The 110,056-nt window shown below is 67.3% G+C and carries 114 protein-coding genes and 1 other RNA gene (2 of these 115 only partly in view); 49 read left to right on the top strand and 66 right to left on the bottom strand.

Features of this window, described 5'->3' with window-relative positions; translation table 11 throughout:
• From FHT98_RS13315 to FHT98_RS13305, 3 genes are all read right to left on the bottom strand, one after another.
• A protein-coding gene (locus tag FHT98_RS13315) for a GGDEF domain-containing protein (protein WP_061970850.1) crosses the window boundary here: on the bottom strand, positions 1-227 show its start. Its footprint begins 967 nt before the window's first position; the window shows 227 of its 1,194 coding nt (coding positions 1-227); it begins with the start codon at positions 225-227; its stop codon lies beyond the left edge, outside the window.
• 143 nt (positions 228-370) lie between these two features.
• A complete protein-coding gene (locus tag FHT98_RS13310; RefSeq protein ID WP_142114324.1) occupies positions 371-1,165 on the bottom strand; it encodes a class I SAM-dependent methyltransferase in 795 nt (264 codons plus the stop codon).
• Positions 1,166-1,285: 120 nt separating this feature from the next.
• On the bottom strand, positions 1,286-2,041 hold the full coding sequence (locus tag FHT98_RS13305) for a Crp/Fnr family transcriptional regulator (protein WP_082617661.1): 756 nt from the start codon (positions 2,039-2,041) through the stop codon (positions 1,286-1,288).
• 172 nt (positions 2,042-2,213) lie between these two features.
• Between FHT98_RS13305 and FHT98_RS13300 the strand changes: the two genes are divergently transcribed.
• Positions 2,214-2,495 carry a hypothetical protein gene (locus FHT98_RS13300; protein ID WP_091857360.1) on the top strand — a complete coding sequence of 94 codons (282 nt, stop codon included), beginning with the start codon at positions 2,214-2,216 and terminating at the stop codon, positions 2,493-2,495.
• Positions 2,496-2,667: 172 nt separating this feature from the next.
• On the opposite strand, the gene FHT98_RS13295 is transcribed toward FHT98_RS13300, so the two are convergent.
• From FHT98_RS13295 to FHT98_RS13285, 3 genes are read right to left on the bottom strand one after another with little or no spacing between them, the layout of a single operon-like run.
• Positions 2,668-4,314 (bottom strand): histidine kinase dimerization/phosphoacceptor domain -containing protein, encoded by a 1,647-nt coding sequence (locus FHT98_RS13295; protein ID WP_185745150.1) that lies wholly within the window; start codon positions 4,312-4,314, stop codon positions 2,668-2,670.
• A 5-nt stretch (positions 4,315-4,319) separates the two neighbouring features.
• On the bottom strand, positions 4,320-4,934 hold the full coding sequence (locus FHT98_RS13290) for a sigma-70 family RNA polymerase sigma factor (protein WP_082617664.1): 615 nt from the start codon (positions 4,932-4,934) through the stop codon (positions 4,320-4,322).
• Positions 4,921-5,142 carry a NepR family anti-sigma factor gene (locus tag FHT98_RS13285; protein WP_061970855.1) on the bottom strand — a complete coding sequence of 74 codons (222 nt, stop codon included), beginning with the start codon at positions 5,140-5,142 and terminating at the stop codon, positions 4,921-4,923. The genes FHT98_RS13290 and FHT98_RS13285 overlap by 14 nt, the downstream gene beginning before the upstream one ends.
• Before the next feature lie 237 nt (positions 5,143-5,379).
• On the opposite strand from FHT98_RS13285, the gene FHT98_RS13280 reads away from it, so the two are divergent.
• The 3 genes from FHT98_RS13280 to FHT98_RS26190 all read left to right on the top strand — a co-directional run bounded on the left by FHT98_RS13280 (position 5,380) and on the right by FHT98_RS26190 (position 7,355).
• Positions 5,380-6,174, top strand: a complete 795-nt coding sequence (locus tag FHT98_RS13280; protein ID WP_142114322.1) for a response regulator — start codon at positions 5,380-5,382, stop codon at positions 6,172-6,174.
• 141 nt (positions 6,175-6,315) lie between these two features.
• A complete protein-coding gene (locus FHT98_RS26195; protein WP_162260137.1) occupies positions 6,316-6,480 on the top strand; it encodes a hypothetical protein in 165 nt (54 codons plus the stop codon).
• 233 nt (positions 6,481-6,713) lie between these two features.
• The gene (locus FHT98_RS26190) at positions 6,714-7,355 is read left to right on the top strand and encodes an extensin-like domain-containing protein (RefSeq protein WP_185745149.1); all 642 of its coding nucleotides are present in this window, start codon (positions 6,714-6,716) and stop codon (positions 7,353-7,355) included.
• A gap of 6 nt (positions 7,356-7,361) precedes the next feature.
• On the opposite strand, the gene FHT98_RS13270 is transcribed toward FHT98_RS26190, so the two are convergent.
• Positions 7,362-7,628 (bottom strand): hypothetical protein, encoded by a 267-nt coding sequence (locus tag FHT98_RS13270; RefSeq protein ID WP_142114320.1) that lies wholly within the window; start codon positions 7,626-7,628, stop codon positions 7,362-7,364.
• A gap of 145 nt (positions 7,629-7,773) precedes the next feature.
• On the opposite strand from FHT98_RS13270, the gene FHT98_RS13265 reads away from it, so the two are divergent.
• Positions 7,774-8,208: a DUF992 domain-containing protein gene (locus FHT98_RS13265; protein WP_061970862.1), complete on the top strand. Its 435-nt coding sequence runs from the start codon at positions 7,774-7,776 to the stop codon at positions 8,206-8,208.
• A gap of 164 nt (positions 8,209-8,372) precedes the next feature.
• Entirely contained in the window at positions 8,373-8,753 is a 381-nt protein-coding gene (locus tag FHT98_RS13260) for a response regulator (RefSeq protein ID WP_142114319.1), read from the top strand.
• A gap of 10 nt (positions 8,754-8,763) precedes the next feature.
• Here the strand turns inward: FHT98_RS13260 and FHT98_RS13255 are convergent, their stop codons facing one another.
• From FHT98_RS13255 to FHT98_RS13220, 8 genes are all read right to left on the bottom strand, one after another.
• Entirely contained in the window at positions 8,764-10,155 is a 1,392-nt protein-coding gene (locus tag FHT98_RS13255) for a sensor histidine kinase (RefSeq protein WP_113586182.1), read from the bottom strand.
• 79 nt (positions 10,156-10,234) lie between these two features.
• Positions 10,235-10,660 carry a hypothetical protein gene (locus FHT98_RS13250; protein WP_061970868.1) on the bottom strand — a complete coding sequence of 142 codons (426 nt, stop codon included), beginning with the start codon at positions 10,658-10,660 and terminating at the stop codon, positions 10,235-10,237.
• 2 nt (positions 10,661-10,662) lie between these two features.
• A complete protein-coding gene (locus tag FHT98_RS13245; protein WP_113586183.1) occupies positions 10,663-11,022 on the bottom strand; it encodes a DUF883 C-terminal domain-containing protein in 360 nt (119 codons plus the stop codon).
• Between the two features lie 118 nt (positions 11,023-11,140).
• Positions 11,141-12,274 (bottom strand): AI-2E family transporter, encoded by a 1,134-nt coding sequence (locus FHT98_RS13240; protein WP_142114318.1) that lies wholly within the window; start codon positions 12,272-12,274, stop codon positions 11,141-11,143.
• Positions 12,275-12,357: 83 nt separating this feature from the next.
• Positions 12,358-15,402: a DNA polymerase I gene (gene polA, locus FHT98_RS13235; RefSeq protein WP_142114317.1), complete on the bottom strand. Its 3,045-nt coding sequence runs from the start codon at positions 15,400-15,402 to the stop codon at positions 12,358-12,360.
• Positions 15,403-15,612: 210 nt separating this feature from the next.
• Entirely contained in the window at positions 15,613-16,551 is a 939-nt protein-coding gene (locus FHT98_RS13230; protein ID WP_142114316.1) for an aldo/keto reductase, read from the bottom strand.
• Positions 16,552-16,792: 241 nt separating this feature from the next.
• On the bottom strand, positions 16,793-18,616 hold the full coding sequence (gene typA, locus FHT98_RS13225; protein ID WP_061970873.1) for a translational GTPase TypA: 1,824 nt from the start codon (positions 18,614-18,616) through the stop codon (positions 16,793-16,795).
• Positions 18,617-18,770: 154 nt separating this feature from the next.
• A complete protein-coding gene (locus FHT98_RS13220) occupies positions 18,771-20,072 on the bottom strand; it encodes a TAXI family TRAP transporter solute-binding subunit (RefSeq protein ID WP_185745147.1) in 1,302 nt (433 codons plus the stop codon).
• A 100-nt stretch (positions 20,073-20,172) separates the two neighbouring features.
• On the opposite strand from FHT98_RS13220, the gene FHT98_RS13215 reads away from it, so the two are divergent.
• From FHT98_RS13215 to FHT98_RS13205, 3 genes are all read left to right on the top strand, one after another.
• On the top strand, positions 20,173-20,856 hold the full coding sequence (locus FHT98_RS13215) for a phosphoribosylanthranilate isomerase (protein ID WP_061970876.1): 684 nt from the start codon (positions 20,173-20,175) through the stop codon (positions 20,854-20,856).
• Positions 20,853-22,070 carry a tryptophan synthase subunit beta gene (trpB, locus tag FHT98_RS13210; RefSeq protein WP_142114314.1) on the top strand — a complete coding sequence of 406 codons (1,218 nt, stop codon included), beginning with the start codon at positions 20,853-20,855 and terminating at the stop codon, positions 22,068-22,070. The genes FHT98_RS13215 and trpB overlap by 4 nt, the downstream gene beginning before the upstream one ends.
• 124 nt (positions 22,071-22,194) lie before the next feature.
• Positions 22,195-24,066 carry a glycosyltransferase family 2 protein gene (locus tag FHT98_RS13205; RefSeq protein ID WP_142114313.1) on the top strand — a complete coding sequence of 624 codons (1,872 nt, stop codon included), beginning with the start codon at positions 22,195-22,197 and terminating at the stop codon, positions 24,064-24,066.
• On the opposite strand, the gene FHT98_RS13200 is transcribed toward FHT98_RS13205, so the two are convergent.
• The 7 genes from FHT98_RS13200 to FHT98_RS13175 all read right to left on the bottom strand — a co-directional run bounded on the left by FHT98_RS13200 (position 24,057) and on the right by FHT98_RS13175 (position 31,639).
• Positions 24,057-24,653 carry an SCO family protein gene (locus FHT98_RS13200; RefSeq protein ID WP_061970881.1) on the bottom strand — a complete coding sequence of 199 codons (597 nt, stop codon included), beginning with the start codon at positions 24,651-24,653 and terminating at the stop codon, positions 24,057-24,059. The genes FHT98_RS13205 and FHT98_RS13200 overlap by 10 nt on opposite strands.
• A 31-nt stretch (positions 24,654-24,684) precedes the next feature.
• Positions 24,685-24,861, bottom strand: coding sequence for a hypothetical protein (locus FHT98_RS26185; protein ID WP_156407196.1), 177 nt, complete (start codon positions 24,859-24,861; stop codon positions 24,685-24,687).
• A gap of 117 nt (positions 24,862-24,978) precedes the next feature.
• Positions 24,979-26,412: an amidohydrolase family protein gene (locus tag FHT98_RS13195; RefSeq protein ID WP_142114312.1), complete on the bottom strand. Its 1,434-nt coding sequence runs from the start codon at positions 26,410-26,412 to the stop codon at positions 24,979-24,981.
• A 70-nt stretch (positions 26,413-26,482) separates the two neighbouring features.
• Complete coding sequence (locus FHT98_RS13190) at positions 26,483-28,072, bottom strand: ABC transporter substrate-binding protein (RefSeq protein WP_142114311.1); 1,590 nt, start codon at positions 28,070-28,072, stop codon at positions 26,483-26,485.
• A 42-nt stretch (positions 28,073-28,114) separates the two neighbouring features.
• Entirely contained in the window at positions 28,115-29,026 is a 912-nt protein-coding gene (locus FHT98_RS13185; protein WP_142114310.1) for an ABC transporter permease, read from the bottom strand.
• Between the two features lie 11 nt (positions 29,027-29,037).
• Entirely contained in the window at positions 29,038-29,979 is a 942-nt protein-coding gene (locus FHT98_RS13180; RefSeq protein WP_142114309.1) for an ABC transporter permease, read from the bottom strand.
• 13 nt (positions 29,980-29,992) lie between these two features.
• Positions 29,993-31,639, bottom strand: coding sequence for an amidohydrolase (locus FHT98_RS13175; protein WP_142114308.1), 1,647 nt, complete (start codon positions 31,637-31,639; stop codon positions 29,993-29,995).
• A 323-nt stretch (positions 31,640-31,962) separates the two neighbouring features.
• Between FHT98_RS13175 and FHT98_RS13170 the strand changes: the two genes are divergently transcribed.
• The 6 genes from FHT98_RS13170 to FHT98_RS13145 all read left to right on the top strand — a co-directional run bounded on the left by FHT98_RS13170 (position 31,963) and on the right by FHT98_RS13145 (position 38,973).
• The gene (locus tag FHT98_RS13170) at positions 31,963-32,541 is read left to right on the top strand and encodes a cupin domain-containing protein (protein ID WP_061970888.1); all 579 of its coding nucleotides are present in this window, start codon (positions 31,963-31,965) and stop codon (positions 32,539-32,541) included.
• Between the two features lie 133 nt (positions 32,542-32,674).
• A complete protein-coding gene (locus tag FHT98_RS13165; RefSeq protein ID WP_142114307.1) occupies positions 32,675-33,538 on the top strand; it encodes a helix-turn-helix transcriptional regulator in 864 nt (287 codons plus the stop codon).
• 164 nt (positions 33,539-33,702) lie between these two features.
• Positions 33,703-35,898 (top strand): TonB-dependent siderophore receptor, encoded by a 2,196-nt coding sequence (locus FHT98_RS13160; RefSeq protein ID WP_142114306.1) that lies wholly within the window; start codon positions 33,703-33,705, stop codon positions 35,896-35,898.
• A gap of 8 nt (positions 35,899-35,906) precedes the next feature.
• On the top strand, positions 35,907-36,746 hold the full coding sequence (locus FHT98_RS13155) for an alpha/beta hydrolase (protein ID WP_142114305.1): 840 nt from the start codon (positions 35,907-35,909) through the stop codon (positions 36,744-36,746).
• The gene (locus tag FHT98_RS13150; RefSeq protein ID WP_210244368.1) at positions 36,743-37,855 is read left to right on the top strand and encodes an ABC transporter substrate-binding protein; all 1,113 of its coding nucleotides are present in this window, start codon (positions 36,743-36,745) and stop codon (positions 37,853-37,855) included. Before FHT98_RS13155 ends, FHT98_RS13150 begins: the two co-directional genes overlap by 4 nt.
• A gap of 11 nt (positions 37,856-37,866) precedes the next feature.
• Positions 37,867-38,973, top strand: a complete 1,107-nt coding sequence (locus tag FHT98_RS13145; protein WP_185745146.1) for a siderophore-interacting protein — start codon at positions 37,867-37,869, stop codon at positions 38,971-38,973.
• On the opposite strand, the gene tam is transcribed toward FHT98_RS13145, so the two are convergent.
• The 9 genes from tam to FHT98_RS13100 all read right to left on the bottom strand — a co-directional run bounded on the left by tam (position 38,974) and on the right by FHT98_RS13100 (position 47,141).
• A complete protein-coding gene (gene tam, locus FHT98_RS13140) occupies positions 38,974-39,759 on the bottom strand; it encodes a trans-aconitate 2-methyltransferase (protein WP_142114303.1) in 786 nt (261 codons plus the stop codon).
• 53 nt (positions 39,760-39,812) lie between these two features.
• Positions 39,813-40,607 (bottom strand): class I SAM-dependent methyltransferase, encoded by a 795-nt coding sequence (locus tag FHT98_RS13135; protein ID WP_142114302.1) that lies wholly within the window; start codon positions 40,605-40,607, stop codon positions 39,813-39,815.
• Between the two features lie 3 nt (positions 40,608-40,610).
• On the bottom strand, positions 40,611-41,396 hold the full coding sequence (locus FHT98_RS13130) for an ABC transporter ATP-binding protein (protein ID WP_142114301.1): 786 nt from the start codon (positions 41,394-41,396) through the stop codon (positions 40,611-40,613).
• A gap of 3 nt (positions 41,397-41,399) precedes the next feature.
• A complete protein-coding gene (locus FHT98_RS13125) occupies positions 41,400-42,461 on the bottom strand; it encodes a FecCD family ABC transporter permease (RefSeq protein WP_210244366.1) in 1,062 nt (353 codons plus the stop codon).
• Positions 42,462-42,478: 17 nt separating this feature from the next.
• Positions 42,479-43,615: an ABC transporter substrate-binding protein gene (locus FHT98_RS13120; protein ID WP_061970905.1), complete on the bottom strand. Its 1,137-nt coding sequence runs from the start codon at positions 43,613-43,615 to the stop codon at positions 42,479-42,481.
• A gap of 111 nt (positions 43,616-43,726) precedes the next feature.
• Positions 43,727-44,824, bottom strand: coding sequence for a phosphotransferase family protein (locus FHT98_RS13115; protein WP_142114300.1), 1,098 nt, complete (start codon positions 44,822-44,824; stop codon positions 43,727-43,729).
• A gap of 4 nt (positions 44,825-44,828) precedes the next feature.
• The gene (locus FHT98_RS13110; RefSeq protein ID WP_142114299.1) at positions 44,829-46,046 is read right to left on the bottom strand and encodes an acyl-CoA dehydrogenase family protein; all 1,218 of its coding nucleotides are present in this window, start codon (positions 46,044-46,046) and stop codon (positions 44,829-44,831) included.
• An 8-nt stretch (positions 46,047-46,054) separates the two neighbouring features.
• Positions 46,055-46,801: an SDR family NAD(P)-dependent oxidoreductase gene (locus FHT98_RS13105; RefSeq protein ID WP_142114298.1), complete on the bottom strand. Its 747-nt coding sequence runs from the start codon at positions 46,799-46,801 to the stop codon at positions 46,055-46,057.
• A gap of 133 nt (positions 46,802-46,934) precedes the next feature.
• Complete coding sequence (locus FHT98_RS13100) at positions 46,935-47,141, bottom strand: CsbD family protein (RefSeq protein ID WP_047573131.1); 207 nt, start codon at positions 47,139-47,141, stop codon at positions 46,935-46,937.
• A gap of 134 nt (positions 47,142-47,275) precedes the next feature.
• Between FHT98_RS13100 and FHT98_RS13095 the strand changes: the two genes are divergently transcribed.
• Positions 47,276-47,617 (top strand): hypothetical protein, encoded by a 342-nt coding sequence (locus tag FHT98_RS13095; protein ID WP_142114297.1) that lies wholly within the window; start codon positions 47,276-47,278, stop codon positions 47,615-47,617.
• A 91-nt stretch (positions 47,618-47,708) separates the two neighbouring features.
• A complete protein-coding gene (locus FHT98_RS13090) occupies positions 47,709-48,044 on the top strand; it encodes a GIY-YIG nuclease family protein (protein ID WP_142114296.1) in 336 nt (111 codons plus the stop codon).
• Positions 48,045-48,075: 31 nt separating this feature from the next.
• Here the strand turns inward: FHT98_RS13090 and lepA are convergent, their stop codons facing one another.
• Entirely contained in the window at positions 48,076-49,881 is a 1,806-nt protein-coding gene (lepA, locus tag FHT98_RS13085) for a translation elongation factor 4 (protein ID WP_091857385.1), read from the bottom strand.
• A gap of 106 nt (positions 49,882-49,987) precedes the next feature.
• Between lepA and FHT98_RS13080 the strand changes: the two genes are divergently transcribed.
• Entirely contained in the window at positions 49,988-50,587 is a 600-nt protein-coding gene (locus FHT98_RS13080; protein WP_142114295.1) for a helix-turn-helix domain-containing protein, read from the top strand.
• Positions 50,584-51,120 (top strand): GNAT family N-acetyltransferase, encoded by a 537-nt coding sequence (locus FHT98_RS13075; protein WP_142114294.1) that lies wholly within the window; start codon positions 50,584-50,586, stop codon positions 51,118-51,120. The genes FHT98_RS13080 and FHT98_RS13075 overlap by 4 nt, the downstream gene beginning before the upstream one ends.
• 3 nt (positions 51,121-51,123) lie before the next feature.
• Here the strand turns inward: FHT98_RS13075 and FHT98_RS13070 are convergent, their stop codons facing one another.
• Both FHT98_RS13070 and hrcA read right to left on the bottom strand, forming a co-directional pair.
• On the bottom strand, positions 51,124-51,372 hold the full coding sequence (locus tag FHT98_RS13070) for a DUF3297 family protein (protein WP_061970923.1): 249 nt from the start codon (positions 51,370-51,372) through the stop codon (positions 51,124-51,126).
• Positions 51,373-51,460: 88 nt separating this feature from the next.
• Positions 51,461-52,546, bottom strand: a complete 1,086-nt coding sequence (hrcA, locus tag FHT98_RS13065) for a heat-inducible transcriptional repressor HrcA (RefSeq protein ID WP_091857388.1) — start codon at positions 52,544-52,546, stop codon at positions 51,461-51,463.
• 144 nt (positions 52,547-52,690) lie between these two features.
• Here hrcA and rph point away from each other — a divergent pair, with 144 nt between their 5' ends.
• The 3 genes from rph to hemW are packed head-to-tail and all read left to right on the top strand — an operon-like array spanning position 52,691 to position 55,253.
• Complete coding sequence (gene rph, locus FHT98_RS13060; RefSeq protein ID WP_113584184.1) at positions 52,691-53,407, top strand: ribonuclease PH; 717 nt, start codon at positions 52,691-52,693, stop codon at positions 53,405-53,407.
• Positions 53,408-53,409: 2 nt separating this feature from the next.
• Entirely contained in the window at positions 53,410-54,057 is a 648-nt protein-coding gene (gene rdgB, locus FHT98_RS13055; protein WP_142114293.1) for an RdgB/HAM1 family non-canonical purine NTP pyrophosphatase, read from the top strand.
• Complete coding sequence (hemW, locus tag FHT98_RS13050; protein ID WP_142114292.1) at positions 54,054-55,253, top strand: radical SAM family heme chaperone HemW; 1,200 nt, start codon at positions 54,054-54,056, stop codon at positions 55,251-55,253. Before rdgB ends, hemW begins: the two co-directional genes overlap by 4 nt.
• A 115-nt stretch (positions 55,254-55,368) precedes the next feature.
• On the opposite strand, the gene FHT98_RS13045 is transcribed toward hemW, so the two are convergent.
• The 5 genes from FHT98_RS13045 to ugpB form a co-directional block, all read right to left on the bottom strand.
• Complete coding sequence (locus FHT98_RS13045; RefSeq protein WP_142114291.1) at positions 55,369-56,448, bottom strand: sn-glycerol-3-phosphate import ATP-binding protein UgpC; 1,080 nt, start codon at positions 56,446-56,448, stop codon at positions 55,369-55,371.
• Between the two features lie 7 nt (positions 56,449-56,455).
• Positions 56,456-57,304, bottom strand: coding sequence for a sn-glycerol-3-phosphate ABC transporter permease UgpE (ugpE, locus tag FHT98_RS13040; RefSeq protein WP_142114290.1), 849 nt, complete (start codon positions 57,302-57,304; stop codon positions 56,456-56,458).
• Positions 57,304-58,053 (bottom strand): creatininase family protein, encoded by a 750-nt coding sequence (locus tag FHT98_RS13035; RefSeq protein ID WP_142114289.1) that lies wholly within the window; start codon positions 58,051-58,053, stop codon positions 57,304-57,306. Before FHT98_RS13035 ends, ugpE begins: the two co-directional genes overlap by 1 nt.
• Positions 58,053-58,934 carry a sn-glycerol-3-phosphate ABC transporter permease UgpA gene (gene ugpA / locus FHT98_RS13030; protein WP_061970941.1) on the bottom strand — a complete coding sequence of 294 codons (882 nt, stop codon included), beginning with the start codon at positions 58,932-58,934 and terminating at the stop codon, positions 58,053-58,055. The genes FHT98_RS13035 and ugpA overlap by 1 nt, the downstream gene beginning before the upstream one ends.
• Positions 58,935-59,009: 75 nt before the next feature.
• Positions 59,010-60,335 carry a sn-glycerol-3-phosphate ABC transporter substrate-binding protein UgpB gene (gene ugpB, locus FHT98_RS13025; RefSeq protein ID WP_061970943.1) on the bottom strand — a complete coding sequence of 442 codons (1,326 nt, stop codon included), beginning with the start codon at positions 60,333-60,335 and terminating at the stop codon, positions 59,010-59,012.
• A 228-nt stretch (positions 60,336-60,563) separates the two neighbouring features.
• On the opposite strand from ugpB, the gene FHT98_RS13020 reads away from it, so the two are divergent.
• Positions 60,564-61,742, top strand: coding sequence for a fumarylacetoacetate hydrolase family protein (locus FHT98_RS13020; protein WP_142114288.1), 1,179 nt, complete (start codon positions 60,564-60,566; stop codon positions 61,740-61,742).
• Positions 61,743-61,885: 143 nt separating this feature from the next.
• Complete coding sequence (locus FHT98_RS13015) at positions 61,886-63,607, top strand: hypothetical protein (protein WP_142114287.1); 1,722 nt, start codon at positions 61,886-61,888, stop codon at positions 63,605-63,607.
• A gap of 6 nt (positions 63,608-63,613) precedes the next feature.
• Here the strand turns inward: FHT98_RS13015 and FHT98_RS13010 are convergent, their stop codons facing one another.
• Entirely contained in the window at positions 63,614-64,510 is an 897-nt protein-coding gene (locus tag FHT98_RS13010; protein WP_248309328.1) for a methylated-DNA--[protein]-cysteine S-methyltransferase, read from the bottom strand.
• A gap of 197 nt (positions 64,511-64,707) precedes the next feature.
• Between FHT98_RS13010 and FHT98_RS13005 the strand changes: the two genes are divergently transcribed.
• On the top strand, positions 64,708-65,322 hold the full coding sequence (locus FHT98_RS13005; RefSeq protein ID WP_142114286.1) for a class I SAM-dependent DNA methyltransferase: 615 nt from the start codon (positions 64,708-64,710) through the stop codon (positions 65,320-65,322).
• Here FHT98_RS13005 and FHT98_RS13000 read toward each other — a convergent pair.
• Positions 65,307-65,849, bottom strand: coding sequence for a DUF2244 domain-containing protein (locus tag FHT98_RS13000; RefSeq protein ID WP_142114285.1), 543 nt, complete (start codon positions 65,847-65,849; stop codon positions 65,307-65,309). The genes FHT98_RS13005 and FHT98_RS13000 overlap by 16 nt on opposite strands.
• Positions 65,850-65,869: 20 nt before the next feature.
• Between FHT98_RS13000 and nth the strand changes: the two genes are divergently transcribed.
• Complete coding sequence (gene nth, locus FHT98_RS12995) at positions 65,870-66,571, top strand: endonuclease III (RefSeq protein WP_142114284.1); 702 nt, start codon at positions 65,870-65,872, stop codon at positions 66,569-66,571.
• A gap of 3 nt (positions 66,572-66,574) precedes the next feature.
• On the opposite strand, the gene FHT98_RS12990 is transcribed toward nth, so the two are convergent.
• From FHT98_RS12990 to FHT98_RS12950, 9 genes are read right to left on the bottom strand one after another with little or no spacing between them, the layout of a single operon-like run.
• A complete protein-coding gene (locus FHT98_RS12990) occupies positions 66,575-67,519 on the bottom strand; it encodes a 2-hydroxyacid dehydrogenase (protein WP_142114283.1) in 945 nt (314 codons plus the stop codon).
• Positions 67,516-68,841 (bottom strand): thymidine phosphorylase, encoded by a 1,326-nt coding sequence (gene deoA, locus FHT98_RS12985; RefSeq protein ID WP_142114282.1) that lies wholly within the window; start codon positions 68,839-68,841, stop codon positions 67,516-67,518. The genes FHT98_RS12990 and deoA overlap by 4 nt, the downstream gene beginning before the upstream one ends.
• Entirely contained in the window at positions 68,841-69,602 is a 762-nt protein-coding gene (gene deoC / locus FHT98_RS12980) for a deoxyribose-phosphate aldolase (protein WP_142114281.1), read from the bottom strand. The genes deoA and deoC overlap by 1 nt, the downstream gene beginning before the upstream one ends.
• A gap of 3 nt (positions 69,603-69,605) precedes the next feature.
• Entirely contained in the window at positions 69,606-70,415 is an 810-nt protein-coding gene (locus tag FHT98_RS12975; RefSeq protein WP_142114280.1) for a purine-nucleoside phosphorylase, read from the bottom strand.
• Positions 70,416-70,450: 35 nt separating this feature from the next.
• Positions 70,451-70,861 carry a cytidine deaminase gene (locus FHT98_RS12970; protein WP_248309213.1) on the bottom strand — a complete coding sequence of 137 codons (411 nt, stop codon included), beginning with the start codon at positions 70,859-70,861 and terminating at the stop codon, positions 70,451-70,453.
• Position 70,862: 1 nt separating this feature from the next.
• Positions 70,863-71,837, bottom strand: coding sequence for an ABC transporter permease (locus FHT98_RS12965; protein ID WP_142114278.1), 975 nt, complete (start codon positions 71,835-71,837; stop codon positions 70,863-70,865).
• On the bottom strand, positions 71,837-72,940 hold the full coding sequence (locus tag FHT98_RS12960) for an ABC transporter permease (RefSeq protein WP_142114277.1): 1,104 nt from the start codon (positions 72,938-72,940) through the stop codon (positions 71,837-71,839). The genes FHT98_RS12965 and FHT98_RS12960 overlap by 1 nt, the downstream gene beginning before the upstream one ends.
• The gene (locus FHT98_RS12955; RefSeq protein ID WP_142114276.1) at positions 72,937-74,466 is read right to left on the bottom strand and encodes an ABC transporter ATP-binding protein; all 1,530 of its coding nucleotides are present in this window, start codon (positions 74,464-74,466) and stop codon (positions 72,937-72,939) included. Before FHT98_RS12955 ends, FHT98_RS12960 begins: the two co-directional genes overlap by 4 nt.
• Positions 74,467-74,482: 16 nt before the next feature.
• Entirely contained in the window at positions 74,483-75,487 is a 1,005-nt protein-coding gene (locus tag FHT98_RS12950) for a BMP family lipoprotein (protein ID WP_170843408.1), read from the bottom strand.
• Between the two features lie 170 nt (positions 75,488-75,657).
• Between FHT98_RS12950 and FHT98_RS12945 the strand changes: the two genes are divergently transcribed.
• Together FHT98_RS12945 and FHT98_RS12940 are read left to right on the top strand one after the other, a co-directional pair.
• The gene (locus tag FHT98_RS12945) at positions 75,658-76,449 is read left to right on the top strand and encodes a HesA/MoeB/ThiF family protein (protein WP_142114275.1); all 792 of its coding nucleotides are present in this window, start codon (positions 75,658-75,660) and stop codon (positions 76,447-76,449) included.
• A gap of 47 nt (positions 76,450-76,496) precedes the next feature.
• On the top strand, positions 76,497-78,212 hold the full coding sequence (locus FHT98_RS12940) for a hypothetical protein (RefSeq protein ID WP_142114274.1): 1,716 nt from the start codon (positions 76,497-76,499) through the stop codon (positions 78,210-78,212).
• Here the strand turns inward: FHT98_RS12940 and gshB are convergent.
• From gshB to rsmI, 3 genes are all read right to left on the bottom strand, one after another.
• Complete coding sequence (gene gshB / locus FHT98_RS12935) at positions 78,209-79,153, bottom strand: glutathione synthase (protein ID WP_142114273.1); 945 nt, start codon at positions 79,151-79,153, stop codon at positions 78,209-78,211. The two genes, FHT98_RS12940 and gshB, sit on opposite strands and share 4 nt — an antisense overlap.
• Positions 79,154-79,227: 74 nt before the next feature.
• Positions 79,228-79,623, bottom strand: coding sequence for a YraN family protein (locus FHT98_RS12930; protein ID WP_142114272.1), 396 nt, complete (start codon positions 79,621-79,623; stop codon positions 79,228-79,230).
• Positions 79,620-80,531: a 16S rRNA (cytidine(1402)-2'-O)-methyltransferase gene (gene rsmI, locus FHT98_RS12925; protein ID WP_142114271.1), complete on the bottom strand. Its 912-nt coding sequence runs from the start codon at positions 80,529-80,531 to the stop codon at positions 79,620-79,622. The genes FHT98_RS12930 and rsmI overlap by 4 nt, the downstream gene beginning before the upstream one ends.
• Before the next feature lie 185 nt (positions 80,532-80,716).
• Here rsmI and FHT98_RS12920 point away from each other — a divergent pair, with 185 nt between their 5' ends.
• Positions 80,717-81,925 carry a penicillin-binding protein activator gene (locus FHT98_RS12920; RefSeq protein WP_142114270.1) on the top strand — a complete coding sequence of 403 codons (1,209 nt, stop codon included), beginning with the start codon at positions 80,717-80,719 and terminating at the stop codon, positions 81,923-81,925.
• Between the two features lie 63 nt (positions 81,926-81,988).
• On the opposite strand, the gene FHT98_RS12915 is transcribed toward FHT98_RS12920, so the two are convergent.
• The 5 genes from FHT98_RS12915 to FHT98_RS12895 all read right to left on the bottom strand — a co-directional run bounded on the left by FHT98_RS12915 (position 81,989) and on the right by FHT98_RS12895 (position 87,517).
• Positions 81,989-82,624, bottom strand: coding sequence for a thioredoxin family protein (locus FHT98_RS12915; RefSeq protein WP_142114269.1), 636 nt, complete (start codon positions 82,622-82,624; stop codon positions 81,989-81,991).
• Between the two features lie 29 nt (positions 82,625-82,653).
• The gene (locus tag FHT98_RS12910) at positions 82,654-84,819 is read right to left on the bottom strand and encodes a protein-disulfide reductase DsbD family protein (RefSeq protein ID WP_142114268.1); all 2,166 of its coding nucleotides are present in this window, start codon (positions 84,817-84,819) and stop codon (positions 82,654-82,656) included.
• 163 nt (positions 84,820-84,982) lie between these two features.
• Positions 84,983-85,759, bottom strand: coding sequence for an ABC transporter ATP-binding protein (locus tag FHT98_RS12905; RefSeq protein ID WP_142114267.1), 777 nt, complete (start codon positions 85,757-85,759; stop codon positions 84,983-84,985).
• Complete coding sequence (locus tag FHT98_RS12900) at positions 85,735-86,487, bottom strand: ABC transporter permease (protein WP_142114266.1); 753 nt, start codon at positions 86,485-86,487, stop codon at positions 85,735-85,737. The genes FHT98_RS12905 and FHT98_RS12900 overlap by 25 nt, the downstream gene beginning before the upstream one ends.
• A gap of 4 nt (positions 86,488-86,491) precedes the next feature.
• Positions 86,492-87,517, bottom strand: coding sequence for an ABC transporter substrate-binding protein (locus FHT98_RS12895; protein ID WP_142114265.1), 1,026 nt, complete (start codon positions 87,515-87,517; stop codon positions 86,492-86,494).
• Between the two features lie 160 nt (positions 87,518-87,677).
• On the opposite strand from FHT98_RS12895, the gene FHT98_RS12890 reads away from it, so the two are divergent.
• The 6 genes from FHT98_RS12890 to FHT98_RS12865 all read left to right on the top strand — a co-directional run bounded on the left by FHT98_RS12890 (position 87,678) and on the right by FHT98_RS12865 (position 91,944).
• The gene (locus tag FHT98_RS12890) at positions 87,678-88,145 is read left to right on the top strand and encodes an Lrp/AsnC family transcriptional regulator (protein WP_142114264.1); all 468 of its coding nucleotides are present in this window, start codon (positions 87,678-87,680) and stop codon (positions 88,143-88,145) included.
• 92 nt (positions 88,146-88,237) lie between these two features.
• On the top strand, positions 88,238-89,512 hold the full coding sequence (locus FHT98_RS12885; protein ID WP_142114263.1) for a phosphopantothenoylcysteine decarboxylase domain-containing protein: 1,275 nt from the start codon (positions 88,238-88,240) through the stop codon (positions 89,510-89,512).
• 2 nt (positions 89,513-89,514) lie between these two features.
• The gene (dut, locus tag FHT98_RS12880; RefSeq protein ID WP_142114262.1) at positions 89,515-89,988 is read left to right on the top strand and encodes a dUTP diphosphatase; all 474 of its coding nucleotides are present in this window, start codon (positions 89,515-89,517) and stop codon (positions 89,986-89,988) included.
• Positions 89,985-90,437 carry an RrF2 family transcriptional regulator gene (locus tag FHT98_RS12875; protein WP_091857443.1) on the top strand — a complete coding sequence of 151 codons (453 nt, stop codon included), beginning with the start codon at positions 89,985-89,987 and terminating at the stop codon, positions 90,435-90,437. The genes dut and FHT98_RS12875 overlap by 4 nt, the downstream gene beginning before the upstream one ends.
• An 86-nt stretch (positions 90,438-90,523) precedes the next feature.
• Positions 90,524-91,495 carry a cysteine synthase A gene (gene cysK / locus FHT98_RS12870; protein ID WP_061970985.1) on the top strand — a complete coding sequence of 324 codons (972 nt, stop codon included), beginning with the start codon at positions 90,524-90,526 and terminating at the stop codon, positions 91,493-91,495.
• Positions 91,492-91,944, top strand: coding sequence for a GNAT family N-acetyltransferase (locus FHT98_RS12865; RefSeq protein ID WP_142114261.1), 453 nt, complete (start codon positions 91,492-91,494; stop codon positions 91,942-91,944). Before cysK ends, FHT98_RS12865 begins: the two co-directional genes overlap by 4 nt.
• 7 nt (positions 91,945-91,951) lie before the next feature.
• On the opposite strand, the gene FHT98_RS12860 is transcribed toward FHT98_RS12865, so the two are convergent.
• The 3 genes from FHT98_RS12860 to FHT98_RS12850 form a co-directional block, all read right to left on the bottom strand.
• Positions 91,952-92,821: a VOC family protein gene (locus tag FHT98_RS12860; RefSeq protein ID WP_185745145.1), complete on the bottom strand. Its 870-nt coding sequence runs from the start codon at positions 92,819-92,821 to the stop codon at positions 91,952-91,954.
• Between the two features lie 116 nt (positions 92,822-92,937).
• A complete protein-coding gene (locus tag FHT98_RS12855; RefSeq protein ID WP_142114259.1) occupies positions 92,938-94,173 on the bottom strand; it encodes an NAD(P)/FAD-dependent oxidoreductase in 1,236 nt (411 codons plus the stop codon).
• Positions 94,173-95,222, bottom strand: coding sequence for a YihY/virulence factor BrkB family protein (locus FHT98_RS12850; RefSeq protein WP_142114258.1), 1,050 nt, complete (start codon positions 95,220-95,222; stop codon positions 94,173-94,175). Before FHT98_RS12850 ends, FHT98_RS12855 begins: the two co-directional genes overlap by 1 nt.
• A 179-nt stretch (positions 95,223-95,401) precedes the next feature.
• Here FHT98_RS12850 and FHT98_RS12845 point away from each other — a divergent pair, with 179 nt between their 5' ends.
• Positions 95,402-96,106, top strand: coding sequence for an outer membrane protein (locus FHT98_RS12845; protein ID WP_185745144.1), 705 nt, complete (start codon positions 95,402-95,404; stop codon positions 96,104-96,106).
• Between the two features lie 7 nt (positions 96,107-96,113).
• Here FHT98_RS12845 and recR read toward each other — a convergent pair whose 3' ends face one another.
• The 4 genes from recR to ffs form a co-directional block, all read right to left on the bottom strand.
• The gene (recR, locus tag FHT98_RS12840; protein WP_061970993.1) at positions 96,114-96,719 is read right to left on the bottom strand and encodes a recombination mediator RecR; all 606 of its coding nucleotides are present in this window, start codon (positions 96,717-96,719) and stop codon (positions 96,114-96,116) included.
• Between the two features lie 133 nt (positions 96,720-96,852).
• Complete coding sequence (locus FHT98_RS12835; RefSeq protein ID WP_061970995.1) at positions 96,853-97,173, bottom strand: YbaB/EbfC family nucleoid-associated protein; 321 nt, start codon at positions 97,171-97,173, stop codon at positions 96,853-96,855.
• A gap of 21 nt (positions 97,174-97,194) precedes the next feature.
• Positions 97,195-99,063 carry a DNA polymerase III subunit gamma/tau gene (locus FHT98_RS12830; protein WP_142114256.1) on the bottom strand — a complete coding sequence of 623 codons (1,869 nt, stop codon included), beginning with the start codon at positions 99,061-99,063 and terminating at the stop codon, positions 97,195-97,197.
• Positions 99,064-99,150: 87 nt separating this feature from the next.
• An RNA gene (gene ffs, locus FHT98_RS12825) (signal recognition particle sRNA small type) lies at positions 99,151-99,247 on the bottom strand.
• Between the two features lie 242 nt (positions 99,248-99,489).
• Between ffs and rpmH the strand changes: the two genes are divergently transcribed.
• The 13 genes from rpmH (at position 99,490) to hisA (ending at position 109,600) form a co-directional block, all read left to right on the top strand.
• Entirely contained in the window at positions 99,490-99,624 is a 135-nt protein-coding gene (rpmH, locus tag FHT98_RS12820; RefSeq protein ID WP_038364779.1) for a 50S ribosomal protein L34, read from the top strand.
• Positions 99,625-99,678: 54 nt separating this feature from the next.
• Positions 99,679-100,107, top strand: coding sequence for a ribonuclease P protein component (gene rnpA, locus FHT98_RS12815; RefSeq protein WP_142114255.1), 429 nt, complete (start codon positions 99,679-99,681; stop codon positions 100,105-100,107).
• A gap of 47 nt (positions 100,108-100,154) precedes the next feature.
• Positions 100,155-102,023, top strand: a complete 1,869-nt coding sequence (gene yidC / locus FHT98_RS12810; protein ID WP_142115751.1) for a membrane protein insertase YidC — start codon at positions 100,155-100,157, stop codon at positions 102,021-102,023.
• Positions 102,024-102,075: 52 nt separating this feature from the next.
• On the top strand, positions 102,076-102,708 hold the full coding sequence (locus tag FHT98_RS12805) for a CatB-related O-acetyltransferase (RefSeq protein ID WP_142114254.1): 633 nt from the start codon (positions 102,076-102,078) through the stop codon (positions 102,706-102,708).
• 10 nt (positions 102,709-102,718) lie between these two features.
• Positions 102,719-103,453: a GTP-binding protein gene (locus FHT98_RS12800; protein ID WP_142114253.1), complete on the top strand. Its 735-nt coding sequence runs from the start codon at positions 102,719-102,721 to the stop codon at positions 103,451-103,453.
• Between the two features lie 5 nt (positions 103,454-103,458).
• Positions 103,459-103,830, top strand: a complete 372-nt coding sequence (locus tag FHT98_RS12795) for a DUF423 domain-containing protein (protein WP_091857456.1) — start codon at positions 103,459-103,461, stop codon at positions 103,828-103,830.
• An 85-nt stretch (positions 103,831-103,915) separates the two neighbouring features.
• A complete protein-coding gene (gene argB / locus FHT98_RS12790; RefSeq protein WP_061971004.1) occupies positions 103,916-104,812 on the top strand; it encodes an acetylglutamate kinase in 897 nt (298 codons plus the stop codon).
• 178 nt (positions 104,813-104,990) lie between these two features.
• Positions 104,991-105,731 carry a pyrimidine 5'-nucleotidase gene (locus FHT98_RS12785; RefSeq protein ID WP_061971006.1) on the top strand — a complete coding sequence of 247 codons (741 nt, stop codon included), beginning with the start codon at positions 104,991-104,993 and terminating at the stop codon, positions 105,729-105,731.
• Positions 105,732-105,847: 116 nt separating this feature from the next.
• Positions 105,848-107,044: an O-succinylhomoserine sulfhydrylase gene (metZ, locus tag FHT98_RS12780; protein ID WP_113584851.1), complete on the top strand. Its 1,197-nt coding sequence runs from the start codon at positions 105,848-105,850 to the stop codon at positions 107,042-107,044.
• 95 nt (positions 107,045-107,139) lie between these two features.
• Entirely contained in the window at positions 107,140-107,727 is a 588-nt protein-coding gene (gene hisB / locus FHT98_RS12775; protein ID WP_061971009.1) for an imidazoleglycerol-phosphate dehydratase HisB, read from the top strand.
• Positions 107,728-107,736: 9 nt separating this feature from the next.
• Entirely contained in the window at positions 107,737-108,225 is a 489-nt protein-coding gene (locus FHT98_RS12770) for a DUF2628 domain-containing protein (protein ID WP_142114252.1), read from the top strand.
• The gene (hisH, locus tag FHT98_RS12765; protein ID WP_091857466.1) at positions 108,222-108,878 is read left to right on the top strand and encodes an imidazole glycerol phosphate synthase subunit HisH; all 657 of its coding nucleotides are present in this window, start codon (positions 108,222-108,224) and stop codon (positions 108,876-108,878) included. The genes FHT98_RS12770 and hisH overlap by 4 nt, the downstream gene beginning before the upstream one ends.
• Positions 108,866-109,600: a 1-(5-phosphoribosyl)-5-[(5-phosphoribosylamino)methylideneamino]imidazole-4-carboxamide isomerase gene (gene hisA / locus FHT98_RS12760; protein ID WP_185745276.1), complete on the top strand. Its 735-nt coding sequence runs from the start codon at positions 108,866-108,868 to the stop codon at positions 109,598-109,600. The genes hisH and hisA overlap by 13 nt, the downstream gene beginning before the upstream one ends.
• An 87-nt stretch (positions 109,601-109,687) precedes the next feature.
• On the opposite strand, the gene FHT98_RS12755 is transcribed toward hisA, so the two are convergent.
• A protein-coding gene (locus tag FHT98_RS12755; protein WP_248309212.1) for a transporter substrate-binding domain-containing protein crosses the window boundary here: on the bottom strand, positions 109,688-110,056 show its 3' end. Its footprint extends 414 nt past the window's final position; 369 of the gene's 783 nt are visible here — the last part of the coding sequence; its start codon lies beyond the right edge, outside the window; the stop codon is at positions 109,688-109,690.

Genomic DNA, 110,056 nt, shown 5'->3' with positions numbered 1-110,056 from the left:
ACCTCGAAGGCGCACCAGAGGGCGAATGGCAGGGTCGGGATACGCCAGGCGATCAGGAAGGAGACCGCGAGCGAATTGATGACGCCGCCGGCGAAGATCGGCAGCGTGCCGTAGAGGCTGGCGATCAGCGCGACCCGAATCTCGGGCGGGACATCCGGTCCGGCATCCGCCAGCCAGCGCGTCACGCGCCAGCGGGGCAAACTGTAACGGAGGACGGCGCCACTCATCGGCTGTTAGGCTCCTCGCTGGCAAGCAGGCCGGCAGGCACCTGATCGCGAGCGCTGCCTAACAGCGAGGTCTTACGATTTCGTGTGGAAACGGCCGAAATCCACGGCACAGCACGATGACGTAGCGTCAATCATGCCAAAAATCAGCGAATCTGGCGGTAAACCCAGACTCGCGCCGGTGGAATGTTGCGGAGCACCCAGTCGGATACGAAGGCCTTGAGTCCCGAGCCCTTGCGCGGAATCGGCGAGATCACCGAATAGGTGAACTGGATGAAGGGCGCGCCCTCGACGAGCAGCGGGAAAGCCTCGCGCGCCAGCGCCGAACGGGTTGCCGGCGGGCGGTTGAACAACGGCAGGCTGGAGACCAGCGCGATCGCCTTTTCCGGAAGGTGGCCTGCCAGCGTTGCCGACAGAGCATAGGCGTCGCCCTGCACCACCGTCGCCCGCGGGAAGCGCTTGCGCAGCAACTCGCAGAATTCGGGGCTGTACTCGACCAGAATCAGCCGGCTTTCGTCGATGCCGCGCTCGATCAGCGCTTCGGTGACCGGGCCGGTGCCGGGGCCGATCTCGATCACCGGGCCGGGTTGCTCGGGGTCGACGAAGGACGCCATGCGCCGGGCGAGAGCTGGGCTCGACGGCGTGACCGAGCCGGTGCGGCGGGGATCGTCGATCCAGGACTTGATGAAGCGCGCCTCGTCGCCGAGCTTCGCCTTGGCGTCACTGACGCGGCTCTTGAATTTCTCCGCAGTGCTGCGGACCTCGCCCTCGACCTTGTAGCGAACGGCGGCGACCTTGAGCTTCGCCTCGGCCACGCAATCGACGAGATCGGCGGCGGTGACGCGCACCTCGCCCTCGATCCGCGTCGCGACGCGGGACTGCCCGAGACGGGCCGCCAGCGAGGCGGCTCGCGGTGGGCGATGACGAATCGTCGAAGACATGACACCCCTTGAACGCCGCAGAGACGACGCGTCTGACGCAAATCACGTTACCTGCGCGGCATATGGGGTCAAGAGCTGGCTCTCGCCAAGCCTTTTCCGCATCGGTCGCAAGCAAAGCCGTCAGATCAGCGGCCTTGGCGCCGTGATCTGTTCGTAAGCCGCTGCCATCCGCGCGGTCAGGCGCGGATTCAGCAGGGTCAGCCTCCCTCCCGACAGCGCGAACAATCCTTCCCGGCGCAGGCGCGACCAGGTCTTGCTGGTATGGACGAGCGAGAGGCCGAGCGCATCGGCGAGCTGCTGCTGCGAGAGCGGAAAGGCGAAGCTGTCATTGGCGACCAGGCCGAGCGCGTCGACACGGTGATAGAGCGAGATGATCAGCGCGGCGAGGCGCTCGCCGGCGCTGCGCTGCCCGACCGAGGTGAGATTGTCGTCGATCATGCATTCCTCGCGCGAACCGAGCCAGGCCACCTCATAGGCCAGCGTCGGCATCCGCTCGAAGAGATCCCAGAGGCGCCGGCGCGGGAAGACGCAGAGCTCGACATCCGTCAGGGCCTCGATACCGTGCTCAGCAGCCGACAGCAGCGAAGCCTGCAGACCGACGAGATCCCCCGGCAGGAGGAAGTTGAGGATCTGGCGACGCCCGTCCGGCAGGGATTTGTAGCGGAAGGCCCAGCCGGAATAGAGCGTGTAGAGTTCGGCATCCTCCTGGCCGGGATGAATGATGTCGCCCCCGGCGCGCATGAACCGGTGATCGACCTTCATCGTCTGGATGAAGCGGATCTCATCATCGGTCTTGTCCCGGAAAGCCGGCTTCAGCCGCAAGGGGCAGGCAAGACAGGGCGTGCCGAGGCGCCCGGGCCGGCTGACGATGTTCATGGTCGAATTGATCCCCCGATCGCCGGCAGGGAGCCGGCTTCGAGTCAACGCAGCAAGGGCGCTCCTCGTTCCGTAAAAGCCGGCTGCTCGCGTCAGGCGGGAACCGAGGCGGCGTTTCCGGCGTTTCCCTCTCGAAAGCCGGTCAATCGACCGGCCAGCCCTGGAGACATCCATGCCGAAGTCCAGCCTCGCGCCGGCCATGCGCGCCATCGTCTTCTTCGGCCTCATGGGCACGGCCGTATCGGGTCTGACCCTGGGCGCCGGGCTTCAAATGCCTGATGACCAGAGCTCGACCAGCATTGCCCTCGCAAGGGGCGAGCGCGGCTATGCCGACAGCCTGCAGCTTGCCGCCGTCGACCGCGCCGACCGCTCGCGCAGCGCCGCCAAGCGCGCGATCGCCTCGCCGTCGCAGCAGGCGATGGCCGGCGGACCGGTCACGCATATCGTTCGCTGAACACCGCTGATTCCGCAAAGTCCGTCACTGCGCGCGCAGCGAAACAATCCAGGGAGACCGGGCTGAAAATCCCACCCGGTCTCCCTGGATTGCTTCGCTGCGCTTGCAATGACGGTCGAGCATCGGGCAGCCACGCGATCCACCGCAACGGCGCTCGATAAGGCTGCGCGCTTCAGGATCCGTGGGCAATCCGCCAGCGGCCGAGGCTGCGGCCCTGAGGCTCCTGTGTTTGAACCGCCTCTATCTGGGTGAGCAGTCCCGCGAAAAGTCGCGGCGGCGCGCTGTGCTGGATATCCCGATCCGCCACCAGCCCGACTTCGATCGCGGAAGCATCGACATCCACGACCTCCACGACGATCCGGAGACCAGGGGTGCTCCGCAAGGCGCGGGATGCGACATCCGCCACGAGAAAGCCGAGCGGGATGATCCGGTCGACAGACAGCGACGCTGCCGTCTCGATCCGGCTCGCCACCCATTGGTCGCGGCTGCGGATCAGGTTGGAAATCATGGTGACGACATCGTCGAGGAAGAGGTCGACGCGGACCGGCTGCATCTCGCCGTCGGCGAGGGTGAAGCGATAGGCGGCCGAGAGCACATGCACCCGGCATTCGGCATCGGCCAAAGCCAGCCTCGCCTCGTCGCGGTGATCGCGTTTGCTGAGGCCGATATAGCTCTGCACGACCTGCAGGCTGTTCTTGACCCTGTGATGCAGCTCACGGACGAGGAAGCGGTTGTCGTCGAGTGCTGTCTGGAGGCGGCGCTGACGAATCTCCTGCTCTTCGACCATTCCGTTGAAAGCCTCCGCGACGCTGCGGATATCGCTGGGCATGCCTTCCCCGACCGAAGCCCGCACACGGTTGTTGGAAGTTCTCGACCGGGCAGCAGCCTCGATGCCGCGCAGCCAGCGCAGGCAGTGCTTGTCGATCGCCCGCATGCAGACCAGGCAGAGCAGGGCGAGCGTCAGGAGCGGAGCGAGCAGCAATACGATGAATTGCAGCCGGGCCGCCTCGACCGGCCGCTCGTCGAAGCTCGCGACGATATAGAAATCCGGCTCGGCGACCATGCGCGCGACAAAGGCGCTGTCCTCTCCGGCCCGGTTCGGCGCCACCCAGCGCGCGAACGTCTCCGGCATGCGATCCGTGCGCGGCAACCAGGACAGGTCGCGGCTGTCTCCCCGGCTGGCGATGACGCCGGCATCGCGCCCGATCAGCGCGACGTTCAGCGCCTGGCCATCTTCGCCGAGGTCGAAGACGTTCTCGAGCAGTTCGGGGGCTGTCAGGACGAGTGCCTGCTGCAATCCGCCGTTCGCCGACGGGGGGACCGATGCCAGGACGGCAAGATAGCGCTGGGCTCCGACCGTCACCTGATCGTAACGCATCCGGCCGAGATCGGCGCCGTTCCACATTCCGGTCGAAGGCCGACCGGCCAGCTGCCGGACTATGCCCTCCAGCGCCTCGCTGGTGAGCGCGGCATCGAGCGAGCCGGTGCAGACCCGCCCATCCGCATGGCGCAGCAGAAAGGCGCGGAAGCCCCCGGCGCGCTCCATGGCCTTGGCGCCGGCATCCGGGCATCCGGCCGCATCGAGCCCAAGCTCGCTCGCCATGGTGCCAAAGGCGAGCAGCGCACGCGACGTGCCGCGATACCAGACGCGGGTGCGCACCGCAAAATCATCGACGGCGCGCGCCTGCGCCGCTTCGATCGCGACGACCGCCGACCGATAGGTGGCGTAGGCGGCGAAGGTCGAGGCGCAGGCGATCGGAACGGCGATCGCGACCAGCACAGCCAGCAGGCGGGTCCTGACCGTACTGAAACGCCGCAACCGCATCAGGAGCCAACGGGTTCGGAACCAACTCTCTGCATCGCAGCCGCACTGGTTCGGCCCGGCCCGAGATCATCGACACTGCCGATGGACAACAGTTCCGCCAGCTTCGTGCGAGCGCGATTGACCCGGCTCTTGATCGTGCCGATCGCCACGCCGCAGATCTCGGCGGCTTCCTCATAGGACAGCCCGGTGGCGCCGACCATGATCAGCACCTCGCGCTGCTCTTCCGGGAGCTTCGCCAGCGCCTTGCGGAAGTCAGCGAGATCGAGATGGCTCTCCTGGTTGCCGTGGGTCGCCATGCGCTCGGCATAGGTCCCTTCGCTGTCCTGAACCTCGCGACCGCGCTTGCGATACAACGAGTAATAGGTGTTGCGCAGGATGGTGAAGAGCCAGGCACGCAGGCTGGTACCGGGTTCGAACTTGTCCGAATTGCCCCAGGCCTTCAGCAGCGTGTCCTGCACGAGGTCGTCGGCCAGTTGCATGGAGCCAGAGAGCGAGGCGGCGAAAGCGCGCAGATTGGGAATCTCGCGGATCAGCCCGTCCTTGAAGTCTTCGGTCCTGCGTTCCCGCGCCAGCGCCTCGGTCTGGTTCGCGGGCGCAATATCACTGGGACTCATCGCGCGACACTCCAGCTGCACGCTGCTCGGTCGCCTCAAGCTGCGCGAGCAGCACGAGAAACTTGTCGGGCACGGGCGCGTTCACGATGTCGTCGTAATGGGCCTTGAGGGAGCGGCCTATGGATTCCTGCACCTTCGGATCCAGAACCAGTTCGAAACCTTCGTCGGGATCGTCCGGTTCAGTCATCGCTGCGTCCAACCTGCTCATGTCAGCCCTCGTGCCACCATCGGGCCAGCTTTTCCAGCCGGTCCCGCATCTCAAAATCCTGCCGTCCCTGGTCTTGCCATTGCTTGCCGACGATGCCGAAGCCACGTCGCGATAGCGACACCAATACGCCATAACAACAGGTACCCCGATCAAAGGTTCCATGTCCCGGCAAAAATAAAATCCTTGTTTCCCGCGCGTCCTAAGCCATTATTCCGGCACGCTAAAAGGGACGCGTTCATGTCGATTGCAAAAGAAATTGCGCCTCATCTTCCATATCTGCGCCGCTTTGCGCGGGCGCTCTGCGGCAGCCAGCCAAGCGGCGACGCCTATGTCGTCGCCATGCTGGAAGCCCTGGTCGCCGACCCCTCGGGATTCCCGCGCGACATCGATCCGCGCATCGGCCTGTACAAGACCTTCCTCAAGCTGTGGTCCTCGGCCAGCGTCGATGCAGCCGCCCCGGTCGTCGAGCTGTCGCGCGCGCCGGCCGAGCGCAATCTCGAGGCGCTGACCCCGCGCCCGCGCCAGGCCTTCCTGCTGCGGACGGTGGAAGGCTTCCCGCTCGACGACGTCGCCAAGATCATGGACGTCACGGCGGCGGATGCCTCCACGCTGATTCAGACCGCGGGACAGGAAATCGCCGAGCAGGTCGCGACCGAGGTGCTGATCATCGAGGACGAGCCGATCATCGCGCTCGACATCGAGACGATGGTCGAGGAGCTCGGCCACACCGTTACCGGCGTCGCCCGCACCCAGCGCGAGGCGATCGCGCTCGTCGCCAAGAAGCGGCCCGGCCTCGTGCTCGCCGACATCCAGCTCGCCGATGGCAGTTCGGGCCTCGATGCCGTCAACGAGATCCTGTCGACGATCGACGTGCCGGTGATCTTCATCACCGCCTATCCCGAGCGCCTCCTTACCGGCGACCGGCCGGAGCCGGCCTTCCTGATCACCAAGCCGTTCCAGCCGGAAGCCGTGAAGGCCGCGATCAGCCAGGCCCTGTTCTTCGACCGCCGCGCCGGCCGCAAGGCCGCCTGACGCTTCGATCCCATTCGAAGACGATCGAGGCCCGCGGCTTACCTCTGCGGGCCTTTTTTCTTGCCAACCGGGAACCCGTGCGGAGATGATGCGTTCCGCGTGGAATGACAGTTTCGTTTGCAGTTGGGGAGGGCGTGGATCATGGCGACGACCTGCTTCTCGGCCGCTATCGCGGCGTTATCGATCGGGGCTGCATTGTTCACCGGGATCGTGCAACCGGGAGCGCCGAGCGCGGAAATCCTGTCGCTCGCGCTGGCCGGCCTGACCGGCATCACGATCGCCAGCGCTTCGGCCCTGGACAGCTAGCCGGCTCTTCGCCCCGCTTCCGCCCGACGCCCTCACCGGCCCTCCACGAGGCGCGCCGGGCAAGGCGGAGCCTTGCGACCGCACTGGTTGCCATCGGCCTGTGCCTCATGCCGGGCCTGGGCATGGCTGACCCGGTCACGGCACCGTTCTCCGGGCAGCGACCGCCGCCGCGACCGCCTGAACTGCGCCCGTCCATGCCCGACGGAGCTGGAAAGGCCGAAACGCGGAGCGCAGTGCCTGCCCCCGCCGCAGTGCCCGCTCCTGCCAAGGCCGACAGCGCGGCTTCACCGGCTGGGCAGAGTTCGTGCCTCTCGGCCCTGGCCGCCATTCCCGGCAACCGGGTCACGCCCTCCGCCCCCGCCTCACAGAATGGCGATCCGGCCTGCCGGGTCAGCGAGCCCGTCCGGGTCGAGGCCCTCGCCATCAGGGGGCCGGACGGAGCCACAGCCGTGTCCTTCGAGCCGCCGCCCCTGCTGAGCTGCGCCATGGCCAGGACGCTGGCCGATTGGCTCGACCGCAGTGTCCAGCCCCTGGCGCGCGGGCATTTCGAGCGCGATCTGGTGAGCCTGCGGGTCGGCGGGGGCCATGAATGCCGGCGACGAAACCGGGCGACGGCCGGGCCGGTCAGCGAGCATGCCACCGGCCAGGCGCTGGATATCTTCGCCTTCAAGCTGGGGAATGCAAAAGACGGGTTGCAGGTCGTGGTCGAGAAGCCGAAGGGCCTGGCCGAGAACCGCTTTCTCGACGCCGTCCGGCAGGCGGCCTGCGGTGCCTTCATGACCACGCTGGGGCCGGGCTCGGACGCCGCCCATGCCAATCACCTGCATGTCGATATTCAGGAGCGCCGCTCGCGCGCCTCCCGCTTCTGCCAGTAGCCGAATTCAGTGAGAGAGATCGCCCGGCCCGAAACGCAGCAGCAGGCTCTGCCCTTCAGCGACCGCAGCGCCGGCGCCGACAAGTCGAGGACCGCTGCGCCGCGCCGCCATCACCGCAAGTGCCGCCGCGCGATCGAGCCCCGTGGCAAGAAGGTCCTCGAGTTCCCAGAACGGCGGCAGCGCCGCCGGGAAATCCGGATCGATTATTGTGGGGGTTTCTCCCCGTGGACGACTCACTGACATCGACATTCCCATGCCAAGATGAAACGCCAACGCTACAAACTCGTCACGGTTCCCTAGCGTGGAACTGTGGGTTTCTTGGGGCGTTCGTCCCGCCAGTTCACCAGGAGCATTCGCGATGAGCCGAGGGCATTCCCGATCCTGCCTAGCCGCCCTCGCCTTCGCCGGCCTCATAGGAATGCATGAGCCCGCGGCGGCGCAGATCGCGGGCCCGCCGACGGGGCGCCTGTCCTGCACCGTGGGCAGCAATTTCGCCGCCATCGTCAAGTCGCAGCGCCCGACCGAATGCCGCTTCAGGCCGCGCCGCGGACCGACGCAGCATTATACGGGGATCGTCCGCAGCTTCAGCCTCGGCCTCGGTTCGGTCAGGAGCGCGGCCATGGTCTGGCGCGTCTACGGACCCTATGCGCGCGCGCCGCTGGGCGCTCTGAGCGGTTCTTACAAGAGCGGCAGCACGACCGCTCCGTCCACCGCCAGCAATGCGCTCTCGGGCGGCAAGGACAACGAGGCGACGCTGCTGCCACTGCCGTTCCAGGGCAATCGCGGCATCAATGTCGCTGTCGGTGTCACCGCTCTCGACTTGACGCTCGTCGCTCCGGGGCGGCGGCGCTGAAGCCGCGAAGAAGAGACAGGATTACCTTTTGCTAACCTTGACGGCTCAAAATCGACTCAAATCCTGTGCTTTCGGCCATGATAGGGCGCCAGAGCAGGAACATCGCCAGTCCTGTTACGTTGAGATCGCGTAACAGAGATTGCAGTGAGTGAGAGAGCCGGTCGATGGCTGATATCCGCGTACTCATCGTCGAGGACGACCCGTTCATCGCGATGGACATCGAAAGCGCCGTGGCCGATCAGCTCGGCGACGATGTCGAGCTGATCGTCGTCGGCTCCGTGGCGGAAGCCCGGCGGATGACCGCAAAGCAGCTCGCCTGCGCCCTGCTCGACATCGATGTCGTCGGCGGCAAGACCTTCGATGTCGCGAGCGCACTGCAGGAAATCGGCACGCCCTTCGCCTTCGTCTCGGGTTCGGCGCCGCAGGAGGTGCCCGCAGCGCTTCGCAACGTCCGCTTCCTGCGCAAGCCATTCTCGACGCGCGAGGTCGCAGCCTTCGTGAAAAGCGCTGTCGGCGCACTCAACCTCAAGGCCATGCCAGGCTGATGCCCGCGCGTCAGGCCTGAGCCGGAAGAGCTTCCCGCTTCGGAAAGACGATCGTCACCCGCGTACCCGTGCGCCCGGCCTGTTCGGGATGAGCCGGCTCGGTGTTCAGGGTCGCGCGCATGCTGCGCAGCAGGCTGGCGATCACGGTCTGGCCGAGGCCCTTGCTTGCGGTCTCCGCGGGCATGCCGACGCCGTCATCCTCGATCGACATGGCAAGGGCGGGCTCCCCTTCGTGCTCCGTCGGAGCGAAGCGGATGACGATCCGCCCCGCCATGCCGTCGGGAAAGGCGTGCTTGATGGCGTTGGTGACGAGTTCGTTGACGATCACGACGAAGGACACGGCATCGCGGCCCGGCAGGCGAATCGATTCCATATCGAGCTCGATCCGGATCGGCCGGCCCTCGGCCGTCTTGCCGATCTCGGCGAGCAGATCCTCCATATAGGGCCGCGCATCGATCTCGTCGGTCTCGATATCCAGCCGCAGGCGCCTCTGGCCGGCCGCGATCGCCTGGATGCGCGACTGGGCCTGCGCCAGCGCCGTCTTGACCGCAGGCTCGCGCGCCTGCCGGCTCTGCACGTTGAGCAGCGCCGAGACCATGGCGAGGTTGTTGCCAACCCGGTGATTGACGTCGCGCAGCAGCGCCTCGATGCGCAGGCGCTCGCTTTCGAGCTGGCGGGTGCGCTCGCTCACGATCTGCTCGAGCTCGGCATTGCTGATCGCCAGCGCATTGCTGCGGCGCTGGCGGCGGCGCAATTGCTGCCAGGCGGCGAAAGCCAGACCCGCCAGCGCGACGACGATGCCGGTGCTGCCCCAGAGGCGGCGGCGTTCTTCCCGGCTGTAGAGCGATCTCAGCCGGACATTCTCGCTCTGCTGGATCGCCTGCACGGTTTGGCGCAGCCGGTCCATCGCGGCGATGCCATCCTCGCTCCTGACCAGCGCCAGAGCCTCCGCCCTGCGGCCCGCCCGCTCCAGCGCGATCGTCCGGTCGAGTTCCGAAAATTTCACGCCCATGTCCGCGCGCAGCTTCGCGACCCGCTCCTTCTGAACGGGATCGGCATCGGCGAGCGCCGCGAGGATGTCGAGCTCAGGCCCGGCAGCGCCCCTGCCCTCGGTGAAGGGGTCGAGATAATCGGCCTCCCCGGTCAGCAGGAAACCGCGCTGCCCGGTCTCGGCATCGCGCATCCGGCCGAGGAAGCGCTCGGCCCGCTCGCGGATCTCGATCGCGTGGGAAACACGGTCCGCCGTCTGCCGCGCCTGCTGGTTGATCCAAGCGGCCAGCACGACCGCAACCGCGACCACCCCGATCGCGATGATCGTGGTCGTCGCCGAGCGAAGGCGCGCGCCGAAGACCGGAAAAACCGGTATCGGAAAGCGGCTGCGGGGCCTCACCTGAGCAGACATGCAGATCTTGTTACGGGACGCATGCCGACATCCCTATGTAAAAAGACATGCCTCGTCCATGTCGCCGATCAGCGCGGAATCAGGCTTCCCCATCGTCATCCGCGCCGCCCGCAACGATCTGGCGGCCCAGAATCGCGCCGAGAACGACGATGCCGCCGGCGGCCGCCATCCGCCAGCTCAGGCGCGATCCGATGAGCTTGGCGGCCAGCGGCGCGGCGGCCAGAGCCGCGGTTGCGGCAGGGCGCGGTGGCCGGCGGCGGTTCTTGACGATCACCGCCATGCCCAGCGCCAGCAAGGCCGCGAGGAAAAGGCCACCGGCAATCCAGAGGCTGGCGGCGACCGCGCCATAGCGCAGCGCCAGGACGGTATGCAGCGCGTTCAACGCATAGCCGCCGGCGCAGAGCATCAGCAGCGCGGCGAGGCCGAACAGGCCGTAGACGGTGACATTGCGCCTCACCACCCCGGAGACCTCCGAGGTGATGAAGGATCCGATCCCCCCGAACATGGTCAGCGCGCCGACAGGAAGCCGACGAACAAGCCGACCGCCGCCGCCAGCCCCAGCGCACGCAGCGGCCGCTCGCGGATTTCCGCCTCGATCAGCTGCTGCAATTCGGAGGCCTGCTCCTTGGCGACGTCGACCATCCTGTCGGTGTCGACGCCGACGGCGCGCAGGCGCTCGCTGACGGTGGCGGCGATATCCTCGGCGCTGCGCGTCAGGGTATCCTCCAAGGCGCTCGCCTGGCGCCTGGCGCGGGCTCCGGCCTGGCGCGCTTCCGCCGCGACATCCTCGGCGCCGGCCTCGACCTCGGCCTTCGCACGCTTGGCGGCGGCGGCAGCCTGACGTTTCGCGGATGTCGTGGTGGCCATGGCGGTATCGTCCTGTCGCTGATGGAAATTCGGATGGTGGCGAGGAGACGCGGCAGCCGCAAGGGCCACCGCATGATCGGGCAACGCGGCCGCTCCCGTTCTGTTCCGGGCGTGACGCTCAGGCAGCCTCGGCTTCGCCGGCCTCTTCGGCCTCCTCCCTGGCCTTTTCGCGGCGGTAGCGCGCGAACTCCTCCTGCGCCACCATGGCGACGATCACGATCGGCGTCGAGAGCACCGCGCCGACCGGGCCCCAGAGCCAAAGCCAGAAGATGAAGGCGATGAAGACGAGGAAAGGCGAGATCGTCAATCGGTTGCCGACGAAGACCGGCGTGACCGCGTTACCCTCGATCAGGTGCAGGACATAATAGGCCGCCGCCGGCCAGAGCGCCGCGAGGATCGAGGGCGCATCGAGCAGCGCGCCTGCCAGAAGCATGATCGCGACGATGATCGGGCCGATGAAGGCGAGGTAGTTGAGCAGGAAGGCGAGCGCCCCCCAGAACACCGGGAAGGGCAGGCCGGCGACCCAGGCGATCGCCATGGTGAGAACGCCCATGCCGAAATTGATCATTGTCACCAGCGCGAAATAGCGCGCCACCCGCGACTCGATCTCCTCGAAGAAGGAGCCGGCCGAGCGGCGTGCGCCCCGGCCGAGACAGAGCCGGAGCACCCGTGCCTTGAGATGACGGCGCGTCGCCAGCCAGAAATAGATCGTCGCGACGAAGAGCAGCAGGCCGCCCGCAGCCGCCGACGAGGTGAGCGCGATGTCGAAGAGCGGATTGCCCTGGGACACGCTGAGCTCGGCGCCCTTGCCGGTGATAGAGGCAATGCCGCGCTTGAATTCGTCCATGAAGGCGAAGACGCCGGCGAGCTTGCCCTGCAGGGCCGCCATCATCGCCGGAGCCTGATCGCTCCAGCCGGCAACGGGCACGGCGAGGATCGCGATCGCGCCGAAGAGCAGGCCGATGAAGAGCAGCACCACCAGTGCCGCAGCGGCGTGTTGCGGCACCCGGTGCCGCGCCAGCACGTCGACGAGCGGCCCGAGCACGAGCCCGAAGATCACGCCGGCCGTGACCGGCATGGCGATGACCTTGGTCAGCGCCAGCGAGGCCGTCGCCAGGATGAGAAAGATGCCGACAATGGCATAGCGGACGATGAGATCATGCTCATACGGCGTGACCTCTTCGGTTTCCTCCGCCGATTCCGGTTCCGCCATGTAGCGCGGAAACGGCCGCCAGGCCGATGAGCTGAGCATGGGATGTTTCCAACGCGCGATCCGCGCCCCCCTGGCGCGTCGGACATGTCAACGCCGGAAGGATCGGGCGGGTTCCGATCGGCTCAGTGCGCCTCGTCCCAGTTGCCGGCGGCGCGGGCCTCTACCGCGAGCGGCACCCTGAGCTGCACGGCCGGGTGCGGTGCCTCCACCATGACCTTCTCGATGATCGGCAGGGTCTTCTCGACCTCGGCCTCCGGCACCTCGAAGACGAGCTCGTCATGGACCTGCAGCAGCATGCGGGCGCCCAGCCGATGGGCGGCGAGCGCCGCATCCATGCGGGTCATCGCCCGGCGGATGATGTCGGCGGCCGAGCCCTGGATCGGTGCGTTGATCGCCTGGCGCTCGACGAAGGCGCGCTCGGACGGATTCTTCGAGGCGACCGCGGGGAAATGGCAGACGCGGCCGAAGATCGTGGTGACCTGAGCATGGGCGCGCACATGGGTCTTGGTCTGGTCCATGTAGTCGCGGATGCCGGGAAAGCGCTCGAAATACTTGCGGATATAGGCGCTGGCCTCCTCGCGGCCGATGCCGAGCTGGTTGGCGAGGCCGAAAGCCGAAATGCCATAGATGATGCCGAAATTGATCGCCTTGGCGCGGCGGCGCACCTCGCTCGGCATGCCCTGGACCGGCACGCCGAACATCTCGGACGCCGTCATGGCGTGGATGTCGATACCATCGGCGAAGGCCTGCCGGAGCTGCGGGATCTCGGCGATATGGGCGAGCAGGCGCAATTCGATCTGGCTGTAATCGGCCGAGACCAGCTTGAAGCCCTTCTCCGGCACGAAGGCGGTGCGGATCTTGCGTCCGGCCTCGGTGCGGATCGGGATGTTCTGCAGGTTGGGCTCGGAGGAGGAGAGCCGGCCCGTCGTCGTCGCCGCCAGCGCATAGGAGGTGTGGACCCGGTTCGTCTGCGGATTCACGTAGCCCGGCAGTGAATCGGTATAGGTCGATTTCAGCTTGGCGAGCTGGCGCCATTCCAGGATCTTGGACGGCAGCGGATGGCCCTGCTCGGCGAGGTCCTCGAGCACGCCGGCGCCGGTCGCCCATTGGCCGGTCGCGGTCTTCTTGGCGCCTTCCAGCCCCATCTTGCCGAACAGGATATCGCCGAGCTGCTTGGGGCTGCCGATGGTGAATTTCTCGCCGGCGAGCTCGTAGATCTCGTCCTCCAGCCGGGCCAGCCCCTGCGCGAAATCGCCGGAGAGGCGGGAGAGGATCTGCCGGTCGATGGCGATGCCGCGCCGCTCCATCCGCGCCAGGACCTCGACCATCGGCCGTTCCAGCACCTCGTAGACCGCAGTCTTCTTCTCGGCGGCGAGGCGTGGCTTCAGCGTGAGCCAGAGCCGGAGCGTGACGTCGGCATCCTCGGCGGCATAGTCGGTGGCGCGGTCGAGCGGCACCTTGTCGAAGGTGATCTGGTTCTTGCCGGTGCCGGCGACCTGCGCATAGGGAATCGTCTCGTGGCCGAGATGCAGTTCCGAGAGCTTGTCCATGCCGTGGCTGTTGCTGCCGGCATCGAGCGCATAGGAGATCAGCATCGTGTCCTCGACCGGGGACACGCTGAGCCCGTGGCGCTCCAGCACCAGCAGGTCGTATTTCAGGTTCTGGCCGATCTTGAGCACGCCGGCATCGGCGAGCAGCGGCTTCAGGGCGGCGACAGCCTGCGTCAGCGGAATCTGGTCGGCCAGCAGGCCCTCGTCGAAGAGCCCGCCATCGCCGGCGCGATGCTGCAGCGGGATGTAGCAGGCGCGGCCGGGCGCGACCGCGAGCGAGATGCCGACGAGATCGGCCTGCATCGCGTCGAGCGAGTTGGTCTCGGTGTCGAGAGCGACATGGCCGACCTCGGAAGCCCAGCCGATCCAGCGCTCGAGATCGGCGAGCGTGCGCACGCATTCGTATTTCGAGCGATCGATCTTGCCAGCGATCGCCTCGTTCTTGCGGGCGCTGGCCAGATCGCCCGGCTTCAGCCAGCCGTCTTCGCCAGCAGGGGCGCCTGCAACAGCGGCAGCAGGCGCGGGAGATGTCGCAAGAGCCAAGCCGGGAGCCGCATCCTCGGCGGCATCCGCCCCGACATAGAGCGCCTTGAGCTCGGCTGCGCGCGTGCCGCCCGGAGCCAGCTCCGGATCGGCATCGACGGCGCCGACATCCGCCTCATAGGCCTCGGCGACGCGCTTGGTGATGGTGGTGAACTCCATCGCCTTGAGGAAGGCGATGAGCTTCGCCGGATCGGGCTGCTCCAGCGTCAGGTTCTCCAGCGGCGTCTCGACCTTCACGTCGTCGACGAGGCTGACGAGCTTGTGGGAGATGCGGACCTTCTCGATCACCTCGGGATTGGTCAGCGTCTCCCGGCGCTTCGGCTGCTTGATCTCGCCGGCGCGCGCCAGCAGGGTTTCGAGATCGCCATATTCGCCGATGAGCTGGGCTGCCGTCTTGATGCCGATGCCCGGCGCGCCCGGCACGTTGTCGGTGGCGTCGCCGGCCAGCGCCTGCACGTCGGTGACCTTCTCGGGCATGACGCCGAAATACTCGACGACCTCGGGCTCGCCGATGCGGCGCTCGGCCCGGAAGCCCGCGCCCTTCTTCTGGTCGCCGGAGGCGGGGTCGTACATCGCGACGCCCGGCTTCACGAGCTGCATCAGGTCCTTGTCGGCGGAGACGATCAGCACGTCGGCGCCGGCCTCGCGGGCCTGTTTCGCATAGGTCGCGATCAGGTCGTCGGCCTCGTAGACATCCTGCTCGACCGGGATCAAGCCGAAGGCGCGCACCGCCTCGCGCATCAGCGGGAACTGGGGAATGAGATCGGGCGGCGGATCGGAGCGGTTGCCCTTGTAGGCCGGATAGAGCGCCTTGCGGAACGAGTTCTCGGTCTTGTCGAAGACGATGGCGAGATGGGTCGGCCTGACGCCGAGCACGCCCTCGCGCACGAACTGGAAGAGTTTCGTCGCGAAGAGCCGAACCGCGCCCGAGGGCAGCCCGTCCGAGCGGGCATTGTATTTCCGGTCCTGGTTGATCGACTGGAAATAGGCCCGGAAGATGAAGTTCGAGCCGTCGACCAGAAAGAGGTGGTCGCCGGGCTTCAGGGCGGGGGCGGTCGTGGTTGTCTCGCTCATGGCGCGGACCATAAGCGGGCGGGCGCGAGCGGTCCATGGGCTGCGCGGCGGCGGGTGCTCAAAGCTGTCAGGAATGAAAGGCCCCGCCGGAATCGTAGCGTCATGCTCGCCCTTGTGGCGAGCATCCGCGTCTTGAACACGGCACTTGACCCGCGAAGACGTGGATGGCCGGGACAAGTCCGGCCATGACGGCAATGGCAGCGCTTCCGACTACTTCGTGATCGTATCGATCTCCGCCAGATCCTCGGCCGTCAGCGCCCAGTCGGCGGCCTTGACGTTGGCGGCGACCTGCTCCGGCTTGGTCGCGCCGGCGATGACGCTCGACACGACCGGCTGCGCCGCCAGCCAGGAGAAAGCGAGTTCGACCAGCGTATGGCCGCGCTGCTCGGCGAAGACGGTCAGCCCCTCGATCCGGCGCCAGTTATCCGCGCTGAAGATCTCGTCGGCGCGCTGCGGCAGCTTGCTCAGGCGCGCGCCTTCCGGCATCGCCGCGCCGCGCTTGTACTTGCCGGTGAGAGCGCCGTTGGCGAGCGGGAAATAGGGCAGCAGGCCCATGCCGTAATGGGCGATGGCCGGGATCAGGTCCGCCTCGGCGCCGCGCTTCAGCAGGCTGTACTCGTCCTGCGCCGAGGCGAAGCCGGGAATGCCGAGATCGCGCGCCGTCCACTGCGCATCGGCGACCTGCCAGGCGACGACGTTCGAGCAGCCGATATAGCGGACCTTGCCCTGGCGGACGAGGTCGTCCATGGCGCGCAGGGTCTCCTCGATCGGGGTCAGCGGATCGGGCCGATGGAGCTGGTAGAGATCGAGCCAGTCGGTCTTGAGGCGCCGGAGCGAATCCTCGACCGCGTTCATGATGTAGCGGCGCGAACCGCCCTTCTTCACGCCCTCGGCATCCATGTCCATGCCGAACTTGCTGGCAAGCACGATCTGCTTGCGGCGCGCGCCCAGCACCTCGCCCAAGGCCGTCTCGGAGCCGCCGCGCTCGCCATAGATGTCGGCGGTGTCGAACAGGGTGATGCCATGCTCGATCGCGGCATCGACGACCTTGCGCGTCGCGTCGAGATCGATGCGCCCGCCGAAATTGTTGCAGCCGAGCCCGACGAGCGAGACGCGCAGGCCCGAGCGGCCGAGATTGCGGAATTGCATGGTGGTGATCCTTCCCCTTTCGCATCGGACCGAAAAGTGGCCCCACCTTTCGGAAAAATCCGATGCGACAACATTTTGATCGATCATCGTGACCGCGTCCGGCCGGACGCGCGATGATCGAGAGGCGGGCAGAGGATCAGAGCGAACGGTCGAGGGCAATCGCCCAGTGCGTCATCCGCGGGCTGCGCTCAGCGCAGACCCCGAAACGAAAATGCCCGGGCTCTCGCCCGGGCATCTGAACTCAGGCCACTTCGGCCTTCTGCTTCTGCGAGCGCTTGCGCTCGTTCGGGTCGAGGATGCCCTTGCGCAGGCGGATCGACTTCGGCGTGACCTCGACGAGCTCGTCGTCGTCGATCCAGGCGAGCGAACGCTCCAGCGTCATCCGGATCGGCGGCGTCAGGCGAACGGCCTCGTCCTTCGAGGTGGTGCGGATGTTGGTGAGCTTCTTGCCCTTGAGCACGTTCACTTCGAGATCGTTCTCGCGGGTGTGCTCGCCGACGATCATGCCCTGATAGACCTTCCAGCCGGGCTCGATCATCATCGGGCCGCGGTCCTCGAGGTTCCACAGCGCATAGGCCACGGCCTCGCCGGTCTCCATCGCGATCAGCACGCCGTTGCGGCGCCCGCCGATCTCGCCCTTGTAGGGCAGGTAGTCATGGAACAGCCGGTTCATGATCGCGGTGCCGCGCGTGTCGGTCAGCAACTCGCCCTGATAGCCGATGAGGCCGCGGGTCGGAGCGTGGAAGACCAGGCGCAGGCGATTGCCACCGGACGGACGCATCTCCAGCATGTCGGCCTTGCGCTCCGACATCTTCTGCACGACGACGCCGGAATGCTCCTCGTCGACGTCGATCACGACCTCCTCGATCGGCTCAAGCAGCTGGCCGTCCTCGCCGCGCTTCAGCACGACGCGGGGACGGGAGACGCCGAGCTCGAAGCCCTCGCGGCGCATCGTCTCGATCAGGATCGCGAGCTGCAATTCGCCACGGCCGGAGACGATGTAGCTGTCCTTGTCGGAGGCTTCCTCGATCTTCAGCGCGACATTGCCCTCGGCCTCCTTGAACAGGCGGTCGCGGATGACGCGGGTGGTGACCTTGTCACCCTCGGTGCCGGCGAGCGGGGAATCGTTGACCATGAAGGTCATCGACACCGTCGGCGGATCGATCGGCTGCGCCTTGATCGGGGTGTCGACCGAGGGGTCGCAGAAGGTATCGGCGACGGAACCCTTCACCAGGCCCGCGATCGAGACGATGTCGCCGGCGACCGCTTCCTCGATCGGCTGACGCTCAAGGCCGCGGAAGGCCAGGATCTTCGAGATGCGGCCGGTCTCGACGGTCGAGCCGTCGCCGGAGAGCACCTTGATCGTCTGGTTCGGCTTGGCCGTGCCAGAGGTGACGCGGCCGGTGATGATGCGGCCGAGATAGGGATTGGCCTCCAGCAGCGTGCCGATCATGCGGAACGGGCCTTCCTCGACCTTGGGCTCCGGCACATGGGAGAGGATGAGATCGTACATCGGCGCGAGGCCGTTATCCTGCGGACCTTCCGGCGAATGGGCCATCCAGCCCTGCTTGCCCGAGCCGTAGAGGATCGGGAAGTCGAGCTGCTCGTCGGTGGCGTCGAGCGCGGCGAAGAGGTCGAAGACCTCGTTGATGACCTCGGTGGTGCGGGCGTCCGGCTTGTCGACCTTGTTGATCGCGACGATCGGCTTGAGGCCGAGCTTCAGCGCCTTGGAGACCACGAACTTGGTCTGCGGCATCGGGCCCTCGGCCGCATCGACCAGCACGATGGCTGAGTCGACCATATTCAGGATGCGCTCGACCTCGCCGCCGAAATCGGCGTGGCCTGGGGTATCGACGATGTTGATGCGCGTATCCTTCCAGACGACCGAGGTCGCCTTGGCCAGGATGGTGATGCCGCGCTCCTTCTCGAGGTCGTTGGAATCCATCACGCGCTCGATGACGCGCTGGTTGTCGCGGTAGGTGCCGGACTGCTGCAAAAGCTTGTCGACGAGCGTGGTCTTGCCATGGTCGACGTGCGCGATGATGGCGATGTTGCGCATGGACATGCGGGTCTGGGCCTTGCTTTCAAGGCCACGAGCCGGTCTGGAGCGATGCCCCGCCGGCGCAGCCTGTTTCACGTGAATCTGGAATTCGTTGCGCTGCACATAAACGCTGGCGGGCTTTTCGGCAACCGCAGACGCTGCCGAAAAGTAAATGCGTTCAAGCTTCCGCCAGCGCCCGCTGCCGTTCGGCAACGGCCCGGCCGACCTGATCGATGACGAGGCGATAGGCTGCGAGCGCCGCCGTATCGAGATCCCCCTTGGCGTAGTCGGCTAATACGCGCGTCAGGATCTGGTCGGCCTCGCGGCCGAGCCGGGTCAGTTCGGCCTCGTCCTCGCAGGCGCGGATCACGGCCAGAAGCTCCAGCAATTCGTCGAGGCCCGACATGGCGCGCCGGCGCCGGTTGGCGCTCTCGCGCCCGAGCAGCGCGGCGCCGCCCGTGCCGACCGCCGAGAGCGCCATGGCCCCGATATAGAACCAGTCGCCATAGCGATCGAAGAAGGTCTCCTGCTCGCCATCGATATAGGCGGCGGCACCCGAATGGACCGGCAGCGGCGCGTCCTTGTCGGTCGAGGGCGTCTCCAGCGCCTGCACGGCGGGCAGTTCCGCCGCCAGCGTCAGGCGCAGGCCGAGGATGTCCTTGGTCAGCTCACCGACGAGATTGTCGTCGAGGCTCTGCGCTGCGACGAGGCGCGAGGTGATCGCGATGGTGGGCAGGCTCTCGGCCGGGCGCGGCGGGTCGCCGCCGAGAGCGCCACGCACGATCTCGCCGGATTCGATCGCACGGTAATGCAAGGCGAGCGCGTCGGCCTCGCGAACCGGGATCAGGACGGGATCGTTGCCCCAGGCTTCGCGCAAACGGCGCAGGCCGCCATTATTGGTATGGGAGCCGACGGCGCCGATCGAGAAGAAGACGTCGATGCGCTTCTCCCTCGCCACCGGCACGATCTCCTCCTGGGTCAGGCCGAGAATCTCGACCTCGTCGGGCCGGACCTCGTATTGCGCCAGCACCCGTTTCAGCAGCGCGACGTTGCCGGCAGGATTGCGGGCGACGCCGACCCTGCGGCCACGCAGATCGGCGATACGGGTGATCGCGGTCTCGGTCCTGGTGATGAAGAAGGGATAGGTCCGGCGGGTGATCAGCACCGTATCGGCGGTCGAGGGCATGGCGATGTCGGCCCGCAGCATGGCGAGATCGGCCTGCCCGGCATCGATCCGCTTGGCGCTGTCCTCGGAACCTTCCGTCAGGACGAGCCGCAGGCGCACGGAGGCCTTGTCGCGGTTCAGGCCCTGCACGAAGGCCGCGGCCATGCGCGCATCCTCGGAGCCGAGCGGCCCGACGGCGAGGCGCAAGGTCCGCGGCTGGCCGACATAATAGAACGCCGCCGCGACGAGGCCGGAGACGGCGAGCAGCCCCGCCACCATCGCCAGCCCGCGCCTGCCCATGCCAAGCCGGATCAATCAACAGCCCCCTTGTTCGCCCATGCCAGCATGGCTTCCTTCGCCATCATGTCGCAAGTACGGCATGCACCGGCGAACGGACCGTGCTAAACGCCGGGCCATGTCCAATGGTTCGCCCTTCCTGATCAAGATCTGCGGTCTCTCGACGCCCGAGACGCTGGAGGCTGCGCTTGCGGCCGGCGCCGACATGATCGGGCTCAATTTCCATCCGAAAAGTCCGCGCTACGTCACGCTGGAGCGCGCGAAAGAACTGGCGGCGATCGCCCGCGGCAAGACGGAAATCGTCGCGCTCGTCGTCGACTGGAGCGAAGGGCAGGCAGCGGAACTCGCCGAGGCGCTGAAGCCCGACTGGTTCCAGTTCCACGGTCGCGAGACGCCCGAGCAGACCGCAGCCCTGCGCCGCGCCGTCGGCCGGCCGGTGATGAAGGCTCTCGGCATTGCCACGGTCGAGGACCTGAAAGCCGTCGCCGGCTATCGCGATGCCGCCGATCTCATCCTGCTCGACGCCAAGCCGCCGAAGGACGCGGCCTTCCCCGGCGGGCATGGCAAGCCCTTCGACTGGGCGCTGCTTGCCGGCCTCGACCCTTCGCAGCGCTTCATGCTATCGGGCGGGCTCGATCCGGCCAATGTCGCTCATGCCATCGGCATAACCCGGCCGGCGGGCGTCGACGTTTCCTCGGGCGTCGAAAGCGCGCCGGGGGTCAAGGACCCCGCCCGGATCGCGGAATTCATCGCATCGGCCCGCAAGGCCGCCGCGGCACTGCAAGAAGGTTTGACGGCATGAACGCCCCCTCGACCCCGAACAGCTATCGCAACGGCCCGGACGAGAACGGCCGCTTCGGCCTGTTCGGCGGACGCTTCGTCGCGGAAACGCTGATGCCGCTGATCCTCGAGCTGGAGGAGGCCTATAACGCGGCCAAGGCCGACCCGGCCTATCACGCCGAGATGACCGCCGGGCTGAAGCATTATGTCGGCCGGCCCTCGCCGCTCTATCTCGCCGAGCGGCTGACGGACCATTTCGGCGGCGCCAAGGTCTACCTGAAGCGCGAGGAGCTGAACCATACCGGCTCCCACAAGGTGAACAACGTGCTCGGCCAGATCCTGCTGGCACGGCGCATGGGCAAGAAGCGCATCATCGCCGAGACCGGCGCCGGCCAGCACGGCGTCGCCACCGCGACGCTCTGCGCCCGCTACGGCCTGGAATGCATCGTCTATATGGGCGCGGTCGACGTCGCCCGGCAGGCGCCCAACGTCTTCCGCATGCAGATGCTCGGCGCCACCGTCGTCCCGGTCGAATCCGGCACCAAGACGCTGAAGGATGCGATGAACGAGGCTCTGCGCGACTGGGTGACCAATGTCGCGACGACCTTCTACTGCATCGGCACGGTCGCCGGCCCGCATCCCTATCCGGCGATGGTGCGCGACTTCCAGTCGATCATCGGCAAGGAAACCCGCGAGCAGATGCAGGAGGCCGAAGGACGCCTTCCCGATTCGCTGATCGCCTGCATCGGCGGCGGCTCGAACGCGATGGGGCTGTTCCATCCCTTCCTCGACGACGCATCCGTCGAGATCTACGGCGTCGAGGCGGCCGGCCACGGCATCCCGAGCGGACAGCATGCGGCCTCGCTGACCGGCGGACGCCCCGGCGTGCTGCACGGCAACCGCACCTTCCTGCTGATGGACGACGACGGCCAGATCAAGGACGCCCATTCGATCTCGGCCGGGCTCGACTATCCCGGCATCGGCCCGGAGCATTCCTGGCTGCACGATGTCGGCCGGGCGACCTATCTCTCCGCCACCGACGAGGAGGCGCTGGAAGCGTTCCAGCTCATCTCAAAGTTGGAAGGCATTATCCCGGCGCTGGAAAGCGCGCATGCGCTCGCCCGCGTCGCCGAGCTCGCCCCGCAGAAGCCGAAGGACCATCTGATGGTGGTCAATCTCTCCGGCCGCGGCGACAAGGACATCCCGCAGGTCGCGGAGATCCTGGCGGCGCGCTGACGCTCGCATGGACACCTAAAGTTCCAGGCACGCGGCTCTCGACTCTCTGCTCCATAGCAGCAACCATGGGTTGCTCCCGGCGCATCCGCGCCGGGCATCGTCGCGTGGAGCGGGACCGGGGCCAGTGGGGGGCAGCGGTAACGACGACCGTCCGATCGGGCGCGGGCCTGCCTCAGCCGGCCTGCCGATCGAACTCGCCTTCCTGACGCGGCATGGCCTGGCGCCCTCGCTTCTCGCGCGTGCAGCCGAAACATCCCGCCGCAACCGCAGCGAGCCCGCCCGCGAAGCGATCGCGCTCGGTCTGATCGGCGAAGCCGAGCTTTATCGCGCGCTCGCGGCCGAGCTAGGCCTCGCCTTCCTGCCGCAGCCGCCGCCCCTGCGACCCGGCGGCGGGCATGATGCGATCCTGCGCCAGGGCATCGCGCCGACCGTCGACGACAGGCGCTTTCGCTTCATCCTCGCGCCCGAGGGCCCGGCGCTGCGGCGGATGCTCGAGGCCGGGCCGCGCCATCGCGGCGATATCGCGGTGACGACACCGCGCCGCTTCGCCGGGGCCCTGCGCCACAGCAATGCCGAGACCCTGGCGGAGCATACGGCCGGGCTCGACCCTGCCGGTCTCGCGCGCGCGAGCGCCCGCACCGGCGCCAGCCGCGGGCAGGTGATCGCAGCCGGCGGCGGTGTCGCCGCTGCCGCACTCGGCGGCGTCTTCGCCCCGCTCCAAACCTTCTTCGCGCTTGCGCTCCTGCTCGGCCCGTTCTTCCTCGGCCTCATCCTGCTGCGTCTTGCGGCGGCGATCGAACGCACGGCGCCCGATCTCTGGCGCAGCCATCGCTGGCGGATCGACGAATCCCGCCTGCCCGCCTACACCGTCGCGGTGCCGCTCTACCGCGAGCTCCCTGTGCTTCGGCAATTGACGGATGCGCTCGGCGCCCTCGACTATCCCCCGGCCAAGCTCGATATCCGCCTGCTGATCGAAGCCGACGATATCGGGATGCGCAGCACGCTGGCGCGGATGGCGCTGCCGCCGCATTTTTCCGTGACGGTCGTTCCGCCGGGCTTTCCGCGCACCAAACCGCGTGCGCTCAACCTGGCGCTGCTCGAGGCACGCGGCACGTTCTTCACGATCTTCGACGCCGAAGACATTCCCGATCCGCAGCAACTGCGCATGGCGGCGGCGCGCTTTCTCGGTGGCCCGCAGGAGCTCGGCTGCCTGCAGGCCAGACTCGTGATCGACCATGCCGAGGAAGGCGTGCTTCCCGCCCTGTTCGCGCTGGAATATGCGGGGTTGTTCGATGTGCTCAATCCCGGCCTGCTGCAATTCCGGTTGCCGATCATGCTGGGCGGAACCTCGAACCATTTCCGCACCGAGGCGCTGCGTGCGGTCGGCGGCTGGGATGCCTGGAACGTGACGGAGGATGCCGATCTCGGCTTCAGGCTGGTGCGCGCCGGCTATCGCATCGGCGACCTGCCCTCGAACACCCGCGAGGAGGCGCCCATCACCATCCCGGCCTGGCTCAAGCAGCGCTCGCGCTGGATCAAGGGCTATATCCAGACGCTGGTGACGCATTCCCGCGCCCCTTTGCGCCTGATGCGCGAAGCCGGGATGGCTGCGACCTTCGCCTTTCTGTCGCTGGTCTTCGGCACCGTCGCCACGGCGCTCGGCTATCCCGCCTTCGCCGTCGCCGCGCTGATCGCCTATTGGGACGGCTCCCTGTTCGAGCCGGTGGGCACCGTCGCCACCCTGACCTCGACCATCGCGCTCGGCATCTGGATTCTGGGCAGCGTCGCGCTGTTCATGCCGCCGATCGTCGGCGCCCTGCGCCGGGGCGCTCCGGGCCTATTGCTGCTCGTGCCGCTGCTGCCGCTCTATTACGCGCTGGTCTCGGCGGCGGCCTGGATGGCGCTCTACGAGTATTTCAACCAACGTTTCGCCTGGAACAAGACGGAGCACGGGCTGGCGCACCGACCGGCGCCCATCGAAGCCAATCAGGAGTGACGCAGCCATTCCGCCGCCGCCTGCGCCGGAGGCTGCTCGATATTGAAGGCACCGACGAAACTGCCGTCCTTGCCCATCAGATAGACCAGGGCGGTATGGTCCATCGTGTAGTCGCCATCCTTGAGCGGCACCTTCTTGGCATAGGCGCGATAAGCCTTGATCACGGCATCGATGGCGGGACGATCGCCGCTCAGGCCGACGATGCGGGGATCGAAGGAGCCGAGATAGCTCTTCATCGCGTCCGGCGTGTCGCGCTCCGGATCGACCGTGATGAACAGGGCCTTGAGCCCCTTCGCCTTGGCGCCGTCACCGGCCGCGCGCAGTGCTTCCGATATCTCGAAGAGCTTGGTCGGGCAGATATCCGGGCAATGGGTGAAACCGAAGAAGACCAGGAAGGGCGAGCCCTTCAGATCGGTGTCGGAGAGCGGCTTGCCCTCCTGCGTCGTCAGCGTGAACGGGCCGCCGACGCTGGCCGTGCCGCTGCCACCGCCCTGGCGGCCAGGCGAGAAGGTCAGGATCGCGGCCGCAGCCAGCGCGAGCGCGCCGACGAGGAAGACGACGAGGGGGAGAACGAGTCGGCGGTTCACGAAAGACTTCCCGGGCAGGCGGCCGCAGCCGCTAGAAGCAAGCGACGATGGCGGCGATCAGACCGTCGGTGAAGAGCCGGTCTCCCTCGCGCCACCAGAGCAGCAGGCCGGTGAGGAACAGGGCGAAGAAGCCTCCGCCGATCAGCATGAGGCCGAGACGGCTCGAAGAGCCGGCCTCCTTCTGCGTTGTCTCGTCTGCCTGCGACATGAGGCCAACCTATCGCCAGATCACGCCGCCCGGAAGCGGGCGCCGTGACGCAGGGTCTCACGATGCAGCGATGCGCCCCGGGTTGGGCACATCACGGAATTGGCCGGTGCCCCAGGCTCACTTCACCGGGAAGGTCAGCGGCGAATAATCCGTGACCGGGCGCTTGATCCAGTCATTGCCGGGCGCCGCGGCTTCCGTCCGCTTCTGGCCTTCGTGGAGGCGCAGCGCGGCCGCCGGATAGTCCATGGTCAGGACGGTGCCGTCACGGACCACGAGCCTGCCGTCGACATAGACGCGGTCGACGGCGCGCTCGGCGGCGGCATAGACCATGCTGCGGACGGGGTCGCGGCGCGGCTGCATCATCGGATGCTTGAGGTCGACCAGGACGAGGTCGGCCTTGCAGCCCGCTTCCAGCCGCCCGATATCGTCGCGGCCGAGCGCAGCGGCGCCGGCCGTGGTCGCGGCCTCGAAGATGTCGGTGGTGGTGAGCGTGCGCGGATTCTCCGCCATCATCCGGGCGACGTAGCCGACATGGCGCATCTCCTCGAGCATGTTGTGCGGATAGGTGTCGGTGCCCATGCCGATCCGGACGCCGGCGCGGCGATAGCGCCCGAAATCGTCGAGCGCGATGCCCCGGCGCATGAAGACCGTCGGGCAATGGGCGACGATCGTGTCGGTCTCGGCCAGCAGCGCAAGATCACGACGGCTGTGCCAGGCGACGCGCGGGTAGTCGTCGAGGAAGATGCCGTGACCGACGATGCTGGTCGCGCCGAGCACGCCGAGCTTCTCCAGCCACTGGATCGGCGTCACGCCATGACGGCGGGTGATCTCGTGGAACTCGACCGTCGACTGGGCCGCATGGATCTGCCAGGGCAGGCTGCGGCGCTTGGCTTCGGCAAAGCTGTCCTTGATCAGGCCTTCGCTGCAGGTGTCGATCTGCGCGGGGCAGACCATGCCGAAGAGACGGCCTGACGGATGCTTCTGCGCCTGCTCGATGACGTCGAATGCGGTCGCCATGGCCGCGGCGCCAGCCTTCTCGTCCCACTCGTATTCGACGACATGGCCGTTCTTGGTGTACCAGCGGGCCGAGCGGAACATCGGCGAGACGCAGACGCGCAGGCCGCTATTGGCGGCGAGATCGAGCCAGCCGGGATGGGCGACCGAGAGATCGGCGAGCGTGGTCACGCCGGAGAGCAGCAGTTCCGAATAGGCGACCTGCACGCAGTCCGGCACCGCCTCGGCATCGGGCCGCAGGATCGGCATGAATTCGTAGAGCGAGGAATTGTAGAGCGCGGGGGAGCCGAGCTCGTCGAGGAAGCCCTTGTTCAGCGCCTCGCTCGAGGGGTGAGAATGGATATTGACGAGGCCGGGCATGATCATGCGCCCGCTGCCGTCGACGGTCTCGTCCGCCTGCCCCTCGTAGCGGGGCCCGACGAAGCGCAGCGTGCCGTCCTCGAAGGCGACATCGGCATCGTGCAGATAGACGTGCTGGCCGGCCTCGGCATCCCAGGCGACAACGATGTCGGCATTCTTGATGACCGTGATCGTCATGATGTTTCCCTTCCTCCCACAGGCATAGAAAAAGCGCCGCGCGGCTCACACCGCGCGGCGCCCAAGAAACTCAGCGCTTCAGCTTGAGATCGAGCCCCTTGTAGAGGCCGGCTCCATACAGGCCGTGGGCACGTACGCCCTCGACCCGATCGGTCGCGACGACCCAGAGCGGCTGCGAAGACAGCGGCACCCAGACATTCGCCTCGGTGAGCTGGGTCTGAACCTCGGCCAGCGCCTGCTTGCGCTTGTCGGCGTCGGTGGCCATCGACGCAGCCTTGAGCAGTTCGTCCGTCTTGGGATTCTTCCAGTTCATCCGGTTCGGGGTCGGGGCCTGCTGGCTGCGGAAATAGAGGCTCATCGCCTCCGTCGCGGTCACATAAGGATAGGACATCAGGAAGGCGTCGAATTCCTGTGTCGCCAGCTTGCCCCAGGCGACGGTGGCGTCCCAGAGCTGGATCTTCATGTCGATGCCGACTTTTCGCAGATCGGCCTGCATCGCCTCGGAGATGCGCGGGTTGTCGCTGTTGCGGATGCCGTAGACGGTGAAGCTCGCCTTCTCGCCATCCTTCTCCCGGATGCCGTCGGCGCCCATCTTCCAGCCGGCGTCTTCCAGCAGCTTGGCGGCCGCTTTCGGATCGTGCTTCGGCATTATCTTGGCCGAATCTTTATCGTAATCGACCACGGCGGGATTGAGCAGAGAGGGGAGGCTCCTGCCTTTGCCGAAATAGATCGCCTTGGCGATCGCTTCCTTGTCGACCGCCATATTGGCAGCCTCGCGGATCGCCTTGTCCTTTACCACCGGCTTGTCGACCTTGAAGCCCATGAAGACGTCGTAGATGTAGTTGTCCTGCCGCTGCACCGTCATGCCGGGGATACGCTGCATCGTGTCGAGCGCGATATAGGGCATGTAATAAGTCACGTCGGCCTGCTTGGCCTGGATCGCGGCCATCAGCGTGTTGGTCTCGGGAATGACCTTCCAGACGATGTCGTCAACCTGCGGCTTCGGATCCTTGTAGATCGGCGGGCCCCAGGAATAATGCGGGTTCTTCTTGAGCACGAGCTCCTGGCGCGGGGTCCATTTCGACCAGCAATAGGGGCCGGTGCCGTTGAAGCCCTGGACGCCGAAATTCGGGCCGAGCTTCTCGACGGTCGCCTTGTCGACCACCGAGGCGAAGGAGAGCGCGAGCTGGAACATCAGGTCGCTATAGGGCTCTTTCAGCTCGTAGATCAGCGTGGAATCGCCGTCCGCACGGATGTCCTTGACCGGGCCGGCGCGGAAGGAAACCGGCGACTTGTTGGCCGGATCGATCCAGCGCTTCAGCGAATAGACGACGTCGTCGATCGTCATCGGCCTACCGTCGCAGAACTTCACGTCCTTGCGGATCTTGAAGGTGTAGGTCAGGCCATCCGGCGAGATCGTCCAGCTCTCGGCGAGGCCGGGCTTGATCGTCTTCATGTCGAAATCGACCGTCACCAGCGTGTCGGCGAGCATGTACATGACCTCGGCCGCGGCCGTCGCAGTGGTCCGGATCGGATCGTAGTTGTCGGCGTCGATGACGCGCAGGATCGTGAGCGGCGCCTTCTGCTGGGCGACAGCCGGCACAGCCGCGAAGGTCGCGGCGGCGGCGCCCGCGAGAAGCAGAGTTGACAGTTTCAGCATCGAGCAAATCCCCTTTTTTCGCTTCTTGGTTGATATCCGCTGCTATTTGCGCAGCTTCGGATCGAGGGCGTCCCGCAGGGAATCGCCGAGCACGTTGAAGGCGAGCACCACCGCGAAGATCACCAGGCTCGGCAGAACCGAGACATGCGGCGCGAAGAACAGGAAGTTGCGCCCGTCCGCCGCCATGGCTCCAAGCTCCGCCGTCGGCGGCTGGGCGCCCAGGCCCAGGAAGGACAGCGCTGCACCGAGCAGGATGACCTGGCCAAAGCGCAGGGTGATGAAGACGAACATCGCCGAGAGGCAGTTCGGCAGGACATAGCCCAGGATGATGCGCAGATCGCTGAGACCGAGCGAGCGCGCCGCCTCGATATAGCCCTGCTGCAGCACGACCAGCGCCGAGCCGCGGACCACGCGCGCCATCAGCGGCACGGTCGCGATCGTGAGCGCGATGATCACCGCCGGCAGGCCCGGCCCGAAGATCGCGGCGATGGCCAGGCCGAACAGGATCGCGGGGAAGGACAGCAGGATGTCCATGAACCGCATCAGCACGCCCGAAGCCTTCGGATAATAGGCGGCGGAGAAGCCGATGATGCCGCCGATCGTGCAGCCGAAGACGACGGAGGCGAGGCCCATCAGCAAGCTCGTGCGCAGTCCGAAGAGCAGGCGCGTGATCATGTTGCGGCCCTGCCCGTCGGTGCCGAGCAGGCCCATCTCGCCCGGCGGCTTCAGCGTGTTGGCGAGGTCGTTGCCGAAGGGGTCGGTCGGCGCGAGCCAGGGCGCTAAGGCCGCGCAGAGGATGGCGAGGACGACGAGCGCCAGCGCGACGCAGGAGCCTGCATCGGAGAGCAGCATCCGGAACACGGTCTTCCGGCGGACGGGTGCGGCGGCGGCAACGCTCACGGCGGCCTCGACCGTCTTGGCGCCCGGCTGCAGCGCATCGCGTTCGAGCTTCATGGGAGAGCCCATCAGGTGCCCCTCACGCGCGGGTCGAGCACGGCATAGAGGACGTCCACCGCGAGATTGACCAGGATGAAGCCGAGCGAGAGCATGATGATCGTGCCCTGCGCCATCGGCAGGTCGCTGGACAGGATGGCGCCGACCGCGAGCCGGCCGATGCCCGGCCATGAGAATACCGTCTCGGTGACGACGGCGCCGCCGAGCAGGAAGCCGATCTGCAGGCCGATCAGCGTGACGACCGGGACCAGCGCATTGCGCAGGGTGTGGCGCAGCACGACCGTGATCTCACCGAGGCCCTTGGCCCGGGCGGTGCGGACATGGTCGGCGCCGAGCTCGTCGAGCACCGAGGTGCGGGTCATGCGGGCGACCGGGCCGACGAAGACGCCGCCGAGCGTGATCGCCGGCAGAATGATCCCCTGGATGCCCTCCCAGGTCCAGAGCGGGCCGGTGCGACCGGTGAAGGGCAGGATCGGATAATAGAAGCCGAAGAGCCAGATCAGCCCGAGGCCGAGGAAGAAGACCGGCAGCGAGACACCGGCGACCGAGACCGCCATGATCGCGCGGTCGATCAGCGAGCCCCGATAATAGGCGCCGACGGTGCCGAGGAACATGCCGAGCGGGATCGCCCAGACCAGCGAGGCCAGCATCAATTCGAGCGTCGGGCCGATGGTGTTGCCGAGTTCCTGCGTCACCGGGACGTTGTTGATGATGGAGACGCCGAGATCGCCCTGGGCCAGGCGCCCGATATAGATGGCGAACTGCTTCCAGAGCGGCTGGTTGAGCCCAAGCTCCTGGCGAATGGCCTCGACCACATCCTGCGTCGCCATCGGGCCGGCCCGGACCTGGGCCGGGTCCGTCGGCACCACCTGCATCAGCAGGAAGCCGATCAGCAGCACGCCGAACAGCACCGGCAGGACGAGAAGCAGCCTTTGCAGCGTATGCCGCAGCATGAAGGGCGCCTCCCTATTGCGCGGCGGCTGCGAGCTGGCCGTGGCGGTCGAAGACCACCGCACCGCCGAGCAGGGTCAGGTCGCAACGCACGTCGTTCTCGACCTCACCGACAGGGATCGCGAAGATGTCGTGCGAGAGCACGGCGATGTCGGCGAGCTGGCCCGGAACGAGCCGGCCGACCCTGTCCTCGGCGAACTGGGTATAGGCGCCGAGCAACGTATAGGCGTGCACCGCCTCCTCCATGCTCAGCTTCTCGGCACCGCCGATCTCGGTATGGCGTTTGGTCTGGCGGGTGACCATGGTGAAGAGGTTCTTGAACGGGTCGGTGGCACAGACCGGCGCATCCGAGCTCGCCGCCGCATGCAGGCCGCCATCGAGCCATTTGCGCATCGGATAGGAAGCGCCGGCGCGCTCCTCACCGAGATTGATCACATAGAGATCGCCGAATTCGTAGATGAAGGCCGGCTGCGGCACCGGGTCGATGCCGGCGGCGGCCATGCGGGCGAGCTGGCCGTCGGTGAGGAAGCCGCAATGCTCGATGCGGTGGCGGCGCCCCTTGATCGGGTGCTCGGGGCTGTCGGCCTTCTCCATGCCGGAGAGCACCTGCTCGATGGCGGCATCGCCGATCGCGTGGATGGCGAGCTGGTAGCCGAGCTCATGGTAGTGCCGGAGATAGCCGTGCATCGCCGCGTCGGAATAGATGAAGATGCCGCGATTATCGGGGTCGCCGACGAGGTAGGGCTCGCTCATCGCGGCAGTCAGGCCGCCGGCACTACCGTCACCGAAGACCTTCATCGCGCCATAGCGCAAAAGGCCGGTCTCGCGACCGAAGCGGTAGCCCGCCGTATGGGCCTCGTCGCCGATGCCGTCGGCGTTGCCGTAGATGCAGACCCAGGTGCGGACCGGCAGCGTGCCGGCGCGCGCGACCTCCTCATAGGCCTCGATCTCGGCCATACCGGCGCCCATGCCGACGCCGGCATCCATCACGCTGGTGAAGCCCTGCGCGAGCATGTAGTGCCCGGCCTTCTCGATCGCGGCCTTGAGCTCGGCGGCGCTCGGGCGCGGCATCGCCTGGACGATCAGGCGCATGGCGCTCTCGGCCAGCAAACCGGTAAGCTTATTGTCGCGGCGCTCGATCAGCCCGCCATCGGGGCTCGGCGTGTTGTGGCCGATGCCGGCCGCCGCCATGGCCCGGCTGTTGACGACGCCGACATGGCCGCAGGTGCGCTTGATATAGACGGGATTGTCGGGCGAAACGCGGTCGAGTTCCTCGGCCGTCGGGTGGCGGGCCTCAGTGAGTTCGTTATGGTCGTAGCCACGACCGGTGACCCATTCGCCGGGCTTCTTGCCCTTGACCGCCACAGCGATGCGACGCAGGACCTCGTCGATGCTGTTGACGCCCTCCTCGGGGCGCAGATTGACCTCGCTCATGGCGAGACCGAGCGGCAGCAGATGCATATGCGCGTCGTTGAGGCCGGGAATGGCGACACGGCCGGCGAGGTCCACGACCTGGGTGTCCGGTCCCTGGAGTGCGGCGATCTCGGCGGCCGAACCCGCAGCCAGCACCTTGCCTCCGCCGATCGCCAGGGCTTCCGCGAAGCCTTCCGCCAAGCCGCAGAAGATGCGGCCATTCAACAAAACAGTCTCGGCTTGCGTCATCGACCCGGCTTACCTTGCTTTCCCTGTTGAATTCTCGCCGCGAGGCATTGGCGAGGCGATAGTCTTCGGCAAGCATCTCCCGTGCCATGAACGCGACAATGCGCGCCCATGCGGCCCTATCGTATCGAATGGGGGATTTAGTCTGGACGGTGTGCTTTTGACGCTAAAACTATGCCACTCCGCCTGTTCCCCATGACACTATTTTCTTATGGCTTTCCGGCAGCATTGCTCAGAATATTGAACATGGCAAGGGCCGCGCACAGGCGGGCCCTGCATGACGCGCAGGAAAGACAAGGCGCGCAGAATGGGGAAACGGAGCGACTATGAGCTTTGATGTCGGCGGAAGGCTGAAGGAAATCAGGCTGGCAGCCGGACTTTCCCAACGCGAGCTCGCAGCTCGCTCCGGGGTGACCCATAGCCTGATCTCGCTGATCGAGCAGAATCGCAACAGCCCGTCGGTCGCGTCGCTGCGCAAGATCCTCGACGGCATCCCGATGACCATGGTCAATTTTTTTGACGAGGCGCGAGCGCCGCGCGACAAAGTCTTCTTCGAGGCGCCGGACCTGCTCGACCTGACCTCGCGCCTGCACCAGGTCAATGGCGGCGAGAGCCGGGGACAGATGTCATTCCGCCAGGTCGGGGATGCCCAGGCTCATAACCTGCAGATCCTGCACGAATCCTACGATCCCGGCGCCGATACCGGCATCGCCATGCTCAAGCACGATTCCCATGAAGGGGGGGTGGTGTTGTCGGGCGAACTGGAGGTCACGGTCGGCGACCAGATCAGGGTGCTCAAGCCGGGCGATGCCTATCTCTTCGACAGCCGCATTCCGCATCGCTACCGCAATATCGGGACGGAACGCTGCATCGTCGTCAGCGCCTGCACGCCGCCCTATCTTTGAGACGACAGGAACCTGCGGCGCGACGCAGCCTGCGCCGCCTCGCCACAGCAACCTTAGAATCCATTTAAACTATTGATATTATTTGATTTTAATCCCCAATTCGGATAAGCCTCGCCTCTTTCCAGAGGTCGAGATGCATATCGGTTCCAGCTCCGCACAAAGATCGGCCACGAGCCTGGAGCTGTTCTCGCGCAATCTCTCGCTCTCAGCCGGCACCTTCCTGATCCAGGAGGGCGAGCGGATCGTGGGCCCGATGCGGCCGGGGCTGAAGGTCGCCGTCATGCTCGAAGGCCGTCAGGCGCTCGAACTCGACGATCGCCCGGCCGTCGTCCTCGACGGACCGGCCATCCTCATCGCCGCCAATGGCGGCGAGCACATGCAGCAGCGCACCGGCCTTGCAGACGGCACCCTGCGCTGCGCGCTGATACAGTTCGACTTCGACTTCGTCGCGCGTGAATTCGGTCCCGACGTCGCAAAGGCCGCGCGCCTTGCCTGCTCCGACGGGGCGGGTTTCTGGGTGCGTCCGGCCGATGCTCCGATCCGGTCGCTGGCGCTGCAGATGGCCGAATGCCAGGTCGGCGAGGCGCTGCGCCCCCTCTATCTCGCCGGCAAGGCGCTGGAGCTCGGCGCGCTTGTGCTGGATCGGATGCTCGGCGAGCGCCCCACCCGCCCGGCCCGGCTCAACCCGCGCCTGCGCGAGCAGGTCCATGCCGCCCGCGACCGCCTGCTCGAAGCCCTGCGCGAGCCGCCCGGCCTGGCGGAGCTGGCGCGCGAAAGCGGGCTCAACCCGACCAAGCTGACCTCGGCCTTCCGGGCGGAATTCGGCGCCAGCGTCTTCGAATACCTGCAGGAGCAGCGCCTGCAGCAGGCCTATGCGATGATCGCGAGCGGAGAGACCAGCATCGCCGTCGCCGCCTTCCAGGTCGGCTACAGCCCGGCCCATTTCTCCGGGCTGTTCCGCAAGCGTTTCGGCATCGCGCCCAGCGCGCTGCGCTGATCCGGGCCATGAATCCGCCGTCCCGTTCTTGCTTGGACGCGTTCGAAACGCGACCGAAAGAAATACTGCCGCGATCGAAAGCCAAGCGCGTTGCCGCCCTGGCAGCCTTCCTGAAAGAACCCCGGAGACGCGGCGCCAGAAGCGCCAGGGGCAGGAATACAGGCATGACCGGGATCAACAGCAGCAATCGCGCGATGGGGCGGGCCGGTGTGGCGCTGGCCGCTCTCCTCGTCGGCGGGGCGGGCACGGCGCTGGCGCAGGGCGCCGGGGCGACCCAGGCCGGCACGGCGATCGGCCTCGACACCATCGAGGTCCAGGGCGAGCGCGCCAGCGGCCCGGTCAACGGCTATGTCGCCCGCCGCAGCGACACCGCGACGAAGACCGACACGCCGATCATGGAGACGCCGCAATCGATCACGGTCATCACCCGCGACCAGATGGACGACCAGGGCGCGACCACGGTCAGCCAGGCCCTGCGCTACAGCGCCGGCGTGCTCGGCGAGACGCGCCTGTCCTCGGGCGGCCGCTATGACAGCGTCTTCATCCGCGGCTTCGGTGGCGCCGGAACCGGCGCCGGCTTCGTCAACAATCTCGACGGCCTGCGCTACCTGCGCGGCGTCAACTTCCTCGTGCCCTCCTTCGAGCCCTGGGGTCTGGAGCGGGTCGAGGTGCTGCGCGGCCCGTCCTCGGTGGTGTTCGGGCAGGTCAAGCCCGGCGGCCTGGTCAACATGGTCAGCAAGCGCCCGCGCGACGAAAAGCACGGCGAGATCCAGCTCCGCATCGGCGAAAGGCAGCGGGCCGAGATGGCCTTCGATGTCGGCGGACCGATCGATCCGCAGAAGACCTGGCTCTACCGCGTGGTCGGCCTCGGCCGGACGGCCGATACCCAGGTCGACTACACGCAGGACCAGCGCATCTTCATCGCGCCCTCCGTCACCTATCGGCCGAACGGCGCGACGACCTTCACGCTGATGGCGTCGTTCCAGCGCGACCCCGAGACCGGCTTCTACGGCTTCATCCCCGCGGTCGGCACCGTCCTGCCGAGCCGCAACGGCCGCATCCGCAGCGAGTTCTTCCCGGGCGAGCCGCGCTTCGAGGGCTATAGCCGCAACCAGGCCAATCTCGGCTGGGCCTTCGAGCATCGCTTCAACGACATCTTCACCTTCCGCCAGAACGTCCGGCTGTCCGACCTCGAATCGCGCTTCCGGACGGTGGCTGTCGGCGGCATCGCGGCCGACCAGAAGACGCTGACCCGCCGCGTCACGATGTCGAACGAGAAGGCGCGCACCGCCGGCATCGACAACCAGCTCCAGGCCGATTTCCGCACGGGACCGCTGACGCACAAGGTGCTCTTCGGCGTCGACGGCTACTGGACCGACGGCACCGCCTTCACGGGCGCCGGCGGCACCGTGCAGACGCTCGACTACACCAACCCGATCTATGGGCGCCTGCCCTTCGCCCTGCCCGCGCTGGCCGGCACGAAGCAGACCACGGCCCAGTACGGCATCTACCTGCAGGACCAGATCAAGCTCGACCGGCTCTCGCTGGTCGTCGGCGGTCGCTTCGACCGGGCCGAGGCCCGTACCCGCGCGATGAGCACCGGCGTCCTGACCAAGCAGGACGATACGGCGCGCACCGGCCGCGTCGCGCTGATGTACAATTTCGACAACGGCTTCGCGCCCTATGCCAGCTATTCGACCTCGTTCGATCCGCAGGCGGGCACGACCTTCACTGGGACGCCGTTCAAGCCGACCGAGGGCGAACAGTTCGAGGCCGGCTTCAAATACGAGCCGCCGGGCATGAACGCCTTCCTGCAGGCCTCGGTCTACCAATTGACTCAGACCAACGTTCCGACGACCGACCTCGCCCATCCGACCTTCCAGATCCAGACCGGCGAGGTCCGCGCGCGGGGCATCGAGGTCGAGGCCCGTGCGACCGTGTTCGACAATCTCGATCTCGTCGCGGCCTATACCTATACCGATGCCGAGGTGACCAAGAGCAGCGGCGTCGACCTGCACAAGCGCCCGACCGTCGTGCCGCGCCATACCGCAGCGCTCTGGGGACATTACACCTTCCGGACGGGCCTGCTCTCCGGCCTCGGTCTCGGCGCGGGCGTGCGCTATGTCGGTGCCGGCGCCAGCGACCCCGCCAACACCTTCTCCACATCGGCCTACACGCTGGTCGATGCCGCGATCAGCTACGATCTCGCGGCGGCCAGCCCGGCGCTCAAGGGCTGGAAGGTGCAGGTCAACGCCCAGAACCTGTTCGACAAGGAGTATATCTCCGGCTGCTACGGCACGACGCAGTGCTCCTTCGGCCTGCGCCGCACGGTCCTCGCGACACTATCCTATCGCTGGTGAGGTCGCCGATGCAGCCGAACAGCCCTCCCGATATCGGCCTCGCGCCCGTTACGCTGCCGCAGGCCTGGCAGCGCGACTTCGCGGCCCGTGACGGGTCGCGCTACCGGCTGCTGATCTCCGTGCCGGAAGGCCCTGCACCGACACGCGGTTTTCCAAGCCTCGTGCTGGTCGACGGCCATGCACTGTTCCCGGTGGCCGCCACGGCCGCCCGCCTGCAGGCGCAGCGCCCGGAAGCGACCGGCGTCGGCCCCGCCGTCGTCATCGGCATCGGCTATCCCGATGAACGGCCCTTCGATGCGGAGCGGCGCCAGCGCGACCTCCTGCCCGTCCCCAGCGGCGCCGACCGCTTTCTCGGCGCGATCATCGACGAAATCCTGCCTGCCGTCGCGCGGATCGCGCCGCTCGACCCGGCCCGGCGGGCGCTGGCCGGCCATTCCTATGGCGGGCTGTTCGTGCTGCACGCGCTGTTCACCCGGCCCGCCCTGTTCGAGGCCCATGTCGCCGGCAGTCCCTCGATCTGGTGGCAGGATCGCGCCATCCTCGCGAGCGAGGAGGCCTTCCGCCGTGGCGGCTCCGGCCCTGCCGGGCGGCTTCTGATCACGGTCGGCAGCCATGAGCAGGCACCCACCCTCGCCGTCACGCCGCAACGGGCGGAGCGGCTCGCACGCGCACGGATGCGCGACAATGCCGCCGAGATGGTTGAGCGCTTGGCTGCCTCCGGCCGCGTCGATTGCGGCTTCACCGAATTCCCCGGCGAGAACCATGTCTCGGTGATCCCATCGATGCTCTCGCGCACTGTGGCCTTCGCGCTCGCCGGCACGGCCCAGGACAAGGCGGCGGCAGCATGATGCTCGACAGACGCTCGCTGATCCTGGGCGGCTTGAGCCTGCCGGTGCTGCCCGCCATGGCCGCCGCGCCGGTCGTCGCCACCGATGTCCTCGGCCGCACCGTCAAGCTCGCCGCGCCGGCGAAGCGCATCGTGCTGGCGCAGGGCCGCCAGCTCAACGCGCTCGGCCTGATCCATCCCGATCCGGTCAGCATCCTCGCCGGCTGGGGCAGCGATCTCGAACGGCAGAACCCGGACGGGCTCGCCCGCTACCGGGCGCGCTTCCCGGCCATCAATGCGCTCCCGCTCGTCGGCGACGGCGGGACGGCTGCCGGGTTTTCGCTGGAACGCGCGATTTCGCTTAGCCCCGATCTCGTCGTGGTCAGCAAATCGCTCGCCGGAACGCGCCGCGGCCCCGGCGATCTCGTCGAGAAGCTTGAGGCCGCCGGCATTCCCGTCGCGGTCGTCGACTTCTTCCTGGAGCCACTGCGCGACACCGTGCCGAGCCTCAGGGCGCTCGGCATCCTCACCGGGCAGCAAGAGCAGGCGGAAAAGCTGATCGCCTTCTATGAAGAGCGGATGAGACGGATCGCGGGCCGGGTCGCCGACGCGAAGCGCCCCTCCGTCTTCATCCACGCCCATGCCGGTGGCTACGATTGCTGCATGACGGCCGGGCAGGGCACGTTCAACGAATTCATCCAGGCCGCGGGCGGGCGCAACATCGCCGCCGCGATGCTGCCGGGCGCGACCGGGCAGATCGGCCTCGAACAGCTGATCGGCGCCGACCCGGATATCTATATCGCGACCGGCGGCACGCATCTGGCCAAGCTCGGCGGGCTCGTGCTCGGCCTCGGCGTCAGCGAGACCGATGCGGCCGCAAGCTTCGCCAAGCTGCTGGGCACGCCCTCGCTCAAGATGCTCAGCGCCATCGAGAAGCGCCGCGCCTTCGGCTTCTGGCACCTGTTCAACGATACCCCCCTGCATGTCGTCGCGATCGAGGTCCTCGCGAAATGGCTCCATCCGGAGCGCTTCGCCGATATCGACCCGGCCGCGACGCTTGCCGAGGGCGCCCGCTTCTCGGCGATCCCGCTCGACGGGACGCTGTGGATCGCGGCGGCGCCCAAGCCCTGACGGAGACGACCATGCTGGCCACCTCGACCCGGATCACGCTCGCCAACCCGGCGGGCGTCCTGAAGCCGCTCTGCGAGCATCTCGTCGAGCATGAGGCCGTCATCACGGAACAGGGCGACACGACGCTCATCGCGCTCGATGGTAGCCACGCGCGGATCGAACTCACGACAGCCGCGCTCGATGTCCATGTCGAGGCGCCGGACCTCTCCACCCTGCTCGGCATGAAACGCGCCATCGCCAGCCATGTCATCGAATTCGCCCCGAAGGACACCACGCCGGAGATACGCTGGACCGGCGACGGCACCGGCCCCGCCCTGCCGCCAGAATTCCGCATCCTGACCGTCACCGCCGTCGAACGGATCACGCCGCATATGGCCCGCATCCGCTTCGTGGCTGAGAACCTCGCCCGCTACGACCATATCGACGCGCTGCATGTGCGCCTGTTCATCCCGCCGGTCGGCGTGAACGAGCCGAGCTGGCCGATGGTCGGCGATGACGGTTTGCTGCTGCCCTCCCCGGCCGAGATCCGCCCGCTGGTGCGCAAGTACACCATCCGCGAGATCGACGTCGCCAACGGCACGCTCGCGCTCGATTTCGTGCTGCACGAGGATGCCGGCCCCGGCTCGGCCTTTGCGTTCCGGGCCAAGGCCGGCGACCGGATCGGCATGGCAGGTCCCGGCGGACGCGGGCTAAAGCCGGCCGAGCGCTATGTCTTCCTCGCCGACGAGACCGGTTTGCCCGCCGTCGCACGCATGCTGGAGAACCTGCCGGCGCAGGCCAAGGGGCAGGTCTTCATCGAGGTCGCCGATGCCGGCGAGGAACAGCCCCTGCGCCATCCGGCCGGCATGTCGCTGACCTGGCTGCATCGCGGCGCGGCAGCGCCGGGCAGCCTGCCGCTGCTGCAGGACGCCTTCGCGACGATCGACTGGCCGGCCGACGGGCCCTCGACCTATCTCTGGGCTGCCGCCGAGCATGCGACGTTCAAGGCGATCCGGGCGGCGTCGCGCGGCAAGCTCAGGCCGGAGCGCGACCAGAACCTCGTCGTCAGCTACTGGCGCGCCGGGGCTTCCGACGAGGAGCATGTCGCTGCGAAGAAGGCTGAAGCCGCGAAGGGTTGATCAGCCCTCGCGCACCGCGACCATGAACAGGCGCGGGAAGCGCAGCAGCACCTTGCCGTCGCTCTCGACGGGGTAATGCGGCGCGATGCGCTCGAGATAGCGCGCGATGAAGCCCTGCTGCTCCTCGGCCGACAGGCGGTCGAGATAGGGCTTCAGGCCCGTGCTCTTGAACCATTCGGCGATGGCTTCGAGATTGGCGAGCGCATGGACATAGGTCGTCTGCCAGATATCGACGCGGCAGCCCGCTTCACCAAGCCAACGCCGATAGTCGCCGAAGGAGCCGATCGTGGCGCGCTCGGCCTTGGCGTTCGCGAGCTTCTCCGCCCAGGGACCATCGGCCGCGACCTCGCGCATCGCGACATGGGAGGGCTCGTTGAGGTTGTTCGGCATCTGCACGGCCAGGCAGCCGCCTGATGCCAGCGAGCGCGCCAGACGCGGGAACAACGCGGCATGATCCGGCAGCCATTGCAGCACGGCATTGGCGAAGATCAGGTCATAGCCCGCCGCATTCGACCATGAGTTCACGTCTCCGAGAACGAAGGAGAGGTTCGGCAGGCGCTTGCGCGCCTTCTCCAGCATATCCGGCGAGGAATCGAGGCCCTCATTGATGGCGCCGGGAAAGCGGGCGGCGACCAACTCCGTGCTGTTGCCGGGGCCGCAGCCGAGATCGATGCAGCGCCTGGGCTCGCTCAGCGGCACGCGGGCAAGAAGATCGGCCGGCGGGCGCGTCCGCTCGTCCTCGAAGCGCAGATATTGCGCGGCGTCCCAATCCGGCTTGGCGTTCATCGCTCGCTCCTGTCGCGCAGCGCCGACTCAGGAAGCAGCGCTGTGCGTCTCTTCTAGCGCGAAACGGCGGCGTCGGCAGGCTTGCGCGCCAGAAGGGCAAAACGGGTCGAAGAAGCCAGCCTGATCGCGTCATGCAAGGGCGCCGCGCGCTGCTGCTCGCGCACGACCTGGATGTAGTCGGCCGGAACGATGTCGGTGAAGCCGGCTGCCGTCAGCATCGCTTCGAGCTGCTGCCGGCTCAGGCCATCCTTGAAATAGAAGCGGCTGGTGATCGAGGCATGGGTATCGGCGTCGATCTGGTGGACGGCCGCGCCGCGCTTCGCGCGCAGCCAGGTGCCGAAGCGATTGACCAGCGCCTGCCAGCGCGTGCGGTTGACCCAGTCGCCGTCGATGATCAGCAGGCGCCCGCCGGGACGCAGGACACGGAACCATTCGCTGAGCGCCGCCTCCGGATCGGTCAGGGTCCAGACGAGGTGGCGGGTGATCGCCGCGTCATAGCTCGCGTCTTCATCGAGCAGGCGCTCGGCATCGCCGAGGCGGAAGCGGGCAGCCTTGCCATGCTTGGCGCGGGCGCGCTCCAGCATCGCCTCGGAGAAATCGAGCGCGGTGACGCGGTGCTTCAGCGAGAGCAGGGCACGCGTAATCTCGCCGGTTCCGCAGGCGAGGTCGAGCACGTCGAGCGGCTGCGACCCGAAGGAATCGCCGATCAGGCGCTGAAAGGCCTTCAGCTCGCGGTCCGACTTGATCGCGTGGCCGAAGGAGAGATCGAAGCTCTCGGCCCGCGCCGACCAGTAGGCGCGGATCTCTTCCTTCAGGGTGAAATTGTCGTGCGTTGAGGGAGCGGACATGACTCAGTGAACCTGGATATAGGGCTCGACCAGAAGCGTGCCCCGGGCCGAATGCTCCAGATGCACGCCGACGGCATATGTCTCCGAGACCGCCTCATGCGCAAGCACCTCGGCGGGCGCGCCGGCCTGCGCGATGCGCCCGGCATTCATCACCAGCACCCGGTCGGCGAAGCGCGCCGCGAGCGAGAGATCGTGGATCGCGACGACCGTGACGATGTCGCGTCGACGCGTCGCCTCGCGGATCGTCGCCATGACGTCGAGCTGGCGGCGGACGTCGAGGGCACTGGTCGGCTCATCGAGCAGGAGCACGTCGGGCTCGCGCACCAGCGCCTGGCCGATCGCGGCGAGCTGGCGCTGGCCGCCCGAGAGCGTGGCGATATCGCGCGAGGCGAAGGGCGCAAGGCCGAGCTCCTCGATCACGGCCTCGACGGCGCGCATATCCTCGGGCGAGGCCGCGAGCGCATAGCCGCGATGCAGGCTTTTGCGCGCCAGCAGGATGATGTCGAAGACCGAGAGCGCGACGCGCGCGCCGGTATCCTGCGCGAGATAGAAGACCTTGCACGCCCGCTCACGCTGCGAGAGCTGCGAGAGGTCATGGCCGTCGAGCGCGACCGTGCCGCGCTCGGCCCGCAGCAGGCCGGCGGCGCAGCGGAACAAGGTCGACTTGCCGGAGCCGTTGGGGCCGACCAGCGCAGCGAGCTCGCCGCGCGGCAAGGCCTGAGTGCCCAGCCCCTGCAGGATCGGTGTCGCACCATAGCGGAAATCGAGGTCGCGAATCTGCAAAGCCATGGCTCAGACTCCCCTGCCGCGGATCGACATCACCAGGCTGATGAAGAAGGGCACGCCGATCAGCGCGGTGATGATGCCGATCGGATAGATCACGCCCGGCGTGATCACCTTCGAGACGGTCGAGGCGAGCGAGAGCAGCACGGCGCTGGCGATCGTCGCCGTCGGCAGGAAGAAGCGCTGGTCCTCGCCGACGAGCAGCCGCGCGATATGCGGGCCGACGAGGCCGATGAAGCCGATACCGCCGACGAAGGAGACCGAGACCGCCGCCAGCAGCGAGGTCGCGATCAGGATTTCCAGCCGCAGCCGGTCGACGCGAACGCCGAGGCTCTCGGCGCGCTCGTCGCCGAGGCGCAGCGCCGTCAGCGCCCAGCCGCGCATCAGGAAGAACGGCAAGGCGAGCGCGATCAGCAGCGCGGCGACGCCGACCTTCTCCCAGCTCGCGCGGGCGAGGCTGCCCAGCGTCCAGAACACGATCTGGGTGAGCTGCACCTCGTTGGAGCGGTATTGCAGCAAAGCGGTGATGGCGTTGCAGGTGAAGAGCAGGGCGATGCCGACCAGGATCATCGTCTCGGGGCTGACGCCGCGCAGCTTGGTCATGAAGAACAGCACGAGCGAGGCGGCCAGCGCGAAGATGAAGGCATTGACCGTCACGATATAAGGGCCGGCGCCGGGGATGACGCTCCAGCCGAAGACGATCGCCACGGAGGCGCCGACCGTCGCGGCGGCGGAGACGCCGAGCGTGAAGGGATCGGCCAGCGGATTGGCGAGGATGGTCTGCATGCCGGCGCCGCTTAAGCCCAGCATGGCGCCGACCGCCATCGCCATCAGCGCGATCGGCAGGCGCAAATCCCAGACGATGACGGAGAGCCGCGGCGCCGCCGATTGCGGATCCACCAGCGTACGCAGGACATCGCCGAGCGGGAGATTGCCCGGCCCGATCGAGACATCGAGCGCCAGCGCGACGGCGAGCGCGACGACGCCGATGAGGACGAGCTTCAGCCGGCGCGCATTGCGCCGGCGATAGTCCCCGGTGGCGGTTGCCGTCATGGGCAGGGTCGCGGTCATCGTCGCTCAGGCCGCCGTCACTGGAGCCTGGCCCAGAACACGCCGGAATAGGAGATCGGCAGGAATTTTTCGTGGAATTCCTTGAAGACCGCCTCCGGATCGACGTCCTTGAACCGGTCCGGATAGAACTCCTTCGCCATGGCGAGTTCGGCGATGAAGTAATAGGGCATGTCGTAGAACTGATGGTAGAAGGCCATCACCTTCTTGCCCTGCACCGCCTTGAGCTGCTGGAAGCCCGGGCGGTTCATCAGCGCCACCAGTTGCTTCTGCACCTGCTCCGGCGTCGCGTCATAGCCGAGAGCGACCGCGCTGCTGCCGGGATTGCTGCCGTACCAGTTGGCGCCGGTGAGGAAATAGACGTCCGGATTGTCGGCGAGCACCTTTTCCTGCGCGGCCTGCGCCTGGAAGGCCGAGAAGAACTGGCTGCCCCAGTTGCGGCCGCCGGCCTCCTCGATGTAGCGGCCGAAATTGAACGGGCCGAAGGTGGCGCAGCACGGAAGCAGGCCGGCAGCGCGCTCGACGAAGACCATCGGCTTCTGCTTGTCGGGGATCGAACCGACGCGGGCATAGATGCTACGGGTCTGGCGCAGATAGTAATCAGCGAAGGCGTTCGCCTCCTTCTCGCGGCCGAGGATGCGGCCCAGCAGCTGCACGCTCGGCAGCACGTTCTGAGTCGGGTCCTGGCGGAAATCGACGAAGACGGTGGTGATGCCGGCCTTCTCGAGCTTGGCGAGCAGCCCCGTCTCCTGCGCCTTGAAGTAGTTTGAGAGGTCGAGGATGTAGACCTCGGTGCCGAGCGAGGCGATCTTCTCCATGCTGACATCGGCGGCATAGGGGTTGCCCATGTTGGCGATGTCCTTCGCCTTCGGGAATTTGGCGAGGTATTTTGCCCAAGCGCCCGGATCGTTCTCGATCAGGTCGTTGCCCCAGCCGACGACGCGCTTGAACGGGTCCTCGCGGTCCAGCATCGCCAGCGTATAAAGCTGGCGGCCCTCGCTGAGCACGATCTTCTGGGGATCGCGGGTGACGTTGACGACGCGACCGGCGAGATCGGTGACCTCGATCGTTTCGGCAGCGGCGGCACCCGCAAACAACACGGACGCGCCGAACAGGACGGCAGAAGACAGACGGGCAAGCCAAAGGGGAGCGGGCATCGGAAGAGCATCCTGCCGGGGAAGATGCCCTCGCGCTAACACAGCCCGTCTTGGGACGGCAAAGTAATTCTGCTTGTTTTGAATCGATCTAAATTAGATCTATTCTAGAACTCATTGAGAGTGACATCGGGCTTTGAAGACGACGCTCTTGGGAATCCTATCATCGTCTTGCTCAACCGAGGCGTTCCGGCCCTCCATCGCCTCGCGCGCCCGCACTGCGAAACGCCGGGCGAGCGGCGCGACCTCGGCCGCGTTGGCGGCCGAAGCCGTGCCGGCGCGGACCCGGTCGGCGATGCCAACGAAGATCACCGCGAAGCGGAACAGCGCGAAGACGAGATGGAAGCGCAGGAGCGGCGCCGTCGGCACGGCATGCTCGTAGTAGTGCGCAAGGAATTCGGCCTCGGCGGGAATGCCGAGCGCGGCACGGTCGAGCCCGAGGATGCCGCCATATTCGTCGGGCGCCGTGTGCCAGGGCATGGCGCAATAGCCGAGATCGGCGAGCGGGTGACCGAGCGTCGACAATTCCCAATCGAGGATGCCGATCACTTCGGGCTTCTCGGGATGGAAGAGCAGGTTGCCGAGCCTGAAATCGCCATGGGCGATCGAGACCTGGCCGTCATCATCAGGCAGATGCGCCGGCAGCCAATCGGCAACGGCGTCGAGATCAGGGATCGGATCGCCCGGCGATTCCCGGAGCTGCTTGGTCCACCGCGCGATCTGGCGCTCGAAATAATTGCCCGGCCGACCGAAATCACCGAGGCCGACCTCATCGGGTCGGACGGCATGCAGCTTCGCCAGCGCCTCGGCCATGCCGAGATAGAGACCATGACGCTCGGCCGGCTCCAGCCCCGGCAGCGCGCAATCATGGAAAACCCGGCCTTCCAATCGCTCCATCAGGTAGAAAGGCGTGCCGAGTGGCTCGGGATCGACATGGAAGAGCACGGCGCGCGGCACCGGCACGTTCGTCTTCGACAACGCCTCGAGCACGCGGAACTCGCGGTCGATCGCATGGGCACCGCGCAAGATCGGCCCGGCCGGCTGCTTGCGCAGAACGAGGCGGCGCGTCCCCCAATCGACGAAATAGGTCGGGTTGGACTGGCCGCCGCCGATGCGTTCGAGGGCAAGCTCGCCAGCCCCGAAGCGCTCCCGCAGGAGGTTCTCCAGGGCGGCCGGATCAAAATCGACAGTGGAAAGCGCCGGCGCTGCCATCGCCTCAGCCCTGCGCCTCACCGGCCACGGGCCAATGCCAGAAATCCCGGCCCTCCTGCGTCAGGAAGCGGTTCAACACCATCTTGTGGACCTCGTCGGCGCCATCGACCAATCGTGCCTGACGGGCATAGCGGTAGATCCACTCCAGCACGGTGTCCTTGGAATAGCCGCGCGCGCCATTGACCTGGATCGCGACATCGGCGGCATCGTGCAGGACGTTCGCGACCTGGACCTTGGCCATCGAGACCTCCTTGCGGGCGAAGCCGCCGCGATCAAGCTCCCACGCCGCCTTCATCACCAACAGGCGGCCGATCTCGATGCGCATCGCGAGGTCGCCGAGCTTGAGCTGGATGCTCTCGCGATCGGCGAGGCGCTGGCCGAAGCCGTAGCGCTCGGCGGCATAGGCCTGGGCGATCTCGATGCAGCGCTTGGAGAGGCCGAGCCAGCGCATGCAATGAGTCAGACGCGCCGGCCCCAGCCGAACCTGCGTCACCTTCATGCCCTTGCCCTCGCCGGCGAGCACGCTCTCGACGGGGATTTCCAGCCCGTCGAATTCGATCTCGCAATGGCCGCCATGCTCCTCCGGCCCCATGATCTCGATGCGGCGCAGGATGCGCCAGCCCGGCTGATCGGCATGGAAGAGGAAGGCGGTGAGGCCGTTGCGCGGATCGTCCGAGGTGCGCGCGACGAGGATGAAGTGCTTCGCTTCCTCCGCGCCGGTGATGAACCATTTGCGACCGCTGATCACATACTTGTCGCCGCGCCGCTCGGCCTTCGTCAGGATCATCGAGGGATCGGAGCCGCCGCCCGGATGCGGCTCGGTCATGGCGAAGGCAGAGCGGACCCTGCCCTCGACGATCGGCTTCAGCCAACGCTCCTTCTGCTCGGGCGTGCCGAGCGCTTCCAGCACCATCATGTTGCCGTCATCGGGCGCGGCCGAGTTGAACACGACCGGACCGAAGATCGAGCGGTTCATCTCCTCGTAAGCGACCGCCATGCCCACCTTGCCGAGGCCGGCACCGCCGGTCTCCGGCTTGAGCTGCAGGCACCACAAACCTGCGGCGCGAGCCTTGGCCCGCATCGTGTCGAGCAAAGGCAACGCGATGTTGCCATGGGCGTCGTAGGAAGCCTGGTCGGCTTCGAGCGGCAGGATCTCGCGCTCGACGAAGGCCGCGATGCGCGCGCGATAATCCTCGATGCGGGGGGAAATCTCGAAATCCATGGCGGTGCTCACAGGGACGAAACGAGGTGGCCGCCATCGACCTCGATGGTGGAGCCGGTGATGTAGCTGCCGGCGCTCGACGCAAGCAGCAGCAGGGCGCCGTCGAGCTCCTCCGGCTGTCCGAGCCTGCGCTGCGGGATGCGCTTGATCAGCTGCAGCCCGGCTTCGGTCGCGAAGAAATCGCGGTTGATGTCGGTCTCGATATAGCCGGGGCAGAGCGCGTTGACGCGGATACGATCGCGCGCCCATTCGAGCGCGAGCGCCTTGGTCAACTGGATCACGCCCGCCTTCGAGGCCGCATAGGCGCTGACGCCGCCAGCGACGCGATGGCCGAGGATCGAGGCGATATTGACGATTGTGCCGCCGGTGCCGCTCTCGCGCATGCCGCGCCCCACCGCCTGAGCGACGAGGAAGACGCCCTTCAGATTGGTGTCGAGCACCGCATCCCACGCCGCTTCGGAGAGATCAGCGGCCGGCCCGGCACCGCTGACGCCGGCATTGTTGATCAGGATGTCGAAATGCCGGCCCGCGAGCGCCTCCGCGACCGAGGCAGCGTCAGCCACGTCAAGCACAAGGCCTTTCGCGCTGCCGCCCGCCCTGGCGATCTCCGCGCCCGCCTCATCCAGGGCGGATTGCCGGCGGGCCGCCAGCGTGACCTCCACACCATGATGCGCGAGCAGCCTGGCGAAATGCAGCCCCAGCCCACCGGACGCACCTGTCACCAGGGCCGTCTTCCCCGAAAGATCCTCGAACATCAGGCATCCCGCTTCGAACAGCCGTAACTGTCGGCCGGTTGTCGGCCGCGATCAAGGCGCCCGCCATGCAAAAAGCCCGACGCATCGCGCCGGGCTTCTGCCAATTCATGATGGCCGATCGACGGCCGCCCCGTCACTGCCAGGTCTGGCGGCCGTACCAGGCATCGACATCGCTGCGGGCCTTGTCCTTGGCGAGGCCGTAGCGCTCCTGGATCTTGCCTTCGAGCTGGTCGCGCTTGCCGGCGATGACGTCGAGATCGTCATCGGTCAGCTTGCCCCACTGCTCCTTGACCTTGCCCTTGAGCTGCTTCCAGTTTCCTTCGACGCGGTTCCAGTCCATCGGGACCTCCTCATGCGAGTGTGGATTCGAGAAAACAACGCGCCAGCGGCGCGATTGTTCACCGATCGCCTCATCAGAACAGCGGATGCGCGGCAGAACGGACGCGATCGATGATGAAGCGAAGGAGATGATCCATGCGCTTCCTCATCGAGACTTCGCTGGCCGCAACGCTTGCGGGCGGGCTCGCTCCGGCAGCGGCCCAATCCCAGCGGCAGCAGAACGTCATGACCCATATCGGGCGCGCCGTGGCGCTCAACAACAAGTGCCCGGCGCTCAAGCCCAACAACCTGATCATCGGCATGGTGACACGCCAGCACGGCATCGCCATGAACCGCGCGCCTTATAGCGACATCATCGTCGCCAAGGGCGCGGAGTACGCCCGCGAGATCGCAGCCCTTGATCAGCAGGCGGCCTGCGATCTCGGGCGGAAGCTCTATGGCCCGCAGGGCGAGAAGGTGCCGAATTTCCTGCGCTGAAGCGGCACATTAAATTACCCGGATAAAATTCTTGCCTTATTAAAACCCGGGCATTATTGAGCACCCATCACGAACGAGATGGGTTGAACCGATGCAGATGGCGGACAGGAAGGCGGCCACAGCCGCCTACAAGGAGCGGAAAACGGTGGCGGGCATCTTCGCTTTCCGCTGCGAGGCCGCCGGGCTGACATGGGTCGGGCGGGCGCCCGATCTCGCGACGATAGAGAACCGACTGCGCTTCACCTTGCGGCATGGCAGTCACCGCCAGCGCTCCTTGCAGGCCGCCTGGAACGCAAATGGCCCCGAGGCTTTCCGCTTCGAGGCGCTCGAAAGGCTGGAAGACGAGGACATCGCCTATGTGCTGGATCGCGTGCTGAAGGAGCGCCTCGCCCATTGGCAGGCGAAGCTCGGCGCCGAGGCGCTCTAGGCAGCGAAATGAAGCGGTGCTGGCGCGCCGCTCAATCGTCCATCTTGAGGGCGGCGATGAAGGCTTCCTGCGGGATTTCGACCTTGCCGAACTGCCGCATCTTCTTCTTGCCTTCCTTCTGCTTCTCCAGAAGCTTGCGCTTTCGGGTCGCGTCGCCGCCATAGCACTTGGCGGTCACGTCCTTGCGCAGCGCCCGGATGGTCTCGCGGGCGATGATCTTGCCTCCGATCGCGGCCTGGACCGGGATCTGGAACATATGCGGCGGGATCAGGTCCTTGAGCTTCTCGCACATGGCACGGCCACGGGCATCGGCGCGCGAGCGATGGACCAGCATCGAAAGCGCATCGACCGGCTCGGCATTGACCAGGATCGACATGCGCACGAGATCGCCTTCGCGATAATCGGTGATCGCATAGTCGAAGGAGGCGTAGCCCTTCGAGATCGACTTGAGCCGATCGTAGAAATCGAACACGACCTCGTTCAGCGGCAGGTCGTAGACGACCTTGGCGCGCGAGCCGACATAGGACAGGTCGGTCTGGATGCCGCGGCGATCCTGGCAGAGCTTCAGGACGGAACCGAGATACTCGTCGGGCGTGAAGATCGTCGCCTTGATCCAGGGCTCCTCGATGAATTCGATCTTCATCACGTCCGGCATGTCGGCCGGGTTGTGCAGCTCCAGCGTCGAGCCATCGCGCAGCTTGAGATGGTAGACCACCGACGGCGCGGTCGAGATCAGGTTGAGGTTGAACTCGCGCTCCAGCCGCTCCTGGATGATCTCCAGATGCAGCAGCCCGAGGAAGCCGCAGCGGAAACCGAAGCCGAGCGCGGCCGAGGTCTCCATCTCGTAGGAGAACGAAGCATCGTTCAGCCGCAGTCGGCTCATCGCGGCGCGCAGCACCTCGAAATCGGCGGCGTCGACCGGGAAGATGCCGCAGAACACCACCGGCTGCACCGGCTTGAAGCCCGGCAGCGGTTCGGCGATCGGCTTCTTCTCATCGGTGATGGTGTCGCCGACGGCGGTATCCGCGACTTCCTTGATCGAGGCGGTGAAGAAGCCGACCTCGCCGGGGCCGAGCTGCTTGACCTCGGTCATCTTGGGCTTGAACACGCCGACGCGATCGACGCCATAGGAGGCGTTGGCCCGCATCATCCGGATCGTCATGCCCTTCTTGAGCACGCCATCGATGACGCGCACGAGCACGACGACGCCGAGATAGGCGTCGTACCATGAGTCGACCAGCAGGCACTTGAGCGGCGCATCGGGATCGCCCTTCGGCGCCGGCAGCTTCTCGACGATCGCCTCCAGCACGCCCTCGATATTGAGGCCGGTCTTGGCCGAGATCGGCACGGCCTCGGAGGCATCGAGCCCGATCACGTCCTCGATCTGCTGCTTGATACGCTCCGGCTCCGCGGCCGGCAGGTCGATCTTGTTGAGGACGGTGACGATCTCGTGGTTGGCGTCGAGCGCCTGGTAGACGTTGGCGAGCGTCTGTGCCTCGACGCCCTGCGAGGCGTCGACGACCAGGAGCGAGCCTTCGCAGGCCGCGAGCGAGCGCGAGACCTCATAGGCGAAGTCGACATGGCCGGGGGTGTCCATCAGGTTCAGGACATAGTCCTTGCCGTCCTTGGCTCGGTAATCCAGCCGCACCGTCTGCGCCTTGATGGTGATGCCGCGCTCCTTCTCGATATCCATCGAGTCGAGGATCTGGTCGCTCATGTCGCGGGCCGCGACGGTGCCGGTCTGCTGGATCAGACGGTCGGCCAGCGTCGACTTGCCGTGGTCGATATGGGCAACGATCGAGAAGTTGCGGATATTGTCGATGGAACGGGTGCTCATGCGCGCGCCATAGCAGTGATGCTGCGTGGCGCCAAGCGGCTGGCCGCAAAAGGCTCCTTCTATGGCAGCACTTGTAATTCCAATATCTAAGAATTATTCTCTGTTCATGGAGATCGACCACGATGCCGAGATCGACCGGCTGCTCGGACAGCGCCTCAAGGCGGCCCGCCAGCGCCATGGCCTGACGCTCGATGCGCTGGCCGAGCGCAGCGGCGTCAGCCGCGCCATGATCTCGCGCGTCGAGCGCGGCGAATCGAGTCCGACGGCGGCGCTGCTGGTCCGGCTCGGCTCCGGACTCGGCCTCTCGCTCTCGGCGCTGCTGGAAGAGGATGCAGGGAGCGGGCCGCTGGCGCGCCGCGACGCGCAACCGGTCTGGCGCGATCCGGCGAGCGGCTATCTGCGCCGCAACGTCTCGCCACGCGGGACGGGATCAGGCTTCGAGATCGTCGAGGTCGAATTGCCCGGCGGAGCGGAAGTGCGGCTCGACAACGCGACCGGTGCAGCGGCGCTCGACCAGCAGATCTGGGTGCTGCGCGGCCGGCTCGACCTCACCGTTGAAGGCATCCGCCACGAACTGGCCGAGGGCGACTGCCTGCAAATGCACCTGCGCGGCCCGATCATCTACCGCAATCCGGGCGAGGTACCCGTCCGCTATGCCGTCATCCTCGTCGCGGGAAGCGGCGCCTTTCCGGGACATATCGCATGAACGCGAGCGCTTTCACCGTTGCCATCAAGACACTCGACGCCAAGGCTGCCGAAGCCACTATTCCGGCTCTCGCGGAAATCCTGCGTGACAGCGTCGCCAACGGTGCTTCGGTCGGCTTCATGAGGTGGAACACCGCCGCCGACTACGAACGCTTCTGGCGCGATGTCGCGGCGGGCGTCGCGGGCGGACAAGTCATCCTGCTGATTGCCCGAAACGAGGACGGCATCGTCGGCACGGCACAGCTTCACCTGATCGGCAAATCGAACCAGCCGCACCGGGCCGAGATCGCCAAGGTGCTGGTGCATTCGCGCGCGCGGCGGCAGGGCATCGGCGAGGCGCTGATGCAGCGCGCCGAGGCGATCGCGCGGGAGAAGGGTCGCGACCTGCTGGTGCTCGACACCGACGAGCACAGCGCCGCGCGCCGGCTCTATAACCGGCTGGGCTGGACCGAGGCCGGCACCATCCCGCGCTATGCGCTGATGCCGGATGGCGCCGATTGCGGCTCGACGTTTTTCTACAAGAGCCTCGCCTGAAGCTCAGCCCTCGGCGCTGCCGCGGATGTAGGGCTCGACCGGGCCCTTGAGCGTGATCGTCATCGGCCGGCCGAAGCGGTCCTTGGCATTGCCGGCGGAGACCTTCACCCAGCCCTCGGAGACGCAATATTCCTCGACATTGGTCTTCTCGACGCCCTTGAAGCGGATGCCGATGTCACGCGCCAGCACCTCTTCATTGTAGAAGGGGCTGTCCGGATTGACGGAAAGACGGTCGGGAAGCTGCTCGGACATGGCTCGCACCTGAATTGCGGAATATGTTGCTTTGCCCGCTCGATAACCGCTTCCGCCCGCAAAGCCAACTCAGGGACTTGAGGCTGGCTTAGCGGCTGCCGTCGAGCAGCCGCCCGACGACCTTGGCGGTATAATCGACCATCGGAACGATGCGGGCGTAGTTCAGGCGCGTCGGCCCGATGATGCCGACCACGCCGACGATGCGCTGCTCGGCGTCGCGGAAGGGCGCGGCGACCATCGACGAACCTGACATCGAGAACAGCTTGTTCTCCGAGCCGATGAAGATGCGCACGCCGTCGCCATCCTCGGCGCGCGTCAGCAGGTCGATGACATCGGTCTGCGTCTCCAGATCGCCGAACAGCATGCGGATGCGCTCGAGATCCTCCTGCGCCCGGAGATCGTCGAGCAGGTTGGCCTGGCCGCGCACGATGAGATGGCGGTCGCTGCCGGGGCCGGCCTGGGTCGCGATGCCGCTTTCGACGAGCCGGGCCGTCAGTGCGTCGAGCTCGCGCTCCATCAAGGCGCGCTGCCCGCCGATCTCGCCGCGCAGTTCGGCGAGTGTCTTGCCGAGGATGCGGGCGTTCAGGAAATTCGCAGCCTCGCTCAGCGCCGAGGCCGGCAGCCCGGGCGGGAGCGCCAGCAGGCGGTTCTCGACCGTGCCGTCCTCCGAGACGAGCACGACGAGGGCGCGCAGCGGATCGAGCCGGACGAATTCGATATGCTTCAGCCGGACATCGGCCTTGGTGGTGACGACGACGCCGGCGCCGCGCGACAGGCCGGAGAGCAGCGCAGAGGCTTCCGTCAGGGTCTGGTCGAGATTGCGATTGCTGGCAGCGACCCTGATCTGGGCCTCGATGCGCGAGCGTTCGTCCGCGGTGAGATTGCCGACCTCCATCATCGCATCGACGAAGAAGCGCAGCCCCCGCTCGGTGGGCAGGCGACCGGCCGAGGTATGCGGCGCATAGATCAGCCCGGCCAGCTCCAGATCGGTCATGACATTGCGCACCGTCGCCGGCGAGAGCGCCATCGGCAGCAGGCGGGCGATGTTGCGCGAGCCGACGGGCTCGCCCGTCGTCAGATAGCCGTCGACGATCTGGCGAAAGATCTCGCGCGAGCGCTGGTCGGTCTCGACCAGGCCGCTGATCGTCTCGGGGCGGGGCGTATGCGCGCTCATGAACCTTTTTCAGGCGAAATGTCGGTCTCGTCCTATTGTCGTCACGACGGAGGCGCGGATCAAGGGGCAAGCCCCGCCCGCGCCTTGCCGTGCGCGGCGCAAGCGCCTACAAGCCGCCACTTCCCCGCAAGACAGGACAGTTTCATGCGACCCTCCAAACGCGCCGCCGACGAGATGCGCAAGGTCACGCTCGAACGCGGCGTGGTGCGCTATGCCGAGGGGTCCTGCATGGTGACGTTCGGCGAGACCAAGGTGCTCTGCGCCGCGACCGTCGAGGAAAAGGGGCCGCCGTGGCTGCGCGGCACCGGCAAGGGCTGGGTCACCGCCGAATATTCGATGCTGCCGCGCGCCACCCATGAGCGGACGCGCCGCGAGGTCACCTCCGGCAAGCCTTCGGGCCGCACGCAGGAAATCCAGCGCCTGATCGGCCGCTCGTTGCGCGCCGTCGTCGATCTCACCGCGATCGGCGAGCGCCAGATCGTCGTCGATTGCGACGTGCTCCAGGCTGATGGCGGCACGCGCACGGCTTCGATCACCGGCGCTTGGGTCGCGCTGTATGACGCGCTGAAATGGATGGAAGGGCGCGGCCTGCTCAAGGGCACCAACCCGCTCAAGGACCATGTCGCCGCGATCTCCTGCGGCATCGTCGCCGGCAACCCCGTGATCGATCTCGACTATGTCGAGGATTCCGGCGCGCAGACCGACGCGAATTTCGTCATCACGGGCTCCGGAGGCATTGTCGAGGTTCAGGGCACGGCCGAAGGCGCGCCCTTCTCGGAAGAAGAGCTGCTCGCGCTGCTCAAGCTCGCCAAGGGCGGTGTCGCCAAGCTCGTCACGCTGCAGAAGGCGGCGGTGGCCTGAGCATGAGCCCGCATCGCCTCCTCACCGGCAAGGTCGTGATCGCGACCCATAACCAGGGCAAGTTGCGCGAAATGCGCGAGTTGCTGGCGCCCTATGGCATCGAGCTCGTCTCGGCCGGGGAGCTCGGCCTGCCGGAGCCGGTCGAGGATGGCTTCATGTTCTCGGAGAATGCGGCGATCAAGGCGGTCGCTGCGGCGAGCGCCAGCGGGTTGCCGGCGCTCTCCGACGATTCCGGCATCTGCATCGACGCGCTCGACGGCGCGCCCGGCCTGTTCTCGGCCAACTGGGCCGGACCGGGCAAGGATTTCGCCCCCGCGATCGGGCGGGTGCAGATGGAACTCGCCAAGCGCGGCGCGATCACGCCGGACAAGCGCAAGGCGCATTTCGTCTCGGCCCTGGTGATCGCCTGGCCGGACGGGCATCAGGAGCTGTTCGAAGGCCGCGTCTTCGGCACGGTGACCGAGCAGGCGCGTGGCGCGGGCGGCTTCGGCTACGATCCGATCTTCCTGCCCGATGGCCATCACAAGACCTTCGGCGAGATGAGCGCGAACGAGAAGCACGGCATTCCGGCGGATGGTTCGCCCGGCCTGTCGCATCGCGCGCGCGCCTTCCATGAACTCGCCGCCGCCTGCCTGAGGAAGCCGGCGTGAGCGCCCCGGCCGCCCTCGCCGCGCGGCCTTCCACCTCGCATCCGACCGCGGATGCGGGCTTCGCCGTCTATGTGCATTGGCCGTTCTGCCTGGCCAAATGCCCCTATTGCGACTTCAACAGCCATGTGCGGCTGCAGCCGCCGGACCAGCAACGCTATATCGCCGCCTTCCGTCGCGAGATCGCGCATCGCGCCGCGCTGGTACCCGGCCGCACGGTCTCCTCGATCTTCTTCGGCGGCGGCACGCCCTCGCTGATGGAGGGCCGCACGGTCGGCGCGATTCTCGATGCGATCGGCGAGTACTGGACCGTCGACCCCAATTGCGAGGTTTCGCTGGAGGCCAACCCGACCAGCGTCGAGGCCGGGCGCTTCCGCGATTTCCGCGCAGCCGGCGTCAACCGCGTCTCGCTCGGCGTGCAGGCGCTCAACGATACCGATCTCAAGGCGCTGGGCCGGATGCATTCGGCCGAGGAAGCGCTGGCAGCCGTCGCGATCGCGCGGCAATATTTCGAGCGCTATTCCTTCGACCTGATCTATGCCCGCTCACCCTTGCAGACACCGGCCTTGTGGCGCACCGAGCTGGAGCTGGCGATCAGCCATGCGGCCGAGCATCTCTCGCTCTACCAGCTCACGATCGAGCCCGGCACCGCCTTCGAGCGGCTGTTCCGCGCCGGCAAGCTCGCCATTCCCGATCACGATGCGGGTGCAGCGCTCTACGAGACGACGCAGGAGATCACCGCCAGGCACGGCCTGCCGGTCTACGAGATCTCGAACCATGCGCGGCCCGGCGCCGAATGCCGGCACAACCTGGTCTACTGGCACTATGGCGAATACGCCGGCATCGGCCCCGGCGCCCATGGCCGGTTGGTGACGGCTGAGGGCCGCATGGCGCATTCGACCGAGAAGCGGCCGGAAGTCTGGCTGGAACGCGTCGAGGCCGAGGGCCATGCGCTGGTCGAGAACGACCGGCTCAGCGAGGAAGCCCAGGGCGACGAATACCTGCTGATGGGCTTGCGCCTCGTCGAGGGCATCGATCCCCAGGTGTTCAGGGCGCTGGCCGGTCGCGCACTCAACGCCAAGCGCGTCGGTAGCCTGATCGAGCAGAAACTGCTGATGGAACGCGCAGGCGGGCGGCTCGCGGCAACGCCTGATGGCGCGCTCCTGCTCGATGCGCTGGTGGCCGATCTGGCGGCTTGAAGCTTGCCGTCATTCTCGGGCGGAGCGAAGCGCAGACCCGAGAATCTCATGACGAGAAGTAGCCGGTTTCCAAGATGCTCGGGTCAAGCCCGAGCATGACGGCACCCTTGCAGGCTCAGCCCTTCCCCAGCCGCACGCCCGTCTTCGGATCGAAGATGTGGATCTTGTCGGGATCGACGGTGATCCAGAGCCGGCCTTCCTGCGCCGCGACCTCGCCGGTCGCCGCCTGCATCACGAAGGGCTGGCCGGCGAGCTTGCCGTGGAAGAGCTGGGTCGCACCGAGCTCCTCGATGAACTCGACGTCGAAGGGCAGCGAACCGGCCTGGCCTTCGGAGGCGATCTCGACATCCTCGGGGCGTAAGCCCACCTCGACCGGGGCCTGCGCCGCGAGATCCTCGCGCAGATCGCGCACCTCGATGATCGCGTCGCCGAGCGCGACGATGCCGGGGCCGTCGACCATGCCGGGCAGGATATTCATCGGCGGCGAGCCGATGAAGGTCGCGACGAACTTGCTCGCCGGCTTGCGGTAGACCTCGGCGGGCAGGCCGATTTGCTCGACCTGGCCGGCATTCATCACCACAAGCTTGTCGGAGAGCGTCATCGCCTCGACCTGGTCGTGGGTGACGTAGATCGCGGTGACGCCCAGCGCGCGCTGGAGCTTCTTGATCTCGACACGCATCTGCACGCGCAGCTTGGCGTCGAGGTTCGAGAGCGGCTCGTCGAAAAGGAAGACCTGCGGCTTGCGCACGATGGCGCGGCCCATGGCGACGCGTTGGCGCTGGCCGCCGGAGAGCTGGCGCGGCCGGCGCTCGAGGAAGGGCTCGATCGCCAGGATGCGGGCGGCTTCCCGCACGCGCTTGTCGATCTCGTCCTTCGGCGTGCCGCGATTGCGCAGGCCATAGGCCATGTTGTCGTAGATGTTCATATGCGGGTAGAGCGCATAGTTCTGGAACACCATGGCGATGTCGCGGTCGGCCGGCTCGATCTCGTTGACGACGCGGCTGCCGATCGACACCTCGCCCGACGAGATCGTCTCCAGTCCGGCGACCATGCGCAGCAGCGTGGACTTGCCGCAGCCGGAGGGGCCGACGAGCACGCAGAAGCCGCCGTCGGGGATGTCGAACGAGACGCCCTTCACGGCCTCGACGCCGCCGGCATAGACCTTCTTGACGTTGGTGAGGGTGACCTGAGCCATTCGCGGGTTACTTCTCGGTTTCGACCAGGCCCTTCACGAAGAGCCTCTGCATGGCGATGACGACGAGGACGGGCGGCAGCATCGCCAGCATGGCGGTGGCCATGGCGAGCTGCCATTCCGTCAGGGCGTCGGCGGTGACGATCATCTTCTTGATGGCGATGACGATGGTCTGCATCGAGTCCTTCGTCGTCACCAGCAGCGGCCAGAGATACTGGTTCCAGCCATAGATGAACTGGATGACGAAGAGCGCCGCGATCGTCGTCATCGAGAGCGGGAGCAGCGTGTCCTTGAAGAACCTGAACGGGCCGGCGCCGTCGATCTTCGAGGCCTCCAGCAACTCGTCGGGGATCGTCATGAAGAACTGCCGGAAGAGCAGCGTGCCCGTCGCCGAAGCGATCAGCGGGATGGCGAGGCCCTGATAGGTGTCGAGCATGTTGAGATCGGAGACGATCTTGAAGGTCGGGAAGATGCGGACCTCGACCGGGAGCATCAGCGTGATGAAGATGATCCAGAACGCCGCCATGCGGAACGGGAAGCGGTAATAGACCACCGCATAGGCCGAAAGCACGGAGATGAAGATCTTTCCGAGCGCGATCGCCATCGCCATGATGAAGGAATTCAGCATCATGTGGATGACCGGCTCGCGCGTCGTGCTCGACGTGCCCACGAACAGGATGCGGTTGTAGTTCTCGAAGAAGTACGGGCCGGGATAGAGCGGCATCTGGCCGTTGATCACGGTCGCGGCGTCCCAGGTCGAGGCGACGAAGGTCAGCCAGACCGGGAAGGCGACGATCAGCACGCCGATCGTCAGGATGACATAGGCGATCAGGTCGCCCAGGCGGCGGTCCTCGACCATCAGGCGGCCCTCTCCATCGCGCGCAGCAGATTGGCCAGCGCATCGGCGCAGGCATCGAGACAGGCCTGGCCCTTCTGCGGCGTGGCGCGGCGGGCATCGCCGACCACGCCGGTCTCGGTCATCTCCCGGAAGGAGCGGTGGCGCGAGACGACCTGCCGGCGGGGCGCACGGTTCAGCGCGCCGAAGGCTTCGGACAGGCGCGGCTCGCGGACCGAGCCCGGCGCCAGCACCATCATCATCGAGGTCTCGACCTCGCAGGCATGCTGAACGCCCTTCTGATCCTCCAGGAGAGGGCCGAGCGCCTGTTCGGCCAGCATGAAATAGGTGGTCACCTCGACATGCAGCCGAGTCTCGCGGGCGAAATCGGGCAGGAAGGCGGTGAGCGCTGCAATGTTGCCGCCATGGCCGTTGACGATCAGCACGCGGTGGAAGCCGTGGCGCTCGATGCTCTTCAGGAAAGACAGCAGCACCGCACGGTAAGTCGGGATGTCGAAGGTAAAGGTGCCGCCAAAGGCCATGTGGTGCTCGGCCATGCCGCACCAGAGCGTCGGCGCCACGACGACGTCGACATCGTCGGCCCGCTCGGCCGCAGCCTTGCAGACGCCGCCGCACAGGATGGTGTCGACGCCGACGGGCAGATGCGGGCCGTGCTGCTCGATCGAGGCGACGGGGAGGACGACGATCGCGTCCGCCGCCGCCTTGACCCGCAGTTCCTCGGCGGTCAGGTCCTGCCAGAGTACGGAGGCCATCAGTAGCTCACCTTGCGCTCGATGAAGCGGAACTGCACCGCGGTCAGTCCGATCACCATGATCAGCAGCAGCACCGATTGCGCCGCCGAGCCGCCGAGATTGGAGCCGCCCTTGCCGTCGGAGAAGACCTTGTAGACCAGCGTCTCGGTCGCGCCCGAGGGGCCGCCCCCAGTCACCGTGTCGATGATCCCGAAGGTGTCGAAGAAGACGTAGACGATGTTGACGACGAGCAGGAAGAAGGTCGTCGGCGAGAGCAGCGGGAAGACGATGGTCCAGAACCGGCGCATCGGCCGGGCGCCGTCGATCACCGCCGCCTCGATCACGCTCTTCGGGATCGATTGCAGGCCGGCGAGGAAGAACAGGAAATTGTAGCTGATCTGCTTCCAGGTCGCGGCGAGGATGACCAGCAGCATGGCGTGGTTGCCGTTGAGGCGCGGATTCCACGGGATACCCAGCGATTGCAGGCCCCGCGCGAGCATGCCGAGCGAGGGATCGAACATGAACAGCCAGAGCACGCCGGCGATGGCGGGCGCCACCGCATAGGGCCAGATCAGCAGGGTCTTGTAGATCTCGGCACCGCGGATCTGCCGGTCCGCCATCACGGCGAAGAGCAGTGCGATCGAGAGCGAGAGAACGCAGACGAAGGTGGAAAAGATCGCGGTGTTGACGAAGGCCTTGAGATAGCCGGGATCGGCAAAGAGCGCCTGGTAGTTCTCGAACCAGACGAACTGCGTCGAGATGCCGAAGGCATCCTCGAGCAGGAAGCTCTGCCAGACCGCCTGGCTCGCCGGCCAGTAGAAGAACACGATGGTGATCGCGAGCTGCGGCAGAAGCAGCAGGAAGGGGATCGTCAGCCCCTTGAAATATGCGTTCTTCTGCATCGGCTTCCTTGGAACGAGACGGCCATCCCGGGCGCAATTGCCCGGGATGGCCTCAGCTATGCAAGAGCGAAATGCTCAGCGGGCCGCAGTGCGCTCGAACTGGCGCAGCATCTGGTTGCCGCGCTCGACCGCCGCATCCAGCGCCGCCTGCGGCGACTTCTGGCCGTTCAGCGCCGCCTCCAGCTCCTCCGACCAGATGTCGCGGATCTGGACGAGGCTGCCGTAGCGCAGGCCCTTCGAGTTGTCGGTCGGGGCCTTGTTGGTCAGCTCGAGGATCGGGGTCTCGAGATAGGGCTTGTCCTTGTAGAAGCCGGACGCCTTGACCTTCTCATAGGCAGCCTTGGTGATCGGCAGGTAGCCCGACTCGGTATGCAGCTTCACCTGGCGGTCGACATTCGAGAGGAAGGTGAAGAACTTGGCGACACCCTTGTATTCGTTCGCCTTCTTGCCGCCCATCACCCAGAGCGAAGCGCCACCGATGATCGAGTTCTGCGGAGCGCCCTGCACGTCGGCATAGTACGGCATCGCGGCGTTGGCCCAGTCGAACTTGGCGTTCGCCTTGACGTTTCCGAAGAAGCCCGAGGAGGTCAGGAAGATCGGGCATTCGCCCGAGGTGAAGCGGCCTTCGCCATTATTGGTGCGGCCGGAATAGTCATAGGTCTTGTCCTTCTGCAGCTCGACCAGGTTGGTCCAGTGCTTCAGGAAGGCCGGGCTCTTGTTGAAGTTCAGCACGGCGTCGGCGCCGGCCATGCCGTTGACCTTGGTCGAGAGCGCGATGTTGTGCCAGGCCCCGAACTGCTCGATATTGGCCCAGGGCGCCCAGGCGTTCGAGACGCCGCATTTGTCGTAGCCGGCGGCCTTCAGCTTCTTGGCGGCCTCGAAGGTCTCGGGCCAGGTCTTCGGCGGCTTCTCGGGGTCGAGGCCCGCCTTCTTGAAGGCGTCCTTGTTGTACCACATCACCATCGACGAGGAGTTGAACGGCATCGAGAGCATCTCGCCCTTGGCCGTCGAATAATAGCCGCTGATCGCCGGCAGATAGGCGCTCGGATCGAATTTCTCGCCGGCTTCCTTCATCATCTCGTGGACCGGCTTGATCGCGCCCTTGGCCGACATCATCGTGCCGGTGCCGACCTCGAAGACCTGCAGGATGTGCGGCGCCTGGCCGGCGCGGAAGGCGGCGATGCCGGCGTTCAGCGTGTCGGGATAGGAGCCCTTGTAGACCGGAACGACCTTGTAGTCCTTCTGCGAGGCGTTGAAATCCTCGGAGAGCTTGACGACGACGTCGTTATTGGCGCCGGTCAGCGCGTGCCACCACTGGATCTCGGTCTGCGCGAGGGCAGGCGAGGCGCCGGCCAGCGCAAAGGCCGCGACCGACATCAGGATGCGCGATTTGATGCTCATGGAATGTCTCCCTTCCGCGGGCGGGCGCCGCCGCGGTTCTTGTCGTTGGTGCGCAAGCTAGCATGAAGCGCAGGCGACATTTCAATGACAAATCGATGACGACCAGCGCAATCAGCCTATGGTCTGGGTCGGAGGTCCGGCATCGACCGTGACGGCCTCTCGCTTGCACATTCCGGCAGAACCGGCTGATCTGCGCTCCCCGATCCGAATCCGCCTGTGGATGCCACCATGCCCAGCCTCGACCTTGCCGTGACCACGACCCTGCCCGCGGATGCCGAGGCCGCCGCGCTCGCAGGCCGCGTCTGGCGTCCCGATCTCGGCGGGCCCGCCGTGGTGACGCTGCGCGGTGGGCAGGTGATCGATGTCACCCAGAGCTTCGCGACCAGCCGCGACCTCTGCGAGAACGCCGATCCGGCGGCTGCGTTGCGCGCGGCCCAGGGCGAGGCGATCGGTTCGCTCCCCGACATCCTCGCCAACACGCCTGTGGACGGCCGCGACCCGACGCGGCCCTGGCTGCTCTCGCCGCTCGACCTGCAGGCGGTGAAGGCGGCCGGCGTCACCTTCGCGGTCTCGATGCTGGAGCGCGTGATCGAGGAGAAGGCGCGCGGCAACCCGGCCGCCGCAGCGACGATCCGCGAGGAGATCGGCAAGCTCATCGGCGACGATCTCTCGAAGCTGAAGCCCGGCTCGCCCGAGGCGATGCATCTCAAGGAGGTGCTGATCAAGCAGGGCGCCTGGAGCCAGTATCTCGAGGTCGGCATCGGGCCGGATGCCGAGATCTTCACCAAGGCGCCGCCGATGTCGACGGTCGGCACCGGCGCTGACGCCGGCCTGCATCCGGCCTCGAGCTGGAACAATCCCGAGCCGGAGATCGTGCTGATCGTCGCCTCGGATGGGCGGATCATCGGCGCCACGCTCGGCAACGACGTCAACCTGCGCGATGTCGAGGGCCGCTCGGCCCTGCTGCTCGGCAAGGCCAAGGACAACAACGCCGCCGCGGCGGTCGGCCCCTTCATCCGCCTGTTCGATGCCGGTTTCACGCTCGACCATGTCCGCCGGACGACGGTGACGCTGACGGTCGAGGGGCAGGACGGCTTCCGGCTGGAGGGCTCCTCCTCGATCGCTAAGATCAGCCGCGACCCTGCCGATCTCGCGGCCCAGATGATCGGCCCGCATCATCAATATCCGGACGGGGCAGCGCTCTATCTCGGCACCATGTTCGCGCCGATCAAGGATCGCGATGCGCCCGGCGGCGGCTTCACCCATAAATACGGGGACATCGTCACCATCGCCGCGCCCGAGCTCGGCAGCCTGGTCAACCGGATGAAGCGCACCGATGAATGCGCACCCTGGACCTATGGCGCCTCGCATCTGATGCGTTACCTGGCTGGGCGCGGACTGCTCTGACCCGGCACCGGAACGGGCGAACTGACAGCAAGGCAGCAGCGGAACCGCGGGTTCTTACCGAAATTCGGCGAGAACCTGCCTTTCCGTCAGGCAGCTGGTAAGTTTTTTCTGCCACAGAGCGGGCTGGACCAGGAGGGTTCGGCGTGGCGATGAGCGAAATCGGGACAGAAAACTCCCAAGTCGACGGCAAGGATTTCATCGGCAAGGGAGCAGCGATGCGCTTGGCCGGCTCGCCCCTCGCCTGGATCGTGGCTTTCGCCGCATTGGCCGTCGCGGCGCTGATCCTGCCGCTGCGCCTGCCGCTCGGGCCCAATGCCTGGGATACGGTGGTCTATCTCGACGCGATCCAGCGCATCGGCCTCGGCCAGGTCCCGACCATCGATTTCTTCGCGCCGATCGGTCCACTCGGCTTCTATTTTGCCGCCGGGCTCGACGCCGTTTTCCCCGATGCGCAGCCGATGCTGCTGATCAACTGGGCGTTACTGCCGATCATGCTGCCGGTGCTGGCGCTGCTCGCCGGCGAGGTCGCCCGGCGCTCCCGCCCGCAGGCTTTGGCGCTGGTGCTGCCCTTCCTGCTGTTCGCGGCGCTGCCGATCAACCTGCACGGGCTCTACCCCTCGCCCGGCTTCGACGGGTACGGCTTCTACAACCGCCATGTCGCCTTGCAGCTCTACCTGCTGATCGCGACCCTATTGTTCGTGCCGCGGCGCAGCTTGCAGATCGCGCTCGTGGCCGTGCTGATGCTGACGCTCTTCCTGACGAAGGTCACGGGCGCCGTCTCCGGCACGCTCCTCGTCGGCTACGCCACGCTGAGCGGCCGGATGCGCTTCCGCGATGCGACCATCGCTGCCGGGCTCGTCATCCTCGCACTGGGCGTGCTGGAACTCGCGACCGGGCTCAGCTCCGCCTACATCATCGATATCCTGACCCTTCTCGGCCTCAACACCGGTACGCTGCTGCCGCGCTTCCTGACAGTGGCCTCGGTCAAGTTCAACGTGATCGGCCCGTCGCTGATCCTGCTCGCCGTGCTCGCCTACGCCTCCTGGCGCGACGGTTTACCGGCGACGCTGGCCGGCTGGCGGGCGCTCGCGGATGCACCGATCGGCTGGTTCGCAGCAGGCCTGTTCGCGCTTGCCCTGTTCGAGACGCAAAATACCGGCTCGCTCGAATTCATCGGCCTGTGGCCGATCCTCCTGCCGCTCATCCTCGACTGGTGGGAGCGGCGCGACGACCGGATGCGGCCGGTGGTCCTCGTGCTGACGCTCGCGGTCTCGCTGCCGAGCGCCGTCATCTGCATGGAGCGCGGGATGCGCGCGGTGATGGGCGGGGCGACCTATGTCGCACTCGACGTGCCCGATCTCGGGCCGCTCGGCCGGATCAGCGTCAAGCCGGACATCGCCGCACGCGCCGCCGCGATGCTCGACCACTACGCGACGCAGCCCGAAGGCTATCGCGACCTGATCCGGCGCGACATCCTGCCGTCCTACATCCTCTATTCGGAGATCGACTACCAGGCGACCTGGATGCTCGAGATCCAGCAGGCGGTGACCGCGATCAAGGCCTGGGAAGCCGCCAACAAGCGCGAGCTCAACGGCTTCTTCACCTTCGATTTCGTCGATCCGCTGAACTATCTGCTGCAGCGCACGCCGCCGCGCGTCGTGCCAGTCGGAGTCGACCCCGGCCGCAGCACGCCGGACCTGCAGCCGGGCACCATCGAGGCGCTCAGGCAGACCGACGCGATGCTGATGCCGAAATGCCCGGTGACGACGCCGCGCGAGATGATCCGCAGCCATTTCGCCGCAGCGCTCGAAGGGCGCGAGCGGATCGCGCTCGCGCCCTGCTGGGACATGTATTTGCGGAAGTGACCGGGATCAGCCGGCCGCGGTCTGCCCGGCTTCCCAGCCGAGGATGGCGCGCTTGCGCGTCAGGCCCCAGTGATAGCCGGTCAGCGCGCCGGACTTGCCGATGACGCGGTGGCAGGGAACCACGAAGGAGATCGGGTTCTTGCCGACCGCCATGCCGACGGCCCGCGCCGCGCTGGGCTTGCCGATATGGTTGGCGACCTCGCCATAGGTCGTGGCGCAGCCGACGGGAATCCGGAGCAGCGTCTCCCAGACCCGCACCTCGAAATCGGTGCCGATCAGGACGACACGCAAAGGCGTCTCCGCCGACCAGGCCTTGGGCTCGAAGATGCGGCCGGCATAGGGCGCCGTCAGGACCGGGTCGTAGTGATAATCGGCATGGGGCCAGCGCCGCATCATGTCGGCCAGCGCTTCGGCCCGCCCGCCGACGACCTTGCCGCCATCGGCGCTGTTCGAGACCCAACCGAGGCCCGCGAGGCCGCGCTCCGTGATCACCACCAGCGCCTCGCCGAAAGGCGATGCGTGGAAGCCATAGGAGAGCTTGAGACCTTCGCCGCCGGTCTTCCATTCGCCGGGCGACATCGCCTCATGCGTCACGAAGAGATCGTGCAGGCGGCCCGGGCCAGAGAGGCCGACCTCAAGCGCCGTGTCGAGAATGCTGGCCGAGGACGACAGCAGCCCCTTGGCATGGTCGAGCGTGATCGCCTGCAGGAAAGCCTTCGGCGTCAGGCCGCACCAGCGGCGGAAGAGGTGATGGACATCGGTCGGGGTCGCGCCGGCGGCTTCGGCGATCGCCTCGATCGTCGGCTGCTCGCGCCAGTTATGGGTGATGAAGGAGAGGATGCGCCGGACGGTGTCATAGTCCGAGCCGGGGGCGACGGCCGGGAAATCGGCCTCGCTTGGCATCGCATCGGTGGCGCGCGCCAGCACCGCATTGGAGAAGCGCGTCGGGGTCATCGCCGTTTTCATGGGAGCATGAGCGTTCATGGGAACCTCGCATCGTTCGTCATGATGCGAATCTAGGGTGCCCACCATGCCGTTCCCACCCGAAAGCTGGCAAGGGCGGGGTTGCGCGGCAGCGCGGCCGGGCATCTAACAGCACCATGTCCTCTCCCGCCGATGCCATCATCGATCTCTACCAGCGCCACGCCGCCACCTATGACGGCCTGCGCGGCAAGACGCTGATGGAAGGCCCGTGGCTCGCGCGTTTCCGGGACCTGCTCGCGCCCGGCGCCACGATCCTCGATATCGGCTGCGGCACCGGGCAGCCGATCGCCCGCCATTTCATCGAACACGGCCATGCCGTCACCGGTGTCGATTCCGCCCCGGCGATGATCGCGCTGGGCCGGACCCGCTTTCCCGAAGGCGACTGGCAGGTCGCCGACATGCGCCGCCTCGCCCTTGGCCGCCGCTTCGACGGGCTGATCGCCTGGGATTCGTTCTTCCACCTGACGCCGGAGGACCAGCGCGGCATGTTCAAGGTCTTTGCGAGCCATGCCGCGCCGGGCGCGGCCCTGCTGTTCACCAGCGGCCCGGCGCATGGCGAGGCGATCGGCAGCTTCGAAGGCGAGGCGCTCTATCATGGCAGCCTCGATCCCGGGGAATACCGGACCCTGCTGGCGGAGAGCGGTTTCGCCGTCATCGACCATATCGTCGAGGACCCAAGCTGCGGCGGCCATACGATCTGGCTCGCCGCAGCGGCTCAAGGCGTGCCGTAATCCGGCCCGCGGCGGGCGCTCGACAGGGCCGAGCCCAGCGCATCGGCGAAGCCGGAACGCTCCTGCGGCGAGAGCGCGGAGGCGATCGCGACGCTCTGCCCGCGCGAGACCAGCGTCAGGGCGAGCAGGCCGTAATCCTCGTCCGTCTGGCGTTCGAGCCGGGTCCAGGCCGGATTGAAGCGCCAGACCGCCTCGCGCCCGTGATGCGAGACCTTGCGCAGAAAAACCTCCAGCGGCGTCACCACGATGCGCTCGAAGGCGCGCGCATGCCGGAAATTGACGTGGAAGGCGACGAAGAGCGCGACGATGTCGAGCCCGAAGAAGCCCGCGACGGGCCAGGCACCGAGCAGGACGAAGGGAAGCGAGGAAATCACGCTGGCGAGGCAGACCAGCGTCATCACGATGCGGAAGCCGTTCTGGCCGAGCGAGCGGTGCGGCGTGATCGTCGCGTCGAAGACCGGCCGCTGCGACGCGTCCGCGATCTCGCGGCCAAAGCTATCACTGCCGGGGCTATTGCCGGGTGTCATGCGACGATTATAACGCCGTCATGGATCAGCGGAACAGGCCCCCTCGCACGGCTGCGCCGGCAAAGCGCATCACGTTGCCGCGCGCGCGCAAGCCGGCGGAGATCCGCGAGATCTTCACCCGCTTCCAGGCCGCCAATCCCGAGCCCAAGGGCGAACTGGAATCGGTGAACGCCTTCACACTGCTCGTCGCCGTCGTCCTGTCGGCGCAGGCGACCGATGCCGGCGTGAACAAGGCGACGCGCGCCCTCTTCGCCATTGCCGACAGCCCTGAGAAGATGCTCGCGCTCGGCGAGGAAACTGTGCGCGACTACATCAGGACCATCGGGCTCTACCGCACCAAGGCAAAGAACGTGATCGCGCTCTGCGAGCGGCTGATCGTCGAATTCGGCGGCGAGGTCCCGGCGACGCGCGAGGCATTGGAGAGCCTGCCCGGCGTCGGCCGCAAGACCGCCAATGTCGTCCTCAACATCGCCTTCGGCGAGATCACCCATGCGGTCGACACCCATGTCTTCCGCATCGCCAACCGCCTGCGCATCGCGCCGGGCAAGAACGTGCTGCAGGTCGAGCTCGGGCTGGAGAAGGCGGTGCCGCCGGAATTCGGCCGGCACGCCCATCACTGGCTCATCCTGCACGGGCGCTACACCTGCAAGGCGCTGCGGCCCGAATGCGTCCGCTGCATCCAGAACGACCTCTGCGATTCCGCGGACAAGCGGATCGCCTGAGGCTCAGTAGCCCCGCGCCGGGTCGACCAGGTTGAGCAAGGGCTCGCCCGCCTCCAGCCGGCCGATCTGCTGGGCAACCGCCGTGGCGATCGCTTCGGGTTCCGACATCGCCGAGTTATGCGGCGTCACCGTCACGCCCGGATGGCTCCAGAGGGCTGAGTCCACAGGCAGCGGCTCGGCCTCGAAGACGTCGAGCGTCGCGCCCTTGAGCGTGCCGGCATCGAGCGCGGCGAGGATGTCGTCCGCGACCTGCAAGCCGCCGCGCCCGGCATTGATCAGGAACGGCCCGCCGAGGCGTCCGTCCTGCGCGAGGCCCGAAAGTAGCTCGGCATTGATGATGCCGCGCGTATCCGGCGTCAGCGGCAGCAGGCTGACGAGGATGTCGGTACGGGCGAGGAACGCCTTCATGCCGTCCTCGCCAGAGAAGGTCTGGAGACCCTCGATGGTCTTTGGCGAACGGCTCCAGCCGGCGACGTCGAAGCCGATGATGGCGAGCTTGCGCGCCGCGTCCTGACCGAGTTCGCCCAGCCCCATGACGCCGACGCGGACCGCGCGGGCGGCCGGCTGGTTGCGGTCGTCGTCCCAGAGCGCCTCGCGCTGCTGGCGGTCGTAGCGGCGCTGCTGGCGCAGGTAGATCAGACAATGCAGGACGATATATTCGCTCATCCGGGTCGTCAGGTCGGGATCGACGATGCGTGCGATCGGCGCCGCCGGGAGCTTGTCGTCGGCGAAGAGGAAATCGACGCCGGCGCCGAGCGAGAAGATCGCGGCGAGGTTGGGCAGGCCGGTCAGGCTGCCGGGCGGGTGCTTCCAGCTCGCGACGTAATGCACGGCGCGACGGTCGAAGGGCTCGCCGAGGACGACGACAGGCATATCCGGCAGCAGCGCCTGGAAGCGCGCCCGCCAGTCCTCGATATGCCAGCCGGTCATGGCCAGAAGCAAACTCATCCCGACACCCTCTCCGTAATCCGTTCCGCGACCAGCGGGCCGCGCGCCGCACCCTCTCCGATCCAGTAGGCCTTGCGCAAGCGCTCGCTTGCCGCAGCGTAGCCGTCCTCGTTGCGGGCATAGACAATGCCGAGCGGCCGGTCGGGCCCGACGCCGTCGCCGATGCCTGCCAGCGCGACGATGCCGACGGCATGGTCGATCGGGTCCTGCGGCCGCACCCGGCCGCCGCCGAGCGCCACGACGGCAAGCCCGATCGCGCGCGTATCGACGGAAGCGACGGCCCCCGGCGTTTCGGGATAGACCGGCTTCACGACCGGCGCGGCGGCGAGATGCTTCTGCGGCGCCTCCAGCAGGTCGACCGGGCCGCCGAGCGCGACGATCATGCGGGCGAAGCGCTCCGCCGCGGCGCCGGAAGCGAAGGCCTGCTCGATCTTCGCACGGGCCGTGTCGAGATCCGGGGCGAGCTTGCCGAGCAACAGCATCTCGGCGGCGAGCGCGACCGTGACCTCGTGGAAGCGCGGCTCGCGGCGCCGCCCCGTCAAATGGTCGAGCGCATAGGCGACCTCAAGCGCATTGCCCGCGGCCGAGGCGAGCGGCTCGCTCATATCGGTCAGGAGCGCGTTGGTCGGCAGGCCGGCGCCGTTGGCGACGCCGACCAGCGCCTGTGCCAGCGCCTGCGCCTTACCGTAGTCGGGCAGGAAGGCGCCGGAGCCGAACTTCACGTCCATGGCGAGGCCGTGCAGGCCGGCGGCGAGCTTCTTCGACAGGATCGAGGAGACCAGCAAGGGAATGGTCTCGACCGTCGCGGTGACGTCGCGGATGGCATAGAGGCGCTTGTCGGCTGGGGCGAGGTCGGCGGTCTGGCCGATGATGGCGCAACCGGCCTCGCGCACCACCTTGCGGAAGAGATTGATACCAGGCTGGGTGACATAGCCCGGCACGGCGTCGAGCTTGTCGAGCGTACCGCCGGTATGGCCGAGGCCGCGGCCGGAGATCATCGGGACATGGCCGCCGCAGGCCGCGACCGCCGCCGCGAGTGGCAGGCTCACCGTATCGCCGACGCCGCCGGTCGAGTGCTTGTCGAGCGCCGGGCCGGGCAGATCGTCCCAGCGCAGCACCGTGCCGGAATCCCGCATGGCGAGCGTCAGCGCCACGCGCTCGCGCTCGTTCATGCCGTTGAAATAGACCGCCATGGCGAAGGCCGCGGCCTGCCCCTCGCTGACCGACCCGTCCGGCAAGCCGGCGATGAGCTGGCGGATATCGGCATCGGACAGTTCCGCACCGTCGCGCTTGGCCGCGATGATCTCCTGGGTCAGGCGCATCAATAGCTCCCACGCGGCGCGGCATCGGGCGCGGCGCCATCGATGGCCTCGACGAGCGCGCCATAGAGGCCGCTGGCGCCGAAGCGGAAGGTCATGGGCGTCGCCCAATCCTCACCCATGATCGCATCGGCGAGATCGAGATAGCGCGTGGCATCGGCCAGCGTCCTGATCCCGCCGGACGGCTTCAACCCGACGGGGCGGCCTGCCTCCGCAATGACGTTCAGCATCACGCGCGCGGCGGGGATACTCGCAGAATTCGCGGTCTTGCCGGTCGAGGTCTTGATGAAATCGGCGCCGGCCGCGATGGCGAGCTCGGAGGTGGTCCTGACCTTGTCGAGATTGGGATATTCGCCGGTCTCAAGGATCACCTTCAGCCACCGCTCGCCGCAAAGTCCCTTGACGTTGCGGACCATGGCGGCCGCCGAGGTGACATGGCCAGCGAGAACCGCCCGCCAGGGCAGGACGAGGTCGATCTCGTCGGCACCGGCGGCGAGTGCCTCTTCCGTCTCGCGCATGGCCGGGGCGATCGGCGTGTCGCCATCGGGAAAATTCACCACGGTCGCGATGCGGACGGGGCCGTCTCCCAGTTCAGCGCGTGCCGTCGCGACGAAGCGCGGCCACAGGCAGATCGCAGCGACCGGCACCGGGCCCGACACGGCGCGCCGGCAGAGGTCGCGGGTGCCTTCCTCCGTGGCATCGTCGGCAAGATCGGTGAGATCGAGCAAGGCGAGCGCCCGCCGGGCGAGATCGGCATCGGACATGGCTTACAACTCCGACAGAAAGGCACGCAGCAGGCGCCTGAGCGCCCCTGCCGCAAGGGATGCGACATCGCGCGTCTCGGTGTGATGCGGCGTGCCGCCATGAAGGCCTGCACCCATATTGGTGACGATGGACAGGCCGGCGACGCGCAAACCGCAGCGCCGCGCCAGGATGACCTCCGGCACAGTCGACATGCCCACGAGATCGGCGCCCAGCACCTTCGCCATGCGGATCTCGGCCGGCGTCTCGAAGCTCGGCCCGGTGAACCACATGTAAACGCCTTCGCCGAGCGACAGTGCCGCCTTTTCGGCCGCGCGCTTGAAGCGGCCGCGCAGATGCGGGTCATAGGCATCGACCATGGGCACGAAGCGGCCGTCGCCCCTGTCGCCGATCAGCGGATTGGGGCCGTTCAGGTTGATATGGTCGGTGATGAGAGCAAGGCTGCCCGGACGCATCTCCGCCGAGAGCGAGCCCGCCGCATTGGTCAGGACCAGCGGCGGCGAGCCGAAGGCGGTGAGCACGCCGAGGGGCACCCGCATCACCGTGGAATCGCCGCCCTCGTAGTAATGGGCACGGCCCTGGTAGATCAGCACCTTGCGGCCATGCAGCGTGCCATAGCAGAGCTGGCGGGCATGGCCGGAGACCTCGCCACGCGGGAAGCCGGGCAGATCGGCATAGGGAATGCGGATCGCGTCCTGGACATCCTCGGCGACGGCGCCGAGGCCGGTGCCGAGCACGATCGCGCAATCGATCGCATCGATACCCCGGTCCGCCAGGATGGATGCCACCTCGTCGCAGGCCGGATCGGCCGCCATCGCATGCTCCCTTCCGGCCGCCGGAGCAGCCCAAATCACCGCGGCAAATTGGCCGGTCCGAAGGAGGCTGGCAACAGTTCCTCCAGCGTGAAGCGCACCCGGATGCCCTCCGGCCCGGCGATGGCGACGGGGGTCTCCGGCAATGCGAATTCGCGGATGCGCTGGCGGCAGGCGCCGCAGGGCGTGACCAGCTCGGCCCCCTCGCCGAAAACGAGCACCGCCCGGATCGCCTTCCCGCCGGCCGCGATCATCGCCGCGATCGCGCCGGCCTCGGCACAGGAGCCGACGGGATAGGCGGCGTTCTCGACATTGCAACCGACATGGACGGCGCCGTCATCGGCCAACAGCGCGGCGCCGACCTTGAAGCGCGAATAGGGCGCGTAGGCGCGCGGCTGGATGGCGGCGGCGGCCGCAAACAGGGCCTCGAAATCGATATCGGCCGGCAAATCAGCGTTCCTTGACATAGGGCAGGCCAGAGGCTTTCGGCGGTGTCGCCCTGCCGATGAAGCCGGCGAGCAGGATGATGGTCATCAGATACGGCAAGGCCTGGATCGCTTCCACCGGTACGAGGCCGATACCGGGCAATGTCACGCCCTGAAGCCTGATCGCAACCGCATCGAGCAGGCCGAAGAGCAGGCAGGCGCCGAGCGCAGGCACTGGCCGCCAATTGGCGAAGATCACCGCCGCAAGCGCGATGAAGCCGCGTCCAGCCGTCATATGGGGCAGGAAGCCGGCAGATTGCGCCACGGCGAGATAGGTGCCGCCGATGCCGCAAAGCACGCCGCAGATCGCGACGGCGCCATAGCGCAGGCCCGCGACCGAAAGGCCGGCGGTATCGACCGCCGCCGGATTCTCGCCGACGGCGCGGATGCGCAGGCCGAAGCGCGTGCGCTTCAGGACGAAGGCCGTGACGACCACGCAGAGGAATGCGAGATAGGCCGGGGCGGCATGACCGGAAACCACCTCGTCATAGATCAGGCCGAACCCGGGGACGTGCTCGCGCGCCCAGCGGGCGAAGGGCAGGGTGAGGTCGCCGAAGCGGGCCGTACCTTCGAGCGAGGGGGTGCGCCCGCCCTGCCCGTACCAGGCATTGCCGAGCACGACCGTCAGCCCCGCCGCCAGCATGTTGATGGCGACGCCGGAGACGATCTGGTTGCCGCGCCAGGTGATCGCGGCGAAGCCATGGACCAGCGCCAGCGCCAGCGATGCCAGAATGCCGGCGCCAAGCCCGATCCAGGCCGAGCCGGTGGCGAAGGCCGCGACCGCCGAGGCGAAGGCGGCGACCAGCATCTTGCCCTCCAGACCGATATCGACGACGCCGGCCCGCTCCGACCACAAGCCCGCCATCGCCGCGCAGATCAGCGGAATCGACAGCCGGATCGTCGAATCGAGGATGACGGCGATGAGCTGGAGCAGGTCCATCAGGCCGCTCCCCGGTCGACGCGCAGCACGGTCGCAATGGCCCGGCGGAACAGCCCGTCCAGCGCACCGGCGAAGAGCACGAGCACGCCGCCGATGACCACGACCATGTCGCGAGTGATGGCCGGCTTGTCGAAGGAGAGCTCGGCACCACCCTGGTAGAGCACGCCGAAGAGCAGGGCGGCGAGGCCGACGCCGGCCGGATGGCCACGGCCCATCAGGGCGACCGCGATGCCGACGAAGCCGTAGCCGGCGGTGAAATCGAGCACGAGCCGGTGCTGGACGCCGAGCGCCTCGTTGACCGCGAGCCCACCGGCGAGCGCGCCCGAGATCGCCATGGCGATCATGGTCACAGTGGCGGGCGAGATGCCGGCATAGGCGGCGGCGCGCGGATTGGCACCAACAGTCCGGATCGCATAGCCCAGTCGCGTCCGCCAGATCAGCAACCAGACGGCGAAGAGCGCCATCAGGGCCAGGAAGAAGGCGCTGTTCAACGGCGTCGCGGGCAAAGTGAAACCGAAGGGCGCCAGCAATTGGTGCATCGGCGTCAGGATGGCGCCCGCCGGGAAATCCGGTGTTTCCGGCTGCATCGAGCCGGGCTTGCCGATGATCTCGCGCAGCAGATAGACGATCAGCGCCGCCGCGACGAAGTTCAGCATGATCGTGGTGATCACGACATGGCTGCCGCGCTTGGCCTGGAGCCAGCCGGGAATGAAGGCGTAAGCCGCGCCGCCCGCCGCCGCCGCGAGGATTGCGAAGGGCGCCGCAAGGAAACCGGGCAAGGCGGGGACCGCGAGGCAGGCGATCGCCATGGCGATGCCGGCCACCGTCGCCTGCCCCTCGCCGCCGATATTGAACAGGCCGGCATGGAAGGCGACGGCGACCGCAAGCCCGGTGAAGATGAAGTTGGTCGCGTAATAGAGCGTGAAGCCGATGCCCTCGGCGGTGCCGAGCGCACCGCGCAGGAGGAGTACCGTCGCCTCCAGCGGGTTCTCGCCGATGCCGACGACCACGAGCCCGGCGACGAGAAGTGCCGCGGCGACTGAGACCAGCGGCACCAACGCGACATCGGCCCAGCGCGGGAGGTCGACGGGCGCGGCGCTCATGCCGCCTCGTCCGCCACGCCGGCCATCAGCAGGCCGAGATCGCGCTCGTCGGCCTTCTCCGCCGACCGCTCGCCGGTGATCCGGCCGCCGCATAGGGCGATGATCCGGTCGGAGAGCGCCATCACCTCCTCGAGCTCGACCGAGACGAGCAGGATCGCGACGCCCTGATCGCGCAGCGCCACCAGCCGGCGATGGATGAACTCGATCGCGCCGATATCGACGCCACGCGTCGGCTGGCCGACGAGCAGCACCTTCGGGCCGCGCTCGATCTCGCGGGCGAGAACGATCTTCTGCTGGTTGCCGCCGGAGAATTTCGCGGTCTTCAGCGCGGGGTCGGGCGGGCGCACGTCATAGGCCGCGAAGGCCTCGCGGGCATGGGCCTCGATACGGGCCGGCGAGAGCAAGGGGCCGGAGCCGAAGGCTGGGTCGTGCTGGTAGCCGAGAATGGCATTCTCGGCGGCGGAAAAGGCGGTGACGAGGCCGCTGCGCTGGCGATCCTCGGGAATATGCATCAGGCCGCGCTGGCGCAGCCGCGCCGGATGGCGATCCGCCGCCGCGAGAATCTGGCCGCCCAGCCGGATCACGCCGCGGCTCGGCTGGATCAGGCCCGCCAGCACCTCCAGCAATTCGCTCTGGCCGTTGCCGGCGACACCGGCAATGCCGATGATCTCGCCTTCATGGAGCGTGAGGTTCACGTCCTTCAGGGTCTCGGTGCCGCGCCCGTCGCGGCAGGAGAGGCCGACCGCTTCGAGCACCGGCGCGCCGCGCTCGTGCGGCCCCTTCTCGACGCGCAGCAGCACGCGCCTTCCGACCATCGCCTCGGCCAGGGCTGGCGGCGAGGTTTCGGCGGTCGCGACATGGGCGACCATCTCGCCACGGCGCATCACCGAGACCCGGTCGGTCACGTCCATGATCTCGCGCAACTTGTGGGTGATCAGGATCACCGTCTTGCCCTGCGCCTTCAAGGCGCGAAGCAGGGCGAAGAGCTGGTCGGCCTCGGCCGGGGTCAGCACCGCGGTCGGCTCGTCGAGGATCAGGATCTCTGCGCCGCGATAGAGCGCCTTCAGGATCTCGACGCGCTGCTGCAGGCCGACGGAGAGTTCTCCGACGATGGCATCGGGATCGATCGCGAGACCGTAGTCCCGCGAGAGCCGGGCAAGCGCGGTCCGCGCCTTGCCGATGCCGCCTTTCAGAAAAGCTCCGCCTTCGGCGCCGAGCACGACGTTCTCGACGACGCTCAGCGTCTCCACCAGCATGAAGTGCTGATGGACCATGCCGATCCCGGCCGCGATCGCATCGGCCGGGGAGCGGATGCGGCGCGGCGCGCCCGCGATCCTGATCTCGCCGGCATCGGCCTCGTAGAAGCCGTAGAGGATCGACATCAGCGTCGACTTGCCGGCACCGTTCTCGCCGACGATGCCGTGGATCGAGCCGGCCGCGACCGAGAGGGACACGTCCCTGTTGGCCGCAACCGGGCCGAAGCGCTTGGAGATGCCGGTGAGCGCGATGGCGGGCGCGGGCCTCAAGGGAGCGGCCCGCGCCTCACATCGTGCATTTCTGGTCGGACATGTAATCGTGGACCTTGACGGTGCCGGCGATGATATCGGCCTTGGCCTTGTCGGCGGCGGCCTTCATCTCGGGCGTGATCAGGCTCCGGTTGTTGTCGTCCAGCGCCCAGTCGATGCCGCCTTCCTTGAGGCCGAGCACCGAGATGCCCGGCTTCCAGGAACCGTCCTGCGCCGCCTTGAACGAGTTGTAGGCGGCGATGTCGACGCGCTTCAGCATCGAGGTCAGCACCTTGCCGGGATGCAGGGCATTCTGGTTGGAATCGACGCCGATGCCGAGCTTGCCGGCATCCGCTACCGCGCGGAGCACGCCGATGCCGGTGCCGCCGGCAGCGTGATAGACCACGTCGGCGCCGCGATCGATCTGCGACTTGGCGAGCTCGCCACCCTTGACCGGGTCGTTCCAGGCCGCCGGGGTCGAGCCGGTCATGTTCTGGAAGATCTCGGCATCGGCCTTGCCGGCCTTGACGCCCTGGACATAGCCGCAGGCGAATTTGCGGATCAGCGGGATGTCCATGCCGCCGACGAAGCCGACCTTGCCGGATTTCGAGGCCATCGCCGCGAGCAGGCCGACGAGATAGGAGCCTTCATGCTCCTTGAAGACGATCGACTGCACGTTCGGGAGGTCGACGACCATGTCAATGATCGTGAATTTCAGGTTCGGGAACTCGGCCGCGACCTTCTGCAGGGCGGTCGCCTGCGAGAAGCCGACCGCGATGATCGGCGAATGGCCGTCGCGGGCGAAGCGGCGCAGCGCCTGCTCGATCTGGGCGTCGTTGGTCGGCTCGAAATCGCGGAACTCGACGCCGGTTTCCGTCTTGAACTTCTCGGCGCCGATGAAGACGCCCTCGTTGAAGGATTTGTCGAACTTGCCGCCCTTGTCGTAGACGACCGCCGGCTTGATCGGCTGGGGCTGCGCCAGTGCCGCGACAGTCGAAAGCACGACGCCGGCAAACGCCGCCGCGAAAGAACCCAAACGCATGGAAGCGATCCCCTGTTGCAGCCGGGCGCCGTTGTCCGGCCCTCGATCGCGGCACGATGACATGGCTGCGCGACGCGGCCAAGCTGGCGAAAGGTCATGTTCATCACGACCGCGCGGCCGCGCCGCAGGGCGATTGCCCTGGAGCCGCCACCGGCCTTAGGCTGTCGCCCATGATGCTGAACGACGACGAGATCGAGCGCTATGCGCGCCATATCGTCCTGCCGGAGATCGGCGGGCCGGGGCAGCAGCGGCTGAAGAACGCGCGCGTGCTGGTCGTGGGCGCCGGCGGACTCGGCGCGCCGCTGCTCCAGTACCTGGCGGCTGCTGGGGTGGGGAAGATCGGCATCGTCGACGACGACATCGTCTCGCTCTCGAACCTGCAGCGCCAGACCATCTTCACGAACGAGGATATCGGCGCGCACAAGGCGGTGGTCGCCGCGCGCTTCGTGCGCAACCTCAACCCGAATGTCGTGGTCGAGGAGCATGTCACGCGGCTCGATCCGCATAATGCCCGCGCGCTGATCGCCTTCTACGACGTCGTCGCCGAAGGCTCCGACAATTTCGCGACGCGCTATGCCGTGTCCGATGCCTGTTTCCACGAGCGCAAGCCGGTGGTGATGGGCGCGCTCGGGCGCTTCGACGGTTCGCTGACCACGATCCGCGCGCATGAGATGGGGCCGGACGGCAAGCCGAACCCGACCTGGCGCTGCCTCTTTCCGGACGCGCCGCCGCCCGGCGCGATCCCGACCTGCGCGGAGGCCGGCGTGCTCGGCGCCCTGCCGGGAGTGATCGGCTCGCTGATGGCGCTGGAGGTCGTGCGCGCCATCACCGGCTTCGGCGAGCCGCTCGTCGGAAAGCTCCTGCTGGTCGATTCCCTGACGATGCGCTTCGAGACGCTGCGCTATGGCTGGGACGAAGCCAATCCGCTGAACGGGCAAATCCTGGCCGAAGGCCGATCTTAACCCGGATCTGCTAACCAATCCCCGTCGAAAGCACGGGGAAGGGCACAATGCAGGCCGGCGGCACGATCGAGGCGGAAGTTGCGACCGAGGCGCGGTGGCTTCCGAGCCTGCCGCTCGTCCTGCTTGGCGCTGCCGTCGTGATCTGTGCCCTGCTGCTGACGGTGCCCCTGACGCTGCCGCTCGGGCCGATGTACTGGGACCTCGTTCTCTACCTCGACGCCGCCAACCGGATCGGCGACGGCCAGGTGCCGCTGATCGATTTCATCGCACCGGTCGGGCCGCTCGGCTATTGGCTCTTCGCCGGGTTCGATGCGCTGTTTCCACGCGCACATCCTCTGCTCACGGCGCAATGGTGCCTGTTCGCGGTGACGGCTCCGGCGATGGCGGTCATCCTGCACACGGTCGGCCGGCAATCACGCGCCAGGGCGATGGCGCTGCTCCTGCCCTATCTCGCCTTCCAGATCCTGCCGATCAATGTCGAGCACTACTCCTTCTTTCCGGGCACGGACGGATTCGGCATCTACAACCGGCATGTCAGCATCGTGCTCTACGTGCTGGTCTGCGGTCTGCTCTTCCTCCGCGGTCCGGCGCTCGCCGCCATCATCGGCTGGACGCTGATCACGCTGTTCATGATCAAGATCACCGGCTTCCTCGCCGGCGGCCTGGTCACGGCTTTCGCGCTCGCCGCCGGGCGGATCGGCCTGCGCCTGGCCCTGACGGTCGCAGCCGCCGCTGGGTTGGTGTTGATCGGCTTCGAACTCGCGACCGGCCTCGTCAGCGCCTATCTCGGCAGCATCCTCGCGCTGATCGCGATCAATGCCGGCGGCATCCTGCCGCGCTTCGTCCAGGCCGCCTCGCTGCATCTCGACATCGTCGGCGCCGGGGCGGCGCTCGTGCTTGCCCTGCTCTGGCTGGACCGACGCGACATCGCTGACACCGCGCTTGCGCTGCGCCGTCAACCGTCGGTGGCCAGCTTCATCCGCCTGCTCGACCGCGACGTCGCCTGGCTCGCGGTCGTCCTCGCCGCGGGGCTGTTCTTCGAGACCCAGAATACCGGCGGGCAGGCCTTCATCTTCATCTGGCCGGTGCTGCTGATGATCCTGTCGCGCTGGCTCGGCAGCGGCCGGCGCGGCGCGCTCGTTGTCTGCGGCCTCGTCGCCGCCACCGCCATCCCGCCGGCCGAAACGGTGCTCCAGCGCGGCGCACGGGCGCTGATGGCGCAGGCGGGCTATGCCGCCCTGCCGAACCAGCATCTCGGCCGGCTCGGCCAGGTCTCGCAACATGCCGACGTCATGAACCGCGCGAGCGCGATGCTCGACATCTACGCGGCTCATCCCGCGACCTTCCGGGAATTCACCGCACGGGAGATGCTGCCGTCACCGCAGCTCTATTCGGAGCTCGATTTCCAGGCGTCATGGCTCATGGCGGTCGACGAGGGGGTCGCGGCGATCCTGGCGCATGAGCAGGCGAGCGGGCGCCGCTTCGAGACGATCATGAGCCTCAACTTCGTCAACCCGTTCCCCGCCGTGATGGGCCGCAGCGCGCCGCGCGGCATCGCCATCGGCGCCGACCCGTTCCGGGCCGTGCCGAAGCCGGACGACGCCGAGATCACGCTCGCCCGCGAGGCGGATCTCGTGCTCTATCCGCTCTGCCCGGTCACGGTCGCGAACGAGGCCCTGCGCAAGATCTACGCGCCGGTCCTGACGGGCCGGCGGGAGATCGCGCTCGGGCGCTGCTGGAAGGGGTATGTGAAAGCGAGTTAGCGGCCGCGCTTCGCCTCGATCACGTCGAAGAGCTGCGCCGCAAGGTCCGGGCCGCCGAGCTTCTTGATCGCGCGCACGCCGGTCGGCGCGGTGACGTTGATCTCGGTGAGCTTGCCATGGATCACGTCGATGCCGACGAGCAGAAGGCCGCGCTCGCGGAGCGTCGGACCGATCGCCTCGCAGATCGCGAGCTCCTGCTTCGACAAGTCGGTCGGACGCGCCGCGCCGCCGCGCACCATGTTGGCGCGCAGGTCGCCGACCGCCGGGACGCGGTTGACCGCGCCCGCAGCCTTGCCGTCGATCAGGATGATGCGCTTGTCGCCCTCGGTGACCTCCTTGATGAAGCCCTGCACCACCCAGGGCTCGCGGAAGAGGTTGCTGAACAGGTCGAAGAGCGAGCCGAAATTCGGGTCGGTCTTGCTGGTCTTGAACACGGTCGCGCCGCCATGGCCGTAGAGCGGCTTCATGACGATCTCGCCATGCTCGTCGCGGAAGGCCTCGATCTCCGCCTTGTCGCGGGTGATCAGGGTCGGCGGCATCAATTCCGGGAAATGGGTGACGAGGATTTTTTCGGGCGCGTTGCGCACGGAAGTCGGGTCGTTGACCACCAGCGTCTTCGGATGGATGCGCTCCAGCATATGGGTGGTGGTGACATAGGCCATGTCGAAGGGCGGGTCCTGCCGGAGCAGCACGACGTCGAGCCCGGAGAGGTCGACCTTTTCCTCGGCGCCGGCAGTGAAATAGTCGCCCTCGACATCGCGCACCTTCACCGGACGCATCGGGGCGGTGACCTTGCCGTCGCGCATCGAGAGCTTGTCGGGCGTATAGGTGTAGAGCGTGTGGCCGCGCGCCTGCGCTTCCAGCATCAACGCGAAGCCGGTATCCCCGGCGATCCGGATGCGCTCGATCGGGTCCATCTGGATGGCGACGTTGAGGCTCATGACAGGCTTCCTGTTGCAGGCAGGCGGTTCTTATCGGACCGCGGACCGGGTTCCTGCAAGTGGGTGGCCTTGCGTCAGAGGACAAGCGCGAAGGCGGCCGGCACATGGCGCGGCCGACACCAGGGCGCCAGGAACACCGCATCGGCGCGCAGATGATGGCTGGCGGCCCAGGGATTGCGCGAAAGCCAGTGCCTTATGCGCCGCTCGACCAGGCGCTGCTTTTCCGGGGTGATCGCGATCATGGCGTCATCGAGGTGCCTACGCGCCTTGACCTCGACGAAGGCGATGGTGCGGCCGCGCTTCATCACGAGATCGATCTCACCGCCCTTGCCACCGAAGCGCCGCTCCAGCAGGCGGTATCCCTTCGCGGTCAGCCAGAGAATGGCGAGCCATTCGGCGCGGCGCCCGGTCAGGCCGGAGCGCCGCGCTTTACGGCTGCGCCCGTCCGGATCGGCGCCCGCCCGGCTCACGGATCGTCGCGGGTCAGTTCGAGCGCGCGAGCATAGACCTTGCGGCGCGGCTGGCCGGTCTCGGCGGCGACCTGCGCCACGGCTTCCTTCAGCGAGACCTTCGCCAGTGCCACGCGCAAACGCTCGTCGATCGCCTCGTCGGTTGGAACGAGATCGGCGGCGCCGGGCGGACCGATGATCACGACGATCTCGCCGCGCGCCTCCTCTTCGCCATCGTAATGGGCGGCGAGTTCGGGAAGCGTGCCGCGCCGGACCGTCTCGTAGAACTTGGTGAGCTCACGCGCGACGGCGCCGGGCCTCGCGCCAAGCACGGCGGCGGCGTCAGCCAGCATCTCGGCGAGGCGGCGGGGCGATTCGAAGAAGACCAGCGTGCCGGGAATGGCGGCGAGTTCGGTCAGGCGGGTGCGGCGCCCGCCCGATTTCGGCGGCAGGAAACCCTCGAAGAAGAAGCGGTCGGTCGGCAGGCCGGCCAGCACCAGCGCCGCCAGCACGGCGGAGGGGCCGGGAATGCCAGTGACGGGCAAACCTTCCGCCACCAGCTCGGCGACGAGCTTGTAGCCGGGATCGGAAACCAGCGGTGTGCCGGCATCCGAGATCAGCGCGAGCTTGCCGCCCTCGCGCAGCTTCGCCAGCACCTTCGGACGCATCTGCGTGGCATTGTGCTCGTGGTAGGGCAGGAGCGGCGTCGATATCCCGTAATGCGCCAGCAGCGTCTTCGACGTCCGGGTGTCCTCGGCCAGGATCGCATCGGCGGCGGCGAGCGTCGCCAGCGCCCTGAACGAGATGTCGCGGAGGTTGCCGATCGGCGTCGCGACGATGTGGAGGCCCGGCGCCAGCGGCTCGGCCTCGGCTCTCAGGCCGAAAGCGGTATAGCTGGGAGCGCGGGGGGTGGCGGCAGTGTTCGACATCCGATCACGCTGCCACAGCCGCCGCAGCGGCGCCATGGCGGGGAACGCCCGCACCGGTGCAACCCATAGTTAACAACTTGAAAATAGGCTTCCGGACTGGCACGAGAGGTCCGGGGGCATATCGGTTCCACAGGACCCATCGCCGGGCCGCGTTTCGCCGGCCCGGTCACGACTGGAGATCGCCCGTGTTGTATCATCGGCACCTCGCACCGATCCTGCGGTTCAAGACACGGGCCTTTGCGGTCCTGCTGCCGCTTGCGCTCGCCGCCTGCGGCGGCGGCACCTCGGGCCTGCCGGGCTTCGATTCGGGCACGCCCGCAGCCGGCGGCGGCGCGCCGACCGGGCAGACCATCGGCACCGGCAAGGTCAAGGTCGGCCTGATCCTGCCGCTGACCGCCGAGGGCCAGGGCGCGGTCGTCGGCAATTCGCTCAAGAACGCCGCCGAGATGGCGCTGGCCGAATTCCCGAATGCCGACCTGACCCTGCTGGTCAAGGACGATCGCGGCACGCCGGACGGCGCCCGCGCCGCCGCGCAGGAAGCCCTGTCGGAAGGGGCCGAACTGATCGTCGGCCCGCTCTTCGCGCCCTCGGTCCAGGCGGCCGGGCAGGTGGCACGCGGCGCCAACAAGCCGGTGATCGCCTTCTCCAGCGATTCCAACGTCGCCTCGCGCGGCGTCTACCTGCTCTCCTTCCCGCCCGAGAACGACGTCAACCGCGTGATCGGCTATGCCGCCCAGCAGGGCCGCAAGTCCTTCGCGGCGCTGGTGCCGGACACCGCCTATGGCAAGGTGGTCGAGGCCGCCTTCCAGCAGGCCGTCGCCAATCGCGGCGCTCGCGTCGCCGCGATCGAGCGCTTCAGTGCCGACCCGGCCGCGATGAAGGCCGCGATCCAGCGCCTGATGCCCTCGCTCGCCCAGGCCGATGCGCTGTTCGTGCCGGCCGCCGCCGACGCCATGCCGACGCTCGGCCAGCTCCTGCAGGAGGCCGGCTACAACCCCGCCAAGGTCAAGCCGCTCGGCACCGGCGTCTGGAACGATGCGGGCATCGCGCGCGTGCCGGCTATCCAGGGCGGCTGGTTCGCCTCGCCCGACACCGCCGGCTTCAACGCCTTCGCCGGGCGCTACCAGCAGCGCTTCAACGGCGCGCCGACCCGCACCGCGACGCTGGCCTATGACGCGGTCTCGCTGGCGGCGGCGCTGGCGCGCACGCAAGGCTCGCAGCGCTTCTCGGAAGCCGTGCTGACCAACGGTTCCGGCTTCGCCGGGGCGGACGGCGTCTTCCGCTTCCGCCCGGACGGGCAGGTCGAGCGCGGGCTCGCCGTGCTGGAACTGCGCAACGGCCAGATCGTCACGATCAACGCCGCGCCGCGCGATCTCGGCCCGCGCTCGCAATAAGACGCCCAACGAAAACGGCCGGGCAAGGCCCGGCCGCTTCCTCATCACGATGGGTGACGGGCCTCAGCTCAGCGGCGCGTATTTCACCACGCAACCATAGGCCTTGGTGCTGGCTTCCGAGACCGGCTTGCCGGCCTTGAGCTCTGCGACGGCCTGGCGGACATAGCTCTTGGCGCCTTGGAGGCTCGATGCCGCCGAGGTCGGCTTGTCGTCGATCGCGCCCATATAGGCGAGCGTGCCCTTGGGATCGATGATGTACATATGCGGGGTGGTCTGGGCGCCATAGGCCCGCGCGACCTTGCTGTTCGGGTCGAGCAGGATCCCGGCCGGCGCGGCGTTGCGCTGGACCGTGAGTTCCTTCGCCTTGGCGGCATCGACATGGCCCTGCTCGCCCTGCGGCGAGGAGATCACCGAGAGCCAGACCACGCCCTCCTTGGCCATGTCCTTCTGCAGGTTCTGCATGGTCGCGCTGTTGTAGTGCTTCCGGACATAGGGGCAGTCATGGTTGGTCCATTCGAGGATCACCGTCTTGCCGGCGAATTCCGAGAGATTGCGGGTCTTGCCCTCGACATCGACCGCCTGGAAGGCGGGGGCGGGCGCGCCCACCTTGGCCCCGCCTTGCGCGAAACCGGGGGCCGGGCAGGCAAGAGCCGCGAGGGCGAGGCCGGCGATGAAAGTCTGTCTGGTCAGGCTTTGCATGTCTGTCTCCCTGGGTTGATGTCGAACACCTATGGCAGTGCCGCCGCCGTCACATTGCGCCCGGCCGCACGCTCGGCCGCGGCGATCAATCCGTCCATGGTGAGGAGCTGCGGCAGGATCTCGGCCTGCGCCTCCTTGCGGGCGGGATAGAACAGGTAGAGCGGCACGCCGGCGCGGCCCTGCTCGGCCAGCGCCTTGGCGATGCGACTGTCGCGATTGGTCCAATCGGCCTTGAGATAGACGACGCCGAGCTTCGCGAAAGCGTCCTTCACCTCCTGCCGGGAGAGCGCGACGCGCTCGTTGGCGATGCAGGTGATGCACCAGGCCGCGGTGAAATTGACGAAGACCGGCTTGCCCTGCGCCTGCAAGGCCGCGACCCGCTCCGGCGACCAGGCCTCGACATCGCCGGCCCGCGCCTCGGTCGCCGCACCGGGAACGGCATTCTGCACAGTGAACCAGCCGGCGCCGAGCACGACCAGCGCCGCCAGAACCGAGCCGAAGGCACGTCGCGCGAACGATCCGCGTGTCACGCCGATAAGCCAGACGGCGAAACCCGCCGCCAGCACCGCGACGAGCGCAGCGAGCACGCCCTGCGGGCCGCTCTGCACCGACGCGACCCAGATCAGCCAGATCGCGGTCGCGAACATCGGGAAGGCGAAGGCCTGTTTCAGCACCAGCATCCAGCGACCGGGCTTCGGCAGCAGGCGCAGGAGGCTAGGCGCGAAGGAGAGCGCCACCACCGGCAGCGCGAAGCCCAGCGCCAACGCCATGAAGACGGAGAGGGCGACGGCTGGCGGCTGCGTCACCGCATAGCCCATCGCCGCACCCATGAAGGGTGCCGTGCAGGGCGTCGCGACCACCACCGCGAGCACGCCGGTCATGAAGGCGCCAAGCCGCCCGCCCCGGCTGGCGAGGCCATCGCCGAGCCCGGTGACGGAGGTGCCGATCTCGAAGGCGCCGAGCAGGTTGAGGCCGATCAGGACCATCACCACCGCCAGCGCGATGACGAGCGGCGGCGACTGGAGCTGGAAACCCCAGCCGACGCTGCTGCCGAGGCTGCCCAGCGCGATCACCGCACCGGCCAGCACCATGAAGGTGACGAGCACGCCGCCCATGAAGAGCAGGCCCTGCTCCCGGACCTCCGAACGGCTGCGATGCGCGAGCTGCGCGAAGCCGAGCGCCTTGATGAAGAGCACCGGCAGGACGCAGGGCATCAGGTTGAGGATCAGGCCGCCGGCAAAAGCGAAAGCCAGCGCCGCCCAGAGCGTCAGGTCGGCGCCCTCGGTCGGCATCGGAATCCGCACCACGGCCGGGCGCGCTTCAGGCGCCGCTGCCACATCTGCCGCCATCAGAGCCGGATCGGCATCGGCGAGCAGCGTCACAGCCCGCGGCATCCCTTCCTCGGTAAAGGTGAGGACGCCGGAGATTTCCGGCTTCGCCAGCTTGAAGGCACTCGAACGGGTCAACGTCAGCGCAGGCTTGTCGTCGGCCGCAAAAGGCTGCTCGGCCGCATGCTCGATCAGCGTATCGGAAACCGGGAAGAAACGCAGATCGTTGGCGCCTGCCGGCAGGCCGGGCAGATCGAGAACGAGCTTGCCGGCATCGTCGCGGAGCTTGCCGCGGAAGGCGGCCGGCTTGGGCAGCGCCGCGATGGCGGCATCGATGCGCGCCTCTGCCGCCTGATCGACTGCGCTTGCGGTGCTGATCGGAAGCTCCAGCGAGAAGGAGCCTTCCTCGGGAATGCAGATCTTCTCACAGACGAGCCAGGTCGCCTCGGCCTTCAGCGTGAAAGTCTCGCCGGGCCTGGCATCCGCCGGCACGGTGATCTCGAGCGGCAGCAGAACCGTGCCTTCGAAGCCGAAATTGACGAGGGGCTCGACCCGGATCGCCTTGGGTGCCGGCCACTGGATCTCGCCCGCGGTCGCGCCGGTCGGCAGGTCCCATTTGATCTGGGTCGGCTCGCCGGAATCGCCGGGGTTCAGCCAATAGGTATGCCAGTGCGGCGCGAGCTTCTGGACGAGCGCGAGCTTGAAGCGCTCGCCGGGCGCGACCGCGTCCCGGCTCGACAGCAAGGTCGCGGTGACGCGCGGCGAGGTGACGGGAGCGGATTCGGCGGCAACCGCCAGGCCGGGAACCAGCAGACCCAGCGCCAGCGCTGCGCCGCGCAGGAAACGCTTGCCTAGATATCGCCGCATGATGCCGTCGCCATCCCTGAACATCCCGACCCCATGCCTCATTCCGCCCTCGCCTGCCAATGACAAGGCAGTGAGGCGGGGTCGCGGGCATTCTGGGCGATCCGCCTTCGGGAGGCAGCGTGCCATGGTGTCGCCGCCCCCGGTGACGGGGCGGCGAGGCCGTTCAGATCGCGGCGCCGTCCGTGACGATATCGGCGCCGAGGCCCTGGCGGACCGCGCGCACGATCTCGGCTTCCGCCGCGGCACCCCGTTTGCGCGGACGGCTCGCGTCGATGCGATGCTCGGCGATGATCTGGCCGGGGGCACCTGACAGAACGACGACGCGATCGGCGAGATAGGCGGCCTCGTCGATATCATGGGTGACGAAGAGCACGGTCTTGCCGGTGCGCTGCCAGACGCGGATCAGCTCATCCTGCAGGTTCTCGCGCGTCAGGGCATCCAGCGCCGAGAAAGGCTCGTCCATCAGCAGGATTTCCGGCTCGACGGCGAGCGCGCGGGCCAGCGAGACGCGCTGGCGCTGCCCGCCGGAGAGCTGGTGCGGCCAGCGTTGGGCCAGCGGCGCCAGCCCAACGAGATCGAGCATCGCCGCAGCCTTGGCCAACCGCTCGGCACGGGGCGTGCGGCCTTCGAGCCCGAAGCCGACATTGGAGACGACCTTGCGCCAGGGCAGCAGCCGCGAATCCTGAAAGACCAGCGCGACAGGCCGGCGCGCTTTGTCCTTCGCGTTGATGACGACCTCGCCGCCGCTCGGCTTGGCGAGGCCGGCGATGACGCGCAGCAAGGTCGACTTGCCGACGCCGGAGGGGCCGACGATCGCCAGGAATTCGCCGCGCCCGACATTGAGGTCGAGCTTGCGCAGGACTTCGGTGTCCTCGCCGTCGCGCTTGAAGGTCAGCGACAGGCCTTTGATTTCGATCACGCTTTCCAACGCAGCACCCATTTCTGGAAGGCGACGAAACCGGTGTCGAGCAGGCCGTAGAGCGCCGCCATCGTCAGCATGTAGACCACGACGATATCGGTCGCGAGGAGGCTCGACGCCTGCATCATGCGCTGGCCGACACCGGCGACGCCGAATATCTCGGCCGCGACCACCGCCATCCAGGCCTGGCCGAGCGCCGTCCTGATGCCGACGAGGATGCCCGGCAAGGCCGCCGGCAGCAGGATCTTAAACAGGCGCTGCCAGGGGGAGCGGAAGCCGAAGGCATCGGCGACCTCGATGAGATCGCGGTCGACGCCGCGGATCGCGCCCTGCGCCGCGAAGAAGACGATCCAGAACACGCCGATCGCGATGATGAAGACCGCCGCGCCCGGCGTGACACCGAACCAGATGATGGCGAAGGGCACCCAGGCGAGGCCGGGAATCGGGCGTAGAACCCGGACGACCCAGGCCGTCGCCTCCTCGGCGGTCCGGGACATACCGATCAGTACGCCGAAGGCGATGCCGAGTCCGGCGCCAACAAACAGGCCGACGAAGTAGTGCCAGAGCGAACCTAGTATGGCCGAGAGCCAGGCGCCGGAGGAGAGCTCCCGCATGAAGGCCTTCGGCAGGGCGCTCGGCCCCGGCAGGAAGGCCGGATTCACCCATCCGAAGAAGGGCATCGCCTCCCAGAGCAGGAGGAAGGCGACGAGGCCCAGAAGGGCGAGGGCCGGAGCCCGTAGCGCAGTCACGATCTCAGCCGCCCGCCTTGACCGCACGCTCGTAGTACTGGGTCTCGAACAGCCCGTCGAAGGGGAGTTCCTTCTCCAGCGAGCCGAGCTTGACCTGGTAGGCCTGCATGGCGCGGGCGGGCTCGATGATCTTGCGCGGGTCGATCTCGAAGCGGCTCGCCGGCGAAACCAGCGCCTTCTGGATCAGCTCGGGATCGACGATGCCCTTGCCAAGCGCCGCGCCGACATGGGGCGCGGCCTTGGTCGGATCGGCCTTGATCAGCGCGGCCGCCTTGACGAGGCCGGAGACGAGGTTCTGCACGGCCTGCGGATTCTTGGTGGCGAAGGCGCCGGAGACGGCAACGACCGTGCCTGGCTGGCCCGGGAAGACCTCCTCGCCGCCGGCAATCAGCTTGATCTGCGGGTTGCGGGTCTGGAGGATCGTCAGCGCCGGCTCGCGGACCGAGCCGCCATCGACCGCGGCGGCCAGGATCGCCTGCTGGGTCGCGTCGATGCCCATCGGCACGATCTCGACATCGGCCTTGTCGACCTTCGCAACCTCCCAGAGCCAGTATTGCAGCGTCGTGTTCGGCACCGAGCCCGCCGGCTGGGTGGCAAGGCGCGCCGCCTTGCCGGTGGCAGTGCGGAAGGCCTTGAAGGCCGCAGCCGCATTCGTGCCGGCCGTGAAGAACTTGGTCAGGGAGGGCGCGCTGACGACGACATTCTCGCCGATCGCGGTCGAGGCGACGACGCGGATATCGACGCCGCGCGAACGGGCGACGGCGAGCGGCGCGACGCCGGCGACATAGACGTCGATCGTGCCCGACGCGAGCGCCTGGATCATGTTCGGGCCGGATTCGAAGACGGTGACCGCGACATCGATGCCGCCCTGCTTGAGCCAGCCCTCGCCATTGGCGACGAAGAACGGCGCCGTACCGACGACGGGGATGTAGCCGACACGCGCGGCGACGCTCTGGGCACGGGCCGGGCCGGCGAAGGGCATGGCCGCCGCGAGGCTCGACCCGGCGATGAGGAACTGGCGGCGATCCATCGTTCAAATCCTTCTCGAAAACAGGCCCGAACGAGCCCCCATTGACAGATTGAGAAAAGGATTTTCTATCTGGATGCAATAGATCAGCTTGAAAAAGATGTTTTATCTCTTTCTTGCGAAATCTGCGAAACGAATTTCTCCAGATAGCGAGCTTGAGAGAATGGACGCCATCGACCGCAAGATCCTCACCGTGCTCCAGGCGGACGCGAATATCTCGATCGCGGAGCTTGCCGACCGCGTCGGGCTCTCGCAGACCCCGTGCTGGAAGCGCATTCAGAAGCTCGAACAGGCCGGGGTGATCCTGAAGCGCGTCGCCCTGGTGGCACCCGAGAAGATCGGGCTCGGGCTCACCGTCTTCGTCCAGATCGAGACGGCGGATCATTCCGGCCCGTGGCTGGACAAGTTCGCCCAGATGGTCGCGGCGATGCCGGAGGTGATGGAGTTCTACCGGATGGCGGGCGATGTCGATTACATGCTGCGCGTCGTCGTCGCCGACATGGCCGCCTATGACAGCTTCTACAAGAAGCTGATCGAGACGATCCCGCTCAAGAACGTGACCTCGCGCTTCGCGATGGAGCGGATCAAGGCGACGACGGCCTACAAGGTGCCCGATCTGCCCCGCACCTGAGGAAGGCGGCGAATCGCGCGGCGCATGACAGCGCGGCGCGGCTGGTGCTACGTAACGGACAGTTCGCCATTCGCGCTGCCCGAGGAGCCGTTTTGTCCGCTTCCCGCTCCGTTCTCCTGATCATCGGCGGCGGCATCGCCGCCTACAAGATGCTGGAGGTCATCCGCCGATTGAAGGATCGCGGCATCGCCTCGCGCTGCATCGTGACCAAGGCCGGCGAGCAATTCGTCACGCCGCTCACCGTGTCCTCGTTGGCCGGCGAGCGCTGCTTCACCGACATGTTCTCGCTGACGGACGAGGCCGATATCGGCCATATCCAGCTCTCGCGCTCGACCGACCTCGTCGTGGTCGCGCCCGCGACCGCCGACCTGATCGCCAAGATGGCGAACGGGCTCGCCGACGACCTCGCCTCGACGGCGCTGCTCGCCACCGACAAGCGCGTGCTGATCGCGCCGGCGATGAACCCGCGCATGTGGCAGCACCCGGCGACGCGGCGGAACATGGCGCAGCTCGAAAAGGACGGCATTCTGGTCGTCGGCCCGAATATCGGGGCGATGGCCGAGCGCGGCGAGAGCGGGCCGGGTCGCATGGCCGAGCCGCCGGAAATCCTCGCCGCGATCGAGCTCGCGCTCGCCGGCGAAAAGCCCAATGCGCAGCGCGCCATCGGCTTCCTCGGCCGGCTGCCGGGCGGCGAGCATGCGACCGGCGCGCTCGCCGGGCGACATGTGCTGATCACCTCCGGGCCGACGCATGAGCCGATCGACCCCGTGCGCTACATCGCCAACCGTTCCTCCGGGAAGCAGGGCCATGCCATCGCTGCCGCGGCAGCCGCGGCCGGCGCGCGGGTCACGCTGATCAGCGGGCCGGTCAGCCTGCCCGATCCGGCGGGGGTCGAGACCATCCATGTCGAATCGGCCCGCGAGATGCTCAACGCCGTCGAGACGGCGCTGCCGGCCGATATCGCGATCTTCGCGGCGGCTGTCGCCGACTGGCGCGTGGCGGATGCCGCCTCCGACAAGCTGAAGAAGGACGGCAAGGCGCTGCCGCCGCTGTCGCTGGTCGAGAACCCCGACATCCTCGCCACCGTCGCGCATCGCAGGAGCGGGCGCCCGCCGCTGGTCGTCGGTTTTGCCGCCGAGACGCAGAACGTGATCGACTATGCCCGCGCGAAGCTCGCCAGGAAGGGCTGCGACCTGATCGTCGCCAATGATGTCGGCGGCACCGGCGTGATGGGCGGCGACGCCAATACCGTGCATCTCGTCACGACGAGCGGCGTCGAGACCTGGCCGACCCTGCCGAAGGGGGAGGTCGCTACGCGGCTGATCGACCATATCGCCGGGCTCGCGCCGGCCCGGCAGGCGGAGTGACGATGGTCACTGTCCTGCTGCAGCGGCTACCGCATGGCGCCGACCTGCCCTTGCCCGCCTATGAGACGGCAGGCGCGGCGGGGCTCGATCTGCGCGCCGCCATCGGCGAGCCCGTCATGCTTGCGCCCGGTGCGCGGACACTCGTTCCGACCGGGCTCGCGATGCAACTGCCCGCGGGTTTCGAGGGACAGGTGCGGCCGCGCTCGGGGCTGGCTCTGCGCCACGGCGTCACCGTCCTCAACGCACCCGGCACGGTCGACAGCGACTATCGCGGCGAGGTCTCGGTCGTGCTGATCAACCATGGCAGCGAGCCTTTCACGGTCACGCGCGGCGACCGCATCGCCCAGCTCGTCATCGCTCCGGTCAGCCATGCCCGGCTTTCGGAAGTCGAGACGCTCGATGAGACCGCGCGCGGCGCCGGCGGCTACGGCTCGACGGGCGTCAGCGGCGGTGCGAACGCGGGAGGCCGCCCGTGATCCTGCTCTCGCGCCGCAGCCTGCTCGCCATCGCCGCCGTGGTCGATATCGCCTTGCATGCAAGGCCGCAGCCGGTTGCGGCCAAGCTGCTCGCGGCCCGGCATGCGCTGCCGCCCCGCCATCTCGAAACCCTGCTGCAGACGCTGGTGCGCGTCGGCATCCTCAAGGGCGTGCGCGGCCCGCGCGGCGGCTACGAGCTCGCCCGCGAGCGGCGCAAGATCACGGCCGGCGACATCGCCCGGGCCGCGATGCAGGAAGCCATCGAGGAAGGGCTCGGGCCGGAGCCGCAATCGCGATTGGTCGACGAGGTCATCGGGCCGGAGGTGGAGCAGGCCTCGGCCGCCTTCCTGGCCGCACTGGACACGGTCACGGTCGAAGAACTGTGCCAGCGTGCGCAGGCGAAGGCCGTCTTCGGCGAGCCCGGCAAGAAACCTGATTTCACAATTTAATCATGTTATTTATTTCTTTAATCGACAGATTTTGTGAATTGATCTAGCGTCGGATCGAACGTTCTCTCGTCCAGAGGAGTCATGTCATGGCCGAAGCACAGAAATCGACGAAGGCGCCCGGACGCGGACGCATCTACAACTCGATCACCGACACGATCGGCGATACGCCGCTGGTCAGGCTCAACCGCTTGCCGGCCGAGCGTGGTGTCAAGGCGACGATCCTGGCCAAGCTCGAGTTCTTCAACCCGATCTCGAGCGTGAAGGACCGCATCGGCGTCAACATGATCGATGCGCTGGAGGCCTCCGGCGCGCTCAAGCCCGGCGGCACGCTGATCGAGCCGACCTCCGGCAATACCGGCATCGCGCTCGCCTTCGTCGCCGCGGCGCGCGGCTACCGCCTGATCCTGGTCATGCCGGAGACGATGTCGCTGGAGCGGCGCAAGATGCTGCTCCTGCTCGGCGCCGAGCTCGTCCTGACGCCCGGTCCCGGCGGCATGCGCGGCGCCATCGCCAAGGCCGAGGAGCTCAGGAACGAGATCCCGGGCGCGATCATCCCGCAGCAGTTCGAGAACCCGCACAACCCCGAAATCCACCGCAAGACCACCGCCGAGGAGATCTGGAACGACACCGATGGCGGCGTCGACATCATCGTCTCCGGCGTCGGCACCGGCGGCACCATCACCGGTGTCGGCCAGGTGCTGAAGCCGCGCAAGCCCGGCCTCAGGATGGTCGCGGTCGAGCCGGAGGATTCGCCCGTCCTGTCGGGCGGCCAGGCCGGCCCGCACAAGATCCAGGGCCTCGGCGCCGGCTTCGTGCCGGGCATCCTCGACCGGGGGATCATCGACGAGGTCGTCACCGTCGGCAACCAGACCGCCTTCGAGACGGCCCGCGCGCTCGCCAAGAGCGAGGGCATCCCGGCCGGCATTTCGTCCGGCGCGGCCGTCGCCGCGGCGCTCGAAATCGGCGCCAAGCCGGAGAATGCCGGCAAGACCATCGTGGTGATCATCCCCTCCTTCGCCGAGCGCTATATCTCCAGCGCCCTGTTCGAGGGTCTGTGACTGCAACAACCATCCAGATCGTCCGGCTGGCGGAAGGCCTGCCGGACGATTTCGAGGCGCTGCGTCAGGAAGCAAGCGCGGAAAGCTACCGCTTCGTCGAGGGGCTGCACGAGGAATGGCTCGCCGGCCATTATGATGGCGGAGACGAGCGTTTCGTCACCTTCGCCGCCTTCCATGAAAGCGAGCTCGCCGGCATCGGCGCGCTGACGCCCGACCCTTACGATCCCGCGCCCGATCTGCTGCGCGTCCGGCATGTCTATGTCCGGCCGCTGCATCGCGGCGCCGGCATCGGGCGCGTGCTGGCCGGGGCTCTGATCCAACAGGGACTGGACCTCGCGCCGCGGCTTTCGCTGCGCGCCGCCGATCCGCGCGCGAACGCCTTCTGGGAGGCGAACGGCTTCAAGCCGGACACGAGCGGAACGCGCCGCTCGCATCTGCTGACGCGCTAGGCGCGCTTCAGCGCACCAGAACCAGCCGGTTGTTCCAGGGGTCGGTGACCGTCGGCACGCCGTCGGCCTCGCTGCCCCCGGCCGCCAGGATACGCTCGCGCATCGCGGCGAAATCCCGCTCGTCGGGCGCAACCAGCTCGAAGCGATCGAGCCCCGCTTCACCCGGCTGGCGCGGACCGGCACCGCGGCTGCCCCAGATATTGCCGGCGATATGATGGTGATAGCCACCGCTGGAGAGGAAGCTCGCGCCGGGATAATGCACCATCAGGTCGAAGCCGAGCAGGTCGCGATAGAAGGCTTCCGCCGCAGCCGTGTCGCCGACGCGCAGATGGATGTGGCCCATCCCGGTACCCTCCGGCATGCCGGCATAGGCCGCCTCGTCGGCCTCGCTCAGCAGCTTGTCGAGATCGAGCCGCTCGGTCGCCATGGCGATACCGCCATCGGGCTTGCGCGGCCATTCCGCGCGCTTGCGGTCGCGGTAGATCTCGATGCCGTTGCCCTCGGGATCGGACAGATACAGCGCCTCGCTGACGAGATGGTCGGAGGCGCCTTCGAGCGGGATGCGCGCGACCGCGGCATGCTTCAGCCAGTTGGCGAGATCGCGCCGCGACGGCAGCAGGATAGCGAGATGGAACAGGCCGGCGGCCGAGGTCGGCCGGGTCGCGCCCGCTTCCAGACGGACGAGCATGCGCCCGCCCGTGCCCAGTTCGGCGCTCGTCGCGTCCTGGCGGATCAGGCCGAGGCCGATCGCGTCGCGGTAATAGGCTGTGAGAGCCGGGAGATCGCGGACCCGCAGCGTCACCGCACCGATGAAGACCGGCGCCTTGTGCGCTTCGAGGGTGGTGGCGGAGGCCGTCCGCTCGATCGTTGCGACCATGGGAAAATCCTTTCGCGGCGGCCATGCCGGCCGCATCCTTAAAATGGCGCTTCTCCCCCGCCTTGTCGCCCACCCGGCCGGCAAGGCCGTGATTGCAAGGCTGCAATGATGCGCGCTCAGCCAGGGCGCGGCCGATCGATGGCGAAATGGCGGAACCAGCCTTCCTCGCGCCCCTCGACCAGCGCCCCGATCAATCGTGAGGCCAGGAAACTGAAGGTAATGCCGTTCCCGCCATAGCCATAGGCGGCGAGCAGGCGCGGATGGCCCGGCACGCGCCCGATCAACGGCAATCCGTCCTCGGTCTGGCCGAAGGCTCCCGACCAGGCCTGGTCGAGATCGAGGCTAGTCTGCGGAACGAGAGCGTGCAGCCGCGCCTGCAGCGCCTTCGCTTTTTCCGGGCCGAGGGCTTCCCGCCGGTCGGGATCGTCAAAATCCTCATCCTCGCCGCCGAAGACGATGCGGCCATCGGTGGTCGTGCGGCAGTAGCAGTAATCCTCCGACGCCTCCCAGACGAGCGCCGGGCCGGGCCAGAGCGCCTGCGGCGCTTGCGGCACCGTCGCGATCGCCCAGCTCGACGCGACGCGGTGCAGGTCGTCGCTGACGATATCGGGCATGACATAGCCGGTGGCGAGCACGATCCGGTCGGCCTCGACGACCCGCCCACTGGCGAGGGAGACCGCCGCCGAACGACCGGCGCCGTCGAAGCCCACCGCCTCGTCGCGGATGAGCCTCGCCCCGCGCCGCACGGCTGTCGCGAGGAGTCCGTGGCAGAGGCTGAGCGGATCGGCCTCGGCCGAGCCCGGCGAGACGATGGCCGCCGCCTGGTCGAAGCCGAAGGTCGCGCGCAAAGCGGCGTGCTCGAGGAAGCTGCCCGGAAGGCCGGCCCGCTCGCGTGCCGTCATCTCATCCAGCAATTCGCGCGGACCGCTCTCGCCTGCTGCGAGGTAGACGGTCTGGCGGGGCGCGAAGCCACAGGGCAGCGCGAGTTCGCCGACCAGATTGCGCAAGCCCTCGACGGCCTGGAAACTCAAGCGATAGACCTCTGCGGCAGCGGCAAAGCCGTAGAACGCCGCGAGTTCGGACAATCTGAGATCGATCTCCCATTGCAGCATCGCGGTCGAGGCCGCCGTGCTGCCAAAACCTTCGCGCTCGCGATCGATCAGCACGACATCGCGGCCCATCGCCGTGAGGTGCTCGGCGGCCAGCGCGCCCGTGATGCCGCTGCCGATGATCGCAACATCGCAGCGCGTATCCGCTTCAAGCTCTCGTCCCACGGGGCGTTGCAGAAGCGGGCGCCAGGGCCCCGTGCCGGTGCGCAGATCATCCTGGCGCGTGGTCTGGGGATCGAGCATCACTCCGCCCTTGCCGGGCCGACCCGGTCGGCCATCGTGGCGCCGCGCTGGCCGAGCGGCTTCGGCCGACCCGTGGTGGTGTCATGCTCCGTCTGGTGTTCGAGCTCGGCATTGAGCTCGGCCCCCGCCAGCACGATCGTCGCCGAGAGCCAGAGCCAGGTCATGAACACCACGACGGTCGCAAGCGAGCCATAGGCCGCCGTGTAATTGCCGAGCGTCGAGACATACCAGGAGAACAGGTAGGAGGCTGCGCCCCAGAACAGGGCCGCGGCGATGGCGCCGGGCATGACCCAGATGAAGCGCATGCGCTCGCGGCTCGGGCCGATCCAGTAGAGCACCGCGATCGAGAGCGTCGCCATGACGAAGAAGGACGGCCAGCGGACGAGCCGGATCAGCCGTTCGAGCTCGGAGTGGAACGGGAAGAGCGCGGTCACCAGCGGCAGGCTGGCGATGGCGATCAGGGCAGCCGTGAGCAGGACGACGCCGCTGACCGTGGTGAAGAGCGAGATCGCGTTGAGCTTGAGGAAGCTGCGCTTCTCGGCCTCGCGATAGATGATGTTCAACGCATCGAAGAGCGCCTTCACCGCGGCATTTGCCGACCAGGTCGCGACGCCCAGGCTGACATAGAAGGTCAGCGACAGACCGAAGCCGGACTGGGTCGAGAGCCGCGTCGCCTGCTCGTGGATCAGTTCGCGCGCGGCCTGCGGGAACATCGTCGTGACCGTGTCGAGCTGCTCGGCGATGGTCGCGGGGTCGGTGAAATAGCGGTAGATCGTGACCAGCAGCGACAAGGCCGGCACGAGCGAGAGCAGGGTGAAGAAGGCGACCGCGCCCGCAAGCGACGAGAGGCGGTTCTCGGCGACATTCCCGATGAAGCGCAGGAGCACGTCCTTCCAGCCGAGCCAGGTCATCTGCAGCGGCGTCTTCGCCAGCCGGCCGCGCACCGCTTCCTCCCGACGACGCCCGAGCTTGTCGGCCACCACGCCCGACAGATAGCCGAGCGCGACCCCGATCCCGGCCGCACCCGTGATCCGTTTGAGGAAAGCCATGTCGGGATTCACGCTCCGCCAGTGTTGCCATCGCAGCTTGAGGGCAACCGGCCGCGTCCGCAATCGTTCCGGCAACAGGCCGGCCAAGGGGCGGCTTAGCCGATTGTTAACCTTAATGCTTCGTTATGACGGGGCGCGGCCGCGAGCGGCCGACGCTGTTCCATCCAGCGGAAAGCCCGATGACGAAGCTCTTCAGAACCGGCCTGACGGCCCTCGCGATCCTGCTGTCGGGCGCGGCCGGAGCGGCTGACCTGAGCAAGGTCGCGCTGCCGCCGGCCCCGGACCTGCCGGCGCTCTATTCCTGGACCGGGTTCTATGCGGGCCTCCAGGGTGGCTATGCCTGGGGCAACAGCCGCGTGCGGATGAGTGCGCCCGGAGGGGCCTTCGCACCCGTCAGCTTCCGCGTCGGCGCGGATTCTGCCTTCGGCGGCGCCCATGCCGGCTTCAACTACCAGCTCGGCGGCATCGTGCTCGGCGTCGAGGGCGATGTCGAAGCGCTGAACAACCGCAGCCGGTTCGACGGGATCGGCCTCTCCGCCCGCGTCAGCCAGGACTGGCAGGGCTCGGCCCGCGCCCGTCTCGGTCTCGCGTTCGACCGCTGGATGGTCTACGGCACCGGCGGTGTCTCTTTCACCGAATACGAGCGGCGCATCTTCGCGCCCGGCGCAGGCTTCGGCGAGCGGCTGACCAGCGCCCGCACCGGCTGGAATGTCGGCGCCGGCGTCAATTTCGCCTTCACCGACCATCTGATCCTCGGCGCCGAATACCGCTACACCGATTTCGGCCGGAACCGCTTCGCCAGCTCCGGCGCCTTCCCTGGCCTGAGCGGATCGCAGGAACTGTCGAGCCACAGCGCCCGAGCCAGCGTCGCCTACAAGTTCTGAGGCCTGCTCAGAACCCCGTGCGCTGACGGATGGCGGCGGCGAGCGTGCCGTCGTCGAGATAGTCGAGCTCGCCTCCAACAGGCACGCCATGGGCAAGTCTGGTCACCTTCACCGGCAGATGCGCCAGGAGATCGGTGATGAAATGCGCCGTGGTCTGGCCGTCGACCGTGGCGCTGAGCGCGAGGATGAGCTCCTTCACCGCCGGATCGGAGGCGCGCTCCACCAGCGCGTCGAGCGAGAGATGCTCGGGCCGGACGCCGTCGAGCGCCGAGAGCACGCCGCCGAGCACATGATAGCGGCCGGACACCGCGCCCGAGCGCTCCAGCGCCCAGAGATCGGAGATATCGGCGACGACGACGATCAGCCCATCGTCGCGGCGCGGATCGGTGCAGAGGCCGCAGGGGTCGCTGGTATCGACATTGCCGCAGCGGGCGCAGACGACGATGCGTTCGCGCGCCACCGCCATCGCCTCGGAGAGCGGGCCGAGCAACTGCTCGCGCTTCTTGACGAGATGCAGCGCCGCGCGCCTTGCCGAGCGCGGCCCGAGCCCCGGCAGCTTGGCCAGGAGCTGGATCAGCCTTTCGATCTCGGGACCGGCAATGGCGCGGGACATCGATGTCTCTGAATTGAGTGAAACGTCATCCCGGGCGACCGAAGGGAGACCCGGAATCCATGCCTGAACCGTTCCGGAATGGATCCCGGGTCTTCGCTTCGCTACGCCCGGGATGACCCGTGAGGATTGGGGTTCAAAACAGCTTCATGCCGGGCGGGATCGGCAGACCCTTGGTGACCTCGGCCATCCGCTCCTGCATGACGCGTTCGCCGCGGGTGCGGGCGTCGTTCGCCGCGGCGACGATCAGGTCCTCGAGGATCTCGCGCTCATCCGGCACCATCAGGCTCGGATCGATCTTCACGCCCTTGAGTGCGCCCTTGGCCGTCATCGTGACCGTGACCATGCCGCCGCCGGCTGCGCCCTCGACCTCGATCAAGTCGAGCTCGGCCTGCATGTCGGCCATCTTCTGCTGCATCTGCTGTGCCTGCTTCATCAGGCCCATCATGTCGCGCATCGGAAATCCTCCTCGAAAGCGTCAGAAATCGATGCCGTCGAAATCCGGTTCGGAATCGTCGAACAGGGGCTCGGCATCGGGCAGGTATTCGTCCTCGGACGGCGTCGCGGCCGCCATTTCGGCGGCGGCGATGGCACGGGGATCGCGGACATCGACGATGCGCGCGCCGGGGAAGCGCTCCAGCACCGCCTTGACCGACGGATGGGCCGCCGCGTCATTCTCGCGCTGGTCCTTCGCGGCTGCGGCCTGCTCGCGCATGGTGGCCCCGCCCTCGCCATTGACGACGGCGACCATCCAGGTCTGACCGGTCCATTCCTTGAGGCGGCGCGACAGGTCCTGCGCGAGGGTGCGCGAGGCGCCCTCGGCCAGCGAGAATTCGATGCGGCCGGGCTCGAAGCGCACGGGTCGGATATCGCGCTCCAGCGCGATCTTGAGGGTGATGTCGCGATGCTGCGAGGCGAGCGCAACGACATCCTCCAGCGTGGCGACGATCGCCATCGGTGCGGCGACAGCACGCGCGACCGGCGCAGGCGCGGGATTGGCGCTGGCGAGGATCGGACGGGCGGCGAGCGCGGTATTGCCGCCGCCGGAGGGCGGGCGGGACATGCCGCCGCCGCCATTACCGTTGCCGGCGGGGACGGAGCCCATGCCGTCGCGCAGCATCTTGAGCGCCTCGTCCGGCGTCGGCAGGTCGGCGGCGTGCGCGAGGCGAACGAGGACCATCTCGGCCGCCATCACCGGCCGGTCGGCCTGCTTCACCTCGGCCAAGCCCTTGAGCAGCATCTGCCAGGTCCGGGCGAGGATGCGGACCGAGAGGCGCTGGGCGAAATCGCCGCCACGCACACGCTCGGCCTGGGCGAGGCTGTTATCCTTCACCGCCTCGGGCACGAGCTTCAGGCGCGTCACGAGATGGGTGAATTCGGCGAGGTCATTCAGCACCACGACCGGATCGGCGCCGGCATCATATTGCGCCCGCAATTCGCCGAGCGCCGCGGCGATATCGCCCTTCATCACGGCCTCGAAGAGATCGATGACGCGGGCCCTGTCGGCGAGGCCGAGCATCGAGCGGATATCGTCGAGCGTGATCCGGCCGGCCGCGTGCGCGATGGCCTGATCGAGGATCGAGAGCGAGTCACGCACCGAGCCCTCGGCGGCGCGGGCGATCGCCGCGAGCGCCTCCTGCTCGGCATCGACGCTCTCGGCCCGGCAGATATTCGCGAGATGATCGACCAGCATATCGGCTTCGACACGGCGCAGGTCGAAGCGCTGGCAGCGCGAGAGCACCGTGATCGGTACCTTGCGGATCTCCGTCGTCGCGAAGATGAACTTCGCATGCGGCGGCGGCTCCTCCAGCGTCTTCAGGAAGGCGTTGAAGGCGCCGGTCGAGAGCATGTGCACCTCGTCGACGATATAGACCTTGTAGCGCGCCGAAACCGGCGCATAGCGCACGGCGTCGTTGATCTGGCGGATATTGTCGACGCTGTTGTTCGAGGCCGCGTCGATCTCCATCACGTCGATATGGCGGCCCTCGATGATCTCGCGGCAATGGATGCCGAAATCGCGCAGGTCCGTGGTCGGGGCGCCCTGCCCGTCGGGCGTCTGGAAGTTCAGTGCGCGCGCCAGGATGCGGGCGGTCGTGGTCTTGCCGACGCCGCGCACGCCGGTCAGCATCCAGGCCTGCGGGATGCGGCCGGCCGCGAAGGCGTTGGTCAGCGTGCGCACCATCGCTTCCTGGCCGATCAGGTCGCCGAAATGCGCCGGGCGATATTTTCGCGCCAGCACGCGATAGGGTGCGGGCGCCCCATTCGCGGAGGCTTGCGGCGCAGGCACCGGATCGAACCCGGCGAATCCCGGTTCGTCAGCAGAGGCGGCGTCGATCTGGTCGGTCATGGAAACTGGTTTCGCCAATCGGGAGGCGAGGGTCAATGGCGCAGCGCCGGTCCCGTGCTTCGGTCCGGCGCTTTCATACGCGCATAAGGTGGGAGGCTGGACGAAGACCCGTTCGGTCTCGTTAGGGCTGCTTCCTTCCGGACCTGACCCGGTTGGCGAGTGAGACGTCCCTCGCCAACCTCCCGCCCGCTATATCGGGGATGTCTTCGAGAATCGCAAGCCGGCATCGCAGCGGCGCGAAGCTTCGTCGCAGTCGGCGCCAAGCTTGCCAGTTTGGCGTTGACTTGGTGTCGTCCATCCGTCATAAGCCCGCCACCTGCGCAGCCGAAAGGCGGCGCCGACCCTTATCGCATGACAGGCTCGGTTGGCCATGCTTTCCCCGGAAAGCCGCGGCCGTCGTGCTCATAAAGGCCCCGGAGACGGACCGTGAAAAGAACCTATCAACCCAGCAAGCTGGTTCGCAAGCGCCGCCACGGCTATCGCGCCCGCATGGCGACCAAGGGTGGCCGCAAGGTCATCGCCGCTCGCCGCGCTCACGGCCGCAAGCGCCTGTCGGCCTGACGAGCCCTGGCGCGTGACGACAGCGCGCCGGTTCGGGAAGACGGGCCAATCGCCATGCGCCTCGCCCGCCTGACACAACGCAAAGAATTCCTGGCGGCGGCCGAACACGGCCGCCGCTTTCGTTCGTCCGCCTTCATGGCCCAGGTGCGCGACGCCGCGCCCGATGAGCCCCGCAAGGACGGCGGACCCGTGGCCTTGAGGCTCGGCCTGACCGCCTCGCGCAAGACCGGCAATGCCGTGAAGCGCAACCGCATCCGCCGGCGCCTGCGCGAAGCGGCCAAACAGGCCCTCGCCAGCCAGTCCGAACGCCCCTGCGACATCGTGGTCATCGCGCGCTCCGACGTGCTGACCGCGCAATTTAAGACGCTCGTCGCCGATCTTTCGATTGCCATCGACCGGGCAAAGCCTCACAAGCCGCGTGAAGCAACCTTTGCCGACAGGCGCCGCCCGCTTCCCAAGCGCGGGGCGCCTTCGCAAGCCTGACCCCGCCGCGCTCCTGCCGGACCAAGCGAGATCTGTTTCCGACCATGATGAAAGAAGACAACCGCAATCTGCTTCTCGCGATCGTCATGTCCGTGGTCGTGCTGCTCGGCTGGCAGTTCTTCTACGGCGTGCCGCAGATGGAAAAGCAGAAGCAGATCGCGCAGCAGACCCAGCAGGCCCAGAGCCAGCAGGCGCCAGCGGCCGGCTCCACTCCGGCTCCTTCCACGCCCGGCCAGCCCGCTGGCTCGGCCGCGCCCGGCACCGCTGCCCCGCAGCAGATCGGCACCCGCGAGCAGGCGCTGGCGGCAGGCCCGCGCGTCAAGATCGATACGCCCAAGATCGCCGGCTCGCTCTCGCTGACCGGCGCACGCATCGACGACGTCTCGCTCAAGGCCTATCACGAGACCGTCGACCCGAAGAGCGCGAACATCGTGCTGCTCTCGCCGCTCGGCGGCCCGGACGCCTACTATTCCGATTTCGGCTGGGTCGCGCCCCCCGGGACGACAGTGGCGCTTCCGAACGCCACGACGGTCTGGACCGCCGACAACCAGGTGCTGAACTCGGCCAAGCCGGTGACGCTGAGCTGGGACAATGGCCAGGGCCTGACCTTCAAGCGCATCATCAGCGTCGACGACAACGCCATGTTCACGATCCGCGACGAGGTCGAGAACAAGGGCAGCGCCGCCGTGACCCTGTTCCCGTACGGCCAGATCGTCCGCCACGGCAAGCCGCATACGCTCGGCTACTACGTCCTGCATGAGGGCCTGGTCGGCTATCTCGGCGAGCAGGGCCTGCAGGAATACACCTACGACAAGCTCGACAAGGAACCGCTGCTCTCCCCGGGCACGACAGGCAAGACCTGGAAGGATGCGGTCGGCGGCTTCGTCGGGATCACCGACAAATACTGGGCCGCCGCGGTCGTCCCCGACCAGCAGCGCAAGTACGAAGGCCGCTATTCCTCGGTCCAGACCAGCACCGGCCATACCTACCAGGCCGATTTCCTCGGCGAGAGCGTTGCGGTCGCGCCGGGTGCCACCGCCTCCTCCAACGCCCGGCTCTTCGCCGGCGCCAAGGAGGTCGCGGCGATCAACGGCTATGAGGAAAGCCAGCAGATCAAGCGCTTCGACCTGCTGATCGACTGGGGCTGGTTCTATTTCTTCACCAAGCCGCTCTTCTTCGTGCTCGACTGGATCTACAAGCATGTCGGCAATTTCGGCGTCGCGATCCTGATCGTCACGGTGCTGCTCAAGGGCCTGTTCTTCCCGCTCGCCAACAAATCCTACGCCTCGATGGCGAAGATGAAGGCGCTCCAGCCGGAAATGACGGCGATCCGCGAGCGCTATGCCGACGACAAGATGAAGCAGCAGCAGGCTCTGATGGAGCTGTACAAGACGCAGAAGATCAACCCGGTCGCCGGCTGCTGGCCGGTGCTGCTGCAGATCCCGGTGTTCTTCGCGCTCTACAAGATCCTGTTCATCACCATCGAGATGCGGCACGCGCCGTTCTTCGGCTGGATCCACGATCTCGCCGCGCCGGACCCGACGAACCTGTTCAACCTGTTCGGGCTCTTGCCCTTCACCCCGCCGGCCATGCTGCATCTCGGCCTGTGGCCGATCATCATGGGCATCACGATGTTCATCCAGATGAAGATGAACCCGGAGCCGCCGGACCCGGTGCAGAAGATGATGTTCACCTGGATGCCGGTGTTCTTCACCTTCCTGCTCGGCTCGTTCCCGGCCGGCCTGGTGATCTACTGGAGCTGGAACAACCTGCTCTCGGTGACCCAGCAGGGCTTCATCATGCGAAAGAACGGGGTGAAGATCGAGCTGTTCGACAACCTCAAGGGCATGTTCGGCAAGAAGAAGCCGGCGACTGCCGGCGGCGCGCCCAGCCCCGCCAATACCAACAAGAAGTGAGAGATCGAAGGGCGGGGTTTCCCGCCCTTCGCTTTTGAAGGCCATCGCCCCGATGCCATTGCCCGATCCGAACACGCGCCATCCGATCCCCGGCTGGAAGGGCACGGCCTTCCTGAAGGCGGTGGTCGACCATCCGCTGATCGCGGTCGGCGACTACAGCTACTATGACGACTCGCGCGGGCCGGAGCATTTCGTCGCCCGCTGCGTGCGCTACCATTTCGACTTCATCGGCGACCGCCTGGTCATCGGGAAATTCGTCGCGATCGCGCAGGCGGCACAGTTCATCATGAACGGCGCCAACCATCCGATCGGCGGCTTCTCGACCTTTCCCTTCCAGATGTTCGGCCTCGGCGATCCCGAGAGCCTGAAGCGGCCCGGCCCGAACAACCGCGGCGACATGGTGATCGGCAACGATGTCTGGATCGGGCGCGAGGCGGTGATCATGCCGGGCGTGACGATCGGCGACGGCGCGATCATCGGCACGCGGGCGCAGGTGACCAAGGACGTGCCACCCTATGCGGTCGTCGCCGGCAATCCCGGCCGCGTCGTGAAGATGCGCTTTCCGCCCGAGATCGTGACCGAGCTGCTGGCGATCCGCTGGTGGGACTGGGACGCCGACAAGATCGCGCGCCATATCGACGCGATCCAGGGCGCCGATATCGACGCGCTGCGCCGGGCCGTGTAGGCAGGGAAACATGACGACATCGACGACCAAGCCCTATGACGCCGAGGAGATCGAGGCCGCCCGCAAGCTCTTCGAAGGGCCGTGGGATTTCGTCTGGGCCTCGACCAAGATCGACGATCTGCCGCCGATGGTCGGCCAGGAGATCGCCTTCGCCGGGCGCTCCAATGTCGGCAAGTCGAGCCTGATCAACGCGCTGACGCGGCGCAACGCGCTGGCGCGGACCTCGCATACACCCGGCCGGACGCAGCAACTCAACTTCTTCCGGCAGGTCGAGCACGAGGAGCCCGTCGGGGCGGGATCTCAAGGCAGCAAGCGCTCGCGCGAAAAGCCGGTTCCGGTTTATTCGCCGCATGCGCCGACCATCGTCGACATGCCCGGCTACGGTTATGCCGCCGTCGGCAAGGAGAAGGTCGCGGCCTGGACCCGGCTGATCCATGACTATCTGCGCGGCCGCGCCAACCTGATGCGCGTCTATGTGCTGATCGACGCGCGCCACGGCATCAAGGATGTCGACGGCGCCGTGCTGGAGACGCTCGACAAGGCCGCCGTGTCCTACCAGGTCGTGCTGACCAAGGGCGACGCCCTGAAGCCGGCCGACCAGACCTTCATGACCGAGGCGACCTTCGACGAGATCAAGCGCCGCCCGGCCGCCTTCCCCGAGGTGCTGCTGACCTCCAGCGAGACGGGCGCCGGCATGCCGGAATTCCGCGCTGCGATCGGCCGCGTGCTGGCGGAGCGCGGCTGAGCGCGATGACCGCGACGCGCCTTCATCTGGCCCTTGCCGCCTTGATGGGTTTCGCCGGCGTCGCGTTGCTGGCGGCCGCGGCTCATGTCGCCATCGATCCCGGTCATGTCCAGACGGCCGGGCAGATGCTGCTGTTTCATGCCTCGGTCGTCATCGGCGCGACCGCGGCGCGCAAGGGCGGGCATCTCCATGACCTGCTGGCGCGGATCGCACTCTCGGCGATCATGGTCGGCGCAGCCCTATTCGCGGCCGATCTCGCCCGGCGCGGTTTTGGCGGCGAAGCGCTGTTTCCGCGCGCGGCGCCGACGGGCGGCTGGTTCATGCTCGCTGGCTGGCTCGGGCTTGCGGTCGCTGCCGTGACGGCGAAGCGCAGCTGAACGGCGTCAGCGTTCTTCCGCCCCGGTCGATCTTGAGCTAGAAGCGCCCCGCATCTGTCCTTGCGGCCGCGCGGAGCCTGCCCGAATGACCGACCATCCCCATCTGACGCCGTCGCAATCCGCCGAATTGCTGGTCCAGGCCCTGCCGCATATGCAGCGCTACGACCAGGAGATCATCGTCATCAAGTATGGCGGCAACGCCATGGGCGACGCGGCGACCGCCGAGGATTTCGCCGAGGACATCGTGCTGCTCGAGCAGTCCGGCCTGAAGCCGGTGGTCTGCCATGGCGGCGGCCCGCAGATCGCGGCGATGCTGAAGAAGCTCGGCATCCAGTCCGAGTTCAAGCAGGGCCTGCGCGTCACCGACGAGGCGACCGTCGAGGTCGTCGAGATGGTGCTGGCCGGCTCGGTCAACAAGGAGATCGTCGGCTACATCACCCGCGAGGGCGGGCGCGCCATCGGGCTCTGCGGCAAGGATGGCAACATGGTCACCGCCCGCAAGGTGACCCGCACCGTCGTCGATCCCGATTCCAAGATCGAGGAAATCCTCGACCTCGGCTTCGTCGGCGAGCCCGAGAAGGTCAACACCACCGTGCTCGACGCGGTGCTGAAGGCTGAATTGATCCCGGTGCTGGCGCCGGTCTGCGCCGCCGCCGACGGCCAGACCTACAACGTCAATGCCGACACCTTCGCCGGCGCCATTGCGGGGGCGCTCAACGCCAAGCGTCTGCTGCTGCTCACCGACGTGCCGGGCGTGCTGAACAAGGACAAGCAGCTCATCCCCGAGCTCACGGTCGAGGAATGCCGCCACCTGATCGCGGATGGCACGATCTCGGGCGGCATGATCCCGAAGATCGAGACCTGCATCTACGCGCTGGAAAAGGGCGTCGAGGCGGTCGTCATCCTCGACGGTAAGGTGCCGCATGCGGCGCTGATCGAGCTTTTCACCGATACCGGCGCCGGCACGATCATCCGGCGTTGAGAAGCAACGTCATTCTCGGGCGGAGCGATGCTCCGACCCGAGAATCTCATGACCAGCACGCACTGGTTTCCGAGATGGTCGGGTCAAGCCCGACCATGACGGCGGGAAGCAGCCCCGCGATTAAGCCCCCGCCAAGCACTTGCGGCGCAGACTCCGGCTCGCCACATCACGGAGTCCAATGACAATTCTTGCCGATACCCCTGCCGCGACCCCGCCCCTGACGGCGGAAGGCTTCGCCCATGTCGATCACTGGATCTTCGATCTCGACAACACGCTCTATTCGCATGAGAGCCGCGTCTGGCCGCAGGTCAACGAGCGCATCACGCTGTTCCTGCAGGACCTTTTCGGGCTCGACGGCCTGTCCTCGCACGCGTTGCGGCAGTATTATTACCATCGCTACGGCACGACCCTGAAGGGGCTGATGGAAGAGCATCAGATCGACCCCGACCGGTTCCTCGATTTCGCCCATGATATCGACCTGACGCTGCTCGAGCCGGACCCGGCCCTCGGGGCCGCGCTCGCGGCGCTGCCGGGCCGCAAGCTGATCCTGACCAACGGTTCCGTCGGCCACGCAAAGAATGTCGCCGGAAAGCTCGGCATCCTCGACCAGTTCGAGGATATCTTCGACATCGTCCATGCCGGATTCCTGCCGAAGCCCGAGCGCGCGACCTATGAGAATTTTCTCGCCAAGCACTCCGTCGATCCCGGCCGCGCGGCGATGTTCGAGGATATCGAGAAGAACCTGATCGTGCCGAGCGCATTGGGCATGAAGACCGTGCTGATCATCCCCAAGACGCCCGATCCATTCCGGGAAGCCTGGGAGCAGGCCGCCATCGATGCCGGACATGTCCACCATGTCACGGCCGATCTCACCGGCTTCCTCAGGCCGCTCGGACGCCTCGGCGACGGACAGGGCTGAGCGAGAGGCATTTCCTCCGGCTCAGGTTCCTTCCAAAGGAAATTTCGTTCTTCTTTACGAACCCTCTGCGAGCTGATACTGCTCCTGTCCGTTATAAAGAACGGATCGAGAGTTCCATGCCGGCACCGGACAAAGCCGCAGCCAAGCTGCACCCCGAGACCCGCCTCGTCCATGACGGCATCCTGCGATCGCAGTTCGGCGAGACGTCGGAAGCGCTGTTCCTGACGCAGGGCCATGTCTACGACAACGCCGCGCAGGCCGAAGGCCGCTTCCTGAACACCGATCCCGGTTTTCAGTACGGCCGGCTCGGCAATCCGACGACGGCGATGCTGGAGGAGCGCATGGCCTCCTTCGAGGGCGCCGAGGCCTGCCGCGCCACCGCGACCGGCATGGCGGCCGTGACAGCGGCGATGATGGCGCCGGTGCGGGCCGGCGACCACGTGGTCGCGGCAAGCGCGCTGTTCGGCTCCTGTCGCTACATCATCGAGGATCACCTGCCGCGCTACGGCGTCGAGACGACGCTGGTCGAGGGCTCCGATATCGAGGCCTGGCGCAAGGCGGTGCGGCCCAATACCAAGCTGTTCTTCCTGGAATCACCGGCCAATCCGACGCTCGAAGTGCTCGACATCGCGGCCATCGCAGAGGTGGCGAAGGAGGCCGGCGCCAGGCTCGTCGTCGACAATGTCTTCGCCACGCCGCTCTTCCAGCGCCCACTCGAGCTCGGCGCCGACATCGTCGTCTATTCCGCGACCAAGCATATCGACGGCCAGGGCCGCTGCCTCGGCGGGCTGATCCTCGGCTCGAAGGAATTGATCGAAGCCGATATCCAGAATTTCCTGCGCCAGACCGGCCCGGTGCTCTCGCCCTTCAATGCCTGGGTGATGCTGAAGGCGCTGGAGACGCTGCCTTTGCGCGTCGGCAAGCAGGCTGAGAACGCGACCAAGGTCGCCGACTGGCTGGCGGCGCAGAGCAAGCCGACCAAGGTAATCTTCCCCGGCCACAAGAGCCATCCGCAGGCCGAGATCATCAAGCGCCAGATGAGCGGCCCCTCGACCATGATCGCCTTCGAGGTTCCCGGCGGCAAGGCCGGCGCCTATCGCCTGCTCGACGCCTGCAAGCTGATCCGCATCTCGAACAATCTCGGCGACGCCAAGAGCCTGATCGTCCACCCGGCGACGACGACGCATCAGCGCTTCACGCCGGAGGTGCGCGCCGCGATGGGCGTCAGCGACGGGCTGATCCGCCTCTCGATCGGGCTGGAGCACCATGACGACCTGATCGCTGACCTGGAACAGGCGCTGGCGAAGGTTTGAGCCGGCCGCGGGGCTGGTTCGGGCCTTCACCAGTGGCCATCCCCGCCCGCCCCTGCTAAAGCGGGGCCTTTCCCGCCAAGGCTTGAGAGGCCAGCATGCGTTCGGGCGAAGTGAAGCGCCGCACCAACGAGACCGATATCGCGGTCTCGCTCCTGATCGACGGCACCGGCAAGGCCGAGATCGCCACCGGCGTCGGCTTCTTCGACCATATGCTCGACCTCTTCGCCCGCCATTCGCTGATCGACCTCTCGGTCAAGGTGAAGGGCGACACGCATATCGACGACCACCATTCGGTCGAGGATGCCGGCATCGCCATGGGCGAGGCCCTGAGACAGGCGCTCGGCACCAAGAAGGGCATCCGCCGCTATGCCGACGTGCATCTGCCGATGGACGAGACGCTGACCCGCGTCGCCGTCGACGTCTCCGGCCGGCCATTCCTGGTCTTCCGCACGGAGTTCAAGGCGCAGAAGATCGGCACCTTCGACACCGAGCTGGTGCGCGAGTTCTTCCAGGCCTTCGCGATCAATGCCGGCATCACGCTCCATGTCGAGACGCTCTACGGCGACAACGCCCACCATATCGCCGAGAGCTGCTTCAAGGGGCTGGCGCGGGCGCTGCGGCAGGCGCTCGATGTCGATCCGCGCGAGGGCGACCGCGTGCCCTCGACCAAGGGCGCGCTGTAGGAGGTCTCGATGGCATTCTACACCGTCATGACGCCGCCGCCCGACGGAAGCGACCGGCGCGAGGAGATCGAGCGGGCACGGCTCGTCCCCGAGCGTTTCGCCTGGGGCGCCTTCCTGTTCACCGGGCTCTGGCTGCTGGGCAAGCGGCTCTGGCTGGCGACGCTGCTATTCGTGCTGGTCTGGGGCCTGTTGATCTGGCTGAACAGCCGCTTCGGCCTGCATGCCAGCGCGCTCTCGCTGATCTACTGGTCGATCGCGCTGTTCCTCGGCATCGAGGGCCATAACCTCGTCCTTCGCAAGCTGACCCGCCGGGGCTGGCGGCTCACCGATGTCGTCGAGGCCCGCAACCTGGCCGAGGCCGAGCGCCGCTATTTCGAGCGGGCGCTCGCCGGCGAAACCACGCTGCCGCGCGTCGAGGCCGCCACTCCCGCCGCTGTAGCGCGGCCAAGCGGGCCGCTGCCCATCATCGGTCTGTTCCCGGAGGCCCGGGGCCGATGAGCCAGAGCGTTGCAATCATCGATTACGGCTCGGGCAACCTGCACTCGGCCGCGAAGGCCTTCGAGCGGGCTGCGGCGGAAGCCGGGATTCCCTCGACCATCCATGTCACCAGCGACACCGACATCGTGCGCGCGGCCGACCGGATCGTGCTGCCGGGCGTCGGCGCCTTCGCCGATTGCCGGCGCGGGCTCGATGCCGTGCCCGGCATGGTCGAGACGCTGGAGGAGGTGGTGCGGGGCAAGGGCCGGCCCTTTCTCGGCATCTGTGTGGGCATGCAGCTCCTCGCCTCGCGCGGGCTGGAATACACGGTGACGGAGGGCCTCGGCTGGATTCCGGGCGACGTCACGCTGATCAAGCCGACGGACGACGCCCTCAAGATCCCGCATATGGGCTGGAACACCCTGCACAAGCAGGACGAGCATCCGCTGCTGGACGGCATCGAGACCGGCCCGCAGGGGCTGCACGCCTATTTCGTCCATTCCTATGCGCTGGCGGCTGAACGCCCGCAGGACGTGCTGGCTCTGACCGAGCATGGCGGGCCGGTGACCGCGATGGTCGCCCATGGCAACGTCGCCGGCACGCAATTCCACCCCGAGAAGAGCCAGAAGCTGGGGCTGAAGCTCATCACGAATTTCCTGAGCTGGGCACCATGATCCTCTTCCCCGCGATCGACCTGAAGGAAGGCCGCTGCGTCCGGCTGAAGCAGGGCGACATGGCGCAAGCCACGGTCTTCAACGACGATCCCGCCGCGCAGGCCGCCGAGTTCGAGTCCCAGGGCTTCCAGTGGCTGCATGTCGTCGATCTCGACGGCGCCTTCGCCGGCAAGCCGATGAACGCGGCCGCGGTCGAGGCGATCCTCAAGCGCGTGGCCTTTCCGGTGCAACTCGGCGGCGGCATCCGCGACATGAAGACGGTCGCCGGCTGGCTCGATAAGGGCATCCGCCGCGTCATCATCGGTACGGCGGCGGTGCGCGATCCCGGCTTCGTGCGCGAGGCGGCGAAGGCATTTCCAGGGCAGGTCGCGGTTGGAATCGACGCGCGAGACGGCTTCGTCGCTGTGGAAGGCTGGGCCGAGACCTCCTCGCTGGCGGCGGCCGATCTCGGCAAGCGCTTCGAGGATGCCGGAGTCGCCGCGATCGTCTACACCGACATCGCCCGTGACGGGATGCTGCAGGGCATCAACTGGGAGGGTACGATCGCGCTCGCGCAGGCCGTCTCGATCCCGGTGATCGCCTCCGGCGGACTGGCCTCGATGGCCGATATCGAGCGGCTCTGCGCCGATGATGCCGCGATCCTCGAAGGTGCGATCACGGGCCGGGCGCTCTATGACGGGCGCATCGATCCGGCGGCGGCGCTGAAGCGGCTGGCGGCGTAATTTTCATCCTCCGCCGTCATCCCGGGCAAGCGAAGCGCAGACCCGGGATGAGGGCGGAGTGGTTGTCGATCAGCGCACGAACTGGTCCTAGATCTTCGCGAATTCGCCGGTGGCCTTGGCGAGGTGCAGCCACTGGTCGACGAAGCCCTTGAAGGTCGCGTCGCCACGCGGAAGCATGTAGCCCATCTCGCCATATTGCAGAGGCTCGTCGGGATTGACGGCGCAGAGGCCGGGCTTGGCCTTCTCCTGCACCTTCACCTCGATCGACTCGGCGATCATCAGGTCGGCCTTGCCCGCGAGGATCTCGTTGAAGATCGTGACGTTGTCCGGGAAGACCTCGATCTTGGCATGCTTGAAATTGGCGCGCACGAAGCGCTCGTTGGTGCCGCCGGGATTGACGATGACGCGGGTCTCCGGCTTGTCGATATCGGCGACCGTCTGGAATTTCGCCTTGTC

The sequence above is a fragment of the Allobosea sp. AK1 genome, from assembly GCF_006714945.1.
Classification (GTDB): Bacteria; Pseudomonadota; Alphaproteobacteria; order Rhizobiales; family Beijerinckiaceae; genus Allobosea; species Allobosea robiniae.
Note: the sequence above shows the minus strand (reverse complement) of the source record. Positions and strands in the feature narration are given on the sequence as shown.

Bases quoted from the DNA above. Each gene is read 5' to 3' on its own strand.
- FHT98_RS13075 (WP_142114294.1), top strand. From the start codon at position 50,584: ATGAACGCGAGCGCTTTCACCGTTGCCATCAAGACACTCGACGCCAAG.
- FHT98_RS13145 (WP_185745146.1), top strand. From the start codon at position 37,867: ATGCTGGCCACCTCGACCCGGATCACGCTCGCCAACCCGGCGGGCGTC.
- rph (WP_113584184.1), top strand. From the start codon at position 52,691: ATGCGACCCTCCAAACGCGCCGCCGACGAGATGCGCAAGGTCACGCTC.
- gshB (WP_142114273.1), bottom strand. From the start codon at position 79,153: ATGAGCCTCAACGTCGCCATCCAGATGGACCCGATCGAGCGCATCCGG.
- FHT98_RS13080 (WP_142114295.1), top strand. From the start codon at position 49,988: ATGGAGATCGACCACGATGCCGAGATCGACCGGCTGCTCGGACAGCGC.
- FHT98_RS12850 (WP_142114258.1), bottom strand. From the start codon at position 95,222: ATGGCTTTCCTCAAACGGATCACGGGTGCGGCCGGGATCGGGGTCGCG.
- FHT98_RS13305 (WP_082617661.1), bottom strand. From the start codon at position 2,041: ATGAACATCGTCAGCCGGCCCGGGCGCCTCGGCACGCCCTGTCTTGCC.
- FHT98_RS13020 (WP_142114288.1), top strand. From the start codon at position 60,564: ATGCCCAGCCTCGACCTTGCCGTGACCACGACCCTGCCCGCGGATGCC.
- argB (WP_061971004.1), top strand. From the start codon at position 103,916: ATGACCGACCATCCCCATCTGACGCCGTCGCAATCCGCCGAATTGCTG.
- FHT98_RS12770 (WP_142114252.1), top strand. From the start codon at position 107,737: ATGGCATTCTACACCGTCATGACGCCGCCGCCCGACGGAAGCGACCGG.
- FHT98_RS12800 (WP_142114253.1), top strand. From the start codon at position 102,719: ATGACGACATCGACGACCAAGCCCTATGACGCCGAGGAGATCGAGGCC.
- FHT98_RS13300 (WP_091857360.1), top strand. From the start codon at position 2,214: ATGCCGAAGTCCAGCCTCGCGCCGGCCATGCGCGCCATCGTCTTCTTC.
- recR (WP_061970993.1), bottom strand. From the start codon at position 96,719: ATGTCCCGCGCCATTGCCGGTCCCGAGATCGAAAGGCTGATCCAGCTC.
- FHT98_RS13250 (WP_061970868.1), bottom strand. From the start codon at position 10,660: ATGTTCGGGGGGATCGGATCCTTCATCACCTCGGAGGTCTCCGGGGTG.
- deoA (WP_142114282.1), bottom strand. From the start codon at position 68,841: ATGCGCCTGACCCAGGAGATCATCGCGGCCAAGCGCGACGGTGCGGAA.
- FHT98_RS12910 (WP_142114268.1), bottom strand. From the start codon at position 84,819: ATGCGGCGATATCTAGGCAAGCGTTTCCTGCGCGGCGCAGCGCTGGCG.
- FHT98_RS12940 (WP_142114274.1), top strand. From the start codon at position 76,497: ATGCAGGCCGGCGGCACGATCGAGGCGGAAGTTGCGACCGAGGCGCGG.
- ugpA (WP_061970941.1), bottom strand. From the start codon at position 58,934: ATGCAGAAGAACGCATATTTCAAGGGGCTGACGATCCCCTTCCTGCTG.
- FHT98_RS13285 (WP_061970855.1), bottom strand. From the start codon at position 5,142: ATGAGCAGGTTGGACGCAGCGATGACTGAACCGGACGATCCCGACGAA.
- FHT98_RS12890 (WP_142114264.1), top strand. From the start codon at position 87,678: ATGGACGCCATCGACCGCAAGATCCTCACCGTGCTCCAGGCGGACGCG.
- FHT98_RS26195 (WP_162260137.1), top strand. From the start codon at position 6,316: ATGGCGACGACCTGCTTCTCGGCCGCTATCGCGGCGTTATCGATCGGG.
- FHT98_RS13195 (WP_142114312.1), bottom strand. From the start codon at position 26,412: ATGACGATCACGGTCATCAAGAATGCCGACATCGTTGTCGCCTGGGAT.
- FHT98_RS12945 (WP_142114275.1), top strand. From the start codon at position 75,658: ATGATGCTGAACGACGACGAGATCGAGCGCTATGCGCGCCATATCGTC.
- FHT98_RS13240 (WP_142114318.1), bottom strand. From the start codon at position 12,274: ATGCTCAGCTCATCGGCCTGGCGGCCGTTTCCGCGCTACATGGCGGAA.
- polA (WP_142114317.1), bottom strand. From the start codon at position 15,402: ATGAGCGAGACAACCACGACCGCCCCCGCCCTGAAGCCCGGCGACCAC.
- FHT98_RS13245 (WP_113586183.1), bottom strand. From the start codon at position 11,022: ATGGCCACCACGACATCCGCGAAACGTCAGGCTGCCGCCGCCGCCAAG.
- yidC (WP_142115751.1), top strand. From the start codon at position 100,155: ATGAAAGAAGACAACCGCAATCTGCTTCTCGCGATCGTCATGTCCGTG.
- FHT98_RS13105 (WP_142114298.1), bottom strand. From the start codon at position 46,801: ATGTTCGAGGATCTTTCGGGGAAGACGGCCCTGGTGACAGGTGCGTCC.
- FHT98_RS13260 (WP_142114319.1), top strand. From the start codon at position 8,373: ATGGCTGATATCCGCGTACTCATCGTCGAGGACGACCCGTTCATCGCG.
- FHT98_RS12830 (WP_142114256.1), bottom strand. From the start codon at position 99,063: ATGACCGACCAGATCGACGCCGCCTCTGCTGACGAACCGGGATTCGCC.
- metZ (WP_113584851.1), top strand. From the start codon at position 105,848: ATGCCGGCACCGGACAAAGCCGCAGCCAAGCTGCACCCCGAGACCCGC.
- rnpA (WP_142114255.1), top strand. From the start codon at position 99,679: ATGCGCCTCGCCCGCCTGACACAACGCAAAGAATTCCTGGCGGCGGCC.
- FHT98_RS13215 (WP_061970876.1), top strand. From the start codon at position 20,173: ATGTCCAATGGTTCGCCCTTCCTGATCAAGATCTGCGGTCTCTCGACG.
- FHT98_RS12795 (WP_091857456.1), top strand. From the start codon at position 103,459: ATGACCGCGACGCGCCTTCATCTGGCCCTTGCCGCCTTGATGGGTTTC.
- FHT98_RS13110 (WP_142114299.1), bottom strand. From the start codon at position 46,046: ATGGATTTCGAGATTTCCCCCCGCATCGAGGATTATCGCGCGCGCATC.
- lepA (WP_091857385.1), bottom strand. From the start codon at position 49,881: ATGAGCACCCGTTCCATCGACAATATCCGCAACTTCTCGATCGTTGCC.
- FHT98_RS12950 (WP_170843408.1), bottom strand. From the start codon at position 75,487: ATGCGTTTGGGTTCTTTCGCGGCGGCGTTTGCCGGCGTCGTGCTTTCG.
- FHT98_RS12990 (WP_142114283.1), bottom strand. From the start codon at position 67,519: ATGAGTTTGCTTCTGGCCATGACCGGCTGGCATATCGAGGACTGGCGG.
- FHT98_RS13070 (WP_061970923.1), bottom strand. From the start codon at position 51,372: ATGTCCGAGCAGCTTCCCGACCGTCTTTCCGTCAATCCGGACAGCCCC.
- FHT98_RS13120 (WP_061970905.1), bottom strand. From the start codon at position 43,615: ATGCCCGCTCCCCTTTGGCTTGCCCGTCTGTCTTCTGCCGTCCTGTTC.
- FHT98_RS13165 (WP_142114307.1), top strand. From the start codon at position 32,675: ATGCATATCGGTTCCAGCTCCGCACAAAGATCGGCCACGAGCCTGGAG.
- cysK (WP_061970985.1), top strand. From the start codon at position 90,524: ATGGCCGAAGCACAGAAATCGACGAAGGCGCCCGGACGCGGACGCATC.
- nth (WP_142114284.1), top strand. From the start codon at position 65,870: ATGGATCAGCGGAACAGGCCCCCTCGCACGGCTGCGCCGGCAAAGCGC.
- FHT98_RS12975 (WP_142114280.1), bottom strand. From the start codon at position 70,415: ATGGCGGCCGATCCGGCCTGCGACGAGGTGGCATCCATCCTGGCGGAC.
- FHT98_RS13135 (WP_142114302.1), bottom strand. From the start codon at position 40,607: ATGTCCGCTCCCTCAACGCACGACAATTTCACCCTGAAGGAAGAGATC.
- FHT98_RS13130 (WP_142114301.1), bottom strand. From the start codon at position 41,396: ATGGCTTTGCAGATTCGCGACCTCGATTTCCGCTATGGTGCGACACCG.
- hisH (WP_091857466.1), top strand. From the start codon at position 108,222: ATGAGCCAGAGCGTTGCAATCATCGATTACGGCTCGGGCAACCTGCAC.
- FHT98_RS12895 (WP_142114265.1), bottom strand. From the start codon at position 87,517: ATGGATCGCCGCCAGTTCCTCATCGCCGGGTCGAGCCTCGCGGCGGCC.
- FHT98_RS13175 (WP_142114308.1), bottom strand. From the start codon at position 31,639: ATGACGCAAGCCGAGACTGTTTTGTTGAATGGCCGCATCTTCTGCGGC.
- FHT98_RS12965 (WP_142114278.1), bottom strand. From the start codon at position 71,837: ATGGACCTGCTCCAGCTCATCGCCGTCATCCTCGATTCGACGATCCGG.
- FHT98_RS13095 (WP_142114297.1), top strand. From the start codon at position 47,276: ATGCGCTTCCTCATCGAGACTTCGCTGGCCGCAACGCTTGCGGGCGGG.
- FHT98_RS12835 (WP_061970995.1), bottom strand. From the start codon at position 97,173: ATGCGCGACATGATGGGCCTGATGAAGCAGGCACAGCAGATGCAGCAG.
- rsmI (WP_142114271.1), bottom strand. From the start codon at position 80,531: ATGTCGAACACTGCCGCCACCCCCCGCGCTCCCAGCTATACCGCTTTC.
- FHT98_RS13280 (WP_142114322.1), top strand. From the start codon at position 5,380: ATGTCGATTGCAAAAGAAATTGCGCCTCATCTTCCATATCTGCGCCGC.
- FHT98_RS13155 (WP_142114305.1), top strand. From the start codon at position 35,907: ATGCAGCCGAACAGCCCTCCCGATATCGGCCTCGCGCCCGTTACGCTG.
- FHT98_RS13255 (WP_113586182.1), bottom strand. From the start codon at position 10,155: ATGTCTGCTCAGGTGAGGCCCCGCAGCCGCTTTCCGATACCGGTTTTT.
- FHT98_RS13150 (WP_210244368.1), top strand. From the start codon at position 36,743: ATGATGCTCGACAGACGCTCGCTGATCCTGGGCGGCTTGAGCCTGCCG.
- FHT98_RS13010 (WP_248309328.1), bottom strand. From the start codon at position 64,510: ATGCCAAGCGAGGCCGATTTCCCGGCCGTCGCCCCCGGCTCGGACTAT.
- trpB (WP_142114314.1), top strand. From the start codon at position 20,853: ATGAACGCCCCCTCGACCCCGAACAGCTATCGCAACGGCCCGGACGAG.
- ugpE (WP_142114290.1), bottom strand. From the start codon at position 57,304: ATGGTCGAGGACCGCCGCCTGGGCGACCTGATCGCCTATGTCATCCTG.
- FHT98_RS13005 (WP_142114286.1), top strand. From the start codon at position 64,708: ATGTCCTCTCCCGCCGATGCCATCATCGATCTCTACCAGCGCCACGCC.
- FHT98_RS13230 (WP_142114316.1), bottom strand. From the start codon at position 16,551: ATGCAATTCCGCAATCTCGGCCGCTCGGGCCTGCGCGTCTCGCTCGTC.
- rdgB (WP_142114293.1), top strand. From the start codon at position 53,410: ATGAGCCCGCATCGCCTCCTCACCGGCAAGGTCGTGATCGCGACCCAT.
- hrcA (WP_091857388.1), bottom strand. From the start codon at position 52,546: ATGAGCGCGCATACGCCCCGCCCCGAGACGATCAGCGGCCTGGTCGAG.
- FHT98_RS13160 (WP_142114306.1), top strand. From the start codon at position 33,703: ATGACCGGGATCAACAGCAGCAATCGCGCGATGGGGCGGGCCGGTGTG.
- FHT98_RS13190 (WP_142114311.1), bottom strand. From the start codon at position 28,072: ATGCTGAAACTGTCAACTCTGCTTCTCGCGGGCGCCGCCGCCGCGACC.
- FHT98_RS26185 (WP_156407196.1), bottom strand. From the start codon at position 24,861: ATGTCGCAGGCAGACGAGACAACGCAGAAGGAGGCCGGCTCTTCGAGC.
- dut (WP_142114262.1), top strand. From the start codon at position 89,515: ATGGTCACTGTCCTGCTGCAGCGGCTACCGCATGGCGCCGACCTGCCC.
- FHT98_RS13100 (WP_047573131.1), bottom strand. From the start codon at position 47,141: ATGGACTGGAACCGCGTCGAAGGAAACTGGAAGCAGCTCAAGGGCAAG.
- FHT98_RS13180 (WP_142114309.1), bottom strand. From the start codon at position 29,979: ATGCTGCGGCATACGCTGCAAAGGCTGCTTCTCGTCCTGCCGGTGCTG.
- FHT98_RS13265 (WP_061970862.1), top strand. From the start codon at position 7,774: ATGCATGAGCCCGCGGCGGCGCAGATCGCGGGCCCGCCGACGGGGCGC.
- FHT98_RS13125 (WP_210244366.1), bottom strand. From the start codon at position 42,461: ATGACCGCGACCCTGCCCATGACGGCAACCGCCACCGGGGACTATCGC.
- FHT98_RS13290 (WP_082617664.1), bottom strand. From the start codon at position 4,934: ATGAGTCCCAGTGATATTGCGCCCGCGAACCAGACCGAGGCGCTGGCG.
- FHT98_RS12860 (WP_185745145.1), bottom strand. From the start codon at position 92,821: ATGGTCGCAACGATCGAGCGGACGGCCTCCGCCACCACCCTCGAAGCG.
- ugpB (WP_061970943.1), bottom strand. From the start codon at position 60,335: ATGAGCATCAAATCGCGCATCCTGATGTCGGTCGCGGCCTTTGCGCTG.
- FHT98_RS13170 (WP_061970888.1), top strand. From the start codon at position 31,963: ATGAGCTTTGATGTCGGCGGAAGGCTGAAGGAAATCAGGCTGGCAGCC.
- tam (WP_142114303.1), bottom strand. From the start codon at position 39,759: ATGAACGCCAAGCCGGATTGGGACGCCGCGCAATATCTGCGCTTCGAG.
- FHT98_RS13090 (WP_142114296.1), top strand. From the start codon at position 47,709: ATGCAGATGGCGGACAGGAAGGCGGCCACAGCCGCCTACAAGGAGCGG.
- FHT98_RS13045 (WP_142114291.1), bottom strand. From the start codon at position 56,448: ATGGCTCAGGTCACCCTCACCAACGTCAAGAAGGTCTATGCCGGCGGC.
- FHT98_RS12960 (WP_142114277.1), bottom strand. From the start codon at position 72,940: ATGAGCGCCGCGCCCGTCGACCTCCCGCGCTGGGCCGATGTCGCGTTG.
- FHT98_RS13035 (WP_142114289.1), bottom strand. From the start codon at position 58,053: ATGGCCTCCGTACTCTGGCAGGACCTGACCGCCGAGGAACTGCGGGTC.
- deoC (WP_142114281.1), bottom strand. From the start codon at position 69,602: ATGTCCGATGCCGATCTCGCCCGGCGGGCGCTCGCCTTGCTCGATCTC.
- FHT98_RS13000 (WP_142114285.1), bottom strand. From the start codon at position 65,849: ATGACACCCGGCAATAGCCCCGGCAGTGATAGCTTTGGCCGCGAGATC.
- FHT98_RS13310 (WP_142114324.1), bottom strand. From the start codon at position 1,165: ATGTCTTCGACGATTCGTCATCGCCCACCGCGAGCCGCCTCGCTGGCG.
- FHT98_RS12855 (WP_142114259.1), bottom strand. From the start codon at position 94,173: ATGCTCGATCCCCAGACCACGCGCCAGGATGATCTGCGCACCGGCACG.
- FHT98_RS12915 (WP_142114269.1), bottom strand. From the start codon at position 82,624: ATGCAAAGCCTGACCAGACAGACTTTCATCGCCGGCCTCGCCCTCGCG.
- FHT98_RS13115 (WP_142114300.1), bottom strand. From the start codon at position 44,824: ATGGCAGCGCCGGCGCTTTCCACTGTCGATTTTGATCCGGCCGCCCTG.
- FHT98_RS12905 (WP_142114267.1), bottom strand. From the start codon at position 85,759: ATGGGTGCTGCGTTGGAAAGCGTGATCGAAATCAAAGGCCTGTCGCTG.
- FHT98_RS13185 (WP_142114310.1), bottom strand. From the start codon at position 29,026: ATGAAGCTCGAACGCGATGCGCTGCAGCCGGGCGCCAAGACGGTCGAG.
- FHT98_RS12845 (WP_185745144.1), top strand. From the start codon at position 95,402: ATGACGAAGCTCTTCAGAACCGGCCTGACGGCCCTCGCGATCCTGCTG.
- hisB (WP_061971009.1), top strand. From the start codon at position 107,140: ATGCGTTCGGGCGAAGTGAAGCGCCGCACCAACGAGACCGATATCGCG.
- FHT98_RS12805 (WP_142114254.1), top strand. From the start codon at position 102,076: ATGCCATTGCCCGATCCGAACACGCGCCATCCGATCCCCGGCTGGAAG.
- typA (WP_061970873.1), bottom strand. From the start codon at position 18,616: ATGTCCATGCGCAACATCGCCATCATCGCGCACGTCGACCATGGCAAG.
- FHT98_RS12785 (WP_061971006.1), top strand. From the start codon at position 104,991: ATGACAATTCTTGCCGATACCCCTGCCGCGACCCCGCCCCTGACGGCG.